This is a genomic window from Clostridium sp. AM33-3, from assembly GCF_003480315.1.
Classification (GTDB): Bacteria; Bacillota; Clostridia; order Lachnospirales; family Lachnospiraceae; genus Brotaphodocola.
On the sequence record NZ_QUIV01000007.1, the window covers coordinates 1 to 115,343 of the forward strand.

The 115,343-nt window shown below is 48.5% G+C and carries 108 protein-coding genes, 4 tRNA genes, 1 riboswitch and 1 other annotated feature (1 of these 114 running past the window's edge); of the genes, 88 read left to right on the forward strand and 24 right to left on the reverse strand.

Features of this window, described 5'->3' with window-relative positions; genetic code table 11:
• A partial coding sequence (locus DW819_RS05545; protein ID WP_118732427.1) for a ribonuclease H-like domain-containing protein occupies positions 1-1,142 on the reverse strand: 1,142 nt, incomplete at its 3' end.
• Between the two features lie 196 nt (positions 1,143-1,338).
• Between DW819_RS05545 and DW819_RS05550 the strand changes: the two genes are divergently transcribed.
• Genes DW819_RS05550 through DW819_RS05560 form a run of 3 tightly spaced genes read left to right on the forward strand, consistent with a single transcriptional unit; the run spans position 1,339 to position 2,502 of the window.
• The gene (locus DW819_RS05550; protein ID WP_118732428.1) at positions 1,339-1,581 is read left to right on the forward strand and encodes a hypothetical protein; all 243 of its coding nucleotides are present in this window, start codon (positions 1,339-1,341) and stop codon (positions 1,579-1,581) included.
• Positions 1,544-1,885: an arsenate reductase family protein gene (locus DW819_RS05555; RefSeq protein WP_118732429.1), complete on the forward strand. Its 342-nt coding sequence runs from the start codon at positions 1,544-1,546 to the stop codon at positions 1,883-1,885. The genes DW819_RS05550 and DW819_RS05555 overlap by 38 nt, the downstream gene beginning before the upstream one ends.
• Before the next feature lie 20 nt (positions 1,886-1,905).
• Positions 1,906-2,502 (forward strand): class I SAM-dependent methyltransferase, encoded by a 597-nt coding sequence (locus DW819_RS05560; protein WP_118732550.1) that lies wholly within the window; start codon positions 1,906-1,908, stop codon positions 2,500-2,502.
• A 103-nt stretch (positions 2,503-2,605) separates the two neighbouring features.
• Here DW819_RS05560 and DW819_RS05565 read toward each other — a convergent pair.
• Both DW819_RS05565 and DW819_RS05570 read right to left on the reverse strand, forming a co-directional pair.
• A tRNA-Met gene (locus DW819_RS05565) sits at positions 2,606-2,679 on the reverse strand.
• Positions 2,680-2,693: 14 nt separating this feature from the next.
• Positions 2,694-2,766: transfer RNA gene (locus DW819_RS05570), tRNA-Val, on the reverse strand.
• A 229-nt stretch (positions 2,767-2,995) separates the two neighbouring features.
• Positions 2,996-3,277 (forward strand) — a binding site (T-box leader).
• A 62-nt stretch (positions 3,278-3,339) separates the two neighbouring features.
• Between DW819_RS05570 and DW819_RS05575 the strand changes: the two genes are divergently transcribed.
• The 11 genes from DW819_RS05575 to DW819_RS05615 all read left to right on the forward strand — a co-directional run bounded on the left by DW819_RS05575 (position 3,340) and on the right by DW819_RS05615 (position 12,364).
• A complete protein-coding gene (locus DW819_RS05575) occupies positions 3,340-5,991 on the forward strand; it encodes a valine--tRNA ligase (protein WP_118732551.1) in 2,652 nt (883 codons plus the stop codon).
• Positions 5,992-6,034: 43 nt separating this feature from the next.
• Positions 6,035-7,285, forward strand: a complete 1,251-nt coding sequence (locus tag DW819_RS05580) for a folylpolyglutamate synthase/dihydrofolate synthase family protein (RefSeq protein WP_118732430.1) — start codon at positions 6,035-6,037, stop codon at positions 7,283-7,285.
• A 75-nt stretch (positions 7,286-7,360) separates the two neighbouring features.
• On the forward strand, positions 7,361-7,495 hold the full coding sequence (locus DW819_RS16060) for a hypothetical protein (RefSeq protein WP_279220941.1): 135 nt from the start codon (positions 7,361-7,363) through the stop codon (positions 7,493-7,495).
• Positions 7,496-7,507: 12 nt separating this feature from the next.
• On the forward strand, positions 7,508-8,812 hold the full coding sequence (locus DW819_RS05585; protein WP_118732431.1) for a tetratricopeptide repeat protein: 1,305 nt from the start codon (positions 7,508-7,510) through the stop codon (positions 8,810-8,812).
• Positions 8,813-8,917: 105 nt separating this feature from the next.
• Positions 8,918-9,259, forward strand: a complete 342-nt coding sequence (locus DW819_RS05590; protein ID WP_118732432.1) for an anti-sigma factor antagonist — start codon at positions 8,918-8,920, stop codon at positions 9,257-9,259.
• A 95-nt stretch (positions 9,260-9,354) separates the two neighbouring features.
• Complete coding sequence (spoIIAB, locus tag DW819_RS05595) at positions 9,355-9,771, forward strand: anti-sigma F factor (RefSeq protein ID WP_118732433.1); 417 nt, start codon at positions 9,355-9,357, stop codon at positions 9,769-9,771.
• Positions 9,772-9,775: 4 nt separating this feature from the next.
• Positions 9,776-10,495, forward strand: a complete 720-nt coding sequence (locus DW819_RS05600) for a SigB/SigF/SigG family RNA polymerase sigma factor (protein WP_118732434.1) — start codon at positions 9,776-9,778, stop codon at positions 10,493-10,495.
• A 124-nt stretch (positions 10,496-10,619) separates the two neighbouring features.
• Positions 10,620-10,775 carry a hypothetical protein gene (locus DW819_RS15615; protein ID WP_177304494.1) on the forward strand — a complete coding sequence of 52 codons (156 nt, stop codon included), beginning with the start codon at positions 10,620-10,622 and terminating at the stop codon, positions 10,773-10,775.
• Positions 10,772-11,404: a stage V sporulation protein AA gene (locus DW819_RS05605; RefSeq protein WP_118732435.1), complete on the forward strand. Its 633-nt coding sequence runs from the start codon at positions 10,772-10,774 to the stop codon at positions 11,402-11,404. Before DW819_RS15615 ends, DW819_RS05605 begins: the two co-directional genes overlap by 4 nt.
• Positions 11,394-11,825 (forward strand): stage V sporulation protein AB, encoded by a 432-nt coding sequence (locus DW819_RS05610; RefSeq protein WP_243025622.1) that lies wholly within the window; start codon positions 11,394-11,396, stop codon positions 11,823-11,825. The genes DW819_RS05605 and DW819_RS05610 overlap by 11 nt, the downstream gene beginning before the upstream one ends.
• Positions 11,826-11,908: 83 nt before the next feature.
• Complete coding sequence (locus tag DW819_RS05615; RefSeq protein ID WP_118732437.1) at positions 11,909-12,364, forward strand: SpoVA/SpoVAEb family sporulation membrane protein; 456 nt, start codon at positions 11,909-11,911, stop codon at positions 12,362-12,364.
• A gap of 169 nt (positions 12,365-12,533) precedes the next feature.
• Here the strand turns inward: DW819_RS05615 and DW819_RS05620 are convergent, their stop codons facing one another.
• Positions 12,534-14,333, reverse strand: a complete 1,800-nt coding sequence (locus tag DW819_RS05620; protein ID WP_118732438.1) for a sigma-54-dependent transcriptional regulator — start codon at positions 14,331-14,333, stop codon at positions 12,534-12,536.
• A 179-nt stretch (positions 14,334-14,512) separates the two neighbouring features.
• On the opposite strand from DW819_RS05620, the gene DW819_RS05625 reads away from it, so the two are divergent.
• From DW819_RS05625 to DW819_RS05665, 9 genes are read left to right on the forward strand one after another with little or no spacing between them, the layout of a single operon-like run.
• A complete protein-coding gene (locus DW819_RS05625; RefSeq protein ID WP_118732439.1) occupies positions 14,513-15,667 on the forward strand; it encodes an iron-containing alcohol dehydrogenase in 1,155 nt (384 codons plus the stop codon).
• 21 nt (positions 15,668-15,688) lie between these two features.
• The gene (gene pdxA, locus DW819_RS05630) at positions 15,689-16,741 is read left to right on the forward strand and encodes a 4-hydroxythreonine-4-phosphate dehydrogenase PdxA (RefSeq protein WP_118732440.1); all 1,053 of its coding nucleotides are present in this window, start codon (positions 15,689-15,691) and stop codon (positions 16,739-16,741) included.
• A gap of 5 nt (positions 16,742-16,746) precedes the next feature.
• Positions 16,747-18,030, forward strand: coding sequence for a four-carbon acid sugar kinase family protein (locus tag DW819_RS05635; protein WP_118732441.1), 1,284 nt, complete (start codon positions 16,747-16,749; stop codon positions 18,028-18,030).
• A 9-nt stretch (positions 18,031-18,039) separates the two neighbouring features.
• Positions 18,040-18,525: a TRAP transporter small permease subunit gene (locus tag DW819_RS05640; protein ID WP_118732442.1), complete on the forward strand. Its 486-nt coding sequence runs from the start codon at positions 18,040-18,042 to the stop codon at positions 18,523-18,525.
• A 20-nt stretch (positions 18,526-18,545) separates the two neighbouring features.
• Positions 18,546-19,829, forward strand: coding sequence for a TRAP transporter large permease (locus DW819_RS05645; protein WP_118732443.1), 1,284 nt, complete (start codon positions 18,546-18,548; stop codon positions 19,827-19,829).
• Between the two features lie 19 nt (positions 19,830-19,848).
• On the forward strand, positions 19,849-21,009 hold the full coding sequence (locus tag DW819_RS05650; RefSeq protein WP_118732444.1) for a sialidase family protein: 1,161 nt from the start codon (positions 19,849-19,851) through the stop codon (positions 21,007-21,009).
• Positions 21,010-21,018: 9 nt separating this feature from the next.
• Positions 21,019-21,465 (forward strand): YhcH/YjgK/YiaL family protein, encoded by a 447-nt coding sequence (locus DW819_RS05655; RefSeq protein WP_118732445.1) that lies wholly within the window; start codon positions 21,019-21,021, stop codon positions 21,463-21,465.
• 41 nt (positions 21,466-21,506) lie between these two features.
• Positions 21,507-22,403 (forward strand): 4-hydroxy-tetrahydrodipicolinate synthase, encoded by an 897-nt coding sequence (dapA, locus tag DW819_RS05660; protein WP_118732446.1) that lies wholly within the window; start codon positions 21,507-21,509, stop codon positions 22,401-22,403.
• A gap of 29 nt (positions 22,404-22,432) precedes the next feature.
• Positions 22,433-23,386 carry a 2-keto-3-deoxygluconate permease gene (locus DW819_RS05665; protein WP_118732447.1) on the forward strand — a complete coding sequence of 318 codons (954 nt, stop codon included), beginning with the start codon at positions 22,433-22,435 and terminating at the stop codon, positions 23,384-23,386.
• 101 nt (positions 23,387-23,487) lie between these two features.
• On the opposite strand, the gene DW819_RS05670 is transcribed toward DW819_RS05665, so the two are convergent.
• Positions 23,488-23,571, reverse strand: a tRNA-Leu gene (locus DW819_RS05670).
• Positions 23,572-23,576: 5 nt separating this feature from the next.
• Positions 23,577-23,660: transfer RNA gene (locus tag DW819_RS05675), tRNA-Leu, on the reverse strand.
• A gap of 197 nt (positions 23,661-23,857) precedes the next feature.
• Here DW819_RS05675 and DW819_RS05680 point away from each other — a divergent pair.
• The 7 genes from DW819_RS05680 (at position 23,858) to aroD (ending at position 32,921) form a co-directional block, all read left to right on the forward strand.
• Positions 23,858-24,730 (forward strand): NAD(P)/FAD-dependent oxidoreductase, encoded by an 873-nt coding sequence (locus tag DW819_RS05680; RefSeq protein ID WP_118732448.1) that lies wholly within the window; start codon positions 23,858-23,860, stop codon positions 24,728-24,730.
• A gap of 92 nt (positions 24,731-24,822) precedes the next feature.
• Positions 24,823-25,257 (forward strand): MarR family winged helix-turn-helix transcriptional regulator, encoded by a 435-nt coding sequence (locus tag DW819_RS05685; protein WP_118732449.1) that lies wholly within the window; start codon positions 24,823-24,825, stop codon positions 25,255-25,257.
• 67 nt (positions 25,258-25,324) lie between these two features.
• Positions 25,325-27,058 (forward strand): ABC transporter ATP-binding protein, encoded by a 1,734-nt coding sequence (locus tag DW819_RS05690; RefSeq protein WP_118732450.1) that lies wholly within the window; start codon positions 25,325-25,327, stop codon positions 27,056-27,058.
• Between the two features lie 4 nt (positions 27,059-27,062).
• Entirely contained in the window at positions 27,063-28,976 is a 1,914-nt protein-coding gene (locus tag DW819_RS05695) for an ABC transporter ATP-binding protein (protein WP_243025624.1), read from the forward strand.
• 131 nt (positions 28,977-29,107) lie between these two features.
• Positions 29,108-31,108 (forward strand): NAD(P)/FAD-dependent oxidoreductase, encoded by a 2,001-nt coding sequence (locus tag DW819_RS05700; RefSeq protein ID WP_118732452.1) that lies wholly within the window; start codon positions 29,108-29,110, stop codon positions 31,106-31,108.
• Between the two features lie 104 nt (positions 31,109-31,212).
• On the forward strand, positions 31,213-32,091 hold the full coding sequence (locus DW819_RS05705) for a shikimate dehydrogenase (RefSeq protein WP_118732453.1): 879 nt from the start codon (positions 31,213-31,215) through the stop codon (positions 32,089-32,091).
• A 53-nt stretch (positions 32,092-32,144) separates the two neighbouring features.
• Entirely contained in the window at positions 32,145-32,921 is a 777-nt protein-coding gene (gene aroD / locus DW819_RS05710; RefSeq protein ID WP_118732454.1) for a type I 3-dehydroquinate dehydratase, read from the forward strand.
• Positions 32,922-32,974: 53 nt separating this feature from the next.
• Here aroD and DW819_RS05715 read toward each other — a convergent pair whose 3' ends face one another.
• On the reverse strand, positions 32,975-33,856 hold the full coding sequence (locus DW819_RS05715; RefSeq protein WP_118732455.1) for a LysR family transcriptional regulator: 882 nt from the start codon (positions 33,854-33,856) through the stop codon (positions 32,975-32,977).
• A 164-nt stretch (positions 33,857-34,020) separates the two neighbouring features.
• Here DW819_RS05715 and DW819_RS05720 point away from each other — a divergent pair, with 164 nt between their 5' ends.
• The 4 genes from DW819_RS05720 (at position 34,021) to DW819_RS05735 (ending at position 40,152) form a co-directional block, all read left to right on the forward strand.
• Positions 34,021-34,866 (forward strand): sugar phosphate isomerase/epimerase, encoded by an 846-nt coding sequence (locus DW819_RS05720; RefSeq protein ID WP_118732456.1) that lies wholly within the window; start codon positions 34,021-34,023, stop codon positions 34,864-34,866.
• A gap of 36 nt (positions 34,867-34,902) precedes the next feature.
• Positions 34,903-36,828, forward strand: coding sequence for an FAD-dependent oxidoreductase (locus DW819_RS05725; RefSeq protein ID WP_118732457.1), 1,926 nt, complete (start codon positions 34,903-34,905; stop codon positions 36,826-36,828).
• 184 nt (positions 36,829-37,012) lie between these two features.
• Complete coding sequence (locus DW819_RS05730; protein ID WP_118732458.1) at positions 37,013-38,068, forward strand: TAXI family TRAP transporter solute-binding subunit; 1,056 nt, start codon at positions 37,013-37,015, stop codon at positions 38,066-38,068.
• Positions 38,069-38,172: 104 nt separating this feature from the next.
• A complete protein-coding gene (locus DW819_RS05735) occupies positions 38,173-40,152 on the forward strand; it encodes a TRAP transporter fused permease subunit (RefSeq protein WP_118732459.1) in 1,980 nt (659 codons plus the stop codon).
• 107 nt (positions 40,153-40,259) lie between these two features.
• Here DW819_RS05735 and DW819_RS05740 read toward each other — a convergent pair whose 3' ends face one another.
• Together DW819_RS05740 and DW819_RS05745 are read right to left on the reverse strand one after the other, a co-directional pair.
• Entirely contained in the window at positions 40,260-41,171 is a 912-nt protein-coding gene (locus DW819_RS05740; RefSeq protein WP_118732460.1) for a LysR family transcriptional regulator, read from the reverse strand.
• Positions 41,162-42,166: a LysR family transcriptional regulator gene (locus tag DW819_RS05745; RefSeq protein WP_182432574.1), complete on the reverse strand. Its 1,005-nt coding sequence runs from the start codon at positions 42,164-42,166 to the stop codon at positions 41,162-41,164. Before DW819_RS05745 ends, DW819_RS05740 begins: the two co-directional genes overlap by 10 nt.
• Positions 42,167-42,376: 210 nt before the next feature.
• Here DW819_RS05745 and DW819_RS05750 point away from each other — a divergent pair, with 210 nt between their 5' ends.
• The 4 genes from DW819_RS05750 (at position 42,377) to DW819_RS05770 (ending at position 46,543) form a co-directional block, all read left to right on the forward strand.
• Positions 42,377-43,675, forward strand: coding sequence for an SLC13 family permease (locus DW819_RS05750; RefSeq protein WP_243025626.1), 1,299 nt, complete (start codon positions 42,377-42,379; stop codon positions 43,673-43,675).
• 24 nt (positions 43,676-43,699) lie between these two features.
• On the forward strand, positions 43,700-44,599 hold the full coding sequence (locus DW819_RS05755; protein ID WP_118732462.1) for an alpha/beta hydrolase fold domain-containing protein: 900 nt from the start codon (positions 43,700-43,702) through the stop codon (positions 44,597-44,599).
• 544 nt (positions 44,600-45,143) lie between these two features.
• A complete protein-coding gene (spoVAD, locus tag DW819_RS05765; protein ID WP_118732463.1) occupies positions 45,144-46,154 on the forward strand; it encodes a stage V sporulation protein AD in 1,011 nt (336 codons plus the stop codon).
• Between the two features lie 32 nt (positions 46,155-46,186).
• Positions 46,187-46,543, forward strand: coding sequence for a SpoVA/SpoVAEb family sporulation membrane protein (locus DW819_RS05770; protein ID WP_118732553.1), 357 nt, complete (start codon positions 46,187-46,189; stop codon positions 46,541-46,543).
• 52 nt (positions 46,544-46,595) lie between these two features.
• Here DW819_RS05770 and ilvD read toward each other — a convergent pair whose 3' ends face one another.
• Together ilvD and DW819_RS05780 are read right to left on the reverse strand one after the other, a co-directional pair.
• Positions 46,596-48,281 (reverse strand): dihydroxy-acid dehydratase, encoded by a 1,686-nt coding sequence (gene ilvD, locus DW819_RS05775; protein WP_118732464.1) that lies wholly within the window; start codon positions 48,279-48,281, stop codon positions 46,596-46,598.
• A gap of 36 nt (positions 48,282-48,317) precedes the next feature.
• Positions 48,318-50,987 carry a transglycosylase domain-containing protein gene (locus DW819_RS05780; RefSeq protein WP_118732465.1) on the reverse strand — a complete coding sequence of 890 codons (2,670 nt, stop codon included), beginning with the start codon at positions 50,985-50,987 and terminating at the stop codon, positions 48,318-48,320.
• Positions 50,988-51,289: 302 nt separating this feature from the next.
• Between DW819_RS05780 and DW819_RS05785 the strand changes: the two genes are divergently transcribed.
• The 10 genes from DW819_RS05785 (at position 51,290) to DW819_RS05835 (ending at position 62,616) form a co-directional block, all read left to right on the forward strand.
• Entirely contained in the window at positions 51,290-51,940 is a 651-nt protein-coding gene (locus tag DW819_RS05785; RefSeq protein ID WP_118732466.1) for a YigZ family protein, read from the forward strand.
• Between the two features lie 188 nt (positions 51,941-52,128).
• Entirely contained in the window at positions 52,129-53,958 is a 1,830-nt protein-coding gene (gene typA / locus DW819_RS05790) for a translational GTPase TypA (RefSeq protein ID WP_118732467.1), read from the forward strand.
• A gap of 344 nt (positions 53,959-54,302) precedes the next feature.
• Positions 54,303-54,947, forward strand: coding sequence for a single-stranded DNA-binding protein (locus tag DW819_RS05795; protein ID WP_118732468.1), 645 nt, complete (start codon positions 54,303-54,305; stop codon positions 54,945-54,947).
• Between the two features lie 134 nt (positions 54,948-55,081).
• Complete coding sequence (locus DW819_RS05800) at positions 55,082-55,570, forward strand: cob(I)yrinic acid a,c-diamide adenosyltransferase (RefSeq protein ID WP_118732554.1); 489 nt, start codon at positions 55,082-55,084, stop codon at positions 55,568-55,570.
• 51 nt (positions 55,571-55,621) lie between these two features.
• A riboswitch (Lysine riboswitch) is annotated at positions 55,622-55,796 on the forward strand.
• A gap of 87 nt (positions 55,797-55,883) precedes the next feature.
• Entirely contained in the window at positions 55,884-56,768 is an 885-nt protein-coding gene (gene dapA, locus DW819_RS05805; RefSeq protein WP_118732469.1) for a 4-hydroxy-tetrahydrodipicolinate synthase, read from the forward strand.
• 32 nt (positions 56,769-56,800) lie between these two features.
• Entirely contained in the window at positions 56,801-57,556 is a 756-nt protein-coding gene (gene dapB, locus DW819_RS05810) for a 4-hydroxy-tetrahydrodipicolinate reductase (protein WP_118732470.1), read from the forward strand.
• A 228-nt stretch (positions 57,557-57,784) separates the two neighbouring features.
• Positions 57,785-58,054: a hypothetical protein gene (locus DW819_RS05820; RefSeq protein ID WP_147353160.1), complete on the forward strand. Its 270-nt coding sequence runs from the start codon at positions 57,785-57,787 to the stop codon at positions 58,052-58,054.
• A gap of 146 nt (positions 58,055-58,200) precedes the next feature.
• Positions 58,201-59,640 (forward strand): amidophosphoribosyltransferase, encoded by a 1,440-nt coding sequence (purF, locus tag DW819_RS05825; protein ID WP_118732473.1) that lies wholly within the window; start codon positions 58,201-58,203, stop codon positions 59,638-59,640.
• Between the two features lie 30 nt (positions 59,641-59,670).
• On the forward strand, positions 59,671-61,101 hold the full coding sequence (purB, locus tag DW819_RS05830; protein WP_118732474.1) for an adenylosuccinate lyase: 1,431 nt from the start codon (positions 59,671-59,673) through the stop codon (positions 61,099-61,101).
• A 222-nt stretch (positions 61,102-61,323) separates the two neighbouring features.
• Entirely contained in the window at positions 61,324-62,616 is a 1,293-nt protein-coding gene (locus DW819_RS05835) for an adenylosuccinate synthase (RefSeq protein WP_118732475.1), read from the forward strand.
• A gap of 593 nt (positions 62,617-63,209) precedes the next feature.
• Here DW819_RS05835 and DW819_RS05840 read toward each other — a convergent pair.
• Positions 63,210-63,737, reverse strand: a complete 528-nt coding sequence (locus tag DW819_RS05840) for a CarD family transcriptional regulator (protein WP_118732476.1) — start codon at positions 63,735-63,737, stop codon at positions 63,210-63,212.
• A 301-nt stretch (positions 63,738-64,038) separates the two neighbouring features.
• Between DW819_RS05840 and DW819_RS05845 the strand changes: the two genes are divergently transcribed.
• Entirely contained in the window at positions 64,039-64,401 is a 363-nt protein-coding gene (locus DW819_RS05845; protein WP_118732477.1) for a VOC family protein, read from the forward strand.
• Positions 64,402-64,559: 158 nt separating this feature from the next.
• Here DW819_RS05845 and DW819_RS05850 read toward each other — a convergent pair whose 3' ends face one another.
• Entirely contained in the window at positions 64,560-65,453 is an 894-nt protein-coding gene (locus DW819_RS05850; RefSeq protein ID WP_118732478.1) for an aldose 1-epimerase family protein, read from the reverse strand.
• A gap of 349 nt (positions 65,454-65,802) precedes the next feature.
• Between DW819_RS05850 and DW819_RS05855 the strand changes: the two genes are divergently transcribed.
• From DW819_RS05855 to DW819_RS05870, 4 genes are all read left to right on the forward strand, one after another.
• Positions 65,803-66,741 carry a 3-hydroxyacyl-CoA dehydrogenase family protein gene (locus tag DW819_RS05855; protein WP_118732479.1) on the forward strand — a complete coding sequence of 313 codons (939 nt, stop codon included), beginning with the start codon at positions 65,803-65,805 and terminating at the stop codon, positions 66,739-66,741.
• 126 nt (positions 66,742-66,867) lie between these two features.
• The gene (locus tag DW819_RS05860) at positions 66,868-67,653 is read left to right on the forward strand and encodes an IclR family transcriptional regulator (protein ID WP_347560171.1); all 786 of its coding nucleotides are present in this window, start codon (positions 66,868-66,870) and stop codon (positions 67,651-67,653) included.
• A 31-nt stretch (positions 67,654-67,684) separates the two neighbouring features.
• Entirely contained in the window at positions 67,685-68,338 is a 654-nt protein-coding gene (locus DW819_RS05865; protein ID WP_118732480.1) for a bifunctional 2-keto-4-hydroxyglutarate aldolase/2-keto-3-deoxy-6-phosphogluconate aldolase, read from the forward strand.
• 43 nt (positions 68,339-68,381) lie between these two features.
• Positions 68,382-69,413, forward strand: a complete 1,032-nt coding sequence (locus tag DW819_RS05870; protein ID WP_118732481.1) for a sugar kinase — start codon at positions 68,382-68,384, stop codon at positions 69,411-69,413.
• Positions 69,414-69,483: 70 nt separating this feature from the next.
• Here the strand turns inward: DW819_RS05870 and DW819_RS05875 are convergent, their stop codons facing one another.
• Positions 69,484-69,909 (reverse strand): DUF5684 domain-containing protein, encoded by a 426-nt coding sequence (locus DW819_RS05875; RefSeq protein WP_118732482.1) that lies wholly within the window; start codon positions 69,907-69,909, stop codon positions 69,484-69,486.
• 191 nt (positions 69,910-70,100) lie between these two features.
• Here DW819_RS05875 and DW819_RS05880 point away from each other — a divergent pair, with 191 nt between their 5' ends.
• Positions 70,101-71,525 carry a cell wall-binding protein gene (locus DW819_RS05880; protein WP_118732483.1) on the forward strand — a complete coding sequence of 475 codons (1,425 nt, stop codon included), beginning with the start codon at positions 70,101-70,103 and terminating at the stop codon, positions 71,523-71,525.
• A gap of 85 nt (positions 71,526-71,610) precedes the next feature.
• On the opposite strand, the gene DW819_RS05885 is transcribed toward DW819_RS05880, so the two are convergent.
• Positions 71,611-72,444 carry a MerR family transcriptional regulator gene (locus DW819_RS05885; RefSeq protein ID WP_118732484.1) on the reverse strand — a complete coding sequence of 278 codons (834 nt, stop codon included), beginning with the start codon at positions 72,442-72,444 and terminating at the stop codon, positions 71,611-71,613.
• 244 nt (positions 72,445-72,688) lie between these two features.
• Here DW819_RS05885 and DW819_RS05890 point away from each other — a divergent pair, with 244 nt between their 5' ends.
• From DW819_RS05890 to DW819_RS05960, 15 genes are all read left to right on the forward strand, one after another.
• Positions 72,689-73,279: a DUF3793 family protein gene (locus tag DW819_RS05890; protein ID WP_118732485.1), complete on the forward strand. Its 591-nt coding sequence runs from the start codon at positions 72,689-72,691 to the stop codon at positions 73,277-73,279.
• A gap of 38 nt (positions 73,280-73,317) precedes the next feature.
• Positions 73,318-73,743, forward strand: a complete 426-nt coding sequence (locus DW819_RS05895; protein WP_118732486.1) for a flavodoxin — start codon at positions 73,318-73,320, stop codon at positions 73,741-73,743.
• Between the two features lie 848 nt (positions 73,744-74,591).
• A complete protein-coding gene (locus DW819_RS05900; protein ID WP_182432575.1) occupies positions 74,592-75,746 on the forward strand; it encodes a metal ABC transporter substrate-binding protein in 1,155 nt (384 codons plus the stop codon).
• Complete coding sequence (locus DW819_RS05905) at positions 75,746-76,456, forward strand: metal ABC transporter ATP-binding protein (protein ID WP_118534221.1); 711 nt, start codon at positions 75,746-75,748, stop codon at positions 76,454-76,456. Before DW819_RS05900 ends, DW819_RS05905 begins: the two co-directional genes overlap by 1 nt.
• A complete protein-coding gene (locus DW819_RS05910) occupies positions 76,453-77,280 on the forward strand; it encodes a metal ABC transporter permease (protein ID WP_118732488.1) in 828 nt (275 codons plus the stop codon). The genes DW819_RS05905 and DW819_RS05910 overlap by 4 nt, the downstream gene beginning before the upstream one ends.
• 269 nt (positions 77,281-77,549) lie before the next feature.
• On the forward strand, positions 77,550-77,768 hold the full coding sequence (locus tag DW819_RS05915) for a FeoA family protein (RefSeq protein ID WP_347560172.1): 219 nt from the start codon (positions 77,550-77,552) through the stop codon (positions 77,766-77,768).
• A gap of 107 nt (positions 77,769-77,875) precedes the next feature.
• Positions 77,876-78,094, forward strand: a complete 219-nt coding sequence (locus DW819_RS05920) for a ferrous iron transport protein A (RefSeq protein ID WP_118732489.1) — start codon at positions 77,876-77,878, stop codon at positions 78,092-78,094.
• A gap of 47 nt (positions 78,095-78,141) precedes the next feature.
• The gene (feoB, locus tag DW819_RS05925; protein WP_118732490.1) at positions 78,142-80,325 is read left to right on the forward strand and encodes a ferrous iron transport protein B; all 2,184 of its coding nucleotides are present in this window, start codon (positions 78,142-78,144) and stop codon (positions 80,323-80,325) included.
• A gap of 88 nt (positions 80,326-80,413) precedes the next feature.
• Positions 80,414-80,581, forward strand: a complete 168-nt coding sequence (locus DW819_RS05930) for a FeoB-associated Cys-rich membrane protein (protein WP_118732491.1) — start codon at positions 80,414-80,416, stop codon at positions 80,579-80,581.
• A gap of 84 nt (positions 80,582-80,665) precedes the next feature.
• Positions 80,666-80,941: a transcriptional repressor gene (locus tag DW819_RS05935; protein ID WP_118732492.1), complete on the forward strand. Its 276-nt coding sequence runs from the start codon at positions 80,666-80,668 to the stop codon at positions 80,939-80,941.
• A gap of 162 nt (positions 80,942-81,103) precedes the next feature.
• Positions 81,104-81,421 carry a DUF6110 family protein gene (locus DW819_RS05940; protein WP_118732493.1) on the forward strand — a complete coding sequence of 106 codons (318 nt, stop codon included), beginning with the start codon at positions 81,104-81,106 and terminating at the stop codon, positions 81,419-81,421.
• A 332-nt stretch (positions 81,422-81,753) separates the two neighbouring features.
• On the forward strand, positions 81,754-83,844 hold the full coding sequence (locus DW819_RS05945) for a heavy metal translocating P-type ATPase (protein WP_118732494.1): 2,091 nt from the start codon (positions 81,754-81,756) through the stop codon (positions 83,842-83,844).
• Positions 83,845-83,972: 128 nt separating this feature from the next.
• On the forward strand, positions 83,973-84,338 hold the full coding sequence (locus tag DW819_RS05950) for a metal-dependent transcriptional regulator (RefSeq protein ID WP_118534213.1): 366 nt from the start codon (positions 83,973-83,975) through the stop codon (positions 84,336-84,338).
• 139 nt (positions 84,339-84,477) lie between these two features.
• Entirely contained in the window at positions 84,478-85,698 is a 1,221-nt protein-coding gene (locus DW819_RS05955) for a CobW family GTP-binding protein (RefSeq protein ID WP_118732495.1), read from the forward strand.
• Positions 85,699-85,713: 15 nt separating this feature from the next.
• Positions 85,714-86,664, forward strand: coding sequence for a GTP-binding protein (locus DW819_RS05960; protein ID WP_118732496.1), 951 nt, complete (start codon positions 85,714-85,716; stop codon positions 86,662-86,664).
• Between the two features lie 75 nt (positions 86,665-86,739).
• Here the strand turns inward: DW819_RS05960 and arcC are convergent, their stop codons facing one another.
• Positions 86,740-87,678 carry a carbamate kinase gene (gene arcC / locus DW819_RS05965; RefSeq protein ID WP_118732556.1) on the reverse strand — a complete coding sequence of 313 codons (939 nt, stop codon included), beginning with the start codon at positions 87,676-87,678 and terminating at the stop codon, positions 86,740-86,742.
• Between the two features lie 173 nt (positions 87,679-87,851).
• On the opposite strand from arcC, the gene DW819_RS05970 reads away from it, so the two are divergent.
• The 6 genes from DW819_RS05970 to DW819_RS05995 all read left to right on the forward strand — a co-directional run bounded on the left by DW819_RS05970 (position 87,852) and on the right by DW819_RS05995 (position 94,744).
• On the forward strand, positions 87,852-88,610 hold the full coding sequence (locus DW819_RS05970; protein WP_118732497.1) for a type II CAAX endopeptidase family protein: 759 nt from the start codon (positions 87,852-87,854) through the stop codon (positions 88,608-88,610).
• Positions 88,607-89,626: a glycosyltransferase family 2 protein gene (locus DW819_RS05975; RefSeq protein WP_118732498.1), complete on the forward strand. Its 1,020-nt coding sequence runs from the start codon at positions 88,607-88,609 to the stop codon at positions 89,624-89,626. The genes DW819_RS05970 and DW819_RS05975 overlap by 4 nt, the downstream gene beginning before the upstream one ends.
• Positions 89,627-90,043: 417 nt before the next feature.
• On the forward strand, positions 90,044-90,535 hold the full coding sequence (locus DW819_RS05980; protein ID WP_118732499.1) for a TRAP transporter small permease: 492 nt from the start codon (positions 90,044-90,046) through the stop codon (positions 90,533-90,535).
• Positions 90,532-93,879 carry a TRAP transporter large permease subunit gene (locus DW819_RS05985; RefSeq protein ID WP_118732500.1) on the forward strand — a complete coding sequence of 1,116 codons (3,348 nt, stop codon included), beginning with the start codon at positions 90,532-90,534 and terminating at the stop codon, positions 93,877-93,879. Before DW819_RS05980 ends, DW819_RS05985 begins: the two co-directional genes overlap by 4 nt.
• 4 nt (positions 93,880-93,883) lie before the next feature.
• Positions 93,884-94,462, forward strand: a complete 579-nt coding sequence (locus DW819_RS05990; RefSeq protein ID WP_118732501.1) for a M48 family metallopeptidase — start codon at positions 93,884-93,886, stop codon at positions 94,460-94,462.
• A gap of 9 nt (positions 94,463-94,471) precedes the next feature.
• Positions 94,472-94,744, forward strand: coding sequence for an acylphosphatase (locus DW819_RS05995; RefSeq protein WP_118534205.1), 273 nt, complete (start codon positions 94,472-94,474; stop codon positions 94,742-94,744).
• Positions 94,745-94,800: 56 nt separating this feature from the next.
• On the opposite strand, the gene DW819_RS06000 is transcribed toward DW819_RS05995, so the two are convergent.
• The 3 genes from DW819_RS06000 to DW819_RS06010 are packed head-to-tail and all read right to left on the reverse strand — an operon-like array spanning position 94,801 to position 98,542.
• The gene (locus DW819_RS06000; protein ID WP_118732502.1) at positions 94,801-96,150 is read right to left on the reverse strand and encodes a sodium:alanine symporter family protein; all 1,350 of its coding nucleotides are present in this window, start codon (positions 96,148-96,150) and stop codon (positions 94,801-94,803) included.
• A gap of 24 nt (positions 96,151-96,174) precedes the next feature.
• Positions 96,175-97,218 carry a sugar phosphate isomerase/epimerase family protein gene (locus tag DW819_RS06005; RefSeq protein WP_118732503.1) on the reverse strand — a complete coding sequence of 348 codons (1,044 nt, stop codon included), beginning with the start codon at positions 97,216-97,218 and terminating at the stop codon, positions 96,175-96,177.
• Between the two features lie 16 nt (positions 97,219-97,234).
• Complete coding sequence (locus tag DW819_RS06010) at positions 97,235-98,542, reverse strand: MFS transporter (protein WP_118732504.1); 1,308 nt, start codon at positions 98,540-98,542, stop codon at positions 97,235-97,237.
• Positions 98,543-98,816: 274 nt separating this feature from the next.
• Here DW819_RS06010 and DW819_RS06015 point away from each other — a divergent pair, with 274 nt between their 5' ends.
• Positions 98,817-99,695 (forward strand): DeoR/GlpR family DNA-binding transcription regulator, encoded by an 879-nt coding sequence (locus DW819_RS06015; protein ID WP_243025628.1) that lies wholly within the window; start codon positions 98,817-98,819, stop codon positions 99,693-99,695.
• Between the two features lie 18 nt (positions 99,696-99,713).
• On the opposite strand, the gene DW819_RS06020 is transcribed toward DW819_RS06015, so the two are convergent.
• Entirely contained in the window at positions 99,714-100,013 is a 300-nt protein-coding gene (locus DW819_RS06020) for a helix-turn-helix transcriptional regulator (RefSeq protein ID WP_118732505.1), read from the reverse strand.
• A 166-nt stretch (positions 100,014-100,179) separates the two neighbouring features.
• Between DW819_RS06020 and DW819_RS06025 the strand changes: the two genes are divergently transcribed.
• On the forward strand, positions 100,180-101,067 hold the full coding sequence (locus DW819_RS06025) for a GGDEF domain-containing protein (RefSeq protein ID WP_118732506.1): 888 nt from the start codon (positions 100,180-100,182) through the stop codon (positions 101,065-101,067).
• A 373-nt stretch (positions 101,068-101,440) separates the two neighbouring features.
• Here the strand turns inward: DW819_RS06025 and DW819_RS06030 are convergent, their stop codons facing one another.
• The 3 genes from DW819_RS06030 to DW819_RS06040 are packed head-to-tail and all read right to left on the reverse strand — an operon-like array spanning position 101,441 to position 104,440.
• Complete coding sequence (locus DW819_RS06030) at positions 101,441-102,175, reverse strand: alpha/beta hydrolase (RefSeq protein WP_118732507.1); 735 nt, start codon at positions 102,173-102,175, stop codon at positions 101,441-101,443.
• Positions 102,156-103,850, reverse strand: coding sequence for a DUF2156 domain-containing protein (locus DW819_RS06035; RefSeq protein ID WP_243025630.1), 1,695 nt, complete (start codon positions 103,848-103,850; stop codon positions 102,156-102,158). The genes DW819_RS06030 and DW819_RS06035 overlap by 20 nt, the downstream gene beginning before the upstream one ends.
• Before the next feature lie 14 nt (positions 103,851-103,864).
• Complete coding sequence (locus DW819_RS06040; RefSeq protein WP_118732509.1) at positions 103,865-104,440, reverse strand: cysteine hydrolase; 576 nt, start codon at positions 104,438-104,440, stop codon at positions 103,865-103,867.
• Between the two features lie 257 nt (positions 104,441-104,697).
• Between DW819_RS06040 and DW819_RS06045 the strand changes: the two genes are divergently transcribed.
• The 6 genes from DW819_RS06045 to DW819_RS15620 all read left to right on the forward strand — a co-directional run bounded on the left by DW819_RS06045 (position 104,698) and on the right by DW819_RS15620 (position 110,440).
• Positions 104,698-105,447: a nucleoside phosphorylase gene (locus tag DW819_RS06045; protein ID WP_347560173.1), complete on the forward strand. Its 750-nt coding sequence runs from the start codon at positions 104,698-104,700 to the stop codon at positions 105,445-105,447.
• A gap of 20 nt (positions 105,448-105,467) precedes the next feature.
• Positions 105,468-106,070, forward strand: a complete 603-nt coding sequence (locus DW819_RS06050; RefSeq protein ID WP_118732510.1) for an ECF transporter S component — start codon at positions 105,468-105,470, stop codon at positions 106,068-106,070.
• A gap of 25 nt (positions 106,071-106,095) precedes the next feature.
• Complete coding sequence (locus DW819_RS06055) at positions 106,096-106,869, forward strand: energy-coupling factor transporter transmembrane component T (protein WP_118732511.1); 774 nt, start codon at positions 106,096-106,098, stop codon at positions 106,867-106,869.
• Complete coding sequence (locus DW819_RS06060; RefSeq protein ID WP_118732512.1) at positions 106,860-108,596, forward strand: ABC transporter ATP-binding protein; 1,737 nt, start codon at positions 106,860-106,862, stop codon at positions 108,594-108,596. Before DW819_RS06055 ends, DW819_RS06060 begins: the two co-directional genes overlap by 10 nt.
• A gap of 130 nt (positions 108,597-108,726) precedes the next feature.
• Positions 108,727-110,100, forward strand: a complete 1,374-nt coding sequence (locus DW819_RS06065; protein WP_118732513.1) for a sodium-dependent transporter — start codon at positions 108,727-108,729, stop codon at positions 110,098-110,100.
• Positions 110,101-110,302: 202 nt separating this feature from the next.
• Positions 110,303-110,440, forward strand: a complete 138-nt coding sequence (locus DW819_RS15620) for a hypothetical protein (RefSeq protein ID WP_182432576.1) — start codon at positions 110,303-110,305, stop codon at positions 110,438-110,440.
• Between the two features lie 93 nt (positions 110,441-110,533).
• Here the strand turns inward: DW819_RS15620 and DW819_RS06070 are convergent, their stop codons facing one another.
• Positions 110,534-111,760 (reverse strand): ATP-binding protein, encoded by a 1,227-nt coding sequence (locus tag DW819_RS06070; RefSeq protein WP_118732514.1) that lies wholly within the window; start codon positions 111,758-111,760, stop codon positions 110,534-110,536.
• 231 nt (positions 111,761-111,991) lie between these two features.
• Here DW819_RS06070 and DW819_RS06075 point away from each other — a divergent pair, with 231 nt between their 5' ends.
• From DW819_RS06075 to DW819_RS06095, 5 genes are all read left to right on the forward strand, one after another.
• A complete protein-coding gene (locus DW819_RS06075; protein ID WP_118732515.1) occupies positions 111,992-112,354 on the forward strand; it encodes a type I restriction-modification system subunit M N-terminal domain-containing protein in 363 nt (120 codons plus the stop codon).
• A 235-nt stretch (positions 112,355-112,589) separates the two neighbouring features.
• On the forward strand, positions 112,590-113,000 hold the full coding sequence (locus tag DW819_RS06080; RefSeq protein WP_118732516.1) for a peptide deformylase: 411 nt from the start codon (positions 112,590-112,592) through the stop codon (positions 112,998-113,000).
• 19 nt (positions 113,001-113,019) lie between these two features.
• Positions 113,020-113,403, forward strand: a complete 384-nt coding sequence (locus DW819_RS06085) for a VOC family protein (protein ID WP_118732517.1) — start codon at positions 113,020-113,022, stop codon at positions 113,401-113,403.
• 248 nt (positions 113,404-113,651) lie between these two features.
• On the forward strand, positions 113,652-114,149 hold the full coding sequence (locus DW819_RS06090; protein WP_347560174.1) for an SseB family protein: 498 nt from the start codon (positions 113,652-113,654) through the stop codon (positions 114,147-114,149).
• 120 nt (positions 114,150-114,269) lie between these two features.
• A protein-coding gene (locus tag DW819_RS06095) for an ATP-binding protein (protein ID WP_118732518.1) crosses the window boundary here: on the forward strand, positions 114,270-115,343 show its 5' portion. Its footprint extends 396 nt past the window's final position; the window shows 1,074 of its 1,470 coding nt (coding positions 1-1,074); its start codon is at positions 114,270-114,272; its stop codon lies beyond the right edge, outside the window.

Here is a 115,343-nt window from a genome sequence, read left to right on the forward strand (position 1 = left end):
CGGAACCGCATGTCCGGTGGTGTGAGAGGTCGGCGGCGATAGCCGCCTCCTACTCGATCATACGCCAGAATGGCATTTGTGTATTTTTGCAGGGCAGCCTGATCGGACAGATATACATCACCCAGCGCCGCATAGCGCATTTTGTCTTTGTACTCCTGCTTCATGACCGGCTCCCAGATGTCCTCAAACTGGGGCAGGAAAAAACCGGTGGTCTTGGTATAGCAGCTGGCCGCGGTGGCCTTTACCCGGGCATCCTTATCCACGCAGGAGCCGATGCTTTTGTGAACGGCACGGTCTTCAAATGGCAGGTAGTAGTAGTCTTTATAGTCCGGATAGAAATGCTTTAAGGTTCCTTCTGTCAGTTCCACGAAGAAGGTGATCTGATCCTTTTCCATCGTGCAGCGTGCCGGAGCCATGGACGCTTTTACCGGGACCGGAATGGAACAAAAGCTTTTGCAGGTCAGCTTTAAAAGATGACGGAAGTGTCCGTTTGCGTCTGGTTCATCTACAATTTCCTGGTCGGACAGTGTGAACGGATGTTCCAGGAAATCCGGATAATTCAGAATAGGAAGAATGGAAGGCATGCCTTTTAAATCATCCTCGTTGTGCAGAATGAGAAGATCATATAAGTTCTGCTCGTGGGTCATCAGATAATCCTTGTAAACTTCTATGAGTTGTCCACCGTTATATTTGTCTGTCCGGGCGATACCAAGAAACTGTTCAATGGATTTCTGCTTCAAATTGTCCAGACCAAGAAGATTCCGGTACGGTTTTATCTTTTTATAAATATCGAAGCTGGAAACTCCGGAAAATCCGCAGGGCAGGTCAAAATGTTTGCAGCGTTTCTGCAAAAACGGGATATCGAAACCGTCTCCATTGAAATGAACCACGGTTTTATATTGCTTCAGAAAATCAAAAAAATGATCCAGCAGATCTTTTTCAGCCGCTTTGGTATCGGCAAACCACTGGATCAGATTCCAGGTATTATCTTTATAGTAGGTGCAGCCGATCAGATACAGCTGGCACCGGTCACCGGAGAAACCGGTGGTTTCAATATCAAAAAAGAGAAGATCTTCCAGTTTTCCGATCCGCTCTAAAGGATAGGTATCGGGAAGCTGGAGCTTTTTTTCTATGGTGATCAATGTAGTAAACTCCTTGTCTTTGGAAGTATGGGCAGATACCGCATTCGGCGCTTCTGAAGCGGAAACCGCAACTCGATTATAGCGGTGGAAGGATGTGATGTCAAATCGAATTATGGTAACGGCTCTTGATAGGAGACCGATAATTCGCTATACTGTGAAAGAGAAAAGTGGTTGAAAAAGAGGTACAAGAGATATCATGTGGAAAATCAAGCATATTTTTGATGGAGATTATGGCTGTGAGGGAAGGCTGTCTGGACAGCTGCCGAAAGTTTCTGTTACCCTGACGGACGAAAAAGGAAATGAGCGTTATGTTTCGGCGGAAGATGCGTGGCTGACGGAACAGGGCCTGGATGTGGGCGATTACTGGCCATGTGAACTGGAGAAACGGAGAGGATATACGAATGAACATACAGATTTTTGGCACAAAAAAGTGCAGTGACACCCGCAAGGCGGAGCGTTTTTTCAAGGAGCGCGGCATCAAATACCAGTTTATTGATATGAAGGAAAAGGGGATGAGCAAGGGGGAATTCAATTCTGTGGCACAGGTAAACGGCGGTGTGGAGGCTATGCTGAACCCGGATGCGAAGGATCAGGATACCCTTGCTTTGATCCGTTATCTGGCGCCGGAGGATAAACTGGAGAAAATTCTGGGAAATCTCCAGGTAATCAAAACTCCGGTCGTGCGAAACGGAAAGCAGTCAACGCTTGGCTATCAGCCGGAAGTGTGGAAGGGCTGGTCATAAACATCATGCGCGGAAGAAACATGGAACAGGAAGAGAAACAGTGGGACCGTCTCCTGAAAATTAAGACCCTGGGCCGGGATGATTCCAATGCAGACCAGTACCGTTATCCCTATGAGCCAACTCCGTATGCCGTGTTAGAACGTCTTGCAAACAGTGGCCGGATCCGGAAAGGGGATACGCTGTTAGACTATGGCTGCGGCAAAGGACGGGTGGACTGTTATCTTTCCTATCAGACACGCTGTCACAGCATCGGTGTGGAGTATGATCCGCGGATTTATGAGACAGCTGCAGAGAATCAAAAGACAGCCGTATCCGGCGGCAGGACAGAGTTTGTTCTGGCGGACGCAGGCGAGTTCCCGGTGCCGGACGCAGTGAACCGGGCATATTTTTTCAATCCGTTTTCGGTGGAACTGCTGCAGAAAGTGATCCGGCGGATCCTGGATTCCTGGTATGGGACACATCGGGAAATCCGGCTGTTTTTCTATTATCCGTCGGATGAATATCTGGCGTATCTGATGACCGTGGACGAGCTGGTGTTTGCGGATGAAATTGACTGCCGGGAGCTGTTTGATGGAAACGATGCGAGAGAGCGGATTGTAGAGTTTGTGCTGGAGTGAAAGATGGGGCAGTCATATTAGTGGCTGCTTTTTCCTGTTTTTGCTTCGGCATGCGATTAAAAAAGAAAAAGGCAATCTGTTTTACACAGACTGCCTGATTTAGTAGCGGAAGGGAGATTTGAACTCTCGACACCACGGGTATGAACCGTGTGCTCTAGCCAACTGAGCTATTCCGCCATATTTCATTGGTATGGGGCCTATAGGGCTCGAACCTATGACCCTCTGCTTGTAAGGCAGATGCTCTCCCAGCTGAGCTAAGACCCCATATCTTCTGTCTGAGTGATGTCTCACTCAACAGTGCTTACGTAGTATAACTCGTATTGTTCTAATTGTCAACACTTTTTATACAATTTTTCAAAATTAATTTAGAATTAATGGTATTGCCTGCTATAAAAAGGAGTGTGTTGTCCGCTGCAAAAATGAAAAGAATCATAAATTTTCCCGAAACCCCTTGCAACTTGGCGCTCTTTGCTTTAAAATATTCACGATATGCAAACAGGCTGGGAAGAAGAGGAGTATGTCGTAAGCTTCTGTCAGAGAGAACCATCCATGGCTGGAAGATGGTTTCAGAGGGCACGCACGGAAGGTAGCTTCAGAGCCGGAATCCTGAATCATGTCTGGAACGCAGAGTGTTTCGAAACGAAACCTGCGATCCGGACCAACATAAAGTAAGGATTCCCGTCTGATCCGCGTTAAGGAGACAGCTGTTGCCTTAAGCGGCAGCAGTGACAAAGTGAGAAACAAAGGTGGTACCGCGGAACTTTTCGCCCTTTATGCAGAACGCAGATTCTGTATGAAGGGTATTTTTATTTTTACACATAAGGAAAGGAAATGATCATGAAAGAACTGGAAAAGAATTACAACCCTTCTGCCATTGAGGAAAAACTGTATCAGAAATGGCTGGACAACAAGTATTTCCACGCAGACGCTGAGCGCGGAAAGAGAGAGGGCAAGAAGCCTTTCACTATTGTTATGCCTCCGCCAAACATTACCGGTCAGCTGCATATGGGCCATGCACTGGACAATACCATGCAGGATATCCTGACCCGTTATAAGAGAATGCAGGGTTACGAGGCTCTGTGGCAGCCGGGTACGGACCATGCAGCCATCGCAACGGAGGTCAAGGTCATTGACAAGCTGAGAAAAGAGGGCGTGGACAAGCATGACCTGGGCCGCGACAAATTCCTGGAAGCATGCTGGGACTGGAAGAAGGAGTACGGCACCCGCATCATCAAGCAGCTGCACAAGCTGGGCTCCTCCGCTGACTGGGACAGAGAGCGTTTTACCATGGACAAGGGCTGCTCCGATGCAGTGCTTGAGGTATTTGTAAAGCTGTACGAGAAAGGCTACATCTACAAAGGCTCCCGCATCATCAACTGGTGTCCGGTCTGCCAGACCTCCATTTCCGATGCAGAGGTTGAGCATGAGGAGCAGGACGGCTTCTTCTGGCACATCAATTACCCGATCGTTGGCGAGGACGGTCGTTTTGTTGAGATCGCAACCACCCGTCCGGAGACTCTGCTTGGTGATACTGCTGTTGCAGTGAACCCGGAGGATGAGCGCTACAAGGATATCATCGGCAAGATGTTAAAGCTGCCGTTGACTGACCGTGAGATCCCGGTCATCGCGGATGAGTATGTTGACAAAGAGTTCGGTACCGGCTGTGTGAAGATCACTCCGGCTCATGACCCGAATGACTTTGAGGTAGGACGCCGCCATAACCTGCCGGAAATCTGCATCATGCACGATGACGCAACCATAGACTGCAAGGGCAGTAAGTACGATGGCATGGACCGCTACGAGGCCCGCAAGGCTATGGTAGAGGATTTGAAGGAACAGGGACTGCTGGTGAAGGTTGTTCCGCATTCTCATAATGTAGGAACCCATGATCGCTGCAAGACCACCGTTGAGCCGATGGTAAAACAGCAGTGGTTCGTCCGCATGGAGGAAATGGCAAAACCGGCTATCGCAGCTTTAAAGAACGGTGACTTAAAGTTCGTTCCGGAGAGCTTCGGAAAGACCTATCTGCACTGGTTAGAGGGAATCCGTGACTGGTGTATCTCCAGACAGCTGTGGTGGGGACATCGTATCCCGGCATACTACTGCCAGGAGTGCGGCGAGATCACCGTTGCAAAATCCATGCCGGAGAAGTGTCCGAAGTGCGGCTGCACCCACTTAAAGCAGGATGAGGACACCCTGGATACCTGGTTCTCATCTGCCCTGTGGCCGTTTTCTACCCTGGGCTGGCCGGAGAAGACCAAAGAGCTGGAATATTTCTATCCGACGGATGTGCTGGTAACCGGCTACGATATCATCTTCTTCTGGGTTATCCGTATGGTATTCTCCGGCTATGAGCAGACCGGAAAATGCCCGTTCAATACCGTACTGATCCATGGTCTGGTGCGCGACAGCCAGGGCCGTAAGATGAGTAAGTCCCTGGGCAACGGTATCGATCCGCTGGAGGTGATCGACAAATACGGTGCAGATGCCCTGCGTATGACCCTGATCACCGGTAATGCACCGGGCAACGACATGCGTTTCTACTGGGAGAGAGTTGAGGCAAGCCGTAACTTTGCAAACAAGGTATGGAACGCATCCCGTTTCATCATGATGAACATGGAGAAGGCTCCGGTCCACGAGGTTTCCTTAGATGACCTGACCATGGCAGACAAGTGGATCCTGTCCAAGGTAAATACCCTGGCAAAGGATGTCACCGAGAATCTGGATAAGTTTGAGCTGGGCATCGGTCTGCAGAAGGTTTATGACTTTATCTGGGAGGAGTTCTGCGACTGGTACATCGAGATGGTAAAACCGCGTCTGTGGAATGACGAGGACAGCACCAAGGCAGCAGCACTGTGGACCTTAAAGACGGTACTCATCAACTCCTTAAAGCTCTTACATCCGTACATGCCGTTCATCACTGAGGAGATCTTCTGCAACCTGCAGGATGAGGAAGCTTCTATTATGGTATCTGCTTGGCCGGAGTACAAGGCAGAGTGGAACTTCGAGCAGGAGGAGTACGCAGTCGAGACCATCAAGGAAGCAGTCCGCGCAATCCGTAACGTACGTACCTCCATGAACGTAGCTCCGAGCAAAAAGGCAAAAGTATACGTTGTTTCCGAGAATCAGAAGCTGCTTGAGATTTTCGAGCACAGCAAGGTGTTCTTTGCAACTCTGGGCTATGCAAGCGAGGTATTCTTACAGTCTGACAAGCAGGGCATTGCCGATGACGCAGTATCCGTAGTAATCCCGGAGGCATCCATCTACATCCCGTTTGCAGAGCTGGTTGACATTGCGAAGGAAATCGAGCGCCTGCAGAAAGAGGAAGAGCGTCTCACAAAGGAGCTTGCCCGTGTAACCGGAATGCTGTCCAATGAAAAGTTCGTAAGCAAGGCTCCGGAGGCAAAGATCAACGAAGAGAAGGCAAAGCTGGAAAAGTATACCCAGATGATGGAGCAGGTAAAAGCACGTCTGGCTCAGTTAAAGTAATCGGTAATCGTTCATATTTGAGAATGGACAGGCATATATAACAATGATAGACAAAAAAGCGCGGGATTACCTGCTGGCAATCCCGCTTTGGACAAAAAAGAAAAATACGCTGGATGAGGTCCGGCATTTCCTGGAAGAGCTGGGAAATCCGGACGAGCAGTTACGCATCATCCATGTGGCCGGGACCAACGGAAAGGGTTCGGTCTGCGCGGACTTAACTGCCATGCTCATGGAAGCCGGATATCATGTGGGAACCTTTGTGTCTCCGCATCTTACCGACGTGACAGAGCGTTTTCTGGTGGATGGCATCCCTGTGGAAGAAGCCGGATTTTCAGAGAGCTTCGCCCGGGTAAAGGCAGTCACGGACAGGCTGATAGCAGAAGGCTACGCGCATCCTACCTTTTTTGAGTTTGTGTTTCTGATGGCCATGGACCTATACGGACGGATGAAACCGGACTTTGTGGTTCTGGAGACGGGACTGGGCGGACGGCTGGATACGACCAATGTGATCCGGCACCCGCTGGCCTGCGTGATCACCTCCATCAGCCTCGACCATACCCAGTATCTTGGAGATACGGTGGAGCTGATCGCGGCAGAGAAGGCCGGTATCATCAAGCCCGGGGTGCCGGTGGTGTATGACAAGAATGACCGGGCTGCAGGAGCTGTCATTGCGGAGGCTGCGGACAGGCTTGGCAGTGCGGCTTACGGATTTACGGCAGAAGATTCCTACCGGGGAGTTTCCTTTGCGGCACCGTACCAGGCCATGAACGCGGCTCTGGCGGTGAAGGTTCTGGAAATTCTGGACATTTCCGGTGTGACAGCGGATATCTGTAAAAAGGCACTGGCATCGGTTTGCTGGACCGGACGGATGCAGCAGGTGGCACCGGATGTCTGGGTGGATGGCGCGCATAATCCGGGTGGTATCCGTGCATTTGTCCAGGCAGTGAAGAAACAGGATCCATCACATATCCAGCTTCTGTTTGCTGCAGTTTCGGACAAGGATTACCACGAGATGATCCGCCTGCTCTGCACACAGCTTGTTCTGGAATCGGTCACGGTGGTACAGCTGAAGAGTGAGCGCGGTCTTCAGGCAGCTGCGCTGGCGAAGCAGTTTGAGGAAGCCGGATGCAGCAGAGTGACAGCCTTTGACTCCACAAAAGACGCGCTGGCGCATGTGCTTTCCGGGAAGAAAGAGGAAGACCGCCTGTACATGGTGGGATCCCTGTATTTGATCGGAGAGATTCTGGAGGATTTAAAGCTGCTGCGGTCTGCAGGCCGGGGGTTTCTGAACTGATAATTCCGTATGATACAGTGATGGCAGCAGATTTTGCCGATGCAGTGGTGACAGCTTGAGAAAGTGAGGAGAAGCATGCTGGATTTTGAAGAAGAGGTTGCACGGTTCCAGCCGAGTCTGGAAGTGGGCGATGTGGAAACGCAGATTGTAAAAGAGGATCTGACGGATATGACAGATCTGATGGTGGAACTGCTGAAAAACAGGGAGTAACAGGAAACAACTATGAAAACAGGAACGAAAAACCGGCAGATTGCCAATGCCTATTACAACATTGGCCTGGAAAAAGCAAAGAGCCGGGATCTGACCGGCGCGGTGACTGCGCTGAAGAAGAGTCTCCGGTTTGACAAGTACCAGACCGATGCGAGAAACCTGTTAGGTCTCATTTATAATGAGATCGGCGAGGTGGGATCAGCGCTGACTCAATGGGTCATCAGTTTAAACCTGCAGGAGCAGGACAATCTGGCGGAGGAGTATCTGCGAAAGGTCCATGCCGCCAGAGGGTATCTGGAGCTGGCAGATCAGGCAGCTAAGAAGTACAACCAGGCTCTGATTTATGCACAGAATGACAATGAGGATCTGGCAACGCTGCTTTTGATGCGCATGGTAGAAGAATTTCCGCAGTATGTCAAGGCTCAGGAGCTTCTGGCCCTTTTGTATCTTCATCAGGAGGATTATATCAAGGCAGGACGGTGCCTGTATCAGGCATTAAAGATTGACCGGTATAACCCATGGGTACTTCATTATATGGATATCGCCAAGCATAATACCGGTAAGGCTGAGGTAGAAAAGCGGAAGCTGCAGAATGCATTTTCGCACCGGCAGATGCAGGATGACGACATCATCATGCCGCCGAGCTATAAAGAGAATACCGGCTGGCAGTCGGTCCTCAACATTCTGGTTGGCCTGGTGCTTGGTGCCATGGTGATCTTTTTCCTGGTCATGCCGGCCAATACCGAGGCATTGAACGCAAAGCATAATCAGGAATTGAAGGATACGCTGGAGGAACTCAATCAGAAGAACATTGAGATTGACAGCCTGGGTCAGCAGATGGAAGCAGCTAGGAGTGCGCAGGATGAGGCAGAGGAGAATCTGAAGAATCTGCAGAATTCCAGCGGTGGAACTCTGGCCCAGTATCAGAATCTGGTTAAGATCCTGCAGGCATACCGGGATGAGGATCAGAAGACAGCTGCGCTTCTGTATGTGGACACGGACTGGTCTGTCTTAAATGACGGTGTACTGAATGAAACGGTGGCCTGGATCCAGAAGGATATGTCAGAAAATGGATATACACTTCTGATGAACCTGGGAGATGAGGCGCTGGCAGCCGGGAACACGGCAGGAGCAGCAGACTATTACCAGAAGAGCCTGCAGATCAGGGGGAACAACCCGGAGGTGATCTACAAGCTTGGCATGGCTTATGTGGCTGCCGGGGACCAGGAGACTGCGACCCAGTATTTTACCGATATCATCATGAATTATCCGAATTCCGATTATGTGGATGACGCAAAGACCCAGAGAGGATACTAAAGAAATAGAAAATGATCATAAAAGATACGACAGAGAAAGCGTGAGAAGCGCGCTCTGCCGTATCTTTTTTCTTTATTATAATTCACAGGAAATGGGGGATTTTATATGTACGGACAGACTTTTTCTTATGAAGCTCACGGGCAGACCCTGGTGATCCATCTGCCGAAACAACTGGATCATCATAACTGCCGGAACCTGAAATATGAAACAGACCTTTTGCTGGCAGAAAACTATATCAGCAAGGTGGTCTTTGATTTTTCCAGAACAGAGTTTATGGATTCCTCCGGTATCGGAATTTTATTAAACCGCTATAAACAGATGGCGGGAAGCGGCGGCACGGTGACCATTTATGGCGTGAATGCCCAAGTGGGACGGGTACTGGCCATTGGCGGTATCGGACGGCTGATGAAATATTTTGATACGAAGGAAGCGGCAATCGCGGGATAATCTCCCGACTGATACTGGAAACATGTGTCTGTCGGGAATTGGAACAGGCAGGACGAAAGAATCGAAAAGCTGAAAAACGGGAGGATGGGAAACTTATGGAGCGTTTTCGGATGGAACTGGAGAGCCTTTCAAAGAATGAGGAATTTGCCCGGGTGGTTGTGACGGTGTTCATAAGCCGCCTGGATCCGACGCTGGAGGAAATCGATGATGTGAAGACCGCGGTTTCTGAGGCGGTAACCAACGCGGAGATTCATGGATATGGTGGGGAGAGCGGCACCATTACCGTGGAGGTGGAAATTGAGGGAAGAGAGGTGACGGTAGTGGTGGAAGATTACGGCATTGGGATCCGGGATGTGGAAAAAGCCATGGAACCCATGTTTACCACCGACAAGACCGGAACCAGATCCGGCATGGGATTCTCCTTTATGGAGGCGTTCATGGATCAGGTGCATGTGGAATCGGAACCTGGCAAAGGGACAAAGGTTGTCATGAGAAAACAAATCGGCAGGTGATCGCATGGATGAGACAATGGATCTGATCCGGCGTGCGCATGCCGGTGATGAGGAAGCGAGGGAGCAGCTGGTTATGGGGAATGTGGGGCTGGTCTGGAGCGTGGCCCGGCATTACAGCGGGCGGGGACACGAACTGGAGGATCTGTTTCAGATCGGGTGTATCGGCCTGTTAAAGGCGGTGGACAAGTTTGATCTGGGATTTCAGGTCCGGTTTTCTACATATGCCGTGCCGATGATCGCTGGGGAGATCCGCCGCTTTCTGCGGGATGACGGAATGATCCGCGTAAGCCGGTCCATGAAGGAGCTGGGACTTCGCGTCCGCAGGGCGAGGGAAATGCTGACGGCAAAGTCCGGGCGGGAACCTGGACTTGCGGAAATTGCGAAGGAGCTGGATATCAGCTGTGAGGAGGTGGCAGCCTGCATGGGAGCGGGGGCAGAGATAGAATCCCTGTACCGGGAGAGCGGAAATGGTGATGAGGGCGGCCTGCGTCTCATGGACCGGATCCCGGATGGAACGCAGAATGAGGAACAGCTTATGAACCGCCTGGTATTAAAGCAATTGATGGAAAAGCTGCCGGAAAAGGACCGGGAGATTATCGTAAGGCGTTATTTTGAAAACCAGACTCAGACACGCATTGCAGCAGACTTAAATATTTCCCAGGTGCAGGTGTCGCGGCTGGAAAAACGGATCCTGAAGAAGATGCGGGAATATCTGGGGGCATAACTGCGCATACTGAGTACAGAAAGCCGGAAACATCATTCTACCGGCTGAATGGAACTGACAAGGTGAAAATGCAGTACCATTCAGCCGGAACAGGAAGAAGACGGCGGGAAAGGGATGAGCAGAAATGAAATTCTGGAAGTCAAAGGCCATGCTGTTAGCCGTGCTGGGCGTACTGCTTCTGGTCATGACAGCCGTATGGCTTTGCTTTTTTCACGGAGATGAAGCGAAAGAACCGGATGGAACTCTGGTCTTCTCCATTACACGTGAGGTGGCTGCATGAGTGCACAGAACACGGTCTATCTGAATCTGAGGGAAATTACGGAACTGCACAAGCCGGATATTCAGGTGAAAGATGTGGCAGAAATTTATTGCAGCGATACCCATGTGCAAAACCGCTGTGCCAGCCTGAAAATTAAAACGATCCGGGAACAGAAGAGAAAACGATATGTGGAAAATGCCCTGAATGTGATACGGATTTTGGAAGCGGCAGATCCTTCCGTAACAGTCAATAACGTGGGAAAGGTGGAATTTATCATTGATTACCAGCCCAGGGTGAAGCAGAAGCTGTTCTGGCAGTGGTGTAAGACCATGTTTGTCTGTATGATCTGTTTTTGCGGGGCAGCCTTTGCCATTATGACCTTTAACAATGATGTCAGTGTCACATCGGTGTTTGGCGAGGTATACCGTCTGATCACCGGCCGGGAATCGAATGGGCACACGATGCTGGAAGTGTCTTATTCTGTGGGACTGGCGGTGGGGATCCTTGCATTTTTCAACCATTTTGCGAAATGGAAAATCAGCGCAGATCCAACGCCGCTGGAGGTGGAAATGCGGCTGTATGAGGATAACATCTGCAAGACTGTGATTCAGAATGATTCCAGAAAGGAGAGGGGCATTGATGTTTCGTAAACTGGTCCTCGTTTTTATTGGTCTTAGTTCCGGGGGCATCATTGCGGCGGGCGTTTTTGCATTTCTGGTCATGATCGGCGTGTTTCCGCGGCTGATCGGAAAGACTGGAACAAAGAGGCATATTTTGTTGTACGGAACGGTTATCATGACCGGAGGGGTGCTGGGAAATATTGCGGATCTGTATGAGTTTCCCATTCCCATGTATGGATTTTCCACATTGTTTCTCAGCATATTCGGACTGTCTGTGGGAATCTTTGTGGGATGTCTGGTCATGTCGCTGGCGGAAACCTTAAAGGCACTTCCGGTCATCGGCAGGCGGCTTTATCTGGCGGTGGGACTGCAGTATCTGATCCTGTCCATTGCCCTGGGAAAGCTGGCCGGATCGCTGGCGTATTTCTTTTGCGGAATGGCAGCGGAATGATGCTGGAATCAGAGCAGGCGCATTTTGTGGGTGCAGAGATAGAATAAGGCAGAGAAAACAGAGCAAAGGAGATAGAATATACCATGGAATTAAATAAAAAAGCCTACGACGAATACGTCAAACAGATTACTCCAGTCAATGAACTGGGAAGTGACATGCTGCACGCTTTTGTGACCGGCGGAACCATCTGCGCATTGGGACAGGCTTCGGTGATGCTGATGATGAACTACCTTGGAATGGAAAAAGAAGATGCTCAGACCTGGATGCTGGTGGAGCTGATCCTGACCAGTATTTTGCTGACTGGCTTTGGTATTTACCCGAAGATAGTAAAATGGGGGGGAGCCGGGGCACTGGTTCCTATCACCGGCTTTGCGAATTCCGTGGTGGCGCCTGCTATTGAGTATAAGGCAGAGGGACACGTGTTCGGGATTGGATGTAAGATTTTCACCATTGCAGGACCGGTGATTTTGTTTGGTGTATTTACCAGCTGGATTTTGGGGATCCTGCTTCTAATCGGAAAGTTCTTTGGACTCGTGTAAAAACTGTATGAGGTTATGCGTTTGGTGCAAACCAGTTATACTGAATGATTTTCTTTCCAGCGCTCAGAGTGATTTTTTCTTTGAATGAAATTATCGGAGAATATGCACCACCGGCGGGCTCCTTTGGCAACTGTTCCTTCTGTTTTTACATCGCATTTGTATACCTATACTAGACGGGTTCTGCCGGATCAGAATGGGATTTCAGGATCCGCCATAAGGTACTTCGTCCAATGCCGAGTCGTTGGGCAGTTTTGCTTTGATTATTATTTTCTTCTTTTAGAATCATGCGTACGACATCATAGGTGATATGATCCAATGTTTGATTTAAGTCGAATTGATAACCGGCTTGTTCTGAGGATATCCAAAGGGCAGTTTCCTTGTGCAAAAGACGCATGGTATTTTCATAGGAAATATATGGAGCTGTGGTGATGAGCATCAACTCATAAATAATTCGTTGAAGCTGATGCAGATTTCCTTCCCATGGAAACTGTTTGAGTGCCAGGCTGGCTTTGCTGTCAAACCCGATGATTTGCTTCCCAAGCTCCACATTCATTCGATTGATGTAGAGTGTGGTGAGATACGGAATATCATCTGGGCGTTCTCTCAGCGGCGGAAGATGCAAAGACAGGCAGGAAAACAACTTTGTAATTCCGGTGATAATCGGTTTGGAATCATGATTTTCATTGTTTGTGGCAAAGGAAAAGTACAGTCGGTTTCTGCTAGCCAGACGTGTATCTGCAATGTAGGAAAGAAGCTGGCTGAAAATATGGGAAGGAATGGTTTCCATCTGTTTGAAATAAATGCTGTGCCCGTTATGTGCCAGAGGAGAGTCGTGGTGGGTAAGTAAATAGGTCCAATTGCGTTCTGTGGCGTACGCGCAGTCGATTTGATAAAAAATAGCGTTTCGGTAATTGCTTTTGCAATAAATGTTGTAAGCCGCCCAGTCTTTTCCGGTCCCTTTTTCTCCGGAAATCAAAACAGGAGTGGATACATGACTGTATTTTTCGATAAGATCCCGGGTGCTGGATAAACTATGCGTGCTGTTAAAATAGGAAAAGTCCAGTATCGCATTATTTCCTGCTGTTTTTTCTGTAATCGCATCAATTTTTCGCATTTCTTTTTTCTCTTTTAAATCAGAGTACACATAAAGATATGTTGTATTTCGCATGGTAGATTTTTTCAAGGTAAGGCGCAGGATATTACCTTTGAGATTGTACTCCAGCGAAGAATCTTTACTTTCCCATAATGCTTCAAAATGTTCTTGTAAAAATGGAAGAAGAATCTTGGTTTCATATTCGGATAGGCTTGACACAATACTTTTTCCCGAACGATCAAAGATGGTACAGGCAAGGGGACTGTTTTGAAATGCCATGGTAAGCTGCGTGAACTCCCGGCGGCTTTGCAGAGCACTTTGTGTCAGTGCAATCGCCTGACGGAAGGTGTTTTGTATGGACTCATAACCATTGGTGACGAGAACAGGGGTAATTCCCATGGAGAGTGCCAGATTGCGTGAAATGACATCGCAGACAACAACAGAAATTCCCATTTCTTTGAGCTGTTTCATATTTGTAATGGCATCCTCTTCGCTCCAGATTGTATATATAGGAATATCATAGCCGAGAAGCTCGCATAAGATACGGGCATGACTGGTGATGTTTTCATAGCCAACAATTGCCATAGACTGATTAAAATTTTGGGCAAGGCGGATTGTACGAAGGGCATCGAGTGACCAAATTCCAACATCGTAAACGGGGAGAGTTGTGCGTTCTTTTAGATAATCAGCGGTACCCCCACGGGAGATGATAGCATCATAGTTGAGTAGATTTAATTTATTGAGCAGATGATCAACTTCGGTTAAGTTTGCGATATAACAGTCTGCCTGTACCTGATTCTCGGAGAGAAGAACTTCGTGAACCAGTTCGTTCATGCCTCGATAGGGCGAAATGACGAGAAAATGGATGTTTTCCATAAATAACCTCCTATGTTTTATCTGATATGTTTCATATTAAAGCAAAAAATAAGAAAAAACAACGAAAAAAACATGAGTGTTTCAAAATAAAACAAAGTAAGGTCTTTCACTTCTGTTTGAAAATGGTGGATTCTGATAGGATAAGGTCATTCAAAGAGAACGAAAGGAGAAAGGAAATCGTGAAACATCAGTTGATTATTCCGTCTGTACTGTATACGGGAGAGGGGAGCATCGCAGAAAGCATAAAGGAAATCATTGAAAAAGAACAGGCAAAAAAAGTGCTTGTTTTTACAGATAAGGGAATTATTGGAGCAGGTTTACTGGATCTGTTATTGGATACCTTAAAAGAGCAGGGAACCGCTTATGAAATCTTCAGTGATTTAAGACCAGAGCCGTCTTATGAAGACGTAGAGAAGATTCGCAGCCAGGCAGAAAACAGCGAAGGAGATCTGATTATAGCCTTTGGCGGCGGAAGTGTTATGGATGCAGCAAAGCTGGTTTCTATCTTAAAGGGTTCTGATTATTCTGTAAAGGATCTTCTGGCCGATCCGTCGCTTGGCAGAAAGCAGATGAAGAGCGTGGCCATTCCGACTACTTGCGGAACCGGATCTGAGGCTACTTGCAATGCGATCGTCGCTGTTCCGGAAGAGGAAGTAAAGAAAGGAATTGTAAATACTGCAATGATTCCGGACTATGTCATTCTGGATGCGCAGGTGATTAAGAAGTTACCTAAGTCCATCGTGGCAGCAACCGGAGTGGATGCGTTAGCTCATGTAGTAGAGTGCTATACCTCCAAAAAAGCAACTCCATTAAGCAATACCTACGCACTGGCTGGTGCAAAGCTGATTTTTGAAAACATCAGAGAGGCTTATTGCAAACCGGATAACATGGAAGCGAAGAGCAATATGATGCTGGGAGCTTTTTATGGTGGTGTGGCAATTACCGGAAGTGGTACCACCGCAGTTCATGCACTGTCCTACCCGTTAGGTGGAAAATATCACATCCCGCACGGCGTATCCAATGCAATCTTATTTGCTCATGTTATGAAGATGAACAAAGAAGCTTGTGCGACACAGTTAGCAGAAATCTGTGATGTGATTAATCCTTCCAAGTTTGTAGAGAGCATTGAGAAAAAAGCAGATTATGTGATCGAGCAGATTGCAGATATCGTGAAATTCACAGAAATTCCGACGGACTTATACAGCTTTGGTGTGAAGAAGGAAGATCTGGATTTCCTGGTAGATTCCGGAAGCAAGCAGACCAGACTTCTGGTAAACAACCGCAAAGAGCTGACGCTGGAGGATATTCGTTCTATTTATCTTCAGGTTTTATAAAAAGAAAAGGGGGATTACAACATGGTACAGTTACCGATTCTGGCAATTACAGCGGGAGATCCGGCAGGCGCTGGTCCTGAGATTACGGCAAGAGCGTTTGCAAATGATAGTGTCTATGAGATGTGCAGACCGATTGTCATTGGAGATCCGTGTATGATGCAGCAGGCATTATCATGCACCGGACTGGAAAATCAGATTCAAATTCATGCGATTGAACGTGTTGAGGATGCTGTTTATGAGAAAGGAATGATGAATGTCTATGACATGCATCTGATGTCGGATCCATCTGAAATTGAACTTGGAAAGATCAGCAAGGAAGCCGGAGAGGCAGCATTTCAGTATGTAGTAAAAGCCATTCAGTTAGCAATGACAGATGAGGTGGATGGCACGATTACCAATGCAATCAGCAAGGAAGCGATCAACCTGGCAGGCCATCATTATTCTGGACATACTGAAATTTACGCAGACTATACCGGAACCAAGAAATATTGTATGATGTTAGCACATAATGATTTTCGCGTGGTACATGTATCTACTCATGTTTCTTTGCGGGAAGCTTGTGACCGTTGCAAAAAAGAGCGGATTCTGGATGTGATCGAAATGGCCGATGAAGTTTGCCGGGATCTTGGCATCAGGGAACCGAGAGTAGCAGTAGCCGGACTGAATCCACACTGTGGAGAGCACGGAATGTTTGGAAGAGAGGAAATCGAAGAAATTGAGCCTGCAATTGCCGAGGCAAAGGAGAAGGGGATTCATGCAATTGGACCATGCCCGCCAGATACAGTATTTTCTCAGGCAATTGGTGGTTGGTATGACATTGTTGTGTGCATGTACCATGACCAGGGACATATTCCGACCAAGGTGCAGGGGTTTGTATACGACAGAGAAAAACAGCAGTGGAATGCTGTTGCAGGAATCAATATTACACTTGGACTTCCGATCGTTCGCGTTTCCGTAGACCACGGAACTGCGTTTGACCATGCTAGAAAAGGAGATGCAAATGAATTAAGTTTGCTCAATTCCATTGAATATGGTTCCAAAATGGCATTGAGCAGACGAAATAAGAGGGGGTAATCCGTATGGATAAGCTCCTGATTATTGCGGATGATTTTACCGGTGCACTGGATACCGGAATCCAATTTACCAAGATGGGAATTCGGGCAAAAATTATTACGGATTATCAGTATGATTTTCAAGATTTGAAAGAGGAATATCGGTTGCTTGTCGTCAATACAGACTCGCGGCCGCTTCCTCCGAGGGAGGCCTATCAGAGAGTCTATCATCTTGCTGTGAATGCAAGAAAAGCTGGATTTCAGTATGTGTACAAGAAAACAGATTCTGGACTCAGAGGAAATATCGGGGCAGAGCTCAAGGCGGTTATGGATGTCTACGAAGAACATACTGCGTACTGCATCCCGGCGCTTCCATCTTTAAAACGCACAACAAAAGGTGGTGTGCATTATATTGATGGCATTCCGGTTAAAGAGAGTGTTTTTGGAAAGGATCCATTTGAACCGGTATGCAAATCGGATGTGGCAGATGTGATTCACATTCAAAATGATATTCATGTGGAAAAGGTACCGATCTTTTCTTATGAACATGTAAATTGGGAACAGAAAGAACCAACGGTGTTCTTGTTTGACGCAGAGACGGATTATGATATGTATCGGATTGCCGGAAGATTGAAAGAACATACCAATTATCATGTGTGCGCAGGATGTGCAGGATTTGCTGCAGCGTATGAGGTGTTAATTGATTTTGAACGTGGAAATCCACATTACATGCAGCATTCGAATGGACTTTTGGTTCTGTGTGGAAGCGTAAATGAAATTACCGTAAAGCAGCTTGCTTATGCGAGAGAACACGGATTTTCTTCAGCGTGTTTAAAAAATGAACAGAAGCTGGAACCACAGTATAGAGAGTCCGAAGCAGGAACAATATTTCTGGATCAGATTTATGAAAAAATCAGTTCCAATGATCGGTATCTGATTGATACTCTGGATGAGGCAGGCGAGGAAAGTGCACTGGATTATGCAGCACGGATGAATTTAAACAGCAATCAGGTTCGCTTCGGAATTGCAGATACACTGGGATGGATTGCAGCCGGAATGATTGAGCGCGGTTGGAACGGAACCCTGTGCATGACCGGAGGCGATACGCTGATGGGATTCATGCGTCTGACTGGGGTGACGGAACTGGTTCCAATTTGTGAGATCGGAAAGGGCGCTGTTTTATCTGCCATGCGATGGCATGATCGAAGAATCCAGGTGATTTCCAAATCCGGAGGATTCGGAGAAGAAAACATTTTTCAGAAAATGTATGATACCGTTATGGATGAAACAAGTAGTTATAGGAAGAATTGAGGGGAAATTATGGAGACAGCACAGAACAAACGATTCGGTGGTTTTGAAGCATTAGAGGAGAATGTAATTGCAGCCGGAATTATTTTTATGGTATTCATGGAAACTGTAAATACGATTTTTAAATTTGCTTATCCGTCAGCAGCCGGTTTACCGGAAGAATTAGCAAATTTTGCATACACATGGGTTGCGTTTTTATGTGCAAGCTTTTGTACAAAACGTGGCACAAATATCATTGTAGATGCACTGACTAACTTGTATCCAAAGGCATTGCACAATGTTCTGGACTATGTACAGTATGTGATCGATATTGTAATGTCCGTTATGATTGTTTATGGCGGCTTTCAGTTTGTCACAAAGACACTTGCAGAAGGAAGTGTGGGAAAAATAGGATTTCCGCTGTGGATTGTATATTTGGCTCCGATTGCGGGATTTGGTCTTAATATCGTTCGTGACGTTCAGAAAATTATGGAAGTAAAAGCTTCCAAGGCAGAGTAATACGGGAGGATATACATACTATGTTAGCATTGATCTTTATATCATTCTTTACGGTTTTACTGGGATTGGGCTTTTCCATGACCTTATCTTATGGCGCAGCATTTATCATTCCGGCGATGGCAACTGGCTTTAGTCAGTATAACATGATGGACATTGTTTCATGGCTTTGTAAGGCGGCTGGAAAGAGCACTTATGTAGCAATTGCGCTCTTTGTAGTATCCGGTAATATCATGTCAAAAGGTAAACTTACCGAGCAGATCTTCGCATTTTTCCAGTACTTTTTAGGAAAAAGCCGTTCCTGTATTCCGATGGTAGCAGTGCTTACTGCAATCTTTTACGGAATGATCTCTGGATCCGGAATGGCAGTTGTGGCAGCGGTTGGTGCTATGGTACTTCCGATGCTGATTGATTATGGATATGACCGTGCATTTTTTGCTGCCATGCTTGCAGCGGCGGGTTCTCTTGGACAGCTCATTCCGCCAAGTTCTGCAATTTTGCAGTATTGTGCAATGGCAGGAACCGATGAGGGTCAGATGTTTAAAGTGGGTGCTGTCATTGGATTTACCTGTGCCATTGTTCTTCTGGCACTGACCTTGATTCACTGCAGAAAAGATACAGGAGATATGGAAAAATCCAGAAAAGCTTATGAAACATTAAAAGCAGAAGGTTTTGCAAAGGTTGTTGGTACTTCTATTTGGGGTCTTCTTTCCCCGGTTATCATCCTTGGAGGTATTTTCTCTAACTTACTCAGTGTTGTAGAGGCAGCCGCAATTTCCGTGGTATATGCTTGTTTTGTAGCGTTGTTTATTTACAAATCTCTGGATTTAAAGGGATTATGGGAAGCATTTAAAGGTTCTGTAAAAAATGTGGCTTCTGTAGCTATGATGCTTGCATTTGCAGTTGCATTTTCCAGCCTCCTGGATGTGTTCCATGGCGGTGAAGTAATCGCAGCAGCAATTACTAGCGTTCTTTCTACTCCGACCGCATTTATCATTGCATCGGTTGTAGTCATGTCCATTGGTATGATGTTCATGAACCCGATTGCAATCATTGTTCCGATTGTAGCACCAATTGCAGCCTCTTTTGGAATTGACCCGATGGTATATGGCGCCGGTATGTCTGGTATCGTAGCAATTGGATCCCTGACTCCGCCTTTTGGAGTATCTTTATACATTATGTCACCGATCGCGAAGGTACACCCGATGACGATTGCGAAGAGAGTACTTCCGTTCTGGGCCGTAATGACGTCGATTATTTTGATTTATATGCTCTTTCCACAGTTAAGTGTATGGGCATACCGATAAAAATTGGAGGATAATGAAGATGGAATACAGACACCTTGGAGGATTAACTCCGGATGGAACCGTTTATGTAAATGATGATATGGGAACCCTGGAGGCTATGGTGCCTCCGGGAAAATATGCAACAGCTCATGCACCGGCGCTGTTAGAGCTGGAGAATGGAGATATGCTTTGTGCCTGGTTTGCAGGTTCTTTTGAGGGAAGCAAAGATATCAGCATCGTATGTGCGAGAAAAGAACATGGATCCAATCACTGGGAGGAGCCAGTGGCAGTTTCCTATGATTCCGAGAGAAGTGAGCAGAATCCGTCTTTATTCATGGGACCGGATGGAGCAGTATGGTGTATGTACACTGCGCAGCTTGACCGTGTAGAGGGCAAAGATAATATGCAGTTTACTTCTATTATCCGCTGCCAGAAATCTTTTGACGGAGGAAAAACCTGGGGAGAGGCAGAAGTGATTTTTCCGCAGGAAGGAAGTTTTTGCAGACAGCCGATTCAAGTCCTTTCCAACGGAAGATGGATTTTTGGAAACTGGATTTGTACAGACTCTGTCAATGGTCTGGAAGGCGATCCGACAGCATTCCGCGTTTCTGATGATCAGGGAAAGAACTGGAAGCTGGTTGAAATGCCGGAAAGTAACGGTGCAGTACATGCCAATGTAGTAGAGTTGGAGCCGGATAAGCTGATTGCCCTAATGAGAAGTCGTTTCGCAGATTTTGTATATATTAGTCATTCGGATGATAACGGCGATACCTGGAGCAAGCCGGAGCCGACGGTTCTTCCGAATAACAATTCTAGTATTAGTGCTCTGAAGCTCCAGAGCGGAAGACTGGCAATTGCATACAACCCAACGCATGTGCCAAATCCGGAATATGGAAAGGTCGCATGGCCGGGACTTCGCTGTCCGGTGGCAGTTGCTCTTTCTGAGGATGGTGGTAAGACTTTTCCGCTGGTGCGTCTGATGGAACGCGGCGAGGGATTTTCGGGAGAAGAAAATACCACAAACAATAAGCAGTATGAATATCCATATCTGATGCAGGGAAAAGATGGAAGAATACATCTTGCCTATGCTTATAAAAACAGAATCGGAATCAAGTATGTAAGCTTTCGGGAAGAAGATGTTATGGGCAGCAAGCGTGAAACTGTAGGATTATACAATCCGACTGCTGCACAGAGCAGATAGGAGAAGATTATGATCATAGATCAGATTGATAACATCGAATATTATGAATCTATTCTTCCCGGACTGAGCAATGGGCTAAAAAAATTGGAAGCCCTTCCATCTTTGGAGACCGGAAGATATGAATTTGAAGGTGGTTTCCTTATGATTCAGGAAGGCGATACCAAACCGATGGAAGAAGGAACCTTTGAGGCGCATCGCAACTATGTGGATGTTCAGATCATGCTGCGTGGTTGTGAGGAACTTGCCTGGGAGGAGTATCATAAATTAAATTCCGTGATTCCTTATAATAAAGAAAAAGATCAGGAACGTCTGGATGGAGAAAAAAAGCATGTGGTTCTGATTTCTGAGGGAATGTTCTTTGCAGCCTTCCCTCAGGATGGACATAAAGCGGTTTCTCATACCGGAGAGCAGCATCACTATGTAAAAGCAGTGATGAAACTGCGTCTTCCGAACTAGGAACAAAGACGATAGAAAGAAAAAATTTGGAGGAAAAAGTGATGACAGAAATTAAAGGCATTATTGCTGCAATGCAGACCCCGATGTTTGAGGATGGGAGCCTGAACGAAACAGAGATGAGAAATCAGATCAATCGTGAGATTGAGGCTGGCTGTGACGGTATTTTCTGCCTTGGTACCAATGGTGAGTTTTACATCTTGAGCTTTGACGAGAAAGTTCGAGTGATGGAAATTTTCGTAGAGGAAGCAAAGGGACGTGTACCGGTATATGCAGGTACTGGCTGTGTCAGCACCGCAGAAACCATTGCTCTGTCTAAGAAAGCACAGGAGATTGGAGTAGATGTTTTATCCGTTATCACTCCATATTTCGCAGCAATCAGCCAGGACGAGCTGTATGCACACTATAAAGCCGTTGCTGAGGCAGTAGATCTTCCGATCGTTATGTATAACATTCCAGCACGTACCGGTGCTGCACTGGCTCCTGCAACCGTAGGAAAGCTGGCGGATATCAAAAACATTGCCGGTGTCAAGGATTCCAGCGGAAACTTCAACAACATTTTGCAGTACATCGACGCAACAAAAGACAAGGATTTTGCAGTGCTTTCCGGTAATGATGCTCTGATTTTATATACACTGATGGCAGGTGGAAAGGGTGGAATCACTGCAATCGCAAATATTCTTCCGGAGATTATGGTAAGTATTTACCAGAAATATCTGGCAGGAGATATCGAAGGCGCAAAGAAAGCACAGGCATCCATTGCACCGATTCGTGATTGCTTTAAGTACGGCAATCCGAACTCCATCGTAAAATGCGCAACCAATCTGATGGGGCATCCAGTAGGTCCGTGCAGAAAGCCGTTTGGTATGGTTGGAGAGGATGCAAAGAAAGCAATTCTGGACACCATCAATACCTATTATGCTGACTACAAAAAGAACTAAGAGAAAAAACAGTTTGGAGAGATTCAATTATGAAAATCATGGAAACCGTAAAAAAAATCCCGGGAGGTCTGATGATTGTTCCGCTCCTTCTTGGATGTCTGGTAAATACATTCTTTCCGCAGGTATTTGCCTATTTTGATGGCACATTTACCTATTCGCTCTGGAAGGGTGGATCCATGTCTTTGCTTGCAGCCTTTCTGTTTTGTAATGGAACAACGATCAACTTCAAAGAGGCCGGTGTTACGGTTTATAAGGGTGTTGTCTTGACAGCCGCCAAGGTATTGTCTGGAATGGCGTGTGGTTTGTTAGTTGGAATGATATTTGGAGAAAATGGAATCTTTGGAATTGCTCCGATTGCGATTATTGCATGTTTTTCCAATTCAAACGGAGGAATTTATGCAGCTTTGGCAGGAGAGTACGGAGATGGAACCGATGTTGGTGCAGTATCAATTCTGGCATTAAATGATGGTCCGTTTTTCACGATGCTGGCGCTGGGAGCAGCTGGTTACTCCGTTCCACTGAATACACTTGCAGGATGTGTGGTTCCGATTCTTGCAGGTGTTATCCTTGGAAATCTGGACGCGGAGATTCGCAAATTCTGTGAACCAGGTGCAACGATGCTGATTCCGTTTTTTGCTTTCCCACTTGGTGCAAATCTGACCCTGTCCTCCTTTGCAAAAGCAGGAATCCCTGGAATTATGCTGGGTGTATGTGGTACTTTGATTACCGGAATGGCAGGATTCCTGGTATATAAGCTTTTGAGAATGAAAGTACCGGCACTTGGGGCAGCAGTTAGTTCCACAGCAGGAAATGCTGCAGCAACTCCGGCAGCACTTGCAGCAGCAGGTGTTATCAGCACGCAGATCAGCGATGCTGCGACCGCTCAGATTTCGGCGGCAATTATTGTAACAGCGATTCTTTGCCCGATGATGGTAACCTTTTTGTATGGACTAACAAATAAAAAAGAAAAAGCAACGGTATAAGAAGAAGGGGCTGTCGCAAATGCGGCGGCCTCTTTATGCACATACGATATAATAAAAGAAGAGCCACCGCACAATTTTGTGCGATGGCTCATTTTCTGCAATGCAGAAGAAGGGAGTCGAACCCTCAAGGTATTGCTACCACACGGACCTGAACCGTGCGCGTCTGCCAATTCCGCCACTTCTGCATACCTGCGGGAGATGGGACTTGAACCCACACGACATAACTGCCACTAGATCCTTAGTCTAGCCTGTCTGCCAATTCCAGCACTCCCGCCGACAAGAATATACTATACTATAAAAGTGAAAAGTATGCAAGCACTTTTTTCGGAATTTTTGAAAAAATTTGAAAAGTTTATCAGAATGCCTGGTTTCAAAAAATGAAAAAATTTCAACTTTTGAAACCGGGTATGGATGGTATATAATAGAAAAGAACATGTAGTTTATAATACACACAAAGGAGATTACGATTCTATGGAACGTTACGATATCGCCATCATCGGCACCGGCCCGGCAGGACTTTCCGCTGCAGTTACGGCAGCCATCCGCAAAAAAAAGATTCTTTTAGTGGGAAGCAGGGATTTAAGCAGCAAGGTTCAGAAGGCTCAGGAGATCCAGAATTATCTGGGCTTCCCGGATATCAGCGGGGCGGAGCTGGGCAGGGCTTTTGAGGAGCACATTGACCGGATGCAGGTTCCCATTGTGGAGGAGCGGGTAAATCTGATCTATCCCATGGGAGATTCTTTTTCCCTGCAGGTGGGACAGGAGATCTGTGAGGCGGATGCAGTGATTCTGGCTACCGGCGTGAATTTCGGAAAGCCGCTTCCGGGCGAGGAGGAGTTCTTAGGACGAGGCGTTAGCTACTGTGCCACCTGTGATGCGCCTCTTTACCGCGGAGCCACCGTGGCGGTGATCGCTTATCAGAAATCCGAGGAGACCGAGGCGGATTTTCTGGCCGATATCGCGCAGAAGGTTTATTATTTTCCGATGTATAAAGAACCGGTGGAGGTTTCGGAAAAGATTACGGTAGTGAAGGAAGTTCCAAAGGAGATTAGCGGCGGCATGAAGGCGGATACTCTGTTGACAAAGGAGAACAGCTATCCGGTGGATGGTGTCTTCATTTTAAGAGAGAGCGTGTCTCCGAAGAATCTGGTGCCGGGCTTACAGATGGATGGAAACCATGTAGCTGTGAACCTGCAGATGGAGACGAATGTGCCCGGATGCTTTGCCTGCGGTGATATTGCCGGACGGCCTTATCAGTATATCAAGTCCGCGGGGCAGGGGAATATAGCGGCATTGTCTGCCGTTTCCTACCTGGACCAGAAACGCCGCTCCGTAGTTTCATAAAAAGTTCACAATTTTCTGATTGACAAATTGGTGATTACGCCCTAAAATACTTAGGAAGCTAAATAAAAAAGACGCAATGATCGTGAGGTGCAATGAAACAGCAGGAAGAACGAATTGCCATGCGAAGCATCAAACGTCTGTCAAACGGAATCAGCAGAGAAATGTGTGCGGCCTTTGGCTCCGGTATGTTCAGCGGAGCACAGGGGCGCACACTTCATTTTCTCCTGGCGCATACGAAAATTGATATCTTCCAGAAAGATATCGAGGAGGAATTCGGTCTCAGACCGCCGACCGCTACGGCACTTTTAAAGGAGCTGGAGCAGCGGGGACTGATCCGGAAGGAACCGGTGCCCTATGATGCCAGAAAAAAGAAAATCGTGGTGACTGAGGAAGCACTGCAATACAAAGACTGCGTACTCAAAGGCCTGGAGGAGCTGAATCAGAAGCTCACTGCAGGGATTTCCGATGAGGAGATGCAGGTCTTTTTTTCTGTGACAGACAAGATGCTGAAAAATCTGGCGAAGTAATGGTTGTCAGGCACGTATGCGTGAGCAGCAACAAACTAATTTACAAGTGTAACAAGGAGGAAATGTAGTGATTAAAACTTTACTGAAAAGTGTACGGCAGTACAAACGCCAGTCTCTTTTATCACCGCTTTTTGTGGCAGGCGAGGTTGTGCTTGAGTGTATAATCCCGCTGGTGATGTCAAAGCTGATCGACCATCTGTCTGCCGATACTATGACACCAATCTTAAAATATGGCCTGATCCTTCTGGTCATGGCAACCATATCTCTGGGCTTTGGTGTGCTGGCCGCGCGCAATGCGGCTGAGGCATCCTGTGGTTTTGCAAAAAACCTAAGGCAGGATATGTATTTTAAGATTCAGGATTTTGCGTTTGCGGATATCGATAAATTTTCCGCATCATCCCTGGTGACCCGTATGACAACAGATGTCACCAACGTACAGAACGCTTACCAGATGTTAATCCGTCTGGCCGTTCGTACCCCGCTTATGATTTTCTTTTCCGTGATCATGGCAATGACCATCAACGTGAAGATGGCGCTGATTTTCTTATGTATCCTGCCGATCCTGGCGGGAGTGCTGTTCGGCATTGCCGTGCATGTGCATCCGATCTTTAAGAGGATCTTTAAAAAGTATGATGCCTTAAACAACTCCGTGCAGGAGAATGTAGCCGGTATCCGTGTGGTAAAGTCCTTTGTCCGCGAGTCCTATGAAACCGAGAAGTTTGACAGGGCAGCAGAGGATGTATGCAAGGATTTTACCTTTGTTGAGAAAATCCTTGCCTTCAACAATCCGACCATGATGTTCTGCATGTATCTGTCCATGTTCCTGGTATATTACCTTGGCGCGCGGATCATCGTCAACACCGGCGCAACGGAGCTGACCACCGGACAGCTGTCGTCCCTGATCACCTACGGCGTGCAGATTCTGATATGTGTGATGATGCTCTCCATGGTATTCATCATGACCACCATGGCATCTGAGTGCGCAGAGCGTATCGCGGAGGTGCTGACCCACGAAAGCTCCCTGACTTCCCCGGAAAATGGTGAGAAGCAGGTGGCAGACGGAAGCGTGGATTTCGACCATGTTTCCTTTAAATATTCCGAGAAGAGCAGGAAGTTCGCGCTGGCTGACATTGACCTGCATATTCCGTCCGGTGCTACCGTAGGCATCATCGGCGGAACCGGTTCTTCCAAGACCACCCTGATCCAGCTGATCTCCCGTCTGTACGATGTGACAGAGGGAAGCGTGAGGGTAGCGGGAAAGGATGTCCGGGAATACGATCTGGAATCCTTACGTGACGCGGTTGCGGTTGTGCTTCAGAAAAACGTGCTGTTTTCTGGCACCATTAAGGAGAATATGCGCTGGGGCAACAAGAATGCGACAGATGAAGAAATTCTTCATGCCTGCAGGCTGGCCCAGGCCGATGAGTTTGTCAGTCAGTTTCCGAATGGCTACGACACCTACATTGAACGTGGGGGTACCAATGTTTCCGGCGGACAGAAGCAGCGTCTTTGTATCGCGAGGGCTTTACTGAAAAAACCGCGTATTCTGATCCTGGATGATTCTACCTCTGCGGTGGATACCAAGACCGATGCCCTCATCCGCAAGGCATTCCGCGAAGAGCTTCCGGACACCACCAAGATCATCATCGCACAGCGTATTTCCTCCGTGCAGGATGCGGATTTTATCCTGGTTCTGGACGGCGGACGTATTGTTGAGCAGGGCAATCATGATGAACTGGTGACATTAAATGGAATTTACCGGGAGATCTTTGATTCCCAGACTAAGAGTAAGGAGGCGTAAAGGGATGAGACGAATGAATAACGCAAACGGCTCCGGCATCCGTCCGGGCACCTTTAAGCGCCTGATGGCATATCTGTTTTCCCATTACCGGGTACATCTGATCACAGTTATCATCTGTATCATTGTGACTGCAGTGGCTTCCGTTGGACAGACGGTTTATATCCAGATACTGATCGACCAGTGCATTCTTCCGGGCGTGGAGAGCGGCATGGACAGTGTATGGCCGCAGATGCGCTCCATCTTCACAAGCATGGCTGTGATCTACGCGGTGGGCGTGCTGGCATCCCTGATCTACACCCGCATCATGGCAACGGTAACCCAGGGAACTTTAAAAAATTTCCGTGTGGATATGTTTACCAGGATGCAGACCCTTCCGGTCAAGTATTTTGACACCCACGCCCACGGCGACATCATGAGTACCTACACCAACGATACCGATGCCATCCGTATGATGGTCAGCCAGAGCATGCCGATGCTGGTTCAGTCGATCCTGACCATCCTTGTAATGATCGTCATGATGACCCGCTTCAGCATTCCGATGTTTGTTGTAGTCTGCCTGTTTGTGGTTGGCATGCTGACCGTGACGAAAAAATTCGGTGGCATGAGCTCCAGATACATGATGTTCCAGCAGCGCTCCCTGGCAGCAGAAGAGGGCTTTGTGGAGGAGATGATGGCAGGCCAGAAGGTGGTCCAGGTTTTCTGTCACGAGGAAGAGGCAAAGCAGGATTTCTTAAAATACAACGAAAAGCTGTTTGAGGACAGCAAGACAGCAAACCAGTATGGTAATGCCCTGATGCCGATCCTTGGCAATATGGGCAACCTGATGTATGTGGTTCTTGCCATTGTTGGCGGCCTGATGGTTTATTTTCAGGCACCGAATCTGACCTGGAGAGGCTTTAGTCCGGTATCCGTCGGAATTATCATCACGTTCTTAGGCATGTCCAGACAGCTGGCCCAGACTGTGGGACAGAGCTCCAACCAGGTAGCACTGATCGCCATGGGCCTTGCAGGTGCAGGCCGTATTTTCGAACTCATTGATGAGCAGCCGGAGGCGGATGAGGGCTTTGTTACCCTGGTCAATGCGAAGCACGATGAGAACGGTGAACTGATGGAGGCCGATCATCCGACGCATATCTGGGCATGGAAGTATCCGCGTCCGGACGGTACTGTCACCTACACCGAGTTAAAGGGTGATATCCGTCTGGAGCATGTGGATTTCGGCTATGTGCCGGAGAAACTGGTGCTGCATGATGTATCCCTGTTCGCGAAGCCGGGACAGAAGATCGCGTTCGTAGGTGCAACCGGTGCAGGAAAAACCACCATCACAAATCTGATCAACCGTTTTTACGATATCCCGGACGGCAAGATCCGCTACGACGGCATCAACATCAACAAGATCTGCAAGGCAGACCTGCGCCGATCTCTCGGTGTGGTGCTGCAGGAGGTAAATCTGTTTACCGGAACCGTCATGGACAATATCCGCTACGGACGTCTGGACGCAACGGATGAAGAATGTATCGCGGCAGCAAAGCTGGCCAATGCGGACAGCTTCATCACCCGCCTGCCGGACGGCTACAATACCATGCTGACCGGAAACGGCGCAAGCCTTTCCCAGGGACAGCGCCAGCTGATCTCCATTGCCCGCGCAGCTGTGGCAGATCCGCCTGCCATGATCCTGGATGAGGCCACCAGCTCCATCGATACCCGTACCGAGGCACTGGTACAGCAGGGTATGGACAATCTGATGGAGGGCAGGACCGTACTCGTCATTGCGCACCGTCTGTCGACTATCCGAAACAGTAAGGCCATCATGGTTCTGGATCACGGACGTATCATCGAGCGTGGTGACCACGAAGATCTGATCGCCCAGAAGGGAACATACTATCAGCTGTATACCGGAGCATTTGAGCTGGAGTAAAAAGAATAGAAAAGAATCGAAGAGCATGAAAAACCCATAGACGAAATCTATGGGTTTTTTGAATAAAACGAATTGGTATTTTTTTATCATTTGGCTTACATTGTAGATATCAAATTACAACGGAGTATATCATGAAAAACAAATACCAGCATATTTTCAGTCCCGTGACCATTCGTCATATGACTGTAAAAAACAGAATTGTGATGATGCCGATGGGCACCAATTTTGGAGAGCAGAACGGAGAAATGAGCTTTCTGCACATCAATTACTATGAACAGCGGGCAAAAGGCGGTACCGGACTGCTGATCGTTGAAAATGCCAGTGTGGATTCTCCGCAGGGCTCCAACGGAACGACCCAGCTGCGCATAGATTCGGACAATTACATACCACGCCTGTATAAGCTATGCGAAAATGTTCATAAGCACGGAGCCTGCATCGCCATACAGATCAATCACGCGGGTGCGTCTGCCATGTCATCCCGTATCGGAATGCAGCCGGTTTCTGCCTCAGATGTGCCTTCTAAGGAAGGTGGTGAAATCCCGAGGCCTCTGACAAAGGAAGAAATCCTGCATATTGTCCGTAAATATGCAGAAGCTGCCAGACGTGCACAGATTTGTGGCTTTGACGCAGTCGAGATCCATGCGGGCCATTCCTACCTGATCAGCCAGTTCCTTTCTCCGATCTACAACAAACGGACAGATGAATTTGGCGGTTCCGCTGAAAACCGTACCCGCTTTGCGCATATGATCCTGGAGGCAGTTCGAAAACAGGTCGGGCCGCATTTCCCGATTTTCCTGCGCATCAGCGCGGATGAGCTTATGGAGGGCGGAAATACACTGGAGGACACCTTGGCTTATCTGGAATACCTGGAAAAAGAAGTGGATGTCTTTGATGTTTCCTGTGGCCTGAATGGTTCCATCCAGTACCAGATAGATGCAAATTATCTCCCGGACGGCTGGCGTTCTTATATGGCAAGAGCTGTGAAGGAAAAATTCGGGAAACCCTGCATTGCTGTCGGAAATATCCGTCATCCACAGATCGCGGAGGAAATCCTTGCGAAGGGGGATGCAGATTTTATTGGCATGGGACGCGGCCTGATCGCGGAGCCGGAATGGGTCAACAAGGTAGAATATGGAAACGAATGTGATCTTCGCAGCTGTATTTCCTGCAACATCGGCTGTGCGGGACACCGCATCGGCCTGAACCAGCCCATCCGCTGCACCGTCAATCCGGCTGTAAACAGTGGGGAAGACTATATAAAGCATAAAATCAAAAAGCCCTGCAATGTCGTTGTCATCGGAGGTGGTACCGCAGGTCTGGAAGCGGCATGCACCGCTGCGGAGGTCGGCTGTACGACGTTTTTGATTGAAAAAAAAGCAGAGCTGGGTGGTCTTGCATCGGTGATCTCAAAAATTCCGGACAAAAAACGACTTGGAGAATTTCCGCAGTACCTGATCCGCCGGGCAGCAAAGCTGCACAACCTGTTTGTATTCTGCAACACGCAGGCAACCACAGAGCTTGTGAAAAGCCTGAATCCGGACATCATTGTGAATGCAACCGGATCTGAACCGACTCTGCCGCCGATCCGGGGACTTCACGAGCTTGTTGACAAAGAGGACAGTCATGTTGCAACCGTGTTAAAAATGATCGAGCGGATTCCGGAATATCCGGAGCATATGGAAGACAGGAAGGTTGTGATCATCGGAGGCGGGGCAGTTGGCCTGGATGTCATGGAATTCTTCACGGAGCGCGGAGCACGGGTATCCATGGTTGAGATGCTTCCAATGATCGGAAACGGACTCGACCCGGTTTCCAGATGTGACATCCATGCAAAACTGAAAAAATATCAGGTGGAACAGGTGGTGAATACGATGCTCCAGGAGGTCAGAAATGACCGGTTTATCGTAAAAACACCGCAGGATGAAATCAAAGAGCTTCCCTTCGATTATGGTTTTATCTGCCTGGGCATGAAAGCCAGCACACCGGTATTAAAAGAGCTTGAAGAGACCTTTTCAGATACCAATGTCGAGATCATAAACATCGGTGACAGCAAGCGTGCGCGCAGGATCATAGAGGGAACCGAAGAGGGAAGAAATATTTTAAGTGTTCTTGAGCGGCACGACTATCTGTAACCTTGAAATTCAGGGTTACGCACCCGGAACCGGAAATGGTTGTATTTGCGCTGCATGCGTGATATAAAAATAAGAGTGTTATTTAAGTGAAAGGGGTATGAATGATGGCAGAAAGAATTACTGGACATACAGAACTGATCGGGTTATTTGCGTATCCGATCCGGCATTCTAATTCACCGGCAATGCACAATGAAGCGTTTGCTTACCTTGGTCTCGACTACGCATATCTTGCGTTTGAGGTGGACAACAGTACGCTGGAGGATGCGATCAGGGGCTTTCGCGCAATGAAGCTGGTCGGAGCCAATGTTTCCATGCCAAATAAAACGGTTGTAGGTAAATATCTGGATAAGCTGTCACCGGCTGCAGAGCTCTGCGGTGCAGTGAATACCATTGTCAATGAAAATGGTGTTCTGACCGGACATATCACAGACGGTATCGGCTTTATGCAGGCGTTAAAGGATAACGATATCGATGTGATCGGAAAGAAGATGACAATTGTCGGAGCCGGCGGTGCCGCAACAGCAGTAGAGATCCAGGCGGCATTGGACGGAGTAAAGGAAATTTCTATTTTTAATCCGCACGATAAATTCTGGGACAACGCAGAGAAAACTGTCAGGAAGATCAATGAAAGAACATCCTGCAGGGCTGTTCTCTACGATCTGGATGATAAAGACCGCTTACGGGCAGAGATGGCAGATTCCTATCTGTTTGTAAACGGAACCGGTGTTGGAATGAAGCCTCTGGAAGGTCTGTCTGTCGTGCCGGATGAGTCTTATTTCAGACCGGAGCTGATCGTTGTGGACATTCCGTATTCTCCGCTGGAGACAAAGATGCGCGCAATGGCGAAAAAAGCGGGATGCAAGACCATGAATGGTATGGGCATGATGCTGTTCCAGGGCGCTGCGGCATTTAAGCTGTGGACCGGAAAGGATATGCCGATCGAGCATATGAAAGAGGTGCTGCATATCCGTTATGATGACTGAGGACTGTGCAGCGCACAGTCTTGGCATGAAAGAAAAAAGCTGGAGGAATGTGAATGAATACGGAAACGAATAGCTGGGTAGAAGTCCGCGGCGTGCGGATCGGAGAGGGCATTCCGAAAATCTGTGTGCCGATCGTCGGTACAACAAGGGATGAGATTCTGGCAGCAGCAAAATCCTTTGAAAGCGTAAAGAAGGATGTCGTTGAGTGGCGGGTTGACTGGTTCGAGGGTGTCTTTGATTTTGCACAGGTAGAAGCCGTGATGACAGAACTGCGCCAGGTGCTTGGAAATACCCCGGTCCTTTTTACCTTCCGGACCGCCAACGAGGGCGGAGAAAAGGCAATTGAGCCGGCTGCTTATGCCGAGTTAAATAAAAGGGCTGCTGCAACGGGACTGATCGATCTGGTGGACGTGGAAGCCTTTACTGGCGATGAGGTGGTAAGGGATATCATTGAGTCAGCACATGAGAGCGGCGTTGTGGTGGTAGCTTCCAACCATGATTTTGAAAAAACACCGGAAAAGGACGAGATCGTAAGACGTCTGAGAAAAATGCAGGAGCTGGGCGCAGATATTCCAAAGATCGCGGTGATGCCGCAGAGCAGAAAAGATGTTCTGACCCTGCTTTCAGCTACCGAGGAGATGGTATCAGAGTACGCAGACCGTCCGATCATTACCATGTCCATGTCTGCAACCGGGCTGATCAGCCGTCTTTGCGGAGAGTGCTTTGGCTCGGCACTGACGTTCGGGGCAGTGGGAAAAGCATCAGCACCGGGGCAGATGAATGCATCGGATCTGAGTGAAATCCTGAATCTGATCCATACAAGCTTATAGAGAAAAAAAGAAGGGCGTGTAAAAAATGAGAAATCATTTTTTACACGCCTTTTTCAGATCAGAGCATGGCTTTTCACATAGCTCAGAAACTGCTCCGCAAGCGGTGTACGGTAGCGGTTTTTCAGATACGCTATATAGAAACGGCGTTCCCAGTTTGCTTCTGTAATGTGGATGACCTTCAGGTGCATGCTGGCAAGGATCGGCATATTCGGAACAACTGCGATGCCAAATCCGTTAGCCACAAAGCCGGCAATGGTCTGGTCTTCATCAATCTCAAAGATACAGTCCGGCTGTTTTCCGCAGGCAAGAAACAGCTTATCGATCATGGGCCGCAGACCGCTTCGCCTGGAAAACAGGATCTGCGGATAATCCAGAGTCTCACAAAGCCGGATTTCTGTCCGGTCAGAAAGCGGATGATCCGGAGGAACGATGACCACGAGCTCCTGTCTGGCAACAGGGATAAAGTCGATAAGGGGTTCCTGGTCCATTCTGGAGCAAAAGGTGAAATCGTATTTCTGATTTTTTAAATCCTCCAGAAAATCTGCGGTCAGGCCGTTGTAAAAATGAAAGTCGATGGTTTTATCCGGACAGGTTGTCAGAAATCCGCGGGTCAGGCGGGGAACAAAATCAGTTCCGAGAGTGGGAAGCAGACCGATATCAAGCCGCCCGTTCCCCTGAGCGGATGACTTCAGGCGCTCGACACTGCTGTCGAGCAGCTGGAGGGTATGCTCTGCGTCTTTTAAAAAGTTTTTTCCGCATTTTGTGAGAATGACATTTCTTCCGTCTTTTTCAAACAGCTTAACTCCAAGCTCTTTTTCCAGCGCTGAGATGGCATGACTCAGGCTTGGCTGTGTGATGCACAGCTGCTCGGAGGCTTTCATGTAATGCTGAAATTTTGCAAGGGTGACAAAGTAACGAAGCTGATACAGATTCATAAAAAACGACTCCTTCCTGCAGCCAGTATAGCATAATTGATAGATTCTTTCTATGAATGCGGCAAAAAAGATACATTGGTTTTTGAAAACAGCATTACGTATAATAGAATAAGAAATTGATAGAAAAATATCAGATACAATCTGAAAGATCAGGAGGAAATATCATGTCAAACTTGCATCCAATTACAATCAGTTCCTGGACTCTGGGCGATCAGTGCAGCTTTGAAGAGCGGGTACAGGCAGCAAAAAAAGCAGGCTACGAAGGAATCGGCCTGCGGGCAGAGACCTATGCGGATGCCTTAAATGAGGGTCTGAAGGACCGTGACATTCTCGCGATACTGGAAAAATACGATATGAAGGTCACGGAAGTGGAGTATATCGTACAGTGGGCAGAGGAGCATCGCTCTTACGAACAGAAATACAAAGAGCAGATCTGCTTTCATATGTGCCAGCTGTTTGGTGTCCGCCATATCAACTGTGGTCTGATGGAAAACTATCCGGTGGAGCAGACAACTCAGAAGTTAAAAGAGCTTTGTCAGAGAGCCGGGGAATATATGATCGGAGTAGAGCCGATGCCGTACAGCGGAATCCCGGATCTGAAAAAGGCGTATCAGGTGGTGATGGCCTCCGGCTGCGAAAATGCGATGATCATTCTGGACAGCTGGCACTGGGTAAGAGCCGATCAGCCCTATGACATCCTGACAAAAGAAATTGCCAAAAAGGTGGTAAGCATCCAGATCAATGATGCCTATGAAAGACCTTATGCAGCGCCTGTTTTAAGAGATGAATCCATGCATGACAGGCTTGCGCCCGGCACGGGAGCTAAGGATACTGCAGGCTTTGTCCGCATGGTCCGCGAAGCCGGAGTATCTCCGCTCGCGGTCGGCGTCGAGGTGATCTCCGATGCCATCCTGGCGAAGGGTGTGGAGAAGGCTGCCGCCTATACATACGAGAATACCGTAAAGGTTCTTAAAGAAGCATGGCCAGAGCTTTTGAACGGAGAAAAATAAGACTGCAAATAAAATAAGATACAGAATGGAGCTACAATGAAATTCAAAGCAATGTTTCAGCCGATAGAAATTGGCAATATGACAGTGAAAAACAGATTTGTGGTGCCGCCGATGGGCAACAACTTTGCAAATACCGACGGCACGATGAGTGAACAGTCTGCAGCCTATTATGCAGAACGCGCAAAAGGAGGCTTTGGCCTGATCACGATCGAGGCAACCGTTGTCCATCCGGATGCGAAGGGCGGACCGAGAAAGCCATGTCTCTACGATGACAGCATGATCGAAAGCTTTCAAAAGGTGATCGAGGCCTGCCACAGGGAGGGGGCGAAGGTTTCCATCCAGCTTCAGAATGCAGGGCCGGAGGGAAATGCGAAGAATGCAGGGGCGCCGATCAAGGCGGCATCATCCATCTGCACACAGTGTGGAAGAGATATCCCGCAGACACTGACAACAGAGGAAATCTATCACCTGGTCGATGGCTATGCAGATGCTGCGGAGCGAGCCTGGAAGGCCGGCGCGGATGCCGTGGAAGTTCACATGGCGCATGGGTATCTGGTGAATTCATTCCTTTCTCCACGGACCAATAAGCGGGTAGATGAGTTTGGAGGATGCTTTGAGAACAGGATGCGTTTTCCGCGGCTGATCATCGAAAAGATCCGGGAACGGGTCGGAGACAGGATTGCGGTCCTGGCCCGTATCAACAGCTCTGACGAGATTTTAGGCGGAAATGACGTACATGACAGTGCCGCGATCGCAGCCTGCCTGGAGGATTACGGTGTTGATGCGCTTCATGTATCCCGGTCAGTACATATCCGTGATGAATATATGTGGGCACCGACTGCGGTCCATGGAGGCTTTTCTGCGGACCTTGTCACAGAGATCAAGCGTGCTGTGACGATTCCGGTCATCACGGTAGGCCGTTTTACGGAACCGCAGTACGCTGAACTTCTGGTGCGGGAGGGCCGGACTGATCTGGTTGCCTTTGGACGTCAGAGCCTGGCAGATCCGGAGATGCCGAAAAAAGCTCTGGAAGGACGGCTGGAGGACATGATCCCATGCATTGCGTGTCTTCAGGGCTGTGTCCCAAGCATGTATCAGGGAAAACCGCTGTGCTGTCTGACAAACCCGTTCCTCGGCCATGAGAGCGAGCAGTGGAAAACGGCAGAAACATCAAAGAAGGTGATGGTGATCGGCGGCGGTGTTGGCGGTCTGTGCGCTTCTTTTGTGGCAGCAGAACGTGGTCACAGCGTTACGCTTTTTGAAGCAGGGCATGTGCTCGGAGGGAACATGCGCCTGGCTGCTTTTCCACCTGGAAAGGGAGATATTACCAATATGGTACGCGCCTACATTCACCGCTGTGAAAAGGATGGTGTCAGGATCATTCTGGATCAGGAGGTTACCCTGGAGCTGATCCGCAAAGAAAATCCGGATGCCGTGATCGTTGCTACTGGCGCAAAGCCACTGGTTCTGCCAATTGAAGGAATTGACCAGCCGGAAATCCTCTCGGGTTCCGCTGTGCTGGATGGAACGTGCGCGCCGGGGAAAAAGGTCCTTGTTGTCGGCGGAGGAATGGTCGGCTGTGAGATCGCGGCACTCCTCGGAGAACAGGAGCATGAGGTCGATGTGATCGAGCTGCGCGGGGAAATCGGAGCAGATGTGATCAGAGAACATAAAATCTATCTGATGAAGGATTTTGAGCAATACCGGATCGGCCAGATCACAGGAGCGAAGGTGTGCCGTTTTTATAAGGATGGTGTGGAATATGAAGGTGCAGACGGTGCCAGACAGGAAGCACGCGGCTATGACAGCGTTGTGCTGGCTATGGGCTATCGGAGCTGCAATCCGTTTGCCGGTCAGATCGAAAAGCTTGGAAAAGAAGTATATGTGATCGGAGATGCACATCAGGCAAGACGTGCCCTTGAGGCAACTTCTGAGGCATATCAGGCCGCGATCCGTCTTTAACACATCAGTTTGTTTGGCAGGTTTATACCAATAACCACAATCTAAAAACTGTGACATATACAACTATTTACTTGATATCCGGAAAAACCTGTGCTATAATGGGCCTCAAGTTAAGAAAATACAGTGTTACGAAATAAAAGAAAGCGTATCCGTATTTTTCAGAGAACCTGAGGAGGACATGATTATGAAAAAGAATATGGCACTGGTTATGGCATCTATGATGGCAGCATTATCCCTCACAGCCTGCGGCGGTTCCGGCGCAGCATCTACTGCTGCGGCTGACACCAAGACTGCAGATACCACTGCGGCCGGCAGCGCAGACACCAAAGCAGCACCGGCAGACAAGATCGGTCTGGCAGGCAGCGGCAAGGAACTCATTTTCACCACTGGAGGCGACCAGGGTACCTACTACGGCTTCGGAAGTGTCATTGCCGGTCAGATCAGCGACCTGACTGACACAACCGTGACTGCCATCGTGGGAAAGGGCTCGAAAGGAAACATTGAGGCAATGGATGCCGGCGATGCGCAGCTCGGTTTTGTACAGTCCGATGTTATGGCATACGCGTATAACGGCACAAACCTTTTCGAGGGCGCCAAGATCGACGGTTTTTCCACTGTGGCAGCGCTTTACATGGAGCAGGTACAGATCGTAACCCTGGATCCGGACATCAAGACCGTGGCTGACTTAAAGGGCAAGACCGTATCCGTTGGCGATTCCGGTTCCGGTGTTTACTTCAACGCTCTGGACTGCCTGGGTGCATACGATTTAACCATTGACGATATCAAACCTACCTACCAGTCCTTCGGTGACAGCGTAGAGGCGATGCAGGACGGAAAGATTGACGCAGCTTTCATTGTGGCAGGTGCACCGACCACTGCAGTGACCTCCCTGGCAGCAACCAGAGACGTATATCTGGTAGAGCTGGATGATGAGCACATTGCAAAGCTCCAGGAAACCTCTCCCTATTACACAAAGAATGTCATCTCAAAGGATGCATACGGACTCGACAAAGACGCTACGACCGTTGCAGTCGGTGCAGTTATCATCGCGCAGGATGATGTAGATGAAAATGATATTTACAATGTGGTAGCAGGCATCTACGACAGCATCGACACCCTGGGACATGACAAGAAAAATGAGCTGGATCTTGACTTTGCAGCTTCCGTAACCGCAGTTCCGTACCATGCAGGCGCAGCGAAATATTTTGCTGAAAAAGGTCTGACCGTACCGACCAAATAAGGACGAAGGTGCGGCGGGAAGCTGTGAATAGCATGCAGCAGAACAGCGAACAGGGTGTTTCTGGAAAGGTACGCCTGAAATGGAATAGGAAGGGGATTTGATTTATGAGCTTTCTGTACAAACACAAAACAGAAGCCGCAGTGAACACGGCACCGGCAGGCGACGGCTTAACCGGAACCGCAGAAGATGTCGATGCGGTGATGAAAAAATATGACAGGGAATCCAATGTCCGTGTATGGGAGGGAAAGCCGAAAACCGTGATCCGTTTCCTGATGGCAGCATTCTCTCTGTTCTGCATCTACCTGACCCTGGTAGACAAGAGCCTCCCGGAGGTGCGCTTAAGCTTATTCTTGGCCATGATAATCGTCATCGGTTTTTTAAACTATCCGATCAAAAAAGGTCATGTCCGTGTGAACCACATTCCGTGGTATGATGTGGCGCTGATGGTGGCAGGCGCAGGCCCGTTCCTGTACTTTGCAGCCAATGCCCAGAAGATTCTGCTGACCAGCTACAGCGTCATTTCCAAAGACCCGTTTATGCTTGCGCTGGCAATTGTGGCTATTCTGGTTTTGGTGGAGCTTTGCCGTCGCTGTGTCGGTCTTCCGATCCTTTTTGTGGTAGGCGCGCTGCTCATTTACACCTTTGCAAATGTCCGTTTTGGCAAGGTCGTTTATGATCTGTTCTACACCACCAACGGTGTGATGAACACCCCGATCAACGTGTGTCAGAAGTACATTGTGGTATTCATCATTTTCGGCGCGTTCCTGGAGAGAACCAGTATCTCGGCGTTCTTCATTGATCTGGCAAACTGTGTGGCAGGTTCTTCCTGCGGCGGTCCGGCTAAGGTAGCGGTCATCTCCTCTGCGCTGTGCGGTATGGTTTCCGGTTCTTCTGTAGGAAACACCGTGACCACCGGCTCCGTGACCATCCCGATGATGATCCGGACCGGTTATAAACCGGAGTTTGCAGGCGCTGTTGAGGCAGCAGCCTCCACCGGCGGACAGATCATGCCGCCGATCATGGGCGCAGCAGCATTCCTGATGGCAGAGTATACCGGCGTTCCCTACTCCCGTATCGCAGTGCTGGCCATCCTGCCGGCTATTCTGTACTTCGCAGGTATTTACATTGCCGTACACTTAGAAGCAAAGAAGCTGGGTTTACAGGGTCTTGATAAAGACAGCCTTCCGAAATTCAGCTATTTAGTAAAGAAGCTTTATCTGCTGACTCCACTGGTAGTCCTGGTGGTCCTGGTATCTAACGGTACCCGCACCATGCAGAGCTCCGCAGCTATCGCAATCCTGGTTACCATCCTGGTTGGCCTGTTCAATGCCGATAACCGCATCACTCCGGGTAAGATCATTGACGCCCTGGAAGCAGGCGGTAAGGGAACCATTACCGTTGCCTCCGCATGTACCATGGCCGGTATCGTGGCAGGCTGCATTACCTCTACCGGCCTTGCATCCAAGCTCCTGCGCGCTATCGTATCTGCGTCAGGTGGTGTCATGATTATCGCGTTACTGCTTACCATGGTCTGCTGTATCGTGCTCGGCATGGGCGTTCCGACCACCGCAACCTACTGCATTATGGCAGCAACCTGTGCTCCGATCCTTATGAGCCCGGACATCGGCGTTGAGATGCTGGCAGCACACTTCTTCGTATTCTACTTCGGCATTGTGGCAGATATCACACCGCCGGTGGCACTGGCAGCCTACGCAGGCGCAGCCATCGCGAAGGCCGGACCGATGAAGACCGCGTTCAACGCAAGCCGCCTTGCCATCGCCGCTTTTATTGTGCCGTATATCATTGCCATGAATCCGGCAATGCTGTTTATCAACACCACGATCCCGGAGGTGGTCATGATCACCATCAGCAGCATCATTGGTATTTTTGGTGTGGCAGCAGGCTTAAGCGGCTTTGTATTCCGTGATATGAAATGGTGGGAGAGGATTCTCTGCATTGTTGGCGGCCTGACCCTTTTAGTACCGGGCAGCCTGACTGACCTGATCGGACTGGTTCTGGTAGGCGCCGTGTGCGTACTGGGATATCAGGCAGCGAAGAAAGAAAAAGAAATGCTGGCTGCATAAAATTCACAATTTAAAATATGACAAGGGTCGCGTGAGCTGAGAAAGGCAACTCACACGGCCCTTTAAGCTATCAATATTTTTATTCTGTAATTGAGCAGTATACAGGATTATTGCTGATTGAATTTCTCAAAATACAGGAATTTTTGTAAAATCAATTGCCTGAGTGCTAGTGTACTGTTTTTGTGAATGTTGGTACGTGAAAGCAGAAGCATTGTGCTGACATGCATAGCAGGTTTTAACGGAAAAAAGCAAAGGTTTAACTGCTCGTCTTTGGTCAGATCTTCCGGGAGAAATCCAACACCTAATCCTTCTGATATCATTTTTCGGATGGTATGAAGTGTTTCAACCTCGTAGGTGATTGAAGGAAAAAAATGATTGCAGGAAAGAGCGTCCTGTTCCATTTTCCGAAAAACATTGTTTCCTTTCGTCAGCAGAAAAGGAGTCTGATCGAGCATAGGGAAGGAAAATGTTTGATTTCGGATAGCAGAAACAGCAGGATGGCTTGCCGGAAGTGACAAAAAATAAGCTTCCCGATGAAGAAGTATTGCCTCTGATTGGAGCTTTTCTGGTGTGTGGGTAGCTGTAATTGCGAGATCAGCGAATCCATGTTCCAGATATTCTTCAGCCATAGAAACAGATCCGACCGTAACTTCCAATGAGGTGTGTGGAAATTGTCTGACAAATTCAGGCTGAATATGGGAACGGAAAAAATACTGTACTTTTGGAGATAAGATCAAGTGGATGACTTGCTGCTGTTTGGCTTTTAGTCGTTCCAGTGCTTTCATTCCTTTTTTATATTCCTGTAGAAGCGCATGTGCTCCGTTCAGATAAAGAATACCTTCCTCTGTCAGGCGCATTTCCCGGTTATCCCAGACAAACAGGTTCACACCAATTCGCTTTTCTAAAATCTTTACTTCTCTGGAAAGTGTAGACTGTGACATGAAATTTTTTTCTGCAGCCCGGGTTACACTTTTCAATTCTGCAATGTCGATCAAATATTCTAATTGTTTTATATCCATTTCAAATCAGTCCTTGTCCTTCTATCTGCTTGATTCATAAATTCTTCACGGAATTTTTCAATTAGGGGATCACAATCCATCTGATATAACGGATTTACAGACAACTGTTCTGTAAGAAGATAGATGAGATAGCGCTCTGGAAAACTTAAACGGTGATTGGAATTCCAGAGAATCCCGGATGTGATCCGGAAGGAAGAATGAATCCGGAAGAAATGCAGATCCGGGCATTGTGTTGCGTAAAGTCTTGGAAGTATTCCGATACCGAGTCCGGAACGAATCAAAGTGGAAAGTATGGTAACATTGGATGTCTGATATGCAATCATAGGCGAAAAATCACAGCGGGCAAATTGTTCGGCACATACCTGACCAATCGAAGTGTCAGGTGTCATCATGATGAATGGGGAATCTGCAAATTGGTTCAGGCTGGCAGTTGCGGGGAAATCAGGATTTGCGGAAGCTTTCCCGGCCATGCGGTGATATGGCGGAACTGCGAGCAAAAGCTCTTCGTGATGGATGGGGGCAAATAAGAAATGATCACGGTCATTTTTCAGGGCGGTGCTGACGATCAGGGATACTTGCCGGTTTTTCAGGTATTCCCGAAGCTGGTTTGTATAACCTTCCTGAATAGACAGTTTGATTTGCGGAAACTGATGGATAAAAAGTGGATACAATTTTGCTATTTCAGCGGCACCACGATGTGGGGAAATACCAATGGAGAGATACTCTGTCTGGGCAGTGTGCAAAAGGTTCATGGAGCTGAGGGTTTTTTCCTGAATTTCCTGCATACGCCGTGCCATATCAAGGTAAAGAAAACCAGCAGGGGTAGGATATAGCTTTTTCCGGTAGCGCCGGAATAATTCCATACCAAGTTCTCCTTCCAGATTGGAAAGATATTTACTCAGCGCGGGCTGAGAGATTCCAAGTTTTTGGGCGGCACCGGAAAGATTCTGACAGGAAGCGATTTCTAAAATATAAGGCAGTTGCTCTAATTTCATAAAGACTCCTTTTCCATAACTTTTATACATAGTTTATATAAGCTTCGTGCGATTGTCAATCGTCAGTTGGAAGCATAAAATAAAACTAAAGTTCCTGCTTACACCACATGATAATAATGCGAAGGAGGAATTTGATATCTGCAGATAAATGAAATAAGAGTGTGAATGTGGTGAAAAATTACAAAGGAAAATATTGGAGGGAGAGATACGATGGAGAATATGAATCTGTATATTGTTGTTGGCGTGCTGATCTTTATGATCATCATGTTTTTACTGCAAAAAGCTACGTATGGCGTAACTGCCATGACCAGCGTTGCAATTCTGGTACTTACCGGAGTGCTGGATTTCACGACGGCGTTTTCTGGCATCATCAATAAAAATACCATTCTTGTTGCAACGGTAATGGTAGTAGGAAACGCAATTGGAAAGACAAGTGTGACCAGAAAAATAAAAGCAGGAATCAACCACCTGAAAGGAAAAAGCGGATTGATCCTGATGCTGGCCATGTTCGGATTTACGATACTGTTGTGTCAGGTTATGGGACAGGTTGCAGTTCTCACGATCATGTTTGTTTTTGTTCAGACTCTGGATGATGATGGAGAGGTGTGTTCGTCCAGAATGCTGTATCTGATTGTTGCAATGCTTTGTGCATGGACCGGACGGTTCCCTGTTGGAATGGGTGCCGCATTGCCGATGCAGGCCAACGCTTACTATGAAGGTATGGTGACAGACCCGGCACAGACACTTGGCATGTTTGATATGACAAAAGTAGCTATCATTCCGGCATTGGCCTTAACAGTGTATTCTTTATTTGCGTGGAGACTTTTACCGAAAACTACGTTGGACAGTTCGGCGGTAAAAACAAACCAGAGCGCACAGAAAGAAGAAACATCAATCTCTGGATTTCAGGAATTTATTGTATTTGCAGTATTTTTTGCGGTAGTGATTGGATTCCTTTTTTCAGATTTACTTGGAAATCAGGCATATATGATTTCTGTTGTAGGTGTGCTGCTGATCATCTATACAAAGACGATGAAACGCGAAGAAGTTGTAGAAATCATGACAAGCGATATGGTATGGATGATTGCCGGCATGCTGGCTATGTCTTCGGCCCTTAGCTCTTCTGGTGCAGGAGAAGCAATTGGAAATTTTGTATTGAATATTCTTGGGGAAAACCCAAGTGGTCTTAAGGTTTTAACTGTTTTTGGAATAACAACCGTAGTTATGACAACATTTTTATCCAACACCGGAAGCATGGCAGTATTAACTCCGATCGCGGCAAGTACTGCATTGGCTGGTGGTATGGATCCGAGGGCGGTAGTGCTGGTTGTAAATGTTGCTTCCTGGTTTGCGCTTGCTTTTCCAACTGGCTGCGCTGCCGGAACCATGGTTTATGCAATTGGTAAATACGATCCGATTAAGCTGTTGAAATTTAACATTCCATATCTGATTATTGCTGTTGCAACATTGATTTTCAGTACAAATCTGTTTTTCCCGGTATATGGTTAAGCAAATAAAAGGAGGAAGAGAAAGATGGCATTAACAAAAGAAGAGAGAGAAAAATGGCTGGCAGTTCTCGACAGAACCGGAGGAAGAAAAAAAACGGGACGTGAAGGCCGTGTAATTCCGGAAGATTATAAACAGTGGAAACAGTATACGGAACGCAAAGAAGTTGTGGTTGAAGTTCCATCTGTGGGTGTTCCGGTAAAATGTTATATCACAATGGCAAAAGACCGGAAAAACGGATGCCCGGTTCATGTCAACATGCATGGCGGCGGATTCATTTTCCTTCAGGACGGGGATGATGATCTGTATTGTGAACACTTGGCTGCGCGGATTCATGGAATTGTTGTAGATATTGATTACGCAAGCTCTTTAGATCATGCTTATCCGGTTGCGTTTGAACAGTCTTACCGCGTTGTAAAGTGGGTATTTGAACAGTGTGAATCCTGGGGGGCTGATCCGAAAAAGGTTTCCATTGGTGGACACAGCGCAGGTGGTTGTCTGGTAGCAGCAATCTCCCTGAAAGCCGCACAGACAAAGGATTTTAAAGTATGCTTACAGGTGCTCGACTATGCAGCAAATGACAACTATATGCCAATGACCGATACAAGCGGAAAGTCAGACCGCTCCCAGGCGTTTTCCATGCTTTATGCGGATGGAGACGAAGAACTCTTAAAACAGCCATTTGTATCACCGGTATTCGCGACTACGGACATGATGGAGAATCAGCCGGAAACGCTGATTGTCAATGCGCAGAATTGTCCGTTCTGTCTTGCGAATGAAGAGTACGGAAGAAAACTGGTTGAGGCCGGTGTTACCGTGACAATACGCAGATTCCGGGAGAGCCATCATGGATTTACCGTAAGAATGAGTGATGAATGGAAAGAAGCACAGGAACTGATCATCCGCCAGATTCTTTCTACAAAGTAACAATTTAAATATATGACAAGGCCCGTATGAGCTGCCTTTCGGCAGCTCATACGGGCCTATTAAAATCTACAACTCAAAGAGTGTAATTCTTTGTCCTATGATGCAATGACAGCACATACCGCAGTTGTTTTTACCAGATATATGATGTTATCACTGGCAAGCCGGGAATCCAACGATAATCGTTCTCTTGGCGAACTCTTTTTATACTTTTCTGATGAGATGTCTGATATCACATGGATATAGGCATTTCAAATGCTGCTTCAAATGTTTAGGACAATGCTTATGGAAAATACCGAGTTGTCAGATGAGAAAATCAGCGAATTGGTGGATGCGTTTATCAATGCACTTCCGATAATGCTGAAAACTCAGCTACAGGCTGCATAAAGCTGAACATTGATAACCGAATAACTGCCAGATATTGAGTTTTCAAGGTGCATAGCTAAAATTTATGTGCGAAGTTTGAGTAATATATAGAAATCGGATAAAAACTCCTTTTTTGCGCATACTATGTTCAGAATGAATGGCGCAGGAAAGGAGTTTTTTTATGCAGGTGGGAAAAGCAAGCTTGCGTTTTGAGCATCCTGCTTTTGTGGCCTCCTGGGCTTCGGTCGCGGGAAAGAAGGAAGGGCAGGGGCCGCTATCGGGCGGGATTGATGTCATCGAGCAGGATGAGATGTTTGGAATGGAAAACTGGGAACAGGCAGAGAGTGCCATGCAGAAGCAGGCGGCAGATCTGGCTCTGGAGAAGGGGAATATCCATCGGAGAGAGGTGCGTTACCTCTTTGCAGGGGATCTTCTGGGACAGCTGATTGCCACTTCCTTCGGTACGGTAGATCTGGAAATTCCGCTGTTCGGCCTTTACGGAGCCTGCTCTACCATGGGAGAGGCGCTGGGCCTGGGGGCCATGTGCGTAAATGCCGGATATGCGGACCGGGTGCTGACCCTGGCTTCCAGCCATTACGCAACGGCAGAGAAGCAGTTCCGTTTTCCGCTGGGATACGGGAATCAGAGGGCACAGAGCGCCACCTGGACTGTGACCGGGTGCGGGGCGGTAGTGCTTGGAAAGAATAAAACCCGTGTCGCCGTAACCGGCATCACCACCGGAAAGCTGGTGGATATGGGAACCAAAGATTCCATGAATATGGGCGCCGCCATGGCCCCGGCGGCCTGGAACACCATACGGCAGAATTTTGAGGATTTTAGCGTGGATGCCTCTTACTATGACCGCATCATCACCGGAGATCTGGGTGCAGTGGGACAGAAAGCCCTTTTGGATTTTATGAAAAGTAGCGGGTATGACATTACCGGAAAGCACATGGACTGTGGACTGGAAATTTACGACCGCGGTGAGCAGGATGTCCACTCCGGAGGAAGCGGATGCGGCTGCTCTGCGGTAACGCTGTGTGCCCGTATTCTGCCGAAGCTGATGCGTGGTGAGTGGAGCCGGGTGCTGTTTGTGCCCACCGGCGCACTACTATCTACTGTCAGCTACAACGAAGGTCAGAGCATCCCGGGAATCGCCCATGCGGTGATACTGGAACGGATGGAGGTGTGAAAGAAATGGATAGTAGTATGAATGAAATAATTATGGAACTGGTCCGGGCATTTCTTGTGGGCGGCATCATCTGTGCCCTGGTACAGGTTCTATTGGACCGCACAAAAATGATGCCGGGCCGGGTCATGGTAACACTGGTTGTGACCGGCAATATCTTAGGCTGGCTTGGGCTTTATGAACCTTTTCTGAAATGGGCCGGAGCCGGAGCCGGGGTGCCGCTCCTCGGCTTTGGCAATACTCTGTGGAAAGGAGTAGCAAAAGCCGTGGGAGAGGAAGGCCTCGTTGGGATCTTCAAAGGTGGCCTGACAGCCGCCTCTGCAGGGATCGCCGCGGCGCTGGTGTTCGGGTATCTGGGGGCGCTGGTGTTTCAGCCGAAGATGAAGGAATAAAAAGAGGCTGTCGCAAAATTTTGCGACAGCCTCTTTTATATAATACAGAAAATCAGTCCACAATCACACCGCCCTGATCTGCGCTTCTCGCGTGCAGCGCATACCGCTTCAGATATCCGTCCACCTGCTTTGGCTCATAGCGGAAAGCAGCTCTTCTGCGGGCAAGTTCTTCGTCGGATACGTGGAGCTCCAGCTTTTTGTTCGGGATGTCAATCTCGATTTCGTCACCGTCCTCAATGAGGGCAATGGGGCCTCCGGCTGCGGCTTCCGGAGAAATGTGGCCCACGAAGCAGCCGTTGTTGGTGCCGGAGAAGCGGCCATCGGTGATGAGGGCGGTGCACTTGTTTAAACCCTGGCCGTAGAGTAGCTTCATCGGCTTGAACATTTCCGGCATGCCCGGAGCGCCTTTTGGGCCCTCATAGCGGACTACCACTACATGGCCTGGCTTGATGAGCTGTTTGGCAATGGCATCGCTGACGGCGTCCTCGCTGTCGAAGCAGATGGCTTTTCCGATGAAATGGCGTACTTCCTCCGCAACAGCAGCAGGTTTTGCCACAGCGGTGTCCGGAGCCAGGTTGCCGTGCATGATGGCAAGTCCTGCCAGGGTGGAGAATGGCTTCTCCAGGGAGGTGATGACCTCCGGATTCTTCGGGTAGAGACTGCGGCAGGCTACAGCGTTTTCACCGATGGTCTTGCCGGTCACGGTCATGCAGTCATTATACAGAAGCGGCTTCATCTGGCGCTGAACCTCCGGGATGCCGCCTGCTTTATAGAAATCCTCGGCGTCGAATTCCTTGGAAGCCGGATTGATGCGGCAGATGAGTGGGATATTGTTTCCGTATTCCTCAAACCATCCCATGACAGTCTTGGAATCCAGTCCAATCTCATGGGCAATGGCGAGGGTGTGGATAACACAGTTGGTGGAACCTCCAGTTGCCATAAGGACCATGATGGCATTGCGAATGGCCTCCGGAGTCAGGATATCCCGGGAGGTGATGCCGTTCAATACCATGTGGACTGCCGTCTCGCCGGAGAGAAGTGCTGCACGGATCCGGTCATTGTAAACAGCCGGGATAGCAGCGGAGCCAGGCAGGCTTAGGCCAAGAGCCTCTGCCATGCAGCACATGGAGTTGGCGGTTGCCATATGCTGGCAGGAGCCAACGGTCGGGCAGCAGAGCTCGGTGATATCCTCCAGAACATCGTGGTCAATCTTGCCAACCTGATACATACCGTAGGCCTCCTCGATGGAGGTGGAGTCCGATTTGCGCTTGCCGCCGAAGGCCTGACCGCCCAGCATACAGCCGCCGGCCAGGAAGATACAAGGAATATCCAGCCTTGCAGCTGCCATCAGCATGCCAGGAACGGTTTTGTCGCAGGAACCGATGAGCACGAGACCGTCCAGCCGGTGTGCCCGTGCCATGGTCTCAATGCTGTCTGCCACAAGCTCGCGGGATGGCAGAGAGTAGCGGGCACCGCTGTGGGTGGTGCAGACACCGTCGCACACGGCAATACAGCCGAACTCTACCGGCGTGCCGCCTGCGCGGTAAACACCGTATTTCACCTGTTCGGCCAGTTCCTTCAAATGGCGGTGTCCGGGAACAATGTCCGTGAAGGAATTGCAGACACCGATGATGGGACGGGACATGTCATCGTTGGAGAAGCCGTTTGCCTTGTAAAGGGTGCGGCAGGAGATGAGACTGTCCGGGAGAAATGTACCGGATTCAAATTTCTTTTGCATATGAATACCTCCTGATAATTATTTATTCAGATTAAGCTAATCCCGTCCGGGGCCGTTCGATACAGCCGAAGATGGTCGGATGCTGGCGCCTCCCGGACCAAGACCGGGAACTACGCCCGGTCCGCTGGAACTGTCAGAATCATTTTCATCCGGCCCCAGGTAAGACGGGTCAATAGTCACACTGGTGTGTCCGGGGCAGTGACCGGTTGGCATTGCATATTTGGAATCATCGGTCTCGCCTTCCTCTCCGGCAGGTAGGGCAATGCGTACCCTGGAGGTCTTCGGACAGTTAGTACCAGGAAGAAGTCCGGTGACGCTGCATACGGTAGTGAGCACATGGGTGTTGCACATTTCTGTCGGGACGGTTCCTTTCGCGAAATATTCCGTATAGACCGCATTTCCGCGCGGATCGTGGGAGCAGACACCCGGAATGGCAAGCTTACCGGATTTGCGGCAGATCTCTGCGGTCTCCACGCTGTCCGGAACGGTGAAGCCGGGATCACTTAAGCCCTCGTGAACGCGGGTCATGATCTTGCGCCAGATATCCTTGTGGAAGGATGTGCCGCCGTTCTGGCCGCTGAGCTTCTGGTTTTCATCGCAGCCGCCCCATACGCCGGCGGTGTAATAAGGGGTATAGCCGATAAACCAGATATCGTTATTGTTGCTGGTGGTACCGCTCTTGCCGGCTGCAGACATATTTGGAAGTGCTGCACGGGTGCTGGTAGAGCTGACACTGACACCGGAGCTTGCAAAAATACGGTTGGCCTGCATGGAATCTTCCATGGCATCGGTCAGAAGGAATGCGGTGGAATCCTTCAGGACCCGGTGAGTTTCCGGTTCATTGTCAATAAGCAGCTTTCCGTCGTGGTCGAGGATTTTGGTAAAGAATACCGGTTTGGTGTAAAGGCCGCCGTTGGCAATGGAAGCGAAGGCCGCGGTCAGCTCCAGGTTGGTCACACCTTTTGTGATGCCGCCCAATGCGGTAGCCGCGTTCATGTCGGTATCGGTCAGGGTGGTAATGCCGAAGTTTTTGGCGTATTCCACACCCAGCTGAGGGCTTACGGTTTCCATCATGGTGCGAACTGCAACAATGTTCATGGAGTAGATAATACCATCGCGGATACTGGAGTAGCCGAGATAACCCTGCTTGTACCAGTTTTTAAACGTTTTTCTCCCGACGGTGAACGGCGCGTCATAGTAGACGCTCCCCAGGGTGGCACCGCAGGTATCGAGCGCCGGGGCAAACGCCGTGATGACCTTGAAGGTGGAACCAGGCTGTCTGGTGGTATCGGTTGCACGGTTTAAGGTCAGACTTGCTGTCTTGGTGCCGCGGCCGCCGCTTATGGCCTTGACCTGTCCGGTCTTCTGGTCCATGATGACGAAAGATACCTGTGGCTGCAGCACCTTGCTGGAGCGTTCGCCGATGATGGTATCGCCCTGCTGCAGAATGGCTGCCTTATAGGCCTCAATGTCTGTATCTGCCTCCGCTTCGCTGTTGTAAAGACCCTCCCAGCCTGCGTTCAAAGTGGAGGCGTGCCAGGATTTTAAGTTCTTTTCAGAGAAATGCTCGGTAGTGCCGTCTGCGTGAGTCACGGAAAGACGGTATTCCAGGCTGTAGCGGGCAGCGGAATAGTTGGAAGGATCATTGACCTCTTCATCTACAATGGCCTGAAGAGCCGGATCCTGGGTGGTGTAAATCTGAAGCCCTCCGCTGTAGAGCAGGTTATGAGCCTGGGTTTCCGTGTAGCCAAGCTTTTCCATCAGTGTATCTTTTACCTGCTGGGTCAGCTCATCGGTGAAGTAGCTGTACGGAGTAGAGTTCTCTTTGGAGACATTATCCACCATCTGGATACGGTCATAGACGTCATCTGCCAATGCCTCTTCCTGCTGCTCTTTGCTGATATAGCCCTGTTCAAACATGTACTGCAGGATGACCTTGCGCTTTTCCGCGTTGGCTTCCTGACCGCTGATCGGGTTTAAACGGGATGGGTTCTGGGTGATGCCTGCAATGACTGCACACTCAGAGAGCGTCAGGTCAGAAACATCCTTATTAAAGTAGCGGCGGGCTGCGACTTTGACACCCAGGGCGTTATTGCCTAAGTTGATGGTGTTTAAGTAGTTGGTTAAGATCAGCTTGCGGTCCATGGATTTGGTGAGCTGCAGGGCAAGGTACTGCTCCTGCAGCTTTCTTTCTAATTTGGCTCCGAAGCTTGTCTCCATTCCGCCGTTAAACATGTTGTTCTTGATAAGCTGCTGGGTGATGGTGCTTCCGCCTCCGCGGTTTTCACCGGTCAGTACGCCGACTGCTGCACGGGAAATAGAACGCAGATCGATGCCGTTGTGGGTCCAGAAGCGGGAGTCCTCTATGGCAACGAATGCGTTGATCAGGTCCTTGGGAAGCTCATCGAAGGTTGCTTCTTCCCGGTTTGAGCCTGCTGTTACCAGGGTGTCGGTTAAGTTGCCTGTGCTGTCATATACCGTTGTGGCATAGCCGATGGGGACGATGCTGTCCACATTGAGCTCCGGGGCATTGTCGATGATACCCATGACAATACCGATGCCGATGCTGGATATGACCAGAACGCAGAACAGACAGAGCACGCAGCAGGTCTTTATAAAGGTAAGAAAAATCCGGGAGCGGTATTTGTCGCTTCGGGAGTTTGCGGCCTGCAGACGCTTTTCTGTCGCATCTTTTCCATAATTCATATGGGAATCCTCCTTTGTTGTGGGAATTCTTCGTATAAAAATCCAATTTACGTGATTTGAGTCACCTGCTTGTTTTGCCGTTTTCCGTAACCGTGCAGGCACGTTTCCGGCTTTCTGGTGCTCGTTACATTATATCAAAATGCCCCTTACAATGCAACCATAGCGCTGTTTGTGGCATTCGATGCACCCAGGTCCGAGAAATACATGAACCGTAATATTTCTTGCCAGAACCGTTTTTTATTGGTAAGATAAAGAACGAAACCAACGAATAAGTCAATTTGTGTTATATAGGAAGTATACCCATGATGGAACGATATAAAATCCTTTTTGATGGCGGAGAGGGCGAACTGACCGAGAAAAAGTCCCGTTTCATTGCCACCACAAGACCGGTGGAGAGCGAGGAAGAGGCAGTTGCCTTTATTGATGAAATGAAAAAGAAATACTGGGATGCCAGACATAACTGTTCTGCTTATGTGATCGGCGAGCGGGGACAGGTGCAGCGCTGCAGTGATGACGGAGAACCGGCACAGACTGCAGGCCGTCCAATGCTGGATGTGCTTCTTGGCGCGGAAGTGAAGAATATCTGCGTCGTGGTGACACGTTACTTTGGCGGAACTCTTCTTGGCACCGGAGGCCTGGTCCGCGCCTATTCCGGCGCAGTCCAGGAGGCGCTGAAAAACAGCGTCATTGTGGAGAAATGTCCGGGTGCAGAGCTGAAGATCCATACGGATTACAACGGCATCGGCAAGATCCAGTACATCACCGCCCAGATGGAGATCCCGGTTCTGGACACCCAGTATACCGATGCGGTGGATGTGGTCTGCATGGTGCCGCTGGAAAAAGAGGGCTCCCTGGTGGCCCAGATTACCGAGAAAACGGGTGGCAGGGCAGTGATAACACGGGAAAAAGAGTGCTACTATGGCTTTGCGGGTGGCGAGCTGGTGCTGTTTTAAATTTTAAACAGAAAAATGCAATGCAATGCGGAAAAAACGCTTGCAATCCGTTGAACAGAATGCTATATTTATAAATTGTGATAAGTGACGTGAACTAAGGACCTGGCAACAAGTCCTTAGTTTTTTTGTAAAGCTGATGCAAATGTGCGCTGCGCATTTGCGCCAAAAGAAAGAGGAAGATTACGATTATGAAAATGAAGAGAGAAGACATCCGTAACATCGCGATCATTGCCCACGTTGACCACGGTAAAACGACCCTGGTAGACGAGCTGTTAAAGCAGAGCGGTGTATTCCGTGCGAATCAGGAAGTGGAAGAGCGTGTCATGGACTCCAATGATATCGAGCGTGAGCGCGGAATCACCATCCTTTCCAAGAATACCGCTGTTTTTTATAAAGATAAAAAGATCAATATCATCGACACCCCAGGACATGCAGACTTCGGCGGCGAGGTTGAGCGAGTTCTGAAGATGGTAAACGGCGTTATCCTGGTCGTAGACGCTTACGAGGGTCCGATGCCGCAGACCAAATTCGTTCTGCAGAAGGCCCTGGAACTGGATCTGTCCGTTATCGTCTGCATCAACAAGATCGACCGCCCGGAGGCAAGACCGACTGAGGTGATCGACGAGGTATTAGAACTGTTCATGGATCTGGACGCTTCTGACGAGCAGTTAGACTGCCCGTTTGTATTTGCATCTGCCCGTGCCGGCTTCGCAAAGAAAGAGCTGGACGATCCGGAAGTAGATATGAGCCCGCTGTTTGAGACTATCGTCAATTATATCCCGGCTCCGGAGGGAGATCCGGACGCAGACACCCAGATGCTGATCAGCACCATCGACTACAACGAGTTTGTTGGCCGTATCGGTGTCGGCAAGATCGACAACGGAAGCCTGAAGGTAAACCAGGACTGCGTGATCGTAAACCATCATGATCCGGATAAGATGCGCAGAGTCAAGATCGGTAAGCTGTACCAGTTTGACGGCTTAAAACGTGTTGAGGTCCAGGAAGCAACCATCGGTGATATCGTTGCGGTATCCGGCATTGCAGATCTGCATATCGGTGATACCATCTGTTCCCCGGAAAACCCGGAATCCATTCCGTTCCAGAAGATTTCCGAGCCGACTATCGCCATGAACTTCATGGTCAATGACAGCCCGTTAGCAGGACAGGAAGGTAAGTTCGTTACCTCCCGCCACATCAGAGAGCGTCTGTTCCGCGAGCTGAACACCGATGTCAGCCTGCGGGTTGAGGAAACCGAGTCTCCGGACTGCTTCAAGGTTTCCGGCCGTGGTGAGCTGCATCTGTCTGTCCTCATTGAGAACATGCGCCGTGAGGGCTTTGAGTTTGCGGTCAGCAAGGCTGAGGTTCTTTACAAATACAACGAGCGCAACCAGAAGTTAGAGCCGATGGAGCTGGCTTACGTGGACGTTCCGGAGGAGTTTACCGGTGCAGTTATCCAGAAGCTGACCTCCAGAAAGGGCGAGCTGCAGGGCATGAGCCCGGCAAACGGCGGTTATACCCGTCTGGAGTTCTCCATCCCGTCCAGAGGTCTGATCGGTTACCGCGGTGAGTTTATGACCGATACCAAGGGTAACGGTATCATCAACACCATATTTGACGGCTATGGCCCGTACAAGGGAGACTTAAGCTACCGCAAGACCGGTTCCCTGATCGCTTACGAGAGCGGTGAGACCATTACCTATGGTCTGTTCAACGCACAGGAGCGCGGCATCCTCTTTGTAGGACCGGGCGAGAAGGTTTACTCCGGTATGGTCATTGGCCAGAACCCGAAGACTGAGGATATCGAGGTCAATGTCTGCAAGACCAAGAAGCTGACCAACACCCGTTCCTCCAGTGCCGATGAGGCATTAAAGCTGGTTCCGAAGAAGATCATGAGCCTGGAGCAGTGCCTGGAGTTCATCGATACCGATGAGCTGCTTGAGGTAACTCCGGAGAACCTGCGTATCCGCAAGAAGATCCTGGATCCGACTATGCGTAAGAGAGCATCCTTCAAAAAATAAATACTGCCAGATCCCCCAAAATCTGGTGTGGATTTTTTCAGTCAGGCTATTTCTCGCCACACAACTCCTTCTCTGTTGAGAGGGCGGTTGTGTGGCATTTTTGTATGATAGGAAATTGCGTCCTATCATACAAAAACGCTCCGCGAGGATGCGCACTCGGCGCAAAGGCAGATGGTTGCCGAAGCACCCGCGCCTCGGCGCGAGAATGTGCCTTGGCACATTCTTTTTACTGTGCGCGTTTTGCCGCCATTTGTCGAGCGAATCACTGAATAAATTTTCTCATTTTCCCATAAATATGATAATAGCTGAAAGCTAAATGAAATGGGAAGAGGAGAGAAAATACTATGTCAGAAAAAGTGATTGAAAACAATAAAGTCAGTGTGATCGGGGAAATCATTTCCGGATTTACCTTCAGTCATGAAGTGTTCGGAGAAGGCTTTTATCTGGTGAATGTGGCGGTGAACCGTCTGAGTGAGCAGGCTGACATCATTCCGCTGATGATTTCCGAGCGGCTTTTAGATGTAAAGGAAGATTACATTGGCTGCACGGTGGAGGCCATTGGCCAGTTCCGTTCCTATAACCGCCATGAGGGCATCAAGAACCGTCTGGTGTTGTCTGTGTTTGTCCGCGAGATCCATTTCATGGAGAAGTTTACGGATTACACCAAGACAAACCAGATCTTTCTGGATGGTTATATCTGTAAAGCGCCGGTGTACCGGAAAACGCCGCTTGGCCGTGAGATCGCGGATCTTTTGCTGGCCGTAAACCGTCCCTACGGCAAATCTGATTACATTCCGTGTATTGCCTGGGGCAGAAATGCCCGGTTTGCATCCGGCTTTGAGGTTGGAACCCGGGTGCGGGTCTGGGGCCGTGTCCAGAGCCGGGAATACACAAAAAAGCTCAGTGAGACAGAGTGTGAGAAGCGTGTGGCCTATGAAGTTTCCATCAGCAAGCTAGAGGAGGGGGAACCGGAAAACGAAACTGCGTAACAGATTTACTTGCAAACGGCGTGGGAATGTGGTAGGATAAGGACGCTTGTATCAGAGAGATCAATGATTCTGACGGAGCGGTCTGTGTGAACAGGAAGTTCCCGAATGCTAAGAAAAACAGAGGTGCAAAAGCGATGAGTACAGGAAGACTAGAGGTCATCTGCGGCGAAGACAGCTCAGGAAAGACAGCGATGGCCCTTGGCAGGGCGCTTCAGGCGCTCACAGAGCAGAAAACCGTGATCGTGATCCAGTTTTTGAAAGGCAGTGAAAAAACTGGAAATCTGGAAGTGCTAAAGCGAATGGAGCCGGAACTCAAAGTATTCCGGTTTGAAAAGTCAGACCGTTATTTTGCGGAGCTGAGCGACGCGGAAAAGAAAGACGAAGAGATCAATATCCGCAATGGTTTAAACTATGCGAAGAAGGTACTGACCACAGAAGAATGCGATCTTCTGGTGCTTGATGAGGCCCTTGGCCTGGTGGACCAGAATATTGTGACGGAAGAAGAAATGTCGGGTATCTTAAGCTGCCGTGACCAGGTTCAGGTCATTGTGACCGGCAAGGTACTGCCGGAAGGTCTCAGCCGCATTGCAGATAAAGTTGAGACAGTGGATTGCTGCAAATAAGACGCAGTAAACTTGACAATTAAATAGGTTGATGCTAGTATTATACATAAACAGGCAAGTAGAGGTTGCGCGAAGCATGAGTAAAGGATCTGATGCACCAGAAGCAGAAGATGATTCCTGAAAGGGTGGGCGCCGAAGATACAGGACGGACTGGACGTCATTTATCTGGGTACAGGGTGAACAATCCTGTAACTGTCATCCGACCGGATGGAGAGCTACTTAAAGCAGAAAGCACATAGCGACTTTAAGGGGCTGACTGAAATTTGTCAGTCCCTTTTTTACGCCGTTACAAACACATAAGGAGGAAAAAATCATGGCTATTTTTGAGGGCGCAGGCGTTGCACTGGTAACCCCGTTTACAGAATCTGGAGAGGTAAATTATGAGAAACTTGAGGCACTGTTAGAGGAGCAGATCGCAGGCGGTACCGACGCGATCATTGCATGCGGCACTACCGGTGAGTCTGCTACCATGAGCCATGAGGAGCATCTGGATGTCATCCGTTTCACCTGCAAGGTAGTAAACAAGCGTGTCCCGGTGATCGCAGGTACCGGTTCTAACTGCACAAGAGAAGCCATCCATCTCTCAAAAGAGGCTGAGAAGGCCGGAGCAGACGGATTGCTGCTGGTAACTCCGTACTACAACAAGGCAACCCAGAATGGCCTGATCGCACATTATACCGCTATCGCAGAGTCGGTAGGTATTCCGTGTCTGTTATACCATGTTCCGACCCGTACCGGTCTCACCATGAAGCCGGAAACCATCGTAAAGCTCTGCCGTGAGGTTCCGAACATTGTCGGTGTAAAGGAGGCAAGTGGCAGCTTCTCCGCAATCGCTGAGATCATGCATCTGGCAAACGGCTGCGTAGACCTCTACTCCGGCAACGATGACCAGATCGTTCCGCTGCTGGCTATGGGCGGAAAGGGCGTTATTTCCGTTCTGTCCAACGTAGCACCGAGACAGACTCACGAAATCTGTGAGAATTTCTTCAAGGGCGATATCCAGAAGAGCTGTCAGATGCAGCTGGACGCTATCCCGTTAATCAATGCTCTGTTCTGCGAGGTTAACCCGATTCCGGTAAAAGCAGCGCTGAACATGATGGGAAGGGAAGCCGGCCCGCTCAGACTTCCGCTGACTGAGATGGAGCCGCAGAATCAGGAACGCCTGAAAAAAGCAATGCAGGAGTACGGAATTCTGTAAAGAATAAAAATTGCACGGGAGGACTGATTCAAATGGTTAAAATGATTATGCATGGCTGCAATGGCGCCATGGGACGCACCATCACCGGCCTTGCCAAAGAGATGGACGGTATTGAGATTGTAGCGGGAATTGATGTAAATCCGGTTGTATTAAGTGACTATCCGGTATTTGCTTCTTTAGAGGAATGCAATGCAGAGGCAGATGTGATCGTAGATTTTGCATCCGCAAAGGCAGTGGATCATTTGTTAGACTACTGCGGCGCGCATAAGATGCCGTTAGTGCTGTGCACCACCGGACTTTCTCCGGAGCAGATTGAGAAAGTGAAGGAAACCAGTAAAAAGACCGCAATTCTGCGTTCTGCCAATATGTCCCTGGGTATCAACACCCTCATGAAGCTGGTGCAGGACGCAGCAAAGGTTTTGGCAAATGCCGGCTTTGACATCGAGATTGTGGAGAAGCATCATAACAAGAAGCTGGATGCGCCGAGTGGCACTGCACTGGCCCTGGCTGATTCTATCAACGAGGCTATGGATGAACGTTATCATTACAAATATGACAGAAGCACAGAGCGTGTACGCCGTGACGAGAACGAAATCGGCATTTCTGCCGTGCGCGGCGGCACCATTGTGGGTGACCACGATGTGATCTTTGCAGGAACCGATGAGGTAATCACCTTCAGTCATACTGCTTACTCCAAGGCTATCTTCGGAAAAGGAGCACTGCAGGCTGCGCTGTTTCTGGCAGGAAAAGAGCCTGGAATGTATGATATGCAGGATGTGATCGGCTGAGCAGCCGGCAAAAAGGCAAGTATGCCGTGGAGCAACAAACAGGAAGACACCGCCTTAGGTTAAGCGTAAGGCGGTGTCCTTCGCTTTTCCATAGGAGGAATTTTGATCAGAAAATGGAATCGAGCGTGCAGCCGTTGGAGAAAAATATGCATTCGGCGTTTGGCGCGGAAGTATCAGCGGGTGCGGAAAATCCGGCGTTTCCGGACATGTCTGGCAGTAATGCTTTGTTTGGAGCTTCTAACTGGCGCAGGAATGTTCTGGAACAGGAATCGGCCGGAATTAAACCTGATGCGCCGGGAAGAGTTCTGTGAGGTGGAGCTGATCCCAAAGACTGTCGCGGACAGACAGGATGTTGCCGATGCCGGGAAAACCGGAGAATCCGGCGCTGCCGGTAAGGATGAGGCTGCAAAAAACCAGGATATTTATGGTATCCGGCTGGATTGGAAAGCCCTGGAGGTTCAGTTTTATCACCGGAAGGATGTAATACAGAAGCCATGAGACCGCATCAGGCCTGTTGCCTGTGCACAAAATACAGAATAAAAAAATGTATTGCAATTCAAATGCCCATGTATTATAATTTCTTCTGAAATTAACTTCTTTTATTTATAACACTTATAAATGCACAGAGAGGAATACAAAAGCCGATGGAAGAAAAACGCTTGCTGAATCCAGATGAGCTGCACGAGGAGTGTGGCGTATTCGGAATGTACGATTTTGACGGCAATGATGTGGCATCCGAGATTTATTACGGACTGTTTGCATTGCAGCACCGGGGGCAGGAGAGCTGCGGAATTGCGGTCAGTGACACAGAGGGACCGAAGGGGAAGGTAGATGCGTATAAGGGGATGGGGCTTTGTAATGAGGTGTTCACACCGGACATCTTAGAGGGGTTACACGGAAACATTGGTGTGGGACATGTGCGTTACTCCACTGCCGGAAGCAGTACCCGTGAGAACGCGCAGCCGCTGGTACTGAATTATGTAAAAGGTACCCTGGCGCTGGCCCACAACGGAAACCTGGTCAATGCGCCGGAATTGAGAAGAGAGCTGGAATACAACGGCGCTATTTTCCAGACTACCATTGACTCAGAAGTGATTGCGTACCATATCGCGCGTGAGCGTGTGCGCACATCCTCCGTTGAGGAAGCAGTAGCCAATGCCATGAAAAAGATCAAGGGCGCTTACTCCCTGGTCATCATGAGCCCGCGTAAAATGATCGGTGCCAGAGATCCGTTTGGCTTTAAGCCTCTCTGTATCGGTAAAAAAGAGAATGCCTACATTCTGGTATCCGAGAGCTGCGCTCTGGCTACTATCGATGCGGAGTTTGTTCGTGATGTAGAGCCGGGTGAGATTGTTACCATTACAAAGGATGGCATCAGATCCGATAAGAGTATGTGTCTGCCGGATGCAAAGAAGCAGGCCAGATGTGTGTTCGAATATATTTATTTCGCAAGACCGGACAGTGTGTTTGACGGTGTGAGTGTTTACCATTCCCGCCTTCATGCAGGCCGTTGCCTGGCAATTGATTCCCCAGTGGATGCCGACATCGTGGTTGGTGTGCCGGAATCCGGCAATGCAGCAGCCCTGGGCTATTCTATGGAGTCCGGCATTCCGTACGGAACTGCATTTGTGAAAAACTCTTATGTGGGGCGTACCTTCATCAAGCCGAAGCAGAGCAGCCGTGTGTCTGCGGTAAAAGTTAAACTGAATGTGTTAAAGGAAGCAGTGGCAGGAAAACGCGTCATCATGATCGATGACTCCATTGTCCGTGGTACCACCAGTCATCTCATTGTGAAGATGCTGCGGGATGCCGGGGCAAAGGAGGTTCATGTGAAGGTCAGCGCACCGCCGTTTCTGCATCCGTGTTATTTCGGAACAGATATTCCATCGGAAGATCAGCTGATCGCCAGCGGACGCACCATAGAGGAAATCCGCCAGATCATCGGGGCAGATTCCTTATCTTATTTAAAGATGGAGCGCCTTTCAGAGCTGTCCGAGGGACTTCCGATCTGTACTGCATGTTTTAGCGGAGATTATCCGTTAGACCCGCCGCAGGAAGACATCCGCGGCGAATACACCAAATAAATCATTAATCACGAAATTGGAGGGTTCTCTATGAACGACAGATACCAAAGCCCGTTGTCTGAGCGCTATGCAAGCAGGGAGATGCAGTATATCTTCTCCCCGGACAAGAAATTCAAAACCTGGAGAAAACTGTGGATCGCACTGGCAGAGACCGAGAAGGAGCTTGGACTGCCGATCACCCAGGAGCAGATTGACGAGTTAAAGGAGCATGCTGAGGAGATCAACTATGAAGTAGCAAAGGAGCGCGAGCGTCTGGTGCGCCATGATGTCATGTCCCACGTATATGCCTATGGACAGCAGTGCCCGAAGGCAAAGGGCATCATCCATCTGGGAGCAACCTCCTGCTATGTTGGTGATAACACCGATCTGATCATCATGACCGAAGGCTTGAGACTGGTCCGCAAAAAACTCATCAACGTGATGGCAGAGCTGGCAAAATTTGCTGACAAATACAAAAACCAGCCGACCCTGGCGTTCACTCATTTCCAGCCGGCTCAGCCGACGACAGTCGGCAAACGTGCAACCCTGTGGTTAAACGAGCTCTGTCTGGATCTTGAGGATCTGGATCATGTGCTTTCTAGCATGAAGCTGCTTGGTTCCAAGGGAACTACCGGTACTCAGGCAAGCTTTTTAGAGCTGTTTGAGGGCGACCATGAGAAATGCCGCAAGGCAGACCAGATGATCGCAGAGAAGATGGGCTTTTCTGCATGCTATCCGGTATCCGGACAGACCTACTCCCGCAAGGTAGATACCCGTGTGTTAAATATTCTGGCAGGTATTGCCCAGAGTGCTCACAAGTTCAGCAACGATATCCGTCTGCTGCAGCACTTAAAGGAAGTGGAAGAGCCGTTTGAGAAAAATCAGATCGGTTCCTCCGCCATGGCCTACAAGAGAAACCCAATGCGCAGCGAGCGTATTGCATCTCTTTCCAATTATGTGATGAGTGACGTGATGAACCCGATGATGGTGGCTTCCACTCAGTGGTTTGAGCGTACTCTGGATGACTCCGCAAATAAGCGTCTGAGCATTCCGGAGGGCTTCCTGGCAATCGACGGTATCCTGGATCTGTACTTAAATGTTGTAGATGGCCTGGTTGTATATCCGAAGGTTATCGAGAAGCATTTCATGGCAGAGCTGCCGTTCATGGCAACCGAGAACATCATGATGGATGCGGTAAAGGCCGGCGGTGACCGTCAGGAGCTGCATGAGCGTATCCGCCAGCTTTCCATGGAGGCAGGCAGAAACGTGAAGGAGAAGGGGCTGGACAATAATCTGTTAGAGCTCATTGCCGCAGATCCGGCATTCGGACTTTCTCTGGATGAGCTGAAGGCATGTATGGAGCCGTCCCGCTATGTGGGCCGCGCACCGAAGCAGGTAGACGAGTTCCTGACCGAAGTAGTGAATCCGATCCTGGAATCAAATAAAGAAGATCTCGGCATGACAGCTGAAATAAATGTTTAAGGGCGCTGCACTGATAAATACCAATAAGTTTCATTAATAACAAGAGGTGGGCAGATTAGAAAATCTGTCTGCCTTTTTGTGTTTGCGTATTGATTTTAGTGCAGGAATCTTATATACTGTTAATGTTTGCAGAGCAGAAGGCTCTGCCTGAATTTGAAGATAGCAGGTAACTGGAAAAGTAAGGAACAGTTACGGCAGCAGTTATAACGAAGGAGACTGATTATGTCAAAGGTAGATGTAGTTATTGGATGTTTTTATGGCGACGAAGGTAAGGGTAAAGTGATCGATTATCTTGCAGCGAATGCAGATATCGCTGTCCGCGCAACCGGCGGTGATAACGCAGGTCATACGATCGAGGCTAACGGAGTAAAATATGCAATGCGTCTGATTCCGTCCGGAATCCTGTCCGGTCATACCATTGGCGTAATCGGCAACGGAGTTGTTATGAATCCGCAGGTGCTGTTGGGAGAAATTGAAAACTTAAAGGCACACGGCTATGATATTGACAACCATTTAAAAATCAGTGATAAGACCCATGTGATCCTGCCGTACCATCCGATGCTGGACCGCGCATTAGAGAAAGCAAGAAAGGCATCCAAGATCGGCACCACCTGCAGAGGTATCGGACCTACCTACTGTGATAAGTACGAGCGTGCTGGCTTAAGAGTCGAGGATCTGTATGCAGATAATTTCAAGAGCCATCTCGAGGAGCTGGTCGAGTCCAGAAAAGCACTCTTAAAGTTCTACGATCCGGAAGACACCACCATCGACGAAAAACTGAACTTTGAGGATGTATACAAGACCTACTGTGAGTACGCAGAGCAGTTAAAGCCGTATGTGTGCGATACCGTAACCTATCTGCACAAGGCACTGGAGGAGGATAAGAGAGTCATTGTAGAAGGTGCTCAGGCAACCCTGCTTGATATCGACTTTGGTTCCTACCCGTATGTAACCTCTTCTAACCCGACCATCGGCGGAATCATCACCGGTACCGGTTTAAGCGCATCTGATATCGGTAATGTATACGGTATTATTAAAGCTTATTCCAGCCGTGTCGGCGAGGGCCCGTTCGTAACCGAGCTGTTAGATGAGACCGGCGACCGCATCCGTGATCTTGGTCATGAGTACGGTACTGTAAGCGGCAGACCGAGACGCTGCGGCTGGCTGGATCTCGTAACCTTGAAATACGCAAAGCGTCTGAATGGCCTGACCGGAATTTCCGTAAACCACTTAGACACCATCGGCAAATTTGACAAGATCAAAGTCTGCGTAGCATACGATTGCAACGGCGTGCAGACCGAGGACTTCTCAACCAACTTAAAGTTCCTGCAGAGCTGCAAGCCGGTATACAAAGAGTTCGACGGAAACTTCGGTGACCTGTCCGGCTGCAAGACCTTCGAGGATCTCCCGGAGAACGCAAAGGCATATATCAACTTCATCGAAGAGTATACCAAGACCCCGGTTAAGTTTATCGGAACCGGTGCCGGCCGTGAGGCAATGATCGTAAGACTGTAAATTGCAATTATAGGACGGAACGAATAAAAGTTCGGAAGAGAAAGAGACCGCTTTCCGGGATTTTCACATATCGTTGTTTGCTTGCTCTCACAACACGCGTTCGCCTGCATCGGACTACATCCGCTGCATTCGTACACGTGTGTTCAAGATGCAAACACCTGATATGCTGAAAATCCCGGAAAGCGGTCTCATTCACTTCCTGCTGTATTGGCTCCGCTACAAAAAAGTAACTGCAGCCCATATTAACTCTTCCACAAAAATAAAACACAGCCAGAACGCTACTATCAGATAAAAGCCAGATTTACAGGCTTTCGTCAGCAACGTTCTGGCTATGTTTATTATTGTAGAATAGCCAGTACAGCAGAAGTTTCGGGGCGGTCATGCAGAACAAGTAGACACATTGGAATTTTCTTTGTGCGCGAGCATAGCGCCAGACCGGAGACCCTTGTCTGAGTGTGCAAAGCGCACGAGTTTGGGTCGCAGGTCTGGCAATAGGCGGCGGAGCGCACGAAGTACAAAATTCCACTCAGTGTCTGCGGTTCTGTATGACCGCCCCGGAACTTCGAACCTTATTTGGTTTTATGAAGCAATTTTTATATCTGAACGGAATTGTTTTGTGTACCGAGTGCTTCTGCTAGCTGTTTTCGCGCGCTTTCCGGTGATTCCTGCAGGGCTGCGGCAAATTCCTCGCAGAGCAGGCGCCCGACTTTGCTCAGGAAATCCTTGTCTGTGGTACCAAGTCTTTTTCCGGAACGGATCAGGCGAAGTTCTTTTTCGTGAATTTCTTTTAACAGCTGCAGGTGATGTTCTATCTTGGAGGAAGAGAGCAGTTCCTGATAATGCGCAATGATAAGTGCTGTTTTGGTGGAATGACAGGGGCGGGCTTTCATCTGGTTCAGTTTTTTCAGATATTCGCCTGCTTCCTGGGCGGAAAGGGAATGACGCAGCGCGTCTTCTTTATCAGTCGGCACATAGATATGTTCATCGCCGGATCTGAAAACCGGGCGCAGCGTGTAATAAATTTTTTCACTATCGGGTAAAAATGCGACCTTTCCAATAGATTCAATGGTGTAGACACCTTTATTGCGGTAAATGACAGATTGTCCGGTCTGGTAGTTCATGTGTGATCGGCCTCCTTTAAATGGAAAAACAGTTTTTAGCAACTATTCATATTTTAGCATAAAAATTAACAAAATTTCAAAGGTAGAATTGTATGAAATTCACAAAGCATGTTGTGGGCAAAATGACGGTGGAGCTTGCTATTTCCAGGAGGCAATGATAAAATTAAAATATATGTATTGGTTTATATGAGAACTAAGGGTTTGTTCCAAATGAAGAGATCCGGGAAAATCTGATTTTAGTATTGAAAAGTGCAAAAACTCAATGCAGTTCGAAATATGATTGAAAAATAGCAGGAGAATCATGAAACTGAAAAATATACTGATAGTTGTGGAAGACATCGAAAAATCAAAGAAGTTTTATCACGACCTCTTCCATTTGGATGTGATCCTGGATCAGGATGGGAATGTGATTTTGACAGAAGGGCTGGTATTGCAGCAGAAGGTTATATGGAAACGATTTCTCGGTAAAGAGATTATAGAGAAGAGTAATTCCTGTGAGCTTTATTTTGAGGAACCGGATCTGGAAGGTTTTGTGGAAAAGTTAGATCGGTTGTATCCGTCTGTTCAGTATGTGAACCGCCTTATGACGCACAGCTGGGGGCAGAAAGTGGTCAGATTTTACGATCTGGATGGGAATCTGATCGAGGTGGGAACACCGATGTAGGTGGGAAGAAGTCATGTGGAACTGGCTTATATGAAAGGTAGACTACGGAGTATGGGTTGCTTATTTATATTCCGTAGTCTATTTTTTCTTGATAGGAAATCGCGTCCTATCATATAAAACGCTCCGCGAGGAAGCGCCAAGGCACATTCTTTTTTGTATTATAGCTGTTGTGATATTTTTTTAATCTCAATCCGATACTCCTTGCTTGCCTCGCCTTCCAACTTCTGAAGAAAATGCCGGTTCAAAAAGTTATCGTCTTCATCGGAGCGGATGGCCGATCCATTCCAGGGTTCTACACATAAGAACGGTGCTTTGGTGGCGGCTGCGGTCCAGAAGGCAACGGTGGCAAAATCCGGGTAGGAGACTTCCACGCCGTATCCGGTGGCTGGATTTTTCAGTGTCACTTTTTTGGAACGCAGATCCGTAAAGAAAATGGCATCATTCGCGAAAAGTTCGTGGGTCAGCGGGATGACGGCTGCGTGATCCAGGATCGGGGTACAGGAGTTCATGTTGAATTCCATGCGGTTTAAGTCATAGGAGTGATATCCGGCGGTTTCTTCCTGTTCAAATTCCAGAACGTAATCTTCGAATCGTTCCCCGGACTGCAGAGGACAGTTGAAGCCGGGATGGGCACCAAGCTGGTAGTACATGGGCTTAGTATCTGGATTGGTTACGGTGTAGTGAAGCTGAAGGCCGTCTCCGGTCAGCGTATAAGTCAGTTTTAGCTGAAATGCAAACGGATAGCTGGCCCGGGTTTCCGGGGAGTCGGTGAGGGTGAAGGAAGCCTCCTGCTCGGACAAAACAGATACAGTAAAGTCTGCGTTCCGGCAGAAGCCGTGTTTGGGAATGGTGTAGATCTTGCCATTTAGCGTATATTTGCCGTCACGGCAGTTTCCCACGGTTGGAAACAGGAGCGGAGAGCAGCTTTTCCAGTGCGCCGGATCCCGCTGCCAGATATATTCTGTGCCGGATCCGCTTTTCAGAGAAATAAGTTGTGCCCCGATGGAATCAATCAGGGCTGTCATTGTGTGGCTTTTTAAGGTTACGATCATAGTAAGTTTCCCCCTGTATCATGATAATTCGTGACTGTTCAGTACCTTCACAGTCACGAGCAAAAATCCATGAAAAATTGCCTGCGGTAATGGGATTTTTGCCTACCCGCCTATGTTTTCTTACGGTCAGCGCAGTAAATGCGCAGACCTACTGAACAGTTACGATAGTTCTATTATAGCGGATCACGGAAAAAAGAAAAGGATAACCGCTAACTTGCTATTTCCTATGTGCAATGATAGAATCGATATATTCGCAGGAGCAAAAATCAGAGAATAGAAGCTGAAATAAGCCGGGGAAAATACAGATTCAGACTCCAGGGTGTGATTAGAGAAAGGGAGGAGACAGCGGATGATAATTCAGAAAATTGTGATAGCCGGGGCAGGAACCATGGGGTCTTCCATGGCACAGATTTATGCAGAGTATTTTGACGATGTGGTTTTGTACAACCACAGGCAGGAGACGCTGGAGCTGGCGAAGGAGCGGATCGAAAGCAATGTGGCAACACTTGTGGAAACAGGCAATCTGACGAAAGAAAAGGCAGGCAGTCTGCTTGGTGCATTGTCTTATACCACTTCTATGGAATGCTTCAAAACCTGTGATTTTGTGGCAGAGAATCTCTCTGAAAACCTGGAGATTAAGGATGATTTTTATAAAAAACTCTCTGAAGTAATCAGTAATACTGCGGTGATCACCACAAATACCTCGGGAATGTCCATCAATCTTCTTTCCCGGTCGGTGAAGTGGCCGGAGCGTTTTATCGGGATGCACTGGTTTAATCCACCACATCTGGTGCCACTCATTGAAATCATCAAAGGAGAAAAGACAAGAGAAGATGTAGCGCAGACGGTTTATGATTTAAGTCTGAAAATCGGGAAAAAGCCAGTTCTGGTAAACCGGGATATTCCGGGATTTGCCGCAAACAGGCTTCAGTTCGCAATACTCCGGGAGGCGCTGGATCTGGTAGCGCAGGGGGTCGTGAGCGCGGAAGGTATTGATGATGTCATGAAATATGGACTTGGATTCCGCTACGCCTGTCTTGGACCGTTGGAAGTAGCAGATTTTGGTGGTCTGGACACCTTCACCCACATCAGCAGCTATCTGATGAAAGACTTGTGCGATTCCAAAGAAGTGCCGGAGTTGATGCAGGCACATTTTGATGCAGGCGAGTACGGTGTCAAGAGTGAAAAGGGCTTTTACGATTACAGCGACGGACGGGCAAAAGAAGCAACAAAGGAGAGGGATGAGAAGTTTTTGAAGGTGTATCAGGCTTTATATGGAAGCAAATAGAAACACAATTTAAAAGGCAAACCATGTGACAATTCTGTCAATACCTTGACTAATTTTTGTATATTCAGTAAAATGATGCTATATGCAAGATGAAACTGCGGAACTTTCCGCACAAAAAGGCAGACTATGAAGCGGCAGAAAGGTGTGGACAGACGTATGAAATTAAATCGTACAACCCAGAGGACCATAGAGATTCTGGAGCTGATCTCCCAGAAACCGGAGGGAGTATCACTTGATGAGCTTTGTGACCGCCTGGAGCTTCCAAAGACCAGTGCCTATGATATTGTTACCACACTGGAGGCACTTGGCATGGTCCAGATCAACTGGGGGCAGAAGAAGCGGTATACCATCGGGCTCACGGCATATCGCATCGGCATTAATTACACCAACAACTTAAATATCATGAATATCATGGAGCCGGAGCTGAAGAAGTTTGCCCATGAGATCGGGAAGACTGTATTTTTCGGAGTGAGATCCGATATTGAGGTGGTTTATATCTGCAAGTTTGAACCGGAAAATCCCATTATCACGACTGCCACGGTGGGAAGCCGAATTCCCATGTACTGCACATCACTTGGAAAGGCTATTCTGGCCTACAGTGAGCCGGAGATTCTGCAGCCGCTTTTGAAACGTATGACGTTTGTGAAGCGGACGGAGCACACGATCACGGATCCGGACCGGCTTATGCAGGAACTTGAACAGGTGCGGGAGCAGGGCTTTGCGCTGGATGCCCGTGAGATGGAGGAGCATGCAGAATGCGTGGGAGCACCGGTATTTGGGGCAGATGGAGGACTGGTGGGAGCAGTCAGTGTTTCAACGTTGTACCGGGATGTCGTCAACTATGAAGAATTGGGGCAGGTTGTATTAAATAAAGCAAGGCAGCTTTCGGAAATGCTGGGGTATATCCGGTAACAAAATCGTTCAGGAGAAGGAGAAGAGTGACATGCGAAAAGAACAGGTTTTATCCAGAATGAGAGAAGAATGTCTCATTGCAGTGATTCGCGCGAAAAACCCGGAACAGGGAGAGAAAATTGTTGAGGCGGTCATTGCGGGGGGCATTCATTTTATTGAAATCACCATGACTATGGATGAGGGAAATCCGGTAGAATTTATCTCTGCCATGGCAGAAAAATACCGGAACGATGACCGTATTGTGATCGGTGCGGGAACGGTGCTGGATCCAGAGACCGCAAGACAGGTTATTTTGGCCGGAGCGAACTATGTGGTGAGCCCGGGACTGAATCTGGACACCATTAAACTTTGCAACCGTTACCGGATACCGATGCTGCCGGGTGTTATGACCCCGACGGAAGCCATTGCTGCGCTGGAAGCAGGCTGCGATGTGATCAAACTCTTTCCGGGCAATATCCTGGGACCGGCGGCTATCAGCACGTTTAAAGGGCCGCTTCCGCAGGGAGAATTTATGCCGTCCGGCGGTGTGGATGTAGATAACGTGGACAAGTGGATCAAGGCCGGAGCCTATGCCGTTGGAACCGGAAGCAGCCTGACAAAGGGAGCGAAGTCTGGAGATTATGCGGCAGTGACAGCCAAAGCGAAGGAGTTTACAGCAGCGGTGAAGATAGCCCGCAGCAAATAAAGCAGGTATTTTGGAGTATTGACGGAAGATGGAGGATAACAATATGGCAAAAATTGTGACCATGGGGGAGATTATGCTCAGATTATCGACCCCGGGCAATGAAAAATTTATACAGGCAGATGAATTTGATATCAATTACGGCGGCAGCGAGGCCAATGTAGCAGTATCGCTGGCCAATTATGGATACAACACGGAATTTGTGTCCGCAATTCCGGACAATCCGATCGGTGACTGCGCGGTCGCAGCTCTTCGCAAATACAATGTAGGAACAACATTTATTTCCCGCAGCGGTGACCGCCTCGGCATCTATTATCTGGAGCCTGGATCATCTGTGCGTCCGTCCAATATCGTGTACGACCGTGCCGGATCTTCCATTGCCTGTGCGCAGGCAGAGCTGTTTGATTTTGATGCGATCTTTGCGGATGCGGACTGGTTTCATTTTACCGGCATCACGCCGGCACTGTCAGACAGCGCGGCCAGGCTGACGGAAGAGGCATTAAAGGCAGCGAAAGCACATGGCCTTACCGTGTCTGTGGATTTAAATTTCCGCAAAAAGCTCTGGTCTCAGGAAAAGGCCCGCGAGATCATGACCAACCTTATGCAGTATGTAGATGTCTGCATCGGCAATGAGGAGGACGCAGAGAAGGTGCTTGGATTTAAGCCGGAGGGCAGTGATATCATGTCCGGCAACCTGGAACTGTCCGGCTACATGAATATTTTCGGACAGATGGCGGACCGTTTTGGATTCCGCTATATTGCAAGTTCTCTGCGTGAGAGCCACAGCGCATCCAATAATGGCTGGTCTGCCTGCATCATGGATGGAAAGACAAAGGAATTTTATCATTCCAGAAAATACACCATCGCGCCGATCGTGGACCGTGTGGGTGGCGGTGATGCCTTTACCTCCGGACTCATCTGCAGTCTGCTGGATGGAAGGGATATGAAGGCGGCTCTGGAATTTGGAACTGCGGCTGCAGCCCTGAAGCACACCATTCCGGGTGATTTTAATCTGGTGACCCGGTCTGAGGTGGAAAAGCTGGCCGGTGGAGACAGCTCCGGCAGAGTACAGCGGTAATCTTAAAAATGCCATTCGCTGCGTGTCAGACACGTGCGGATGGCATTTTTGCGTTATGGATTGGTGCGGATTACTGCGGGCCGATGTATTGATCACTGCCAAAGCCAAGGATCAGCTTGAAGATCGGATTTAAAAAGAACAGTCCGATGGTAAAGCCTGTGCCGTGGCCGAAAGCCCTGGCCAGCTTGTTCAGAGCGACAATGTTGATGATGGTGACAGCCAGTAAAATGGCAGAGCCGAGAACAGAGAAAATCCCATCAAAAGACTTCAGCATACCGCCGATCACGGTTCCGAATAATACAAACCAGTAAATGTTAGCGTTCCAGGTAAATTTGTACTGGGTATACGTGTTATAACATGGTATGATGGCTTTCCATCCCGGCTCACCGGCCTTTTCGAAGATCTGCCAGTATGCAACAACCTGAAGGATATACCATCCAATGACGAGGATGAGAATGCTTCCAAGACTTGCGAGGAGTAAACCTGTATAAGCCATATGAGATACCGTCCTTTCTCTTTAGTATACGGTCAGTATAAGTTACAGCAGAAAAATAGTCAACAATAGAAAGATTTTTTCTGAATAATTACGGATTATTACGGTTTTCTTACTTCACTTGACCCTGGAACTGTTCCAGGGTGTAGAGTCAGTATTGTCAGAAACAACGACGAGTGAAAGGAGAAATGAAGATGAAAAAACATACAAAAACAATGCTGATCCCTTGTGCAGCAGCAGCGCTGACGCTTGGAAGTTCCATGATGGCTTTTGCAGCCACCGGCTGGTTACAGGAGGATGAAATCTGGCACTATTATGACCGGAACGGAGATGAGGTAACTTCAGCCTGGAAAAAATCCGGCAATGACTGGTTCTGGCTGGACGAGGACGGAGAGATGGCAGTTAGCCAGTTGGTGGAGGACAATGACAATTACTATTATGTCAATGAGCGTGGTGCCATGGTGCGGAACCAGTGGAGAGAACTGGAAAACAATGATCCGCAGGATGATGACGATTCTGATACCGTATGGTATTATTTCGGTGCTGACGGAAAAGCTTACAAAGCGAAGGATTCCGGAAGAGTGAATTTTAAGACCATTGTCCGTGCAGACGGTGCAACGAAAAAGTATGCGTTTGATGAGGAAGGAAAGATGCTCTACGGCTGGATCGATGAACAGGGTGAGCGTCAGACCGGCGATGACGCATGGCAGACCGGCGTGTATTATCTGGGAGGACCGGACGATGGTGCCATGAGAAGCCATCAGTGGGAACGTCTGGACGCGGTGGATGATGATCAGACGAACGATGAGTTCCAGGATTGGTACTGGTTCTATTTCAATGCCAACGGCAAGAAAGCGGCAGATACGAAAAAGACCATCAACGGACGCAAGTATTACTTTGAGGAATACGGAAATGCACGCTTCAGCTGGTATGCAACCTCCAGCAATGCTTCTGTTGCAACTCCGAGCTTCTACAGTCCGATCCAGGACAGCTGGATGTCTGTTGGCTGGTTCAAGACTGTGCCGGGCGAGGAGACGGATCCGGAAGGATACTCTGACGGTGACGAGCGCTGGTATTATGCGGAGAAGGATGGAGATGTAGTAAAGAGCCGTATTAAGAAGATCAATGGTTATTACTATGCATTTGATGAATACGGCAAGATGCTGGAAGGTCTTTACAAGCTGGAAGTATCGGATAAGGATATTCTGTCCTACACAGAAATCGAGAGCGAGAATGATCTGCCTGAGGATGGCGATATCGAGGAGGTTTATTACTTTGGAGGAAACTCCAAGGCAGGCGCTATGAAGACCGGAACGACGACTCTTGATATTGATGGTGAGCGTTACACCTACAACTTCCGCAAGAGCGGTGATGAGCGCGGACAGGGCTATCATGGCATTGAGGATGGCGTGATCTATGAGAAGGGCAAACGCCTGGAAGCTGATAAGGATGAGAAGCTGAAGAAAGTGGAGTGGGATGGTGAGACATACCTGGTCAACACTTCCGGTAAGATCCAGAAAAATAAGAAGAATGCGAAAGATGCCGATGATCGTTATTACTGCACTGACAGCAAGGGCATTGTTACCTACGAAGGAATGGAGAAGAAAAGCGAAAAATAACTGAGAATATTGCAGCAACCATCACATAATGAAAGAAAACTCTCTGCATAATAGAAAGGACGAGCCGCAAATCGGCACGTCCTTTTTAATGACTGGATAAAGGAAGAAATAACTGCAGATAATAGCACTGCTTCTGATCGCGGATCCCCTGCAGGACAAAGGTTGAAAACAGCTGTGGGCAGACCGGCAGGTGGTTTTGTCTGGCATAGGTCATCAAAAACTGCACAGTCGAAAGTGATGGAACACGCTCCTGGGAAGCACAGAAGGTTGACAGATAGCGGGTTTTGGAATCTGTGATCGGAATATCTGCTGTGATTGGATAATCGGTATATTCTGCCATATCCTCATGCAGAAGCAGCTGGGAATTCTGATAGTCCAGGGTCAGGGACGCAGATTTCGTTTCTGCATGGATCTGGTATTCATCAAACAGGTACAAGTTATCCAGGCCTGCATGTTCCCTGGTATACTGAAACCATTGCTCAATTCCATCATGAAAGTCCACTGCCGGATCAATGATGTAGGAAGGCGGCATGGTACATTGCATGATCTTTCCGGTATACTTCTGAATATTTTCACAGTCCTTCTGGCTCATCCTCAGGCGTGCAATGGTACGTTTATGATTTCGAATGGCTTCTTCCTCTTCATTCAGGCGCTGCCGGATGATGTCGCTCAGTCGTTTCGGGGAATCCACGGAGCCGTGCTCGTCCCACAGTGTGGCAATGTCATCCAGTCCGATATCCATTTTTCGCTGATAAAGGATGCTGATGAATCTGGAAATATCAGCTTCTGTATAGTAGCGGTAGCCGTTGGCGGCTTTTCTTGCGGTGAGCAGACCTCGTTTTTCGTAGTGGCGGAGTGTATCCCGGCTTATGCCCATAAGATTTGCCACATCTCCGATGAGATATTTGCTTTTATTCATGCTTGATTACCTCTGTGGAACATGGTAACAGGAGATTTGCAGAAAATCAACGAATGTAATGAAAATGTAATAATGAGTAAATATATCTCAAAAAATGAGCTCCGGACAGCAAAATTTTCTCAATAGAATATTATTGAGAATTTCTTTCAAGTGATCTGATTGACTTATTGGTTAGCATATGCTAACATAGATGCATCGGGTTAGCAATGGGTAACCTGAAGGGATTCCACAGGAGGGACGGCGTATGTCAGCAGAGACCATGCTTCATTTTCTTAACAATTGTACACCGGAAGAAAAATTTGGTTTCCGTGTTGTGACACAGTGCGCACCGGTATTAAAAGGGGTGAAGATTTCCAACCTGATCACCATGAAACCGGGCGGATGGCGCAAGATTCGGGCATATTTAAAGAAGAGCAGAATTATCTGCATTCCGCTTTATGCAGATGCTGAAAAGGAAGTGTTATTCCTTTACCGCTATGAGCAGCTGGAACGGCATTTGAAAAACCGGGAAGTGCGCGAATTTTTACGCGGCTGTGGCTATGAGAGTTTTGAAGTGGCATCGGTTCTGGTGCGTCTGAGAAGAAGATACCGGCTTTATGCCGGAATTTCAAAAGAGTTTCCTCATGAGCTGGGTGTTCTGCTCGGATATCCGGTGGGTGATGTACAGGGATTTATTGACAACCGTGGGGAAAACAGCCTGACTTCCCGTTACTGGAAAGTATACCAGAATCCCAAAGAAGCAGAGAGAATTTTTGATCTTTATGATCGGGTAAAGGAGCAGGCCTTAAAAGAAATTATGTGCGGACGGACATTGTCCCATGTGGCAGTATCGTGAGGCAGAAATAACCCGGAAATAGAAAGGAGAACACGAACATGAAAGAAGTAAACGTAATTTACTGGAGCAGCACCGGAAACACACAGGCTATGGCTGAGGCTGTAGGCGCAGGTGTAGAAGAGGCAGGCGGAAAAGCAAATGTGATGGAGGTATCCACAGCAGATGTTTCTATGTTAAAGGATGCAGAGAGCTTTGCACTGGGCGCTTCCGCTATGGGCGATGAGGAGCTGGATGCAGAGATGGATGATTTCGTAACTGCAGTGGAGGGAATCTGCGCAGGTAAGACCGTTGGCCTCTTTGGTTCCTATGACTGGGGCGATGGCGAGTGGATGCGCAAATGGGCAGACCGCATGACCGAGGCAGGCGCAACCGTAGTAAACGGTGAGGGTGTGATCGCAAACCTGACTCCGGATGATGATGCAGTAGCAGCATGCAAGGCATTGGGTGCAGCTCTGGCAAAATAAAAATATTGAGACGGAACCACTAAAAGGTCCGAAGTTCCGGAAACCGCGTACAGAAACGCAGAAACGGTGGAATTTTGCGCTTTGTTCACTGCGCCGCCTATTGTCAGACCCGCGACCCAAACTCGCACGCGCTGCGTGCTCAAACAAGGGTCTCCGATCTGACGCTATGCTCGCTCACAAAGCAAATTCCAATGTTTCTGCTTATTCTGTACGCGGTTTCCGGAACTTCTACCTTATTGGCTCCGTTACGATAATTAAAACCGTGCAACCGTAAGGATACTGACCAAGGCAGCAGTTACGTGCCGGCAGAGCCTCTTTGGATTGCTTGATTAGCCCATACCTGGAGAAAACGGACACGTCAAGGTCGCGTGAGCGCTTGTTATAACCTTGATGTGTCCGTTTTTTCAGGTATCCTATGGCAAGCAATCGTAAGAGGTTTAAACCAATATCTTGTGCTTGCGTGGTTTTTTATCTCTAGCGGAGCGAATGAAGTACAAAATTCCACCGCATCTGCGGTTCTGTAGGCCCTCCCCGGAACTTCGGACCCTTTCGTGCTATTCCCTTAAATTGTTATTTTCATAGAATAAAAAAGTTAATCCATTTGAAAGACATATTTTCTGCATAGAAGGTGACGAGTACAGGGGAGCCGGAATTTTTCCTGGACGGTTTCGGCAAAGGACGAGGCAGTAGATTGATAAAATCTGTAAAGAATGAATCTTTTCATAATAAAAAAGATGTGATATACTAAAACTAACTATGCAACCAAATGGACAGCTTCAGTCAGATGCATGATGACTGAAGCTGTTTGAATGTTACTTGCAATGTCATAGCAACAGAAAGAAATGAACATGAGAATAAGCAGATTAAACACAGGGTTTGCGGCGGCATTTCTTGGCATATCCCTGCTTCTCGGCGGCTGCGCGCAGACGGAGGAAAGCCAGGGGGCTTTTGATGCCTCTCCGGAAGCAGCCGGAAAGCTGAAGGTGGCAGTGACCCTGTTCCCCTATTATGATTTTGTGCGGCAGATTGCCGGAGACCAGGTGGACCTGCAGATGGTCATCCCCGCCGGCATGGACAGCCATTCCTTTGAGCCGACCCCGGCTGACATCCGCACCATTCAGCATGCCGATATCCTTATCAGCAATGGCGGCACCATGGAGCACTGGCTGGATGAGACTCTGGCAGCCCTGGATACCACCAACATGACCATTGTCACCATGATGGATTATGTGGATACGGTGGAAGAGGAAATCGTGGAAGGCATGGAGGATGCAGATCATGACCATGATCACGCCCATGTCCATGCGGCAGATGATCACGATCACAGTAATGAAAGGCCAGAGGAGCACGCGGCCTATGCGCACGAAGCGGATGATTATGACCACAGCGGAGAGACACCGGAGGAGCACGCAGCCCATGCGCATGAAGCGGATGACCACGATTACGTGGATCATGACGGTCATGAGGAAGAGATCGAGTACGACGAGCATATCTGGACTTCCCCTGTCAATGCCATGAAACTCGTGGATGTGATCGGTGACACACTGGCCGAGGCAGATCCGGCCCATGCGGACACATATCATCAGGGGGCAGAAAATTATAAAAAAGAACTGGAAGAGATTGACGCAGGCTTTCGCGAGGTTTCCGCAAACCGTAAGCGGAACATGATTGTCATGGGGGATAAATTCCCGTTCCGCTATCTGGCAGATGAGTATCAGCTGGACTACCGGGCAGCCTTTTCCGGCTGCAGCTCTGATACAGAGCCAAGCGCGAAGACCATTGCCTATCTGATCGATAAAGTGAAGGAAGAGCAGATCCCGGCGGTTTATTACCTGGAGCTGAGCAGCCACCGGGTTGCCGAGATTATCGGAGAGGAGACTGGGGCAGAGCCTCTGCTCTTACATTCCTGTCACAATGTAACCCGGGCGCAGTTTGACGCAGGTATTACCTATGCGGGACTGATGCGCCAGAATATTGAGAATTTACGAAAAGGAATCGACTGATGAATCCGATTATCAAATGCGAACACACTGATTTTGGATACGAAAACCACGATGCAGTCATAGATCTGAACCTGGAAATATATCCGGGAGATTACCTCTGCGTGGTGGGAGAGAATGGTTCAGGAAAAAGTACCCTGATCAAAGGAATGCTCGGCCTGTTAAAGCCGACTGGGGGAAGTCTCAGCGTGGCAGATGAATTAAAGCGCGGCGGCATCGGCTATCTTCCCCAGCAGACTGCAGCCCAGAAGGATTTTCCGGCTACGGTACAGGAGGTTGTGCTGTCCGGAACCCTGAGCCGCCGTGGAAACCGTCCGTTTTATTCCCGGGCAGAACGGAAGCTGGCAGCCCACAATCTGGAACGACTGGGGATTGAGCATCTGAAGCAGAAATGCTACCGGGAACTCTCCGGCGGACAGCAGCAGCGCGTTCTGATCGCGCGGGCACTCTGCGCCACCGAACAGCTTCTGATCCTGGATGAACCGATCACCGGACTGGATCCATCCGCGATCCAGGATTTTTACCATTTAATTAAGAAGCTTAACAAAGAAGACGGGATCACCATCATCATGGTATCCCACGATATCGGCAATGTGATCAGCCAGGCCAACAAGATCCTGCATCTGCACCGCAGGGTTGTATTCTGCGGAACCGCAGAAGCATACAGACAGAGCGTGGCCGGAAAAGAATTTCTGGGAGGTGACGAGGTATGAGTATGATCTCTGAAATGCTTTCCTATCCCTTTGTGGTACGCGCCCTGGTGGGAGGCATCCTGGTGTCTTTATGCTGTGCCCTTCTGGGGGTAAGCCTGGTACTAAAGCGCTATTCCATGATCGGAGACGGACTCTCCCATGTATCTTTTGGTGCACTCTCTATTGCTGTTGCGGCCGGCTGGTCGCCGCTGAAGGTTTCCATCCCGCTGGTGGTGCTGGCAGCGTTTTTCCTGCTCCGTATTACCGAGCATGGAAAAGTCAAAAGTGATGCGGCTATTGCCATGATCTCAGCAAGCTCCCTGGCTGTCGGAATTATCGTTACATCTCTGACAACCGGTATGACCACGGATGTCAGCAGCTATATGTTCGGAAGTATCCTGGCTATGAGCCGGGAGGACGTGATCTTAAGTGCTGTGCTGTCCATCATTGTACTGTGTTTGTTTGTGTTCTGTTACAACAAGCTGTTTGCGGTTACCTTTGATGAGAATTTCGCAAAGGCTACCGGTGTGAATGTAGAGCTTTACAACGTGCTGATTGCCGTGCTGACGGCAGTCACTATTGTTCTCGGCATGCGGATGATGGGAGCCATGCTGATCTCCAGCCTCATTATCTTCCCGGCGCTGACCTCCATGCGGATATTTAAAAGCTTCCGCGGTGTGGTGATCTGCTCCGGTGTGCTGGCGGTTGTGTGCTTCCTGTTCGGCATTGTCTTCTCTTACGGGTGTTCCACCCCGGCCGGAGCCAGCGTGGTGCTGGTAAATCTGGCTGCATTTATCGTGTTCAGCGTGGTACAGAGCGTGCTGATGCGGGTGACAAAAAAGTAAAAATAATACAAACAAAACAGGACCGAAAAATCCAGAGCGGATTTTTCGGTCCTGTTTTGTTTGTATTATGAATAAATTTTTCTCAATAAGAGAATATGCAGTTAGCAATACCTAACAAAATTTCAAAAATTGCGAGAAAGTTATTGACGGCTAACTTGGGTTAGCCTATACTAATCTCAAGTTAGCGGGCACTAATTGTTTGTCACTGTGCGCTGACATATGAGATTACAGACATACATATTAAGAAAAAAGATAAAGAAAGAAGATGAATGATGATGCCACTTACTATGGCGCCGGTTGGCCAGGCAAGCAAGATCCAGAGAGTCGGAGGAAACGATGAAACCAAGCGTTTTCTGGCAAATCTCGGATTTGTGGTTGGATCTGAGGTAACAGTTATTTCCGCGATCGGAGGCAACGTGATCGTGAACATCAAAGATTCTAGAGTTGCAATTAATCAGGATATGGCTCGTCACATCATGGTAGCGTAAGCTTCCCGTGAGTGCGTAACTATATACAATTGAGATTTATCTGTCGTTTTGCTGTGGCGCATAAATAAGGCAGATGACAGTGATTTTTGGGAAAGGAGAATAAGACGATGACTTTAGGTGATGCAGAAGTTGGAAGTACTGTTGTGGTAACCAAGATCAGTGGTGATGGTGCTTACAAGCGTCGTATTATGGACATGGGTATCACGAAAGGAAGCGAGCTTTACATCAGAAAAGTTGCTCCTCTTGGAGACCCGGTTGAAATTACCGTCAGAGGCTATGAGCTTTCTGTCAGAAAAGACGATGCTCAGTGCGTAGAGGTAAAATAATTTAACCACATCATATGACAACAACAAGGAAAGAGAGCGAGGAAAAAATGGCAATTAAAATTGCACTTGCCGGAAACCCGAACTGTGGTAAAACAACCATGTTCAATGCCCTCACCGGTGCAAACCAGTATGTAGGTAACTGGCCGGGTGTTACGGTAGAGAAAAAAGAAGGCAAATTAAAGACAAAAGGAAAACATGAGGATGTGATCGTGACCGACCTTCCGGGTATTTACTCCATGTCTCCATATACACTGGAGGAGGTTGTCAGCCGTGACTACGTGCTGAAAGAGAACCCGGATGTCATCGTGGACCTTGTGGATTCCACCAATATCGAGCGTAACTTATACTTAACTACTCAGCTCATTGAGACTGGCGTTCCGGTAGTCATCGCATTGAACATGACTGACCTTCTGGAGAAGCGCGGCATGAAAATTGATGTTGCACGCCTGTCCATGTTAATGAACTGCCCGGTTGTTGAGACTTCCGCATTAAAGCAGACCGGTCTTGACAAACTGATCGACAAGGCTGTTGAGGTTGCCCGTAAAAAGGAAGCGGATCTGCCGAAAGAAATCTTCTCAGAAGAATTGGAGAAGGCAGTCGCAGCGGTTGCCGAGGTCCTTCCGGAGAGCATTTCTGCTGACAAAAAGAGATGGTACGCTGTAAAATTCCTTGAGAACGACAGCAAGGTTGTTGAGAGCGTGGCACTTCCGGCATCTGCAGCAAGCGTTGTAGAGTCCGTAAGAAAAGAACTTGAAGAAAAGCATGATGATGATATGGAGAGTATCGTAACCGACGAGCGTTACAAATTCATCCAGAAAGTCGTTTCCTCTTCTGTAAAGAAGGGCAAAGACAAGATGACTGCATCCGATAAGATCGACCAGATCGTAACCAACCGTATCCTTGGTATCCCGATCTTCATCGCGATCATGTGGGTTGTTTATTACATATCCGTAACGACGGTTGGTACCTTTGTTACCGACTGGACCAATGATACTTTCGTAGGTGCCATTCAGGAGGTTGCTACCAACTTCCTCACCAATGCAGGTGCAAGTGATTTCATCATCAGCCTTGCTGTTGACGGTGTCATCGGCGGCCTGGGTGCAGTCCTCGGATTTATGCCGCAGATGGCAATCCTGTTTTTATTCCTGTCCGTCCTTGAGGACTGCGGCTACATGGTACGTATCGCCTTCGTCATGGACCGTGTATTCCGTCACTTCGGACTGTCCGGTAAGAGCTTCATCCCGCTGCTGATTTCATCCGGTTGCGGTATTCCTGGAATCATGGCCTCCAAGACCATCGAGCAGGATAATGACAGACGCCTTACCATTATGACCGCTACCTTTGTTCCGTGCGGTGCGAAGCTTCCGGTTATCGCTCTTATGGGCGGTGTTATGGCTGGTTATGTAACCGGCTGGGACATTGCCGGCTTTATCACCCCGCTCATGTACTTTGTAGGTATCGTTGCAGTATTAGTTGCAGCGATCATGTTAAAGAAGACCAAGCCGTTCTCCGGCAAGCCGGCTCCGTTCGTTATGGAGCTGCCGCAGTACCACATCCCGTCTGCAAGAACTGTGCTTCTGCATGTATGGGAGAGACTGAAGGGCTTCTTCATCAAGGCAGGTACAGTTCTGTTCCTGGCCTGCGTAGTGATGTGGATCTTAAGCACCTTCGGTGTTCAGGATGGCGCATTTGGTATGGTTGAGGATTCCGCAGACAGCCTTATGGCTATCGTCGGCGGTGCTATCGCTCCGCTGTTCGCACCGCTTGGATGGGGCGAGTGGCAGCCGGTTGCAGCTGCAATCTCCGGATTCAGCGCAAAAGAGGGTATCGTTTCTACCATGGGTGTACTTGCAAACGTTGCAGGTGATGTCGAGGATGCAGATACCGTTGCTGCAGGCGTTGGCATGTGGTTCCCGACTGCTCTGGCAGGATTCAGCTTCCTTTTGTTCAACCTGCTTGATTCTCCGTGTCTGGCAGCGATTTCTACCATGGCAAAAGAGATGCAGAGTCGTAAGTGGTTCTGGTTCGCAATTGTATTCCAGAACGTATTTGCTTACGCTGTAACCCTGGTCATTTACCAGATCGGTTCCTTCTTACTGTATGGTACCTTCGGTGCCTGGACCGTGATCGCATTCGCAGTACTGCTGTTTATGCTGTTCATGCTGTTCCGTCCGGATCCGTACAAAGATCAGAAAACCTACGCCAAGAGATCTGTGCAGGCTGCCTCATAAGCAATCTGCATGTGAAATCCATTTTGAAATTGAATTTTGCAGCTCCGGTTTTCACCGGCCGGAGCTGTCTTGAAAGAAGGGAAACGAAGTGTTAGCAGATATTGTTGTAGTGGCTGTCATCGCCGGATACTGTTTTTATGTGCTTAAAAAGCATCACGATCAGAAAAAGTCGGGCGGATGTACCGGAGGCTGCGCCGGCTGTGCGGGCTGTACAGGCTGCCATCCTTCCGCCCCGGATTCGAAAGAAAATAACTGATTTCAGAAGGGCAGTACCGCTGCCCTTTCTGAAAAAACAGGAGTTAGCAAAAACTAACCAAAAACGACCCAAAGGAGGTATTTTATGTCAGCTGAGGCAAAAAAAGGATTTATTATTTCTGAATTGAAAAAGAATGGCTGCCGGATTACCAGCCAGAGAAAGCTTCTGATCGATGTGATCCTGCAGGATGAGTGCAGCTGCTGCAAGGAGATTTATTACAAAGCAGCAAAGCGTGACCCAAGTATCGGTATGGCTACCGTTTACCGTATGGTAAAAACGCTGGAGGAGGCAGGTCTGATCCAGAGAAAAAACATGTACCGCATTGATTACGATATGGGAGAGCAAATGGCGTTTGCATGAAAGGAAAAAGAAAAGGAGCGTTAATGAGAAAAATTATCATTAACGCCCCCTTTCTGCCTTTATTAAGAAATTTTATCAATAAAACTCTTGAAAATTAGAATTCGATGCGTTACAATACGCGTTAAACAAAAAATAAAAATACTTATGAGGAGGAATCCAGTTATGTTAAAGATTTTAAAAGCATTAGATATCAAGAAATCCGGAGTGTTCGCAGCAGGCGTTCTGTTCGGTACTGCAGGTGTTAAGATCCTTGCAAGTGAAGATGCCAAGAAGGTTTACACCAACTGCACAGCAGCTGTCCTTCGTGCAAAAACATGCGTTCTGAACGTAGCAGCAAGCGTACAGGCTAACGCAGAGGATATCCTGGCAGAGGCTCAGCAGATCAACGAGGAGCGTGCGGCAAAGGCTGAGGCTGCGGCCTTCGCTGATGAGGCAGCAGAGGATGTTGAGAACGCACCAGAGGCAGCAGACGCTGAGTAATTTCAAACCATTTACCAAGCAGAGACAACTGTAAGAAAAAGCATGCGCTCTGTTTTGGAAACAAAGCAGGAAAAGGATGCACGATCATGCTCTGCATCCTTTTTCATTGCCGGAAATGGCTTAATGCGCTGCTGGCGCATTGATTACTGACAGAGAACGTTACGAAAATAGTAACGAAAAGGTAACTATTCAGTAGGTCTGCGCATTTACTGCGCTGACCGTAAGAAAACATAGGATGGCAGGCAAAAATCCCATTGCCGCAGGCAATTTTCATGGATTTTTGCTCGTGACTGTGAAGGTACTGAGCAGTTACACGAAAAGAGGAATACACTATGAAATTTGTGATCAAACATGAGATCCGCGGAAGAATCCGTGTTCAGATCCTGCAGGGCCGCATGAGCATTGAGCAGGCAGACATCCTGCAGTATTATTTTAACGCAAAACCATACTCCATTTCCGTAAAAGTGCGGGAGCGTCTGAGTGAAATTGTGATTCATTACGATGGTGACCGGGAAACGGTTGTCCGTGATCTGCAGACATTTTCCTACGAAAAGGCAGAAGTTCCGGAGTCTTATATCCAGAATTCCGGCCGTGCCCTAAACAGCGAATACTGGGAAAAGCTGATGACCCGTGTCATCATGCGTGTGGGAAATAACCTGTTTTTACCTGCAGGCGTCCGTGCAGTCATTACTTCTGTGAAATCTGTAAAATATATCTGGAAGGGAATCTGTACGCTGGCAGCCAGAAAGATCGAGGTTCCGGTCCTGGATGCAACCGCCATTGGTGTTTCTATTATAAGAAGTGATTTTGACACAGCCGGCTCTGTCATGTTCCTGCTTGGCATCGGCGAGATCCTGGAGGAATGGACCCACAAGAAGTCGGTGGGTGACCTGGCGCGCAGCATGTCCTTAAATATCACCAAGGTATGGCTGGTAAGTGACGGACAGGAGGTCCTGGTTCCGACCACGACAATTCAGAAATCGGATCTGGTACGCATTCATATGGGCAATGTGATCCCGTTTGACGGCGAGGTGGCAGACGGCGAAGCTATGGTTAATCAGGCCTCCTTAACCGGTGAGTCCGTTCCGGCTGAAAAAACGAAGGGTGCCACGGTTTATGCAGGTACTGTAGTGGAAGAGGGAGAAATCACCATCCGTGTCAAAGAGACCGGAGGCTCCAGCAAATTTGATAAGATCGTGACCATGATCGAGGAATCTGAAAAACTGAAATCTTCCCTGGAGGGTAAGGCAGAGCATCTGGCAGATACCCTGGTTCCCTACAGTCTGTTTGGCACCGGCCTGACCTGGCTGATCACCAGAAACACAACCAAGGCACTTTCGATCCTGATGGTAGACTTCTCCTGTGCCCTGAAGCTGGCTATGCCGATCTCGGTACTGTCCGCGATCCGCGAGGCCAATATGTACGACATTACGGTGAAGGGCGGCAAGTATCTGGAGGCAATGGCAGAGGCCGACACGATCGTCTTTGATAAGACCGGTACTCTGACCAAGGCACAGCCGACTGTGGTCGATGTGGTTTCCTTTAACAATATGACAGGTGATGAGCTTCTGCGCATCGCGGCATGTCTGGAAGAGCATTTCCCGCACTCCATGGCAAAGGCTGTGGTTGATGCGGCAAAGAAGAAGCATCTCGTTCATGAGGAACTGCACAGCAAGGTAGAGTATATTGTTGCACACGGCATTTCCACCACACTGGAAGATAAGATGGGAGATAAAAAGGCTATTATCGGCAGTGCGCATTTCGTTTTTGAGGATGAAAAATGTACCGTTCCGAAAGGCAGACAGGAAGCATTCGATGCTCTTGCGCCGGAATACTCGCATCTGTATCTGGCCATCGACGGTGAACTGGCTGCTGTCATCTGCATCCAGGATCCGCTGCGTGAGGAAGCCCGCGATGTCATTGCTTCCTTAAAAGAGGCGGGCATCAGCAAGGTTGTCATGATGACCGGAGACAGTGAGCGTACTGCCAAAGCCATTGCGGCCATGGCCGGTGTAGACGAGTATTATTCGGAGGTGCTGCCGGAGGATAAGGCAAGCTTTGTGGAAAAAGAAAAGGCTGCGGGGCGTAAGGTCATCATGATCGGTGACGGTATTAACGATTCCCCGGCGCTTTCTGCCGCGAACGTGGGCATTGCCATCAGTGACGGCGCAGAGCTGGCCAGAGAGATCGCGGATGTGACCATAGGCGCAGACAATCTGTACGAGGTGGTAACCTTAAAGCTGATCAGTAATCATCTGATGCAGCGTATCCATTGGAATTACCGCACGATCGTCGGCTTCAATGCCGGACTGATCGCTCTGGGCGTTCTGGGAGTGCTCACACCGGCAACCTCTGCCCTCCTGCACAATACCTCTACCCTGCTGATCAGTTTAAAGAGCATGCAGAACCTGCTTCCGGAATAAAGACAAGCTGTAGTTGAGAATCTTTCCTTAGAAGCACTTCAGACAACTTTAGAAAAAGACTGGACTTGCCTGGGAATATCGTTTATGATAGTAGTAATTCCCTTACTGGGACAGGAGGTTGTTGTTGTATGCATGAATCAGGGGAAAACTATCTGGAAACAATACTGATGATCAAGGAAAAGAAAGGAGTTGTCCGTTCCATCGATGTGGCGCGCGCACTGAATTTCAGTAAGCCGAGCGTCAGCAGAGCTATGGGCCTGCTGCGGGATCAGGGATTCATTTCCATGGAACAGGGCGGTGACATCCAGCTTACAGAGGAGGGCCTTGCCAAGGCGAAATCCATCTACGCGCGTCACCTTCTCCTGACTGCTTTTCTACAGGAAGTAACCGGCGTTTCGGAAGAAATGGCTGAGGAAAATGCCTGCCGTATGGAGCACATTCTGGATCAGGAAGTGGTCGACGGGATCAGTACCTACATGTCAAAAAGTAAATAGAGCAAAGAGTATGCCGGGCATGAACTGCCCGGCATATTGACATTCTGCGTATTTTGTGACAGAATGGAAAACGGTAGCGGCTGCTAACAGCCGCTTTGGAAACAGCATTAAGGATTATGAAAGAAAAGAAGGGATCATCATGACAAAGATTGATATTATCTCCGGCTTTTTAGGAGCAGGAAAAACTACATTTATTAAGAAACTTTTACAGGAAGCTATCAAGGGGGAGCAGGTTGTCCTCATTGAGAACGAGTTTGGCCAGATTGGTATCGACGGCGGTTTCTTAAAGGATTCCGGTATCGAGATCCGTGAGATGAACTCCGGCTGTATCTGCTGCTCTTTAGTAGGTGATTTCGGTAAATCTCTGGAGGAAGTACTGACCAAGTACAAACCAGAGCGAGTGATCATTGAGCCTTCCGGCGTAGGCAAGCTGTCTGACGTTATGAATGCCGTCCGCGACGTGGCAAAGAATCTGGATGTAAAATTAAACAGCGCGGTCACCATCGTAGACGCCACCAAGTGTAAAATGTATATGAAGAACTTCGGTGAGTTCTTTAACAATCAGATCGAGAATGCAGGTACTATCGTAATGAGCCGTACCGATGTGGCTGATTCCAGGAAGGTGCTGGCAGACGTGGATCTCTTACGTGAGCACAACAAGGACGCAAGTATCGTGACTACCCCGATCGACCAGCTGACCGGAGCACAGCTTTTAGAGCTCATCGAGAAGCCGGATACCATGATGGAAGAGCTGCTGGCCCAGGTGAAGGAGGAGCATGCGCACCATCATCATCATGACCATGACGGACATTGCAGCTGCGGCTGTGAGGATCATGACCATGAAGACCATGATCATGAGGAGCATGAGCATCATCATCACCACGATCACGATGGCGAATGCGGCTGCGAGGATCACGACCATGAGCACCACCATCACGACCATGAGGAGCATCATCATCACCACGATCATGACGATGCGTGCGGCTGCGAGGATCACGACCACGAGCATCATCACGACCACGATGATGAGTGTAGCTGTGGCTGCCATGACCATGAGCATCACCATCATCATGCAGATGAGGTGTTCTCAAGCTGGGGTCTTGAGACTATTGACGCAGTGAACAAGGATCAGCTGACTGCGATCCTGGAAGAGCTGGCTTACGGCAATGAGTACGGAGATATTCTTCGTGCCAAGGGCATGCTTCCGGGTGAGAAAGAGGGCGAGTGGTACTACTTCGATATGGTTCCGGAGCAGTACGAGATCCGCACCGGAGCACCGGATTATACCGGTAAGGTATGTGTCATCGGAGCAAACTTAAAAGAAGATGAATTAAAGAAAGCTTTTGGCAGAAACGAATAAGGACAGGTACAGAATATGGGACCAATGATTGACGATGAAGTAACGCCGGTATTTCTGATCAATGGATTTTTAGAGGCAGGAAAGACCGAATTTTTATCCTTCACCATGGAGCAGGATTATTTCCGGACTGAGGGCAAGACCCTTCTGATCGTATGTGAGGAGGGGGACACGGAGTACGATGACGCGCTCTTAAAAGACACAAAGACCTCGGTTGTGTATGTAGACAGCCTGGATGAGATCACGCCGGAGCGTTTAACAGAGCTGGAGCTTCTGCATCAGCCGGAGCGTGTGCTGATCGAGTGGAACGGCATGTGGAACCAGGACGATTTAAAGCTTCCGAAGGACTGGACTATTTACCAGCAGATTACCATCATTGACATGTCTACGTTTGAGCTGTATGTGAAGAACATGAAGTCACTGTTAAATGCCATGGTAAAGAACTCAGAGCTTATCATCTGCAACCGGTGCGATGGTATCGAGGATCTGGAACGCTATAAGCGTATGCTCAAATCCATGAACACCCAGTGTGACATTGTATTTGAGGATGAAAACGGTGAGATTGATGAGATCTCTGAGGAAGATCTTCCTTATGATATGAAGGCAGATGTGATCAAGATCAGCCCGGAAGCATACGGTATCTGGTACATTGACTGCATGGACAAGCCGGAGCGTTATAAGGGCAAGGTGGTGGAATTTACCGCGATGGTCATGAAATCCTCAAATTTCCCGAAAAACTATTTTGTTCCGGGACGTATGGCTATGACCTGCTGCGCAGAGGATATGACCTTCCTTGGATATATCTGTAAATCCAAGGATGCGCGTAATCTGGAAACCAGGCAGTGGGTGACCGTGCGTGCGCGTGTTGAGATTGAATACTGGCAGGATTACAACGGTGAGGGTCCGGTGCTTTACGCAGAGGAAGTTGTGCCGGCTGAGCCGATCAAGGATGTTGTTCAGTTTGGCTAAAAAATGTTTTAAATGGAATACAAAAAAGGAGCTTTGCGGGATGAACCTGCAAAGCTCCTTTTTTGTAAGACATATTTATTCGATGGTAGTGCCGGCTTTGCCGTTGACAGCGTCCTCAGCCTTTGCCATGGTGGTGATGATGGCACTGCGGTTTTTGCCTGCCTTCAGGAAGGAAAGGGCCGCGTCAATCTTCGGCAGCATGGATGAGGTGCCGAACTGGCCTTCCTCAGCATATTTTTCTGCTTCTTCCACGCTCATGTGGGAAAGCGGAGTCTCGTCTGCCTTGCCATAGTTTAAGGAAACCTGCTCCACGTCGGTCAGGATCATGAGAACATCGGCATCGATCTCTTTTGCGAGAAGGCCGCTTACCAGATCCTTCTCGATGACGGCACTGGCACCGCGCAGCTCGCAGCCCTGCTCCATGACCGGAATACCGCCGCCGCCGCAGGAAATGACGATCTGGTCAGCATCCATAAGGGTACGGATGGTATCGATCTCTACAATGCCGACCGGCTTCGGAGCGGAAACAATACGCTGCCAGCCCTTGCCGGAAACCTCTGTCACGTAATTGCCCTTTGCTTCTTCGGCATCTGCCTGCGCTCTGGTCATGTAACGGCCGATCTTTTTTACCGGATTGTAAAAGGATTCATCATACGGGTCTACCATAACCTGAGTAAGAACAGTGGAGACTGGTTTGTAGATCCCTCGCTTTAACAGGGCAGAACGGATGCCGTTCTGAAGATCATAGCCGATATAGCCCTGACTCATAGCAGAGCAGACGGACATGGGAGCCGGGGTGTAGCCCTCGTCCTCATGGTTGGAGCAAAGCTCATTCATAGCCGTGTGGATCATGCCGACCTGAGGTGCGTTGCTGTGGACAACAGCAACCTGCCAGCCGTTCTGGATGAAATCTGCAATTAATTTTGAGGTGGCAGCTACAGCCTTTTTCTGCTCCGGGAGATTGGTGCCCAGGGCATCGTGACCAAGCGCCATAACAATTCTTTTCTTTGCCATATGATCAAATCCTTTCTGTTTGTGAATTTGGGATAATACTGTTTGAGCAACAGTGTTTGCGTTCATTATAGTGTTTCTGCTTGAAAATTGCAACCAGTTTATGGTATAGTGAGAGAGTTATATCAGAATCAATGCTGATGTGAAAATAGAGAGAATATTTATGGAAATACCATATGGAAAACAAAGACAATAAGGCGCTCCGGACAGCTTTTTGGCTGCTTGGACCGCTCCTCTTTTATGAACTTTGCACGGAGGCTGCCGGCCTGGCATGTTCTTTATTTGGTACACAGGATGCCATGGCTGTGACTGGGGGCGGAGCGCTTCTGGCGCTACCGTTTCTGTATGCTGCATACCGGAAAAAACGGAGCATGGATATGAAACCGATGCAGTGTCCCAGGCATTTGCCGGCCGGCTGCTTTTTCGCAGCTGTGGCTGGCAGTGGTGCCTGTCTCTGTCTGAATGTGCTCCTTAAGGCCCTGATGCTCTCTGATGGCTGGAGCAGCACGCGGGAGGCCGTATACGGAGCCTCTATGACGGTCCGGGTTCTGGTGACGGTTCTGCTTGCGCCTCTGACCGAAGAGCTTCTGTTTCGCGGTCTGATCCGCACAGAACTGAGAACCCATATGAGAGCGCGCACGGCAGCTTTTCTGGGTGCATTGCTGTTTGGCCTGTACCACGGAAACTTAAGCCAGGGGATCTACGCGTTTCTTCTGGCCCTGTGTCTGGAGCTGGTATGTGAATGGAGCGGCTCTCTGCTTCCGGCGGTATGCCTGCATGCGGGAGCCAATGGGGCGGCTATCTGCATGACTGAGCTGATGGCCGGTCATGCAGCGGTTTTCAATCTGCCAGGTGTCACCTTTTTTGCAGCAGCGGGTACAGCTTTGGCAGCTGCAGCGTTATATAAAACCAAGGAGGTTTTTTCTAAATCATGAAATTATTATCCATTGCAATTCCCTGTTATAATTCAGAAGCCTACATGAGAAACTGCATTGAGTCCCTGCTTCCGGGCGGAGATGAGGTGGAGATCCTGATCGTAGATGACGGCTCTGTCAAGGACAACACTGCCCAGATCGCGGACGAGTACGAGGCACGCTATCCGGGTATCTGCCGTGCAATCCATCAGGAGAACGGCGGTCATGGTGAGGCCGTAAACGCAGGACTGCGGGCAGCAACCGGTATTTATTTTAAAGTTGTAGACAGTGATGACTGGGTCAACGCAGAGGCGTACAAAGAGGTCCTGGAGACCCTGCGCAGCTTCGTTATGGGTGAGCAGACACTGGATATGCTGATCACTAATTTCGTATACGAGAAGCAGGGCGCAAAGCACAAACGCGTCATGCAGTACCGCACGGCTCTGCCAAAGCGCCAGCTTTGCACCTGGAAGGATGTGAAGGTGTTCATGCTGGGCCAGTACATTCTCATGCATTCTGTGATCTACCGTACCCAGATGCTGAAGGAGTGTGGTCTGGAACTGCCGAAGCACACCTTCTATGTAGATAATATTTTCGTATTCCAGCCGCTGCCGTACGTGAAGACCTTCTACTACCTGGATGTAAACTTTTACCGCTATTTCATCGGCAGACAGGATCAGTCTGTGAATGAGCAGGTCATGATCGGCCGTATTGACCAGCAGCTTTTAGTGACCCGTCTGATGCTCGGATACTATCACAGCGCAAAGATCACGAGCTACAAGCTCCGCCATTACATGGTGCGCTACCTGGAAATCATGATGACCATCTGCTCCATCCTGGCCATCAAATCCGGCACCGATGAGAACATGGAAAAGAAAAAGCAGATATGGGAAGATCTGCGGGAGCAGGATCTGGCTCTGTATATGCGCCTGCGCTGGGGCTTTTTGGGACAGAGCATGAATCTTCCTGGCAAGAGCGGCCGCACCGTATCCATTGCCGGCTACAAGATCAGCCAGAAGTTCTTTGGATTTAACTAGTTTTGAAAATTTAGAATTGACGATGGTTTTAAAATAGTGTATCATTATCCCGTTAATACTTTAATGAGAAAAAGTAATAATGAGCAAGATACCGGTACACATGTTTGTATCTGTTTCTTACAGGAAACAGGGTGGTTTCAAAAAGAAGAGGAAGGTCCGTCCCTGCGTGGGGCGGACCTTTTTTTCCTTAATAAGTTATCAGAAAGCCTTCGATGCGCGGGGGCGACTGCCGACAGCAGGTCCTTCGCATCGGAATGTCTGAACATCTTACTTCTATACATCGAGTGACTGCCGACAGCAGGTTCTTTGTATGCCAACAATTCCGAAACAAAAAACAGGTTGTATTCAAAAATCATAACAGGGGGATTCTGCCCTTTTATGAGGTATCACACAACAGGGAAAGGGGTTAAAGGGTATATGAAAACCTATAAAAAACTCATGAATGCCCTCGCAGGACTGGAAAAGCTGGTGCTGGAAATCGCAACGGTACTGATTCTCGTCCTGACGGTGGGAAATGTATTTTCACGAAAAGTCATTCATCAGTCCTGGTCTTTTACCGAGGAACTGGTGGTTGCAGTGTTTGTACTGATCACGCTGCTTGCGGCAGCGTTAGCATGCCGGGATGGCGAGCTGGTTAATCTGACCATTCTGACAGACCGTCTTCCGGCGCAGGTAAGAAAAGTGTTTTTGCTTTTCAGCACCATTCTTTCCGTAGCCTTCACCGCAGTACTGTTTAAATATGGCCTGGATAAGGTCATCACCCAGATGCAGAACGGCAAGCGTACCTTCGTGCTGAACTGGCCGGAGTGGATCTTCTGGTCCTTTGTGCCGATCGGCGCAGCCTGCATGATCCTGCATTTTATTGAGTTTTATCTTGACAGCTGTGGAAAGGAGGACAATGACAAATGATCAGTGCAGTATTATTTGTTTCCTTTTTTATTTTCCTGATCATGGGTATTCCGATTGGAATCTGTCTCGGTCTTTCTTCCGTATGTGCGATTCTCTATTCCGGCACATCCTTAACGATCGTGGCAACCAACATGTATTCCGGCATCAGCAAGTTTCTGCTGCTTGCCATTCCGTTTTTTGTACTGTCCGGCAACATCATGGCAAAGGCAGGCATCTCCAAGCGCCTGATCAGGTTCGTTAATACCTGTGTCGGACACAGAAGAGGCGGCATCGCCATCGTGTGTGTAATCGTAGCCTGCTTCTTTGGCGCGATCTCCGGTTCCGGTCCGGCTACCGTGGCAGCGCTGGGGGCAGTCCTGATCCCGGCCATGATCGAGCAGGGCGGCTTCTCCGCACCGTTCTCCGCGGCCTTAATGGCAACGGCAAGCTCCATCGCCATTGTCATCCCGCCAAGTATCGCATTCGTTGTTTACGCATCCATCACCGGGGTTTCGATTGCGGATATGTTTACCGCAGGAATCGTTCCGGGTATTTTAATGGGTGTGGCTTTAGTCATCGTGGTTATGATCGAGGCCCGCAAGAACAACATCCAGTCCAGCCAGAAGCGCGCCAGCGGAAAAGAGCGCTGGGAGGCATTCAAGGACGCGTTCTGGGGACTGTTAATGCCCGTCATCATCCTGGGCGGCATTTACGGCGGTATCTTTACCCCGACCGAGGCAGCAGCCGTATCCGTTGTATATGGTCTGTTTGTCGGTATCTTTATTTACAGGGAAGTAAGCTTTAAGGATCTGCGTGGGCTTCTCGTGGAGTCCGGAAAGACCACCGGCGGTATCATGCTCATTGTAGCAAGCGCCTCTCTGTTCTCCTTTGTATGCACCAAATTCGGTATCGCCCAGGCGGCATCCGATTTACTGGGAAGCATTGCCCACAACCAGTTCACCTTCCTTCTGATCGTGAATGTGATCTTCCTGATCGCAGGCTGCTTTATCGATGCAAACTCTGCAATGTACATCTTCATCCCGATCATGCTGCCGGTATGTAAGGCCCTGGGTTACGATGTGGTAGCGTTCGGTATCGTGGCAACCGTGAACCTGGCCATCGGTCAGGTAACTCCGCCGGTCGGCGTAAACCTGTTTGTTGCGATTTCCGTAAAACTCAAAAAAGGCATGGAGGTGGACATTCCGAAGATTTCCCGTGCCGTTATGCCGATGATCGTGGCCTCTGTTATCGTTCTGCTGCTGATCACCTATGTACCGTCTATTTCCACCTTTCTTCCGAAGGCACTGGCAGGAGAGGGCTCCTACAGCGGAACCGTTGCGGCTTCCTCTGACGGTCAGGCAGATAGTGAAAAGGACAGCGGTCCGGCTGACTTTAACGAGATTGGCGATTACAGTAATTTAGACTGGAAAGAGCAGACCTGGAACTTCACCTGTTCCACCACTGAGACCAGTACCTGGGCTGAGGGTGGACGCAAATTCGGCGAGCTTATGGAAAAGGCAACCGGCGGCAAGATCAAGGTCAATGTATATGCAGCAGACCAGCTGACTAACGGAAACCAGTCCGAGGGAATCCAGGCGCTGATGAATGGCGATCCGGTTCAGATCTCCATGCACAGTAACCTGATCTACTCTGCGTTTGACCCACGCTTCAACGTGGTATCCCTGCCATACCTTTTCAGCTCCGTAGAGGAGGCTGACGCCATGTTAGACGGCAGAGCCGGTGATATGTTAAAAGACATCTTAGCCGAGTATGACCTGCACTGCATGGGTATTGCAGAGAACGGCTTCCGCCAGCTGACCAACAGCGTCCGCGAGATCAGATCCGTGGATGATATGAAAAACTTAAAGGTCCGTGTTGCAGGAAGCAATCTGCTCATGGAGTGCTATAAGAGATGGGGCGCAGATGCCACGAATATGAACTGGTCCGAGACCTACACCGCGCTGCAGCAAAAGACCGTAGACGGACAGGAAAATCCGCTTCCGGCAATCGACGCGGCAAGCGTTCAGGAGGTACAGCCTTACTGTTCTTTATGGAACGCAAATTATGACTGTCTGTTCTTCTGCATTAACCAGAAGATTTATGATGCTCTGACACCGGAGCAGCAGGCTGTGGTCGATGAGGCAGGCCAGAAAGCGGTTGATTATGAGCGTTACATCAACCGTGCCGGTGATGAGGAGATCATGGACCGCTGGCAGAATGACAATGGAGTGACCATTACCAGATACGAGGATATGGATGTAGATTCCTTCCAAAATGCTGTTTCCGGCGTAGCTGAGTGGTATCAGAAAGAGCTGGAGAATCAGGGCTACAAAGATGCAGCAGACCTGATCGCAGTCTTCACCGAGAAATCGGACAGCAGCATCGGTGCAGATTCCGTAGAGGACCACAGTGATCTTGGATGGAAAGAGCAGACCTGGAACTTTACCTGCTCCACAACCGAGACCAGTACCTGGGCCGAGGGCGGCCGCAAGTTCGGTGAGCTCGTTGAAAAAGCCACCGGCGGAAAGATCAAGGTCAACGTATACGCGGCAGACCAGCTGACCAACGGTAACCAGTCCGAGGGCATCCAGGCTCTGATCGATGGGGATCCGGTTCAGATCTCCATGCACAGTAACCTGATCTACTCTGCATTTGACCCGCGCTTTAACGTGGTATCCCTGCCATATCTGTTTGATTCTGTTGAGGATGCGGACGCCATGTTAGACGGTGAGGCCGGTGAGATGTTAAAAGACATTTTAAGCGAGTATGGCCTGCACTGCATGGGTATCGCGGAGAATGGTTTCCGTGAACTGACTAACAGTGTCCGCGAGATCAGGTCTGTTGAGGACATGAAAAACCTGAAGATCCGTGTAGCGGGAAGCAACCTGCTTATGGAGTGCTATAAGCGCTGGGGCGCAGATGCCACCAATATGAACTGGTCTGAGACCTACACCGCACTGCAGCAGAAGACGGTGGAAGGCCAGGAGAATCCGCTTCCGGCCATCGATGCCGCAAGCGTACAGGAGGTACAGCCATACTGTTCCTTATGGAATGCAAACTATGACTGCCTGTTCTTCTGCATCAACCAGAAGATTTACGATGATCTGACACCGGAGCAGCAGGCGGTTATTGACGAGTGCGGCGCGCTGGCTACCCGCTACGAGCGTGAGATCAACCGTGCCGGTGACGAGGAGATCATGAAGCGCTGGACTGAAAAGAACGGCGTGACCATCACTTCTCACGAGGACCTGGATATTGATTCCTTCAAGACGGCCGTAGACGGAATTGATGACTGGTTTGTAAATGAGCTGAAGGCACAGAATTATGAGGATGCAGAGGCTCTGATAGCAGCATTCCGGAAATAAAATTATGATAACAGAATGGAGCATAAAGAAAGCGGATGGCCGGGGAGAAATCCGAATTTCGGTCATCCGCTCCGCCAGAAAAAGCCTTGGCCTGGAAGTGCGGGATGCCAATACGGTTCTGGCCCGGATTCCGACCCGCGTTTCCGACCGGGAGCTGAAGGCCTTTGTGGAAAATCACCGAAGCTGGATCCTGGAGAAAACAGAGGTCATGGCAGAGCGTGAGGAGAAACGGAAGAGCACACCGGCACCGCCGCCGGAGCTTTTAAGCAAAACGGACCGGATGAAAATCCAGTTAAAGATCGGAAAGCGGGTGCGGCACTACTGTGAGGCAATGGGTGTGACAGTCGGTTATGTTACCGTAAAGAACCAGAAGACTCGCTGGGGCAGCTGCAGCGCGAAGGGGAATGTTAATTTCAATTACCAGCTGGCATTTCTGCCGGATGAGCTGCTGGACTATGTGGTGATACACGAACTGGCCCACAGGCGCCATATGAACCATTCCAGAGCATTCTGGGCGGAGGTGGAGAAGTATTGTCCGGATTACCTGGAGAGAAGAGAACAGCTGAAAGAGTATTCTTTGTAGGAGGGTGCTATGGCAGATGTAAGAAAACGCATTATTTTCCGTGGCCGCGTGCAGGGCGTGGGCTTCCGCTATACCGCAAAATACCTTGCACAGTCCCTGGGGCTGACCGGCTGGGTGCGCAATGAGTATGATGGAACCGTTCTTCTGGAAATCCAGGGAAGCGAGTATATGATCAATAAGCTGCTGATGGGATTAAACCATAACCAGTTCATTACCATTGAGTGGATGGATACAGAGGAGCTTCCTTTGGACAAAGAGGAAAAGAGCTTTTCTGTCCGGTAGAGCAATATTTTTATAGAAAAAGAGGCGGCTGATGAAAATCAGTGGCCTCTTTTATGCTATGAGGATATATGCCTGTTCCAGAATTCTTCGGAGCATTTTTTGACCTGTGGACTCAGCAGGACCAGTGCGATTAGGTTCGGAATGGTGAGCAGGCCCAGGGCAATATCCTGAATGGTCCAGACGATGTCTATGGCGGTAATAGATCCGATCATGCAGAACAGCGGGAAAAAATATCTGAATTTTTCCGCGATCCGGTGACCGAACAGATAATTTAGGCCAACAAAACCGAAGTACCACTGACTCATCAGAGTGGTGGTGCAGAATAAAAGCAGGCTGATGATGACCAGATATTTCAGAGGATCCCACACTGTGGAAAAAGCGTGTATCATCAGAATGCTTCCGGGCAGACCGGAATCCAGAACGTCGGTTACGCCAAGTACCAGGCCGGAGATGGTGCAGATGACGAATGTGTCTAAAAATACTTCTGTTACGCCGGTGATGCCTTGTTCCACAGGATGCTGTACATTTGCCGCAGAATGGATGACTGGCGCGGATCCTTCGCCGGCTTCGTTGGAATAGAGACCACGCGCAATCCCTTTCTGCATTGCAATGATCATGCTTCCGGCTGTACCTGCGAGCACCGGGCGAAGTCCAAAGGCTCCGGTGACAATGTTAAGGATCACGTCAGGAAGACTTGTGATATGCAGCAGGATAATGACCAGCCCGCTGACTACATAGAGCAGTGCCATGGCTGGAACCAGCTTCTGTGTGATGCGCGCGAGGCGTTTCAGCCCTCCTGCGGAAATTGTAAAAATTAAAATGACCAGAATCACGCCGGTGATTCCTTCTGGAATATGCAAATGATTTTTCATGACGCTGCTGATGGTATTGGATTGGATAAAGTTTCCTCCGATAATCTGGATCACCATGAAAAATGCACACAGGGAAGCGAGAATGGGAGCATGGAGACCATCACGGATATAGTACATGGGGCCGCCGGAATAAGTGCCATCCTCATTTTTTACCCGGTAAAGAAGGCCGAGGATGATTTCTCCATATTTGGTTGCCATACCGACAAAAGCTGCAACCCACATCCAGAAAATAGCCCCGAGGCATCCGGCGAGAACTGCGGTAGAGACTCCTACGATATTGCCGCTGCCGACACAGGAAGCTACGGCGGTGCACAGAGCCTGAAAGGATGAAATTGAGTTGGAATCGCTGGAAGCATGTCGTTTGGTTTTCCATGGCTCCAGAAGTGTTTTCCTGATGATATAAGGAAAATGACGTATCTGGACAAAACCGCTGAGAACGGTATACAATAGTCCGATTCCAAGGAGAACAAATAAGAGCCAGTTTCCCCAGATGATTTGATTTACTCTGTTTAATAGTGGTGTCAGAATCAGCATGCTCCATTCCCCTCTCTGTTGTTGTTACTGATTGCGGTATTCTTCACACAGCTTTCTGGTATAAGCCGCGCTCTGTTTAACGCCCTCCATCTGGAGCTTCAGGCATTCTTCCAGAAGCTCTTCCGAAATCTCCTGCGGATAGTAGTAATCTCCGGGTTTTACGGTCTCCGGATCAAAGAGAGGTGCTTCTACTTTGAAACAGCCTTCTCCTACGCGGAAAACGCCGCCAGTACCGGGACTGCGCTTAAACTGTGCGCAGTATGGATAACACATTTCCAGATTCAGGCGGGTGATGGAAGAGTGGTCCAGAATGATCTGAAGCAGATCCTTTAAATCCATATTTCCTTTGCCGACAGGAATTCCGCATACCACATATCCGTAAGGATCTTCCGGGCATGGAATTACGATATGATCCTTAAAATGAGTGGTAATGGTATACGGAGCCATTTTCATGGCTGCCTGAGCCGGATCCTCCCAGGCCATCATAGAGTTGCCGAAATCAAAATGCAGGCCGATCCAGGGAGTATCCAGTCTTTTCATAACGGCTGCAAGCTCGTCAGATGTCTCATATTCGTGGTTTTCCAGAGCCAGACGGATCCGGCGCTTTTTTAATTCCGGAATGATCTGACGCAGGGACATGGCTGCTTCATCGAAAACAGCAGGATCAAAATCGCCGCGTACTTTTGCCTGATCATATTTTCCTTCTCCGCCGGTAGCACGTGAGGCGAGTGGATTTAAGGTGATCGGAATGTAGGTGCGGATGATATCCGCACCTAGAGCTTCCGCGACATCAAGGACTTTCAGGAGATGTTCCTTCGTAATTCCTTTTGTGGCAAGCTCTGCGTACATATGATAGGATTCCAGAAGGTCCCGTACTCTTTTTAAGTGTGCGGGGTCATTGCTCATCAGAGTTCCCCATTCCGGGTCCAGATTATAATCTTTTAAAATGTTGATCATGACACCGTCAAAGCCCAGTTCATGAGCTTTTTCTATAAATCCGAAAATATCCATGCGTTTGTTCTGAAACCAGAGATGGAGACTTTCGGTATCAAGTCCGAGTTTTATCATATGAAAAATCCTCCTGTTATGATTTGTCTGTACTGGAAATCTGGTGTTTTTTGATGCGGTGGATCAGAAATGTGGAAACGAAAAGTCCGATCACGGCCCATCCGATCATGACGCTGAAAACAATGCGGAAACCGGTCATGCCCGGGTAGCGGTCAAGAAAGCTTCCGTACATAACATATGCAAATGCGTTCGGAAGGTAGATGACTAGGGAAGCGAGGCTCATGGCAGCACCGGTAATTTCTGCGGGTACTTTCACCTCATCCATCGGAGCGAAGAAGACTGCGCGCATGGTAAATACAATAGATCCAAAGCCCAGGGTGCAGGCTGCGCCAAGAATCCAGTTGCCGTTCTGGCCAAGCATTTCGTGAGGGACCATCAGGAACGCTGCCATTGCGACAGCACATACAAGAAAACCTACGCGGATGTGTTTTGCGGCAGATTTATGTACTTTATCAGACATAAAACCGCCGATCGGTCCGCCGACCATTTTCAGTCCATACTGATTGATGATGCCGTACATGCCGACTGCGGTAGCCGGCAGCATGTAGATCTGATTCAAAAATGGAATAAAGTAAGTCAGTCCGCAGTAAATGCAGTATACAACGAAACCGTTCAGAGCAACAGCCCAGATATCGATATTTTTCAATGCCTGGATCATACCGCCGAATGCAGCCTGGGCACGGTTCTGCTCCTTCCCGTTTTCGCCGGTGCGTTTTTCATCGTTGGGTACAAAAATGAGACAGAGAACTCCGGCACAAGCGGTAACTGCGGATAAGAAGAGAAGTCCTCCCCGTAATGCAGGAGCTCCTTCACCCATAGCCTTGAAAATAGCCAGTGCGCTTGAAGCAACAATGACATCAATAATGCCGCGCCCCATTTCCAGAAAGCCAAACATGCGTCCCTGTGTCTTTTCATCGCCAAGAAGACGGATTGCTTTTAATAGAACCGGCCAGTAGGTTACCTCGCCGAGAATGGCCATTGCGCCGAACGCGATCAGAAATCCCCAGTAACCAGGAAATGTAGAAAGATAAACGCCGATTGCGCCAAGACCGATCAGGGAGCCGCCGATCATATATTTTTTGCTGAACATATCGCAGATATAGATACCAAAGATCAGGCCAATGGTCTGCACAATTCCATAAGCGCTTAAAGCGCCGCCGATCTGGGTGTTCGTGAGTCCCATAAATTGCTGCATGGGAACATAGAACATGTCTTTCATAGAAGAAAGCTTAAACGCAATGCCTCCGGAAAGTGTCAGGATGCAGAAGACAAACCAGCGGTTTGGAACTGCTTTTACAGCTTTTTGTTTCATTTCATTACTCATAATCATTTTCTCCTTCTTGTAGACAGACTGCAGTTTGTGATTCGTTGCCAGGCATATCAGAAATGCGTTTGAGACGTATTTCTTGGATTCGGTCTTTAGTATATCTGTATTTGGTTGCGAAATCAATATAAAACGCAATAAAACACATAAAATCAACGAAATATCCAAAAATATAAGTTGCGTTTTGTTGGATTTCACGGTGAAAAGAAGGGAAAATACTGATATAATTGGGAATGTAAATAGATGCTAGGATATAGCACAGAAATACGTTATAATGAAATACGGACATGATCCGGCAGGTATGCGCATGAACGGCGCAGACTGTGCGGATATGGGGCGGAATGCAAAACAGGAGGAAATAGTTATGCTGGCACAGCAGCGTTATAAAACAATTTTAGATTTACTGGAGGAACATGGTATTGTACATAGTGCAGACCTGGTGCGGGAGATGAAAGTATCGTCTGAAACGGTCCGGAAAGATCTGGATGCACTGGAACAATCGGGAAAATTAAAACGGGTGCATGGCGGAGCCGTACCGATAAGCCGGATGTCGGCACAGAACGGACAGTATATATCACTGAAAACCAGAAATTCCAGCTGTATGGAAGAAAAAGCAGCCATAGCTGCGTATGCGGCGGGACTGGTCCGGGAATACCAGGCTGTGGGTCTGGACTACGGAAGTACAAGCATGATCATGGCGAAGGAGCTGGTGCGCAGGTTTGAGCATCTTACGGTAGTGACAAATTCCATCCAGAATGCGCTGGTTTTATCGGAGCGACCGGAGTTTACCGTTATTCTGATTGGAGGAATACTGGATAAAAAGGAATTATCTCTTGGAAATGATTTTTCCCAGATGCTTGAGAGTCTTCATCTGGATATTTTGTTTATGTCAGTCAGCGGTGTCCATCCGTCTGTCGGACTGACGGATCAGGGACCGAGTGAAGCAAGGGTACAAAAGCAGATGTGTCAGATCGCGGACCGGACGGTAGTCCTGGCAGACTCCAGCAAGTTTGGAAGAGCAAGTCTGGTAAAGCTGTGTGCATTGTGTGATGTGGATCAGATTATCACGGATGGAGGACTTGATACAGACATGGAGCAGAAGATAAAGGATACCGGCGTTGCGTTGCATGTAGTCCGGAACGGAGAAAGATAAGACAGATTCAGGGATCTGTCAGTGTTCCATGGAGTTCAAAAATTGAAGAAGTGCGTTTCGCTGCTCCGGGCTCATCTGGTAGATCCGGGCCAGCAGCGGATCCTGGCAGAAACGGGATTCCAGTGTGTCATCGAAAAAATCCCGGAGAGACAAATCCAGGGCATCACATATATAAGAAAGAACCTCGACTGTGGGGTTCTTTTTTCCCAGCTCCACGTCCCGAAGGTAGCTCTGGGAGATACCGGCAAGGGTTGCAAGCCGGTTGACGCTGTACTGTTTTGCATTTCTGAAATAGCTGATTCTTGTTCCGATGTCCATGATGTTACTCCCTTTAGATATAGAGATAGGATAACAAATTTATTCTGAAAAAATTACATCTATAAAGATTGCTGATTATATCTATAGATGCTATAATGGGCTTAATTACAGGATAAAAAACAAAAAACGTTATTTTTACTGGTATTAAAACACAGGGGGTTAAGAAATGAATCACGAAAATCAGGCGGATCAGTCTGCGCTTTTGCAGGCGGCCTGCACAAAAAGCAAATGTATAGAATTACTGGCACTGGCTGCGGATTACCGGGAAGCATTGCCGCAGGTGCTGGAGCTGCTGCGGCAGTATTATGCGGCAGAAAAGGTCTGCTTTTATGAGTGCGGTGAGCCGGATACGGACGGACGGCAGGAAGCAGGCAGTTTCTCTGCTCCTGTTATTTTTGAAGAGAATCTGTACGGAAAATTGCAGGTGGAGCATTCCGGCGCGTTGGATCCGGATCGGGAGCTTTTTTCAGTGATTGCCCGTGTTCTTGCTTCGGAAATCAGGAAAAAGAAACTTCAGGAGTATTTGCTTCGTTTAAGCTATCAGGATCAGCTGACCGGGATCCAAAACAACACCTCTTACATCCGCATGCTGAATCAGCTTCTTGAGCATCCGGTGCCGGTTGGAGTTGCATTTGCCGATTTGAACGGGCTGAAATACTTAAACGATACCTACGGCCATGAATACGGCGATCAGGCACTCCGGCATCTGGCAGAGGTGAGCATGGAGTATTTCGCAAAAGACCAGCTTTACCGGATCAGCGGAGATGAATTTGTCATAATCTGTCCTAAAGTGCAGGAAGAGGTCTTTATCAGACAGGCTCAGCTTCTGAAGGAACGTCTGAAACAGGAGGAACAGGGGCTGGCTGCCTTTGGGTATCTGTGGAATGACGGAACCACCGCTGCAGACAGGCTGCTTCACGGTGCAGAACGCCTGATGTATCAGGAAAAGCAGCAGCATTACTGGGACAGTACACGCAGAGTGCAGGAATGTCCGGGTTATGCACAAGCTCTGTATAAACGATACAGACAGCAAGGAAAAAGTGAAATAAAATAAACAATTTAAACTTTATATTCAGAATATACAAGAAAAAAGTAAAAATAATTAGAAATAACGCTTGACAAATTGTATTTAATATTGTACAATGAAGACAACAAAAACAAAGAAGCAACGAAAAGAAAAGCTTCAGAAAACGGAGGACGGTCCAATGGGTTACTAAATCTTACCACAAAAAATCTCTTAACGAGTTTACATAGATGTAATCGAAGGAGGGAGATTCCAATGAAAGGCAGAGGCCCATAGCACTTTGAAAAAAGAATATAAAGAAAGAGAGGTTATTAAGTGAAACTTCGGGATATTTGTTGAAAGAGCTATCTGATGACGAGAAAGTCAGATAGCTCTTATTTTGTTTTATAAGAAACCACAGATTTTACAGATGATTCCGCCGAAGAAAATCAAGAATATAGCTCGTGCATTGCTGCTCCCGCAAAAACAGGACCTTGTGCGTGCCTCCTTCAATGAGTCTGAGCTGGCTGTTTGGGATCTGCTCTGCCATCCAGCGGGTGTGGGAGGTCTTTATGAGATCCCGGGTTCCGGCAAGGATCAGGACCGGTGCCTGGATATGCTGCAGGCGTCTGGCAGAAAGATGCGGGGAGTCCGTTAAGAGGGTGTTGAGCTGCAGGCGTTTCGTCAGCTGCAGGCGCAGGGGGCTGTCCGGCAGCCTGTTTTTCAGGAATGAAAGGGCACATCCGGTGAACTGTGCGGCAAGTCGTACCGGAAACCGTAAGCCGTAGGAAAGAGCGTTTCCGCTGGCGGAAATGACAGCCAGGGTGCGCTCTGGAAAGCAGCAGGCAAACTCCAGCGCAATGTTGGCCCCGTCACTGAAGCCCAGAAGGATGGCCTTAGCGATGCCAAGGTGGTCAAGCAGGGCGGCAGCGTCACAGGCCATGTCGTGGATCGTGAAAGACTGCCGAGCTGTCATGGAACGTCCGTGCCCGCGGCTGTCCATCAGGATCACCTGATAGCTTTTCTGCAGATTCCGCTTATAGGAGTGGAATACATGATGGGACTGGCTGTTTCCATGGAGCATCAGGACCGGTGTTCCGTGGCCGACAACCTCATAGTAGAGATGTGCCTCGGAAGTATCAAGATATGTGCTTTTCATGATGTATTTTTCCCTTCAGGAAAGACTGAACGCCCTCGCGGATCCCGTCCGGGTTCTGGATCTTTACCACTGCGTAAAACATATCCGGAGTCGGATGCTTCGGAAGGTAAACATAGTAAGCAGGAAGCCATTGTGTCGGACTGTATTTTTCCTTGGCGCGGTACAGATCCTTAAAGCCATAGCAGTCGTTCAGGTTGTTGTATACAAATCGCAGCAGTCGTTCCACAAGACTGGCTTTTTCATCATCCAGACCGGCCAGAGGTGCTACGCCAAGGCTTCCATAGTGGACGCCCTCCGAGCGGAAGGTCTGAAAGGCTTCGTAAATGATGGTTTCCATGACACCGCCTGGAGCATTGCAGCCGTGGCGGGTAACATCGGCCATGTAGCCGTCTTTTCCGAGAAACGGAACAAAAGCGATGAAGGCCACGATGGTTCCTTCGGCATTTTTTGCATAGAAATAGCGTTTGTCCATCGGGTTTTCCAGTCCGGCCTTGCCCATCGTGAAGGCCAGCAGGGAGCTTTTTTTCTGACCGAGCCATTCATTTGTGACACGGTCAAAGGCAGACTCGATGTCCGGGTCACGCTGCAGGAGCGGTTTGTATTCGGCAATGGTCACACCGGCCTTTTTGGCATGGTTGATGTTCATGCGCATCTTGGCACCTTTTTTGCCGCTGATCTCATAATCCGCCAGGGAGAAACGCGCTTCCTCGCCGCATTTGACATAGCCGAAGCCCTGGCGTCTGTATTCTTCCAGAAAGTGCTCTGTCACGCTTAAGAAAAAGACCTTGTGGGCGCTTCGGACGCAGAAATCTTTAAATTCAGAAAGCAGAGCAGGAAAGTCTGCATCTGCGCAGACCGGATCGCCGTTGACGATGATGGTATCACCTGCCACGCCGTAAGGGATCACTCCGTCTACATTCCGTCCGAAGTAGAGCTGCTTATCCTCTTCGAGCGCCAGGTAGGAGCAGCAGTTCTGGCTGTACAGGTTTAAAAGGGTACGTGCATGCTGCAGGTCGGATTCTCGGCGGGAGGAAGGTGCCAGCCACGGGCGGACCGCATACAGCAGAGCAGCCAGGATACAGCCCCAGCTGAACCAGAACATCATAAGCTCCAGCATATGCGCACCGTGGGAGACCGGGATGGAGCTTCCGCTTCCGAACAGGATGTCAAGGCTTTCTTTAAAGCTGTTAAGCAGAGTATGGCGCCCACTGCCGAGAACAGGCGTTAAATAGTGGTAGCTGATCACGGCGTTTGCGGTCACTCCGAGAAAGCTGGGCAGCAGGAGAAGCAGGCCGCGTTTGCGGTCTTTTTTTGATGCCGGGCAGCAGAAGTCAGAGCGGAAACCGAAGAAAACGGCAAAAAAGACAACATCGGAGATCATGCATGCGGCGTGGAAAACGTCCGGCAGATGAGGAATACAGCTGATAAAATCAAGAAAAAGCAGCATCAGGGTGATGGTCAGGGCTGCGTGCTTCCGTTTTCGAAGCTGTGAGCAGAGACAGAGTAGAACAACGGCAGAGGCACGCTGGACCATCCAGTCCATTTCGGTGGAAATCAGCAGGACGGCTTCTGCGGGAAGCCGGTGCAGAAAACTGAGGGCGAACATGCCGAGGGACAAACAAAATAAGATCAGGATGCAGATGTTTTCCACCCGGGTGCGAAAAGTCTGTGTCATGGAAATCCTTCCTTTCATAACAGCGGTTTGCTGTGTGTCAGATATTCTTCGGTGGTCATGAGCTCGGTGTGGAGCGGAGCAAAATAGGAAACGATCTTTTCTGTTTCCGTTCTGGAAGCTTCGCTGAGTCCTGCCACGGCATCGGTCAGGTAAATGACCTTACAGCCAGCGTCAATGGCGGACAGTACGGTAGAGAGCACGCAGCATTCTGCCACGACACCGGAAATCACAAGACGGCGGGCTTTTTTTGCGGCTTTCACAACCTCAGGAACAGCGAACGAGGAATAGACGCTTTTTGTGTATACCGGGTGTGTTTTTACCCAGGGCAGAAATTCCGGCATCATTTCATTAAGCCATGCATCAGCGTTGACTGCCGCGTTCATTTCATTATATTCCTTCCAGACACCTTCCGGGTGTTCTGCGGCCAGATACCGGGTGAAGATGACCTGCTCCGGCATCCGGCTGTTTAACAGACGGAGAATGGAGGCAGAGGCTGCTTCTACGCCTTCGCAGGCCCATTCCTGTCCTTTTGTATAAACGTTCTGCATATCGATAACCAGAAGCAGGTCAGCTGAATTGTTTTGTTCCATTCTAAACTCCTCCTTTTTAGTCTCAGTATAGTTTTCTGCGCAGGATATTACAAGCAGAATGATATGTTAATTTATTAACAAACTGGTGCCGGATTCCTCCATTTCATTGACTTTACATAAGGATAATGTTATCTTTATCGTAAATTGCTGTTAAATTCGCAAATTTGTGTACATTTATTTGCATGAATCGCAGCAAAAATCTGGTGGCGGGTATACAGGGTATGAAACGTCATACGATTGGGAAGGAGGTTATAACATTGGGAGAAAGTAAAATGCCGCATATCCGGCTTCCGGAAAATCTTGGGATCCGTTATGCGGTGCTGCCGGGAGATCCGGCCCGGGCAGAGCGGGCAGCAGGCTATTTGAAAGATGCAAAGCTGTTAGCCTTCAACCGGGAATATAAAAGCTACAGTGGTCTCTGGAACGGTGTGCCGGTTCTGGTCATGTCCACCGGAATGGGTGGTCCGTCCATGGCAATTGCAGTGGAAGAACTGCGAAAGACCGGTGTAGAAGCAGCTGTGCGGATCGGAAGCTGCGGCGCGCTGCAGCCGGAGGCCGGAGTCGGAGACCTGGTCATGGTAGAAGCAGCTGTGCGGGATGAGGGAACGTCCCTCGGCTATGCGCCGCTCAGTTATCCGGCTATTGCAGATCACAGGCTGCTTACTGCTTGCGAGGAGAGTGCAAGGGAGGCTGGTTACCGGTTCCATACCGGTATTGCAAGAAGCCATGACTGTCTGTATCGGGATGACAACCCATCGATTTATGCAGACTGGGCAAAAAAAGGCGTGCTGGCGTCTGACATGGAAACTGCGGCACTATTTGTGGTTGGGAGGATCCGTGGCATGAAGACGGCATCCATCTTAAATGTGGTGGCGGCCTGCAAGAGCAATGTGGCTGAGAACATCGGACGTTATGCAGACGGTGAGGCCCTGACGGTTCAGGGCGAGGAGCATGAGATCCTGACAGCGTTTGAGGCACTGACGAAGCTGGAAAACAAAACAATTTAAAGGGAAAGGGTGTGTGAGTTATGAATAACTTATTTAAAACCAAATTTGATGCGGCTGTGATCGTGCTGATCCCGGCCTGCATCGGCATCAACTATCTTGGAAAGCTGTTTGCCAGCGTGTTAAAGCTTCCTCTGTGGCTGGATTCCATCGGAACCTGTATCGGCGGATGCCTTGGCGGCCCGATCATTGGAGCAATCTGTGGCGCGGCTAACAACCTGATCTACGGATTTTCCGCAGGCGATAACATTACATTAATTTATGCGCTGACCAGCCTTGGAATTGGTGCGGCAGTAGGAATCATGGCACGTCTGGGCTTTATGAAAACCTTCCCGAAGGCTATCATCACTGCCTGCGTGGCAGGCCTTGCGGCTGTGGTTATTTCCACTCCGTTAAACGTTCTGTTCTGGGGCGGCACTACCGGTAATGTATGGGGCGATGCGGTATTCGCAGCAACCCAGGCAGCCAATATGCCGGTATTCCTGGGCTCCCTGCTGGATGAGGTTGTCGTGGATGTACCGGACAAGCTGATCACGCTGATCGTGGTATTCTTTATCTTAAAGGGTCTTCCGAATAAGCTGACCACACTGTACGAGGCAAATTCCGAGATCGAGACTCTGGACTAATCAAGAAAAGGAAATGTAACAGAATATGAAAAGTATCAGTCTTTTTGTAGATAACGGGACTTACCTGACCAGGGTACATCCCTTCACCAAATTGATGTACATAGCCGCCGCTATCAGCATTCCGTTGATTTCCGGCCGGCTGTGGATGTTCGGCGTGTTTATCGCGGTCAGTCTTCTTGTGCTGGCCAGCGGCAAAATCTTAAAAAAGACCGTTCCGCTGATCGCGTTTTCCTTTACGATCCTGCTCACCATTTTCCTGATCCACGGATTGTTCAATCAGAAAAATGCGAATGTGCTGTTTCAGATCGGCGGGCTGAAGTTTTACCGGGAGGGCATAGTTTATGCCCTCCATATTGGTCTTAATATCTTAAACATGCTGCTGTCCTTTGCGGTATTTGTGCTTTCCACGAAGCCCTCCGAGTTTGTGGATGAGCTGGAAAAACGGGGCTTTTCTCCGCGGTTCGGCTATATTGTAACTTCTGTATTCCAGATCATCCCGCAGATGATGGGAACCATGAACACCATTATGGATGCGCAGCGCAGCCGAGGCCTTGAAACAGAAGGAAACTTAAGAACCCGGGCGAAGGCATTTCTGCCTCTGATCTCCCCGGTGGTCATGAGCTCCCTGATCAATACCAGAGAACGGGCCATTGCCCTGGAGGTGCGCGGGTTTGGCGCAGGAAAGAAGAAAACCTGGCTGACAGAGAGAACGCGCCACAAAGGAGACCGTGAGGCTACCATCCTTTTCGGTATCTGTATTCTGGCAGCTGTGGTATGGAGGATTGTAGAATGTCTGTAATAACCGTTGAAAATTTACGTTACCGTTATCCTCATGCGAAGGAGCTGGCGCTGGATGGACTGGACTTTTCGGTGAAAAAGGGAGAGTTTATCGGCATCATCGGGGAAAACGGGGCTGGAAAGAGCACGTTAAGCCAGGCTCTTATGGGACTGGTGCCGCAGTTTTATAAGGGAGCTTACGGCGGAACGGTCATGGTAGATGGCATTGAGGCAGGCAGGACTCCGGTGGCACAGCTCTGCGGTCATGTGGGACTGGTGTTCCAGAATCCCTTTAACCAGCTTTCCGGCGCGAAGGATAACGTATATGAGGAAGTGGCCTTTGGCATGCAGAATCTGGGCGTGCCTGCAGAAGAGATGAAAAACAGGGTGGAGGAAGCCTTAAAGCTTCTGGATATCTGGCAGTACCGGGACCGCAATCCCTTTGATCTGTCCGGCGGCCAGATGCAGCGCGTGGCGATCGCCAGTGTGCTGGTCATGCGCCCGGATGTGATGATCCTGGATGAGCCGACCTCCCAGCTGGATCCGGAGGGAAGCGATGAGGTCTTTAAGGCTGTAGAAACTCTGACTGGCTCCGGCATCACCATTCTGATGATCGAGCAGAAGATTGAGAAGCTGGCAGCCTACTGTGACCGCATTCTGCTTCTGCATAAAGGAAAACAGATCGCGTTCGATACGCCGCAGAAGGTATTTTCCATGCCGGACTTAAACAATTATGGAATCCAGGCACCGGCCTTCACCCGTATCTGCAAGGCAGAGGGCGTGACCTTGGCAGACGGAACCTACCCGGTAACCGTGGAAGAGGCGGCCGGGGTGCTGAGGGAGAAACGGCTGAGGGCACCGGCGTGTGCAGATGGCGGGGAACGCGCGCAGAAAGTGACAGGAACGGAAGCGGCGCAGGCTGGCGGACCGGCCGAGTCAGCCGGTTCCAGTGATGAGCAGTTTTGCATTGAAAAGCTGGATTTCTCCTACCTGGCAGATGTTCCGGTATTAAAGAACCTGAACATGAAGCTGGACAAACGCCCGACTGCCATCATCGGCCAGAACGGTGCGGGAAAGACCACGCTGGTCAAGCTTTTAAAGGGCCTGTTAAAACCGGTCTCCGGTTCCATTTATTTTCATGGCGAGGACATCTCCGGCAAGACGGTAGCCATGCTGGCCGGAAATGTGGGCTATGTATTCCAGAACCCGGATGACCAGATCTTCAAGTATAACGTTATGGATGAGATCCTGTTCGGGCCGTTAAACATCGGCATGGATGCGGAGCGCGCAAAGAAAGAAGCAGAGCGTGCTCTGAAGCTGACCGGACTGACCGGGAAAGAGAAAGAAAATCCTTACGACTTGGAGCTTTATGAGCGGAAGATGACTGCCATTGCCAGTGTGCTGGCCATGGACACCGATGTGCTGATCCTGGATGAGCCGACCATTGCCCAGGACTGGAAGGGACGGCAGATCATCGGAGGAATCATCCGCAGTCTCTCGGAGCGCGGCAAGCTGGTTATTGCCATTCTCCACGATATGGATTTTGTGGCAGAGAACTTTGAGCGTGTCATCATCATGGCTCACGGCCAGGTGCTGGCAGACGGAACCGCAAAGGAAGTGTTCGCGCAGGAAGAAGCCCTGAAGAAGGCCCGTCTGCAGAAGCCCTATGTGATGCAGCTTTGTGAGGCACTGGGATATGAAAAGAGCTATCTGACGGTGGAGGAGCTTCTGAAGGATCAGGTGTCTTAATGCGCATCACTTAAGATGTGAAGAAAAATTATGTTTTATTTTGCAAAACCCCTGCTTGAAGCAGGGGTTTTGTTATGCTATAATTGCCAGATGGCGCTTAAAAACTTAATTTAATTAACTGGAGGACTTTATGAGCAAAAATCATAAAAAACGAAGCAGCTTTTCCGGCAAGCTCGGGTTCGTGCTTTCCGCGGCAGGTGCTTCGGTAGGACTGGGAAATATCTGGCGTTTCCCGTATCTGGCAGCAAAATACGGCGGCGGAATTTTTCTGCTGATCTACATTCTTCTTGCTTTGACATTCGGCTACACCATGATCGTAGCGGAGACATCCATCGGCCGCATGACGAAAAAAAGCCCGGTAGGAGCTTATCATACCTTTGGAAAATCTGGCTGGTTTTCCTTTGGAGGCTGGATCAACGCAGTGATCCCGATCCTGATCGTGCCGTATTACTCCGTGATCGGTGGCTGGGTGATCCGGTATCTGTTTGGATACCTGACCGGACACGGCGCACAGCTTGCAGAGGACGGCAACTTTTCCGCCTTTATTTCCAACGGAGCAGCAACAGAAATCTGCTTTATTGCATTTGCCTTCTTTACTCTGTTTATCATTTATGCAGGTGTGAGAAACGGCATCGAGCGTGTATCTAAATTTATGATGCCGATCCTGATCGTGCTGTCTGTCATCATTGCAGGCTATTCCATGACCAGACCGGGAGCCGGTGCCGGAATCCGCTATTTCCTGGTTCCGAACATGGAGAACTTTTCCTGGATGACGGTGGTGGCAGCCATGGGACAGATGTTCTACTCCCTGTCCATTGCCATGGGTATCCTGATCACCTTTGGTTCTTATATGAAGAAGGACGTATCCATTGAGGCATCCACCGGAAACGTGGAGATATTTGATACCGCTATCGCCATCATGGCCGGCCTGATGATCATTCCGGCAGTCTTTGCATTTACCGGCGGAGATCCGGATACCCTGCAGGCAGGACCGGCACTGATGTTCATTACCATTCCGAAGGTATTCGCAAGCATGGGCTTCGGAACCATTGCCGGAATCATGTTTTTCCTGTTAGTGCTGTTTGCGGCGATTACAAGCTCCATTGCCCTGACCGAGAGCGCAGTTTCCACGTTCGAGGATGAACTTGGCTGGAGCCGTAAAAAAGCAACCGTCATGATCGGCGGCATCATGCTGGTGCTGGGAAGCCTTTCCTGCCTGGGCTATGGTCCGTTAGCCAATGTTACCATCATCGGAATGCAGTTTCTGGATTTCTTCGATTTCCTGACAAACTCCGTCATGATGCCTATCGCGGCCATTGCCACCTGTCTTCTGGTATCCAGAGTCATAGGCATGAAACGGATTGAGGAAGAGGTACTTCACGGGGAAGGCAAGTTCCACAGAAAGAGAATCTTCCAGATCATGGTCCAGTACCTGTGTCCGGTATTTGCGGTCATTATTCTGATCAGTTCCGTGGCAAATGCGTTTGGATGGATTTCCATGTAGAGAAAAAATAAAAAAATCCTCTGTCCCGTAAAGAACCTGTTAGCACTTCATACAGAACCCGTTAAGGGTGAGGCAAAACACTTTCTTTCTGTTGGCACCTTGTATAAAATACGAGAGGAAATATTTTTGTTACAGCCCATGCGCTGCACAAACCATATTTCCTGTAATTTATGAGCAGGACAAACAGAAAGGGGAAGGAAACATGCTGACAGTATTGATTTTAATTATTTATGCAATCATCGGAGGAGTATCTACCCTGGCTATGGTCATCGGAATCCCGGCCGTGCTGGGATGGAAGATTTACCGGAAGGTAAAGTATCAGATCCCGTTGATGAAATAGATGGAATGAACTAACAGGCTGCAAGCTATTTGAAAATGGTGCTTGCAGCCTGTTTTTGTTTTCTAAATTTTAGGATTTTACGAGTAGTATGTGTCAGGCCAAGAGCCAGTCAATCAGATTCAGAGATTTGATCCCATCATAAGAAGTAATATAGTTTCGATCCATGGACAGAACAATCTTTTCATAGTTATCAGGAATCATCTGCAATGGGCGTAATTCACGTTCACGTGTCTCCGGGGAAAGCATGCTTTCCGTAACCTGTATATAAAGTTTATCATTTGGCTTTTCTGCTACAAAATCAATTTCGGTTTCCTTGAATTTTCCAATGTATACATGATAATCCCGGCGAATTAGTTCAAGAAAAACAATATTTTCAATGATATGACCTCGATCGGCATCACGATAGCCGAGCAGCATATTACGGAAGCCAAGATCTATGATATAATTTTTTCCCAAAGTTTTCAGCAGTTGTTTCCCTTTTACATCGTAACGCTCTACGGAATAGAAAATAAAAGCACTGCGGAGCATGGAAATATATTTTTCAACCGTCTGGCTGGCAATCTTTTTCCCTTTTCCCTCAATATTACCTTCATTTGATAACACATTTCCAATGCTGCTAGGAGAAGTGATACTGCCAATATTGGAGCACAGAAACAGCATGAGCTTGTGAAGCAATCCCTGATTGGATTGCGTGTTTCGCTGAAGAATGTCGCGCAGGATGACCGTGGAGTAGATTCCTTCCAGGGCCTGTATGCTTCTTGCTTCATTGAAACGATATTCCCGAAGAATGGGCATCCCTCCAAACTGCAGGTATTTCTGGAATTTTTCTTCTATCGAGATGTCAGGCGCAAATTCGTAGAAATCCAGAAATTCTTTAAATGATAAAGGCAGCATATGGATTTCAACATACCGTCCTGACAGCAGGGTGGAAAATTCGGTAGAAAGCAGGTAAGCATTGGAACCAGTGATATAAATATCCACATCAAAATCCAGACGAAAAGATTCGATTGCCTTTTCCCAGTGTTCAATAACCTGAAGTTCATCAAAAATGAGGTAGGTTTTCCCACTTTTTGCAATACGTTCGCTGACATAGTCATAAAAAACCAGATAATCCTTAAGGTCTCGATAGCGCAAAGATTCCAGATTCATATGAATGATGTTAGAATCTGCTATGCCATGATTAAGCAAATGCTGATGAAAAAGATCCAGTAAAGAGGATTTTCCGCATCTGCGGATACCGGTAACAATTTTGACTAGATCAACATCTTTATTTTGAATCAGCTGATTCAGATATTCCGGGCGGTTGATAAGTTCGGACATAGAGCACCTCCTGAAATAGAATTTCTAATTTTATTATAGCCAAAATCAGAAGAAAAACAATATTTTTAAAATGAAATTAAAAAATAGTTAAAAATAAAAAGTTTTTGAAATTAATATTAAAAATTTTCGAGGAGGAGAAGCTGACTTACACTGAAGAAAAGTAGTAGCGGCAATTAAGAACTCCGTTTATAATAGAAGCAGTTATGAACTTAAGCATTGGAGGATACTAACGTGAACAAACAGCAGCTTGCGGCGAAAATATGGGAGTCTGCAAATAAAATGCGTTCCAAAATCGAAGCGAACGAATATAAAGACTACATTTTGGGTTTTATTTTCTATAAATATCTTTCTGATAAACAGGAGCAGTGGCTTTTAAAACGAGACTATGCGCCGGAAGATATTGTGGAATATGTGAATGAAGATGACCCGGAGATCGTGGAAGCATCACAGCAGAGTCTGGGCTATTTTATTGCCTACAAAGATATGTTTTCTACCTGGATTCATATGGGCTCTGATTTCAGCGTGGACAATGTACGTACGGCTTTATCTTCCTTTGTTTTTAGCTCTTCAGGAACTGGAAAACCAGGATATTGATTTGGTGATGCGGTCGCTGGCAAATCTGACCTGATTTTGGCATAATATTATGATGAGAATGTAAACAGGTTGTTCATGCTGGCAACAAAAAATATGGAATAAACGAAACAAAATAAAAATGGAAACACTGGTGAAGGGGCTGCAGATGAACAATGATAGAACATATAGAGATGTGGAATGATTGTGAACTGCTGAACCGTTACAATTAAAAATATACAGATGAGGAAATATTGTTATGGTAAAACCAATCATGCGAGACATCGCGTTCTTAAAGCAACAATCACTCCCGGCAACTTTGGCGGACCGTCAGGCGGCACTGGATCTTTTGGATACCTTAAAAGCCCATGAGGCAGAGTGCGTAGGTATGGCTGCGAATATGATCGGAGTGCGGAAAAATATTATTGCGGTGAATATGGGTTTTATGAATGTCGCAATGTTCAATCCGGTCATTGTGAAGAAAACTGGCGCATTTGAGACGGAAGAGGGGTGTCTTTCCCTGATTGGTGCTCGAAAAACAACCCGCTATGAGGAAATCGAAGTAGAATATGAAGATATGAACTTTAAGAAACAGCACCAGAAGTTCAGCGGATGGACAGCCCAGATCATTCAGCATGAATGTGATCATCTGGATGGAATCATTATCTAGAAGGAATGGAGGAATTTTTGTGAAAATCGAGCATATTGCGTTATATGTAAATCATCTGGAAAAAGCGCGGGATTTTTTTGTGAAATATCTGGGTGCACAATCAAACGATGGATATTGTAATGTGCGGACAGGGTTTCGTTCGTATTTTCTTTCCTTTGAGGATGGTGCGAGGCTGGAAATCATGAGCAGGCCTGGAATGTCTGATTTGCCGAAAGAATTATTCCGGACAGGATATGCCCATGTTGCGTTCAGTGTTGGAAGCAGGGAAAATGTGGAGAAAATTACGGCACGGTTAAAGAATGATGGTTACAATGTGATCAGCGAACCAAGAACAACGGGAGACGGCTACTACGAAAGCTGCATTGTTGTCATTGAGCAGAACCAGATTGAGATTACAGTCTGAGCTAAAAAAGTTACGGAAGCTGCACGCGTGTCTGATGACATAAAGTAACTATTCAGTAGGTCTGCGCACTTGCTGCGCTGACCGTACGAAAACATGGGCTAGAAAGCAAAAATCCCATTGCCGAAGGCAATTTTCAATGGATTTTTGCTCGTGACTGTGAAGGTACTGAACAGTTACGACATAAAATGAAAAAAGGGGGCTGCTGCAAAATGCAGGTCTCGATGGGAAAAGAAAGCAGGACAACCGATATGGAAAGAATAGAAAAGATGACAGAACATACGATAGAGCATGCGATAGAGTATACTTCAAAGGACGAGGGACTGATTGGAAATGAAAAAATTGAGGAAGCCATTGCCGCGCTGCAGCAGGAACCGAACGAAGCATTGCTTGCTCATGCATTAACGGTGATCCGCCGCCGGATGCGGGAGCATGGACAGGTTATTCTGGCTGTGGACATGCCGCAGGATCAGAATCGTATGCGGCAGATGATGGCAGATCCGGCAACCCCTATGCAGATTCAGGCGATGCAGACTGCGGACGGAAAGGCATGGTGGGTGGCATTTACCGGCTTCGGGGAAGAACTGCGCGGCGCAGATCAGGTGAAGTCTACGTTTCTTGCTGATCTGGAGCAGATTTTCCGGACTGCGCTGACCGTGAACGAAATCGAAGGAATCATCTTAAATCCATGGAACCGAACGTTGATGTTAAACAAAAATCTGATTCGGATTATGTTAGGGGATTCATGAATCTTTGTTGTTGATGCTATGATAGCAAATCAAAAATTATTTGAGAGATATTGATTGAGAGTAAGAATATTATAAGAACAAAGAAGAATATTATAATAAAATTGGAAAGAGGTGATTTTATTGACCATAGAAGAAATTTTAGCTGGCGAGTCTAAAAATGTTGAGTTCAAGGTTCAGAGACCAAAGGACAGTTTAAAATACATGAAAACGGTGGTTGCTTTCTCAAACGGAGAGGGCGGTCGTATCGTGTTTGGTGTTGACGATGATACCCGTGAAGTAGTTGGTATTCGAAAAGAAATTATTTTTTCGGAGATTGATGCCATAACTACGGCAATTTCCGATAGCTGTGAGCCAGTTGTGATTCCAGATGTTTATTTGCAGACGATCAATGATAAAACGATCATTGTTGCTGAAATTAGTGCAGGTAAGCAACGACCTTATTACATCAAATCATTAGGAATCAAAGACGGTACTTATATTCGAGTTTCCGGAACTTCCCGACCGGCTGACCGAGATCTGACTGCGGAAATGTATTATGAAGACGAAGGACGTTCTTACGATAAGGTTATTCGAAAAGACCTGACAGTGACAGAGAAAGAAATTGAAGAAACGTGCCTGCAGATGAAAGAAGTTGCCATTGCAAACAGCAAATCAAAGACACAAAAAGGGGCAATCCGTGATGTCACGAAAAATGTACTGTTGAGCTGGGGACTGTTGGCAGAAGCGGAAGACGGTAGTATTCATCCAACAAATGGGTATGTATTTTTACTTGGTAAGGATGATTTTCTTTCGCAGATTCAATGTGGAATGTTCAAGGGAAAGACTCGCGCTGTTTTTGTGGACAAACGCGAATATGGAGGTCCATTGTGGAAACAGATTGATGATGCGTTCCAATTTGTGTTACGAAATATCCATCTTGGGGCAAAACTGGAAGGAATTTACCGCAAAGATATTTACGAGTTGCCACCAGATAGCATTCGAGAACTTATTATTAATGCAGTAATGAATTGCAGCTTTTTGCAAAGTTCCCATATTCAGGTGGCAATTTACGATGATAGGTTGGAAATTACATCGCCAGGTGGTCTTATGCCGGGAGTAACACTCGATAAGATGAAAGAGGGATATTCAAAGATTCGTAATCGAGCACTTGCACATGCTTTTTCCTATATGAATCTAATTGAGGCATGGGGAAGC

Coding starts and splice junctions, on each gene's coding strand:
- DW819_RS05585 (WP_118732431.1), top strand. CDS start 7,508: ATGAAAACAGGAACGAAAAACCGGCAGATTGCCAATGCCTATTACAAC.
- DW819_RS06080 (WP_118732516.1), top strand. CDS start 112,590: ATGGTAAAACCAATCATGCGAGACATCGCGTTCTTAAAGCAACAATCA.
- DW819_RS05605 (WP_118732435.1), top strand. CDS start 10,772: ATGAGTGCACAGAACACGGTCTATCTGAATCTGAGGGAAATTACGGAA.
- DW819_RS05745 (WP_182432574.1), bottom strand. CDS start 42,166: ATGAAATTAGAGCAACTGCCTTATATTTTAGAAATCGCTTCCTGTCAG.
- DW819_RS05755 (WP_118732462.1), top strand. CDS start 43,700: ATGGCATTAACAAAAGAAGAGAGAGAAAAATGGCTGGCAGTTCTCGAC.
- DW819_RS05935 (WP_118732492.1), top strand. CDS start 80,666: ATGTCAGCTGAGGCAAAAAAAGGATTTATTATTTCTGAATTGAAAAAG.
- feoB (WP_118732490.1), top strand. CDS start 78,142: ATGGCAATTAAAATTGCACTTGCCGGAAACCCGAACTGTGGTAAAACA.
- DW819_RS06020 (WP_118732505.1), bottom strand. CDS start 100,013: ATGGACATCGGAACAAGAATCAGCTATTTCAGAAATGCAAAACAGTAC.
- DW819_RS06015 (WP_243025628.1), top strand. CDS start 98,817: ATGAAATACGGACATGATCCGGCAGGTATGCGCATGAACGGCGCAGAC.
- DW819_RS06040 (WP_118732509.1), bottom strand. CDS start 104,440: ATGGAACAAAACAATTCAGCTGACCTGCTTCTGGTTATCGATATGCAG.
- DW819_RS05950 (WP_118534213.1), top strand. CDS start 83,973: ATGCATGAATCAGGGGAAAACTATCTGGAAACAATACTGATGATCAAG.
- DW819_RS05940 (WP_118732493.1), top strand. CDS start 81,104: ATGTTAAAGATTTTAAAAGCATTAGATATCAAGAAATCCGGAGTGTTC.
- DW819_RS06050 (WP_118732510.1), top strand. CDS start 105,468: ATGAATAACTTATTTAAAACCAAATTTGATGCGGCTGTGATCGTGCTG.
- DW819_RS05885 (WP_118732484.1), bottom strand. CDS start 72,444: ATGAATAAAAGCAAATATCTCATCGGAGATGTGGCAAATCTTATGGGC.
- DW819_RS05685 (WP_118732449.1), top strand. CDS start 24,823: ATGAAACAGCAGGAAGAACGAATTGCCATGCGAAGCATCAAACGTCTG.
- DW819_RS05635 (WP_118732441.1), top strand. CDS start 16,747: ATGGATAAGCTCCTGATTATTGCGGATGATTTTACCGGTGCACTGGAT.
- DW819_RS05680 (WP_118732448.1), top strand. CDS start 23,858: ATGGAACGTTACGATATCGCCATCATCGGCACCGGCCCGGCAGGACTT.
- DW819_RS06070 (WP_118732514.1), bottom strand. CDS start 111,760: ATGTCCGAACTTATCAACCGCCCGGAATATCTGAATCAGCTGATTCAA.
- DW819_RS05995 (WP_118534205.1), top strand. CDS start 94,472: ATGGCAGATGTAAGAAAACGCATTATTTTCCGTGGCCGCGTGCAGGGC.
- DW819_RS05665 (WP_118732447.1), top strand. CDS start 22,433: ATGAAAATCATGGAAACCGTAAAAAAAATCCCGGGAGGTCTGATGATT.
- DW819_RS05980 (WP_118732499.1), top strand. CDS start 90,044: ATGAAAACCTATAAAAAACTCATGAATGCCCTCGCAGGACTGGAAAAG.
- DW819_RS06010 (WP_118732504.1), bottom strand. CDS start 98,542: ATGAGTAATGAAATGAAACAAAAAGCTGTAAAAGCAGTTCCAAACCGC.
- DW819_RS05870 (WP_118732481.1), top strand. CDS start 68,382: ATGGCAAAAATTGTGACCATGGGGGAGATTATGCTCAGATTATCGACC.
- DW819_RS05590 (WP_118732432.1), top strand. CDS start 8,918: ATGTACGGACAGACTTTTTCTTATGAAGCTCACGGGCAGACCCTGGTG.
- DW819_RS05650 (WP_118732444.1), top strand. CDS start 19,849: ATGGAATACAGACACCTTGGAGGATTAACTCCGGATGGAACCGTTTAT.
- DW819_RS05615 (WP_118732437.1), top strand. CDS start 11,909: ATGGAATTAAATAAAAAAGCCTACGACGAATACGTCAAACAGATTACT.
- DW819_RS05915 (WP_347560172.1), top strand. CDS start 77,550: ATGATGATGCCACTTACTATGGCGCCGGTTGGCCAGGCAAGCAAGATC.
- DW819_RS05845 (WP_118732477.1), top strand. CDS start 64,039: ATGAAACTGAAAAATATACTGATAGTTGTGGAAGACATCGAAAAATCA.
- DW819_RS05655 (WP_118732445.1), top strand. CDS start 21,019: ATGATCATAGATCAGATTGATAACATCGAATATTATGAATCTATTCTT.
- DW819_RS05990 (WP_118732501.1), top strand. CDS start 93,884: ATGATAACAGAATGGAGCATAAAGAAAGCGGATGGCCGGGGAGAAATC.
- DW819_RS06000 (WP_118732502.1), bottom strand. CDS start 96,150: ATGCTGATTCTGACACCACTATTAAACAGAGTAAATCAAATCATCTGG.
- DW819_RS06055 (WP_118732511.1), top strand. CDS start 106,096: ATGAAAAGTATCAGTCTTTTTGTAGATAACGGGACTTACCTGACCAGG.
- DW819_RS05610 (WP_243025622.1), top strand. CDS start 11,394: ATGTTTCGTAAACTGGTCCTCGTTTTTATTGGTCTTAGTTCCGGGGGC.
- DW819_RS05555 (WP_118732429.1), top strand. CDS start 1,544: ATGAACATACAGATTTTTGGCACAAAAAAGTGCAGTGACACCCGCAAG.
- DW819_RS05960 (WP_118732496.1), top strand. CDS start 85,714: ATGGGACCAATGATTGACGATGAAGTAACGCCGGTATTTCTGATCAAT.
- dapA (WP_118732469.1), top strand. CDS start 55,884: ATGGCTATTTTTGAGGGCGCAGGCGTTGCACTGGTAACCCCGTTTACA.
- DW819_RS05955 (WP_118732495.1), top strand. CDS start 84,478: ATGACAAAGATTGATATTATCTCCGGCTTTTTAGGAGCAGGAAAAACT.
- DW819_RS16060 (WP_279220941.1), top strand. CDS start 7,361: ATGCTGGATTTTGAAGAAGAGGTTGCACGGTTCCAGCCGAGTCTGGAA.
- DW819_RS05695 (WP_243025624.1), top strand. CDS start 27,063: ATGAGACGAATGAATAACGCAAACGGCTCCGGCATCCGTCCGGGCACC.
- DW819_RS06065 (WP_118732513.1), top strand. CDS start 108,727: ATGAGCAAAAATCATAAAAAACGAAGCAGCTTTTCCGGCAAGCTCGGG.
- DW819_RS06035 (WP_243025630.1), bottom strand. CDS start 103,850: ATGACACAGACTTTTCGCACCCGGGTGGAAAACATCTGCATCCTGATC.
- DW819_RS05640 (WP_118732442.1), top strand. CDS start 18,040: ATGGAGACAGCACAGAACAAACGATTCGGTGGTTTTGAAGCATTAGAG.
- purB (WP_118732474.1), top strand. CDS start 59,671: ATGAACGACAGATACCAAAGCCCGTTGTCTGAGCGCTATGCAAGCAGG.
- DW819_RS05600 (WP_118732434.1), top strand. CDS start 9,776: ATGGATGAGACAATGGATCTGATCCGGCGTGCGCATGCCGGTGATGAG.
- spoVAD (WP_118732463.1), top strand. CDS start 45,144: ATGCAGGTGGGAAAAGCAAGCTTGCGTTTTGAGCATCCTGCTTTTGTG.
- spoIIAB (WP_118732433.1), top strand. CDS start 9,355: ATGGAGCGTTTTCGGATGGAACTGGAGAGCCTTTCAAAGAATGAGGAA.
- DW819_RS05780 (WP_118732465.1), bottom strand. CDS start 50,987: ATGAATTATGGAAAAGATGCGACAGAAAAGCGTCTGCAGGCCGCAAAC.
- DW819_RS05645 (WP_118732443.1), top strand. CDS start 18,546: ATGTTAGCATTGATCTTTATATCATTCTTTACGGTTTTACTGGGATTG.
- DW819_RS15620 (WP_182432576.1), top strand. CDS start 110,303: ATGCTGACAGTATTGATTTTAATTATTTATGCAATCATCGGAGGAGTA.
- DW819_RS06060 (WP_118732512.1), top strand. CDS start 106,860: ATGTCTGTAATAACCGTTGAAAATTTACGTTACCGTTATCCTCATGCG.
- DW819_RS05795 (WP_118732468.1), top strand. CDS start 54,303: ATGTCAGAAAAAGTGATTGAAAACAATAAAGTCAGTGTGATCGGGGAA.
- arcC (WP_118732556.1), bottom strand. CDS start 87,678: ATGGCAAAGAAAAGAATTGTTATGGCGCTTGGTCACGATGCCCTGGGC.
- DW819_RS05785 (WP_118732466.1), top strand. CDS start 51,290: ATGATGGAACGATATAAAATCCTTTTTGATGGCGGAGAGGGCGAACTG.
- dapB (WP_118732470.1), top strand. CDS start 56,801: ATGGTTAAAATGATTATGCATGGCTGCAATGGCGCCATGGGACGCACC.
- DW819_RS05945 (WP_118732494.1), top strand. CDS start 81,754: ATGAAATTTGTGATCAAACATGAGATCCGCGGAAGAATCCGTGTTCAG.
- DW819_RS05875 (WP_118732482.1), bottom strand. CDS start 69,909: ATGGCTTATACAGGTTTACTCCTCGCAAGTCTTGGAAGCATTCTCATC.
- DW819_RS05720 (WP_118732456.1), top strand. CDS start 34,021: ATGTCAAACTTGCATCCAATTACAATCAGTTCCTGGACTCTGGGCGAT.
- dapA (WP_118732446.1), top strand. CDS start 21,507: ATGACAGAAATTAAAGGCATTATTGCTGCAATGCAGACCCCGATGTTT.
- DW819_RS05550 (WP_118732428.1), top strand. CDS start 1,339: ATGTGGAAAATCAAGCATATTTTTGATGGAGATTATGGCTGTGAGGGA.
- DW819_RS15615 (WP_177304494.1), top strand. CDS start 10,620: ATGAAATTCTGGAAGTCAAAGGCCATGCTGTTAGCCGTGCTGGGCGTA.
- DW819_RS06090 (WP_347560174.1), top strand. CDS start 113,652: ATGGAAAGAATAGAAAAGATGACAGAACATACGATAGAGCATGCGATA.
- DW819_RS05910 (WP_118732488.1), top strand. CDS start 76,453: ATGAGTATGATCTCTGAAATGCTTTCCTATCCCTTTGTGGTACGCGCC.
- DW819_RS05860 (WP_347560171.1), top strand. CDS start 66,868: ATGAAGCGGCAGAAAGGTGTGGACAGACGTATGAAATTAAATCGTACA.
- DW819_RS05740 (WP_118732460.1), bottom strand. CDS start 41,171: ATGGATATAAAACAATTAGAATATTTGATCGACATTGCAGAATTGAAA.
- DW819_RS05850 (WP_118732478.1), bottom strand. CDS start 65,453: ATGATCGTAACCTTAAAAAGCCACACAATGACAGCCCTGATTGATTCC.
- DW819_RS05750 (WP_243025626.1), top strand. CDS start 42,377: ATGGAGAATATGAATCTGTATATTGTTGTTGGCGTGCTGATCTTTATG.
- DW819_RS05840 (WP_118732476.1), bottom strand. CDS start 63,737: ATGAACTACCAGACCGGACAATCTGTCATTTACCGCAATAAAGGTGTC.
- DW819_RS05895 (WP_118732486.1), top strand. CDS start 73,318: ATGAAAGAAGTAAACGTAATTTACTGGAGCAGCACCGGAAACACACAG.
- DW819_RS05905 (WP_118534221.1), top strand. CDS start 75,746: ATGAATCCGATTATCAAATGCGAACACACTGATTTTGGATACGAAAAC.
- DW819_RS05730 (WP_118732458.1), top strand. CDS start 37,013: ATGAAAAAGAATATGGCACTGGTTATGGCATCTATGATGGCAGCATTA.
- DW819_RS05700 (WP_118732452.1), top strand. CDS start 29,108: ATGAAAAACAAATACCAGCATATTTTCAGTCCCGTGACCATTCGTCAT.
- DW819_RS05970 (WP_118732497.1), top strand. CDS start 87,852: ATGGAAAACAAAGACAATAAGGCGCTCCGGACAGCTTTTTGGCTGCTT.
- typA (WP_118732467.1), top strand. CDS start 52,129: ATGAAAATGAAGAGAGAAGACATCCGTAACATCGCGATCATTGCCCAC.
- DW819_RS06005 (WP_118732503.1), bottom strand. CDS start 97,218: ATGATAAAACTCGGACTTGATACCGAAAGTCTCCATCTCTGGTTTCAG.
- DW819_RS05835 (WP_118732475.1), top strand. CDS start 61,324: ATGTCAAAGGTAGATGTAGTTATTGGATGTTTTTATGGCGACGAAGGT.
- purF (WP_118732473.1), top strand. CDS start 58,201: ATGGAAGAAAAACGCTTGCTGAATCCAGATGAGCTGCACGAGGAGTGT.
- DW819_RS05620 (WP_118732438.1), bottom strand. CDS start 14,333: ATGGAAAACATCCATTTTCTCGTCATTTCGCCCTATCGAGGCATGAAC.
- DW819_RS05855 (WP_118732479.1), top strand. CDS start 65,803: ATGATAATTCAGAAAATTGTGATAGCCGGGGCAGGAACCATGGGGTCT.
- DW819_RS05880 (WP_118732483.1), top strand. CDS start 70,101: ATGAAAAAACATACAAAAACAATGCTGATCCCTTGTGCAGCAGCAGCG.
- pdxA (WP_118732440.1), top strand. CDS start 15,689: ATGGTACAGTTACCGATTCTGGCAATTACAGCGGGAGATCCGGCAGGC.
- DW819_RS05975 (WP_118732498.1), top strand. CDS start 88,607: ATGAAATTATTATCCATTGCAATTCCCTGTTATAATTCAGAAGCCTAC.
- DW819_RS05560 (WP_118732550.1), top strand. CDS start 1,906: ATGGAACAGGAAGAGAAACAGTGGGACCGTCTCCTGAAAATTAAGACC.
- DW819_RS06030 (WP_118732507.1), bottom strand. CDS start 102,175: ATGAAAAGCACATATCTTGATACTTCCGAGGCACATCTCTACTATGAG.
- DW819_RS05770 (WP_118732553.1), top strand. CDS start 46,187: ATGGAACTGGTCCGGGCATTTCTTGTGGGCGGCATCATCTGTGCCCTG.
- DW819_RS05985 (WP_118732500.1), top strand. CDS start 90,532: ATGATCAGTGCAGTATTATTTGTTTCCTTTTTTATTTTCCTGATCATG.
- DW819_RS05920 (WP_118732489.1), top strand. CDS start 77,876: ATGACTTTAGGTGATGCAGAAGTTGGAAGTACTGTTGTGGTAACCAAG.
- DW819_RS05735 (WP_118732459.1), top strand. CDS start 38,173: ATGAGCTTTCTGTACAAACACAAAACAGAAGCCGCAGTGAACACGGCA.
- DW819_RS05575 (WP_118732551.1), top strand. CDS start 3,340: ATGAAAGAACTGGAAAAGAATTACAACCCTTCTGCCATTGAGGAAAAA.
- DW819_RS05580 (WP_118732430.1), top strand. CDS start 6,035: ATGATAGACAAAAAAGCGCGGGATTACCTGCTGGCAATCCCGCTTTGG.
- DW819_RS05725 (WP_118732457.1), top strand. CDS start 34,903: ATGAAATTCAAAGCAATGTTTCAGCCGATAGAAATTGGCAATATGACA.
- DW819_RS05890 (WP_118732485.1), top strand. CDS start 72,689: ATGTCAGCAGAGACCATGCTTCATTTTCTTAACAATTGTACACCGGAA.
- DW819_RS05865 (WP_118732480.1), top strand. CDS start 67,685: ATGCGAAAAGAACAGGTTTTATCCAGAATGAGAGAAGAATGTCTCATT.
- ilvD (WP_118732464.1), bottom strand. CDS start 48,281: ATGCAAAAGAAATTTGAATCCGGTACATTTCTCCCGGACAGTCTCATC.
- aroD (WP_118732454.1), top strand. CDS start 32,145: ATGAATACGGAAACGAATAGCTGGGTAGAAGTCCGCGGCGTGCGGATC.
- DW819_RS06025 (WP_118732506.1), top strand. CDS start 100,180: ATGAATCACGAAAATCAGGCGGATCAGTCTGCGCTTTTGCAGGCGGCC.
- DW819_RS05715 (WP_118732455.1), bottom strand. CDS start 33,856: ATGAATCTGTATCAGCTTCGTTACTTTGTCACCCTTGCAAAATTTCAG.
- DW819_RS05705 (WP_118732453.1), top strand. CDS start 31,213: ATGGCAGAAAGAATTACTGGACATACAGAACTGATCGGGTTATTTGCG.
- DW819_RS05800 (WP_118732554.1), top strand. CDS start 55,082: ATGAGTACAGGAAGACTAGAGGTCATCTGCGGCGAAGACAGCTCAGGA.
- DW819_RS05900 (WP_182432575.1), top strand. CDS start 74,592: ATGAGAATAAGCAGATTAAACACAGGGTTTGCGGCGGCATTTCTTGGC.